At 70.1% G+C, this 91,945-nt stretch carries 99 protein-coding genes, 4 tRNA genes and 1 pseudogene (1 of these 104 running past the window's edge); 63 read left to right on the forward strand and 41 right to left on the reverse strand.

Going from position 1 to position 91,945, the window contains the following annotated elements; all coding sequences use genetic code 11:
- The 13 genes from ACYVIP_RS03185 to ACYVIP_RS03245 form a co-directional block, all read left to right on the forward strand.
- Positions 1-611 carry the 3' portion of a 16S rRNA (uracil(1498)-N(3))-methyltransferase gene (locus tag ACYVIP_RS03185; RefSeq protein ID WP_460391759.1) on the forward strand. 127 nt of this gene lie to the left of the window's left edge, so 611 of the gene's 738 nt are visible here — the last part of the coding sequence; its start codon lies off the left edge, out of view; the stop codon is at positions 609-611.
- A gap of 210 nt (positions 612-821) precedes the next feature.
- Positions 822-1,805 (forward strand): non-homologous end-joining DNA ligase, encoded by a 984-nt coding sequence (ligD, locus tag ACYVIP_RS03190; protein WP_460391945.1) that lies wholly within the window; start codon positions 822-824, stop codon positions 1,803-1,805.
- A gap of 10 nt (positions 1,806-1,815) precedes the next feature.
- Entirely contained in the window at positions 1,816-2,169 is a 354-nt protein-coding gene (locus ACYVIP_RS03195) for a histidine triad nucleotide-binding protein (protein ID WP_460391761.1), read from the forward strand.
- Positions 2,170-2,274: 105 nt separating this feature from the next.
- Positions 2,275-3,366, forward strand: a complete 1,092-nt coding sequence (locus tag ACYVIP_RS03200) for a PhoH family protein (RefSeq protein ID WP_460391763.1) — start codon at positions 2,275-2,277, stop codon at positions 3,364-3,366.
- 4 nt (positions 3,367-3,370) lie between these two features.
- Positions 3,371-3,937, forward strand: a complete 567-nt coding sequence (gene ybeY, locus ACYVIP_RS03205) for an rRNA maturation RNase YbeY (RefSeq protein WP_460391765.1) — start codon at positions 3,371-3,373, stop codon at positions 3,935-3,937.
- A gap of 16 nt (positions 3,938-3,953) precedes the next feature.
- Entirely contained in the window at positions 3,954-5,276 is a 1,323-nt protein-coding gene (locus ACYVIP_RS03210; RefSeq protein WP_460391767.1) for a hemolysin family protein, read from the forward strand.
- Entirely contained in the window at positions 5,269-5,592 is a 324-nt protein-coding gene (locus tag ACYVIP_RS03215) for a cytidine deaminase (protein ID WP_460391769.1), read from the forward strand. The genes ACYVIP_RS03210 and ACYVIP_RS03215 overlap by 8 nt, the downstream gene beginning before the upstream one ends.
- 20 nt (positions 5,593-5,612) lie before the next feature.
- On the forward strand, positions 5,613-6,521 hold the full coding sequence (era, locus tag ACYVIP_RS03220; RefSeq protein WP_460391771.1) for a GTPase Era: 909 nt from the start codon (positions 5,613-5,615) through the stop codon (positions 6,519-6,521).
- A 123-nt stretch (positions 6,522-6,644) separates the two neighbouring features.
- Entirely contained in the window at positions 6,645-7,394 is a 750-nt protein-coding gene (gene recO, locus ACYVIP_RS03225) for a DNA repair protein RecO (protein WP_460391773.1), read from the forward strand.
- Between the two features lie 32 nt (positions 7,395-7,426).
- On the forward strand, positions 7,427-8,263 hold the full coding sequence (locus ACYVIP_RS03230) for an isoprenyl transferase (protein ID WP_460391775.1): 837 nt from the start codon (positions 7,427-7,429) through the stop codon (positions 8,261-8,263).
- Complete coding sequence (locus tag ACYVIP_RS03235) at positions 8,260-8,685, forward strand: hypothetical protein (protein WP_460391777.1); 426 nt, start codon at positions 8,260-8,262, stop codon at positions 8,683-8,685. Before ACYVIP_RS03230 ends, ACYVIP_RS03235 begins: the two co-directional genes overlap by 4 nt.
- Positions 8,682-9,677, forward strand: coding sequence for a permease (locus tag ACYVIP_RS03240; RefSeq protein WP_460391779.1), 996 nt, complete (start codon positions 8,682-8,684; stop codon positions 9,675-9,677). Before ACYVIP_RS03235 ends, ACYVIP_RS03240 begins: the two co-directional genes overlap by 4 nt.
- Positions 9,674-10,522: a TIGR03943 family putative permease subunit gene (locus tag ACYVIP_RS03245; protein ID WP_460391781.1), complete on the forward strand. Its 849-nt coding sequence runs from the start codon at positions 9,674-9,676 to the stop codon at positions 10,520-10,522. The genes ACYVIP_RS03240 and ACYVIP_RS03245 overlap by 4 nt, the downstream gene beginning before the upstream one ends.
- Positions 10,523-10,533: 11 nt before the next feature.
- Here the strand turns inward: ACYVIP_RS03245 and ACYVIP_RS03250 are convergent, their stop codons facing one another.
- A complete protein-coding gene (locus tag ACYVIP_RS03250; protein ID WP_460391783.1) occupies positions 10,534-11,562 on the reverse strand; it encodes a LacI family DNA-binding transcriptional regulator in 1,029 nt (342 codons plus the stop codon).
- A 164-nt stretch (positions 11,563-11,726) separates the two neighbouring features.
- Here ACYVIP_RS03250 and ACYVIP_RS03255 point away from each other — a divergent pair, with 164 nt between their 5' ends.
- Genes ACYVIP_RS03255 through ACYVIP_RS03270 form a run of 4 tightly spaced genes read left to right on the forward strand, consistent with a single transcriptional unit; the run spans position 11,727 to position 16,295 of the window.
- On the forward strand, positions 11,727-13,019 hold the full coding sequence (locus ACYVIP_RS03255) for an ABC transporter substrate-binding protein (protein WP_460391947.1): 1,293 nt from the start codon (positions 11,727-11,729) through the stop codon (positions 13,017-13,019).
- A complete protein-coding gene (locus tag ACYVIP_RS03260; RefSeq protein ID WP_460391785.1) occupies positions 13,019-14,032 on the forward strand; it encodes a carbohydrate ABC transporter permease in 1,014 nt (337 codons plus the stop codon). The genes ACYVIP_RS03255 and ACYVIP_RS03260 overlap by 1 nt, the downstream gene beginning before the upstream one ends.
- Entirely contained in the window at positions 14,029-14,895 is an 867-nt protein-coding gene (locus ACYVIP_RS03265; RefSeq protein WP_460391787.1) for a carbohydrate ABC transporter permease, read from the forward strand. The genes ACYVIP_RS03260 and ACYVIP_RS03265 overlap by 4 nt, the downstream gene beginning before the upstream one ends.
- 2 nt (positions 14,896-14,897) lie before the next feature.
- A complete protein-coding gene (locus ACYVIP_RS03270; RefSeq protein WP_460391789.1) occupies positions 14,898-16,295 on the forward strand; it encodes a GH1 family beta-glucosidase in 1,398 nt (465 codons plus the stop codon).
- A gap of 87 nt (positions 16,296-16,382) precedes the next feature.
- On the opposite strand, the gene ACYVIP_RS03275 is transcribed toward ACYVIP_RS03270, so the two are convergent.
- The 3 genes from ACYVIP_RS03275 to ACYVIP_RS03285 form a co-directional block, all read right to left on the reverse strand.
- Entirely contained in the window at positions 16,383-16,796 is a 414-nt protein-coding gene (locus ACYVIP_RS03275) for a Fur family transcriptional regulator (RefSeq protein ID WP_460391791.1), read from the reverse strand.
- On the reverse strand, positions 16,793-17,182 hold the full coding sequence (locus tag ACYVIP_RS03280) for an ArsR/SmtB family transcription factor (protein ID WP_460391949.1): 390 nt from the start codon (positions 17,180-17,182) through the stop codon (positions 16,793-16,795). Before ACYVIP_RS03280 ends, ACYVIP_RS03275 begins: the two co-directional genes overlap by 4 nt.
- A gap of 302 nt (positions 17,183-17,484) precedes the next feature.
- On the reverse strand, positions 17,485-17,757 hold the full coding sequence (locus ACYVIP_RS03285; protein WP_460391793.1) for a DUF6703 family protein: 273 nt from the start codon (positions 17,755-17,757) through the stop codon (positions 17,485-17,487).
- Positions 17,758-17,945: 188 nt separating this feature from the next.
- Between ACYVIP_RS03285 and ACYVIP_RS03290 the strand changes: the two genes are divergently transcribed.
- A complete protein-coding gene (locus ACYVIP_RS03290; protein ID WP_460391795.1) occupies positions 17,946-19,331 on the forward strand; it encodes a glycine--tRNA ligase in 1,386 nt (461 codons plus the stop codon).
- Between the two features lie 16 nt (positions 19,332-19,347).
- On the opposite strand, the gene ACYVIP_RS03295 is transcribed toward ACYVIP_RS03290, so the two are convergent.
- Positions 19,348-19,737, reverse strand: a complete 390-nt coding sequence (locus tag ACYVIP_RS03295; protein ID WP_460391797.1) for a hypothetical protein — start codon at positions 19,735-19,737, stop codon at positions 19,348-19,350.
- A 70-nt stretch (positions 19,738-19,807) separates the two neighbouring features.
- Between ACYVIP_RS03295 and ACYVIP_RS03300 the strand changes: the two genes are divergently transcribed.
- The 4 genes from ACYVIP_RS03300 (at position 19,808) to aspS (ending at position 23,127) form a co-directional block, all read left to right on the forward strand.
- The gene (locus ACYVIP_RS03300) at positions 19,808-20,110 is read left to right on the forward strand and encodes a hypothetical protein (protein WP_460391799.1); all 303 of its coding nucleotides are present in this window, start codon (positions 19,808-19,810) and stop codon (positions 20,108-20,110) included.
- Between the two features lie 154 nt (positions 20,111-20,264).
- Entirely contained in the window at positions 20,265-20,588 is a 324-nt protein-coding gene (locus ACYVIP_RS03305) for a PadR family transcriptional regulator (RefSeq protein WP_460391801.1), read from the forward strand.
- On the forward strand, positions 20,585-21,340 hold the full coding sequence (locus ACYVIP_RS03310; protein ID WP_460391803.1) for a hypothetical protein: 756 nt from the start codon (positions 20,585-20,587) through the stop codon (positions 21,338-21,340). The genes ACYVIP_RS03305 and ACYVIP_RS03310 overlap by 4 nt, the downstream gene beginning before the upstream one ends.
- A 512-nt stretch (positions 21,341-21,852) precedes the next feature.
- The gene (gene aspS, locus ACYVIP_RS03315) at positions 21,853-23,127 is read left to right on the forward strand and encodes an aspartate--tRNA(Asn) ligase (protein ID WP_460391951.1); all 1,275 of its coding nucleotides are present in this window, start codon (positions 21,853-21,855) and stop codon (positions 23,125-23,127) included.
- Between the two features lies 1 nt (position 23,128).
- Here aspS and ACYVIP_RS03320 read toward each other — a convergent pair whose 3' ends face one another.
- Positions 23,129-24,073: a hypothetical protein gene (locus ACYVIP_RS03320; protein WP_460391805.1), complete on the reverse strand. Its 945-nt coding sequence runs from the start codon at positions 24,071-24,073 to the stop codon at positions 23,129-23,131.
- A 263-nt stretch (positions 24,074-24,336) separates the two neighbouring features.
- On the opposite strand from ACYVIP_RS03320, the gene ACYVIP_RS03325 reads away from it, so the two are divergent.
- The 4 genes from ACYVIP_RS03325 to ACYVIP_RS03340 all read left to right on the forward strand — a co-directional run bounded on the left by ACYVIP_RS03325 (position 24,337) and on the right by ACYVIP_RS03340 (position 28,052).
- Positions 24,337-24,930 (forward strand): YdcF family protein, encoded by a 594-nt coding sequence (locus ACYVIP_RS03325; protein ID WP_460391953.1) that lies wholly within the window; start codon positions 24,337-24,339, stop codon positions 24,928-24,930.
- A gap of 9 nt (positions 24,931-24,939) precedes the next feature.
- Entirely contained in the window at positions 24,940-26,232 is a 1,293-nt protein-coding gene (locus ACYVIP_RS03330) for a deoxyguanosinetriphosphate triphosphohydrolase (protein WP_460391807.1), read from the forward strand.
- Between the two features lie 46 nt (positions 26,233-26,278).
- Positions 26,279-27,385, forward strand: coding sequence for a serpin family protein (locus ACYVIP_RS03335; RefSeq protein WP_460391809.1), 1,107 nt, complete (start codon positions 26,279-26,281; stop codon positions 27,383-27,385).
- Between the two features lie 70 nt (positions 27,386-27,455).
- Entirely contained in the window at positions 27,456-28,052 is a 597-nt protein-coding gene (locus ACYVIP_RS03340) for a carboxymuconolactone decarboxylase family protein (protein ID WP_460391811.1), read from the forward strand.
- Here ACYVIP_RS03340 and sigJ read toward each other — a convergent pair.
- Positions 28,033-28,959: an RNA polymerase sigma factor SigJ gene (gene sigJ, locus ACYVIP_RS03345; RefSeq protein ID WP_460391813.1), complete on the reverse strand. Its 927-nt coding sequence runs from the start codon at positions 28,957-28,959 to the stop codon at positions 28,033-28,035. The two genes, ACYVIP_RS03340 and sigJ, sit on opposite strands and share 20 nt — an antisense overlap.
- Before the next feature lie 58 nt (positions 28,960-29,017).
- On the opposite strand from sigJ, the gene dnaG reads away from it, so the two are divergent.
- From dnaG to ACYVIP_RS03360, 3 genes are read left to right on the forward strand one after another with little or no spacing between them, the layout of a single operon-like run.
- Entirely contained in the window at positions 29,018-30,925 is a 1,908-nt protein-coding gene (gene dnaG / locus ACYVIP_RS03350) for a DNA primase (RefSeq protein WP_460391815.1), read from the forward strand.
- Positions 30,922-31,446 (forward strand): hypothetical protein, encoded by a 525-nt coding sequence (locus ACYVIP_RS03355; RefSeq protein WP_460391817.1) that lies wholly within the window; start codon positions 30,922-30,924, stop codon positions 31,444-31,446. Before dnaG ends, ACYVIP_RS03355 begins: the two co-directional genes overlap by 4 nt.
- A gap of 33 nt (positions 31,447-31,479) precedes the next feature.
- Positions 31,480-32,244 (forward strand): trans-aconitate 2-methyltransferase, encoded by a 765-nt coding sequence (locus ACYVIP_RS03360; protein ID WP_460391819.1) that lies wholly within the window; start codon positions 31,480-31,482, stop codon positions 32,242-32,244.
- A 44-nt stretch (positions 32,245-32,288) separates the two neighbouring features.
- Here the strand turns inward: ACYVIP_RS03360 and ACYVIP_RS03365 are convergent, their stop codons facing one another.
- Positions 32,289-34,445, reverse strand: a complete 2,157-nt coding sequence (locus tag ACYVIP_RS03365; protein ID WP_460391821.1) for an MMPL family transporter — start codon at positions 34,443-34,445, stop codon at positions 32,289-32,291.
- A 129-nt stretch (positions 34,446-34,574) separates the two neighbouring features.
- Here ACYVIP_RS03365 and ACYVIP_RS03370 point away from each other — a divergent pair, with 129 nt between their 5' ends.
- Both ACYVIP_RS03370 and ACYVIP_RS03375 read left to right on the forward strand, forming a co-directional pair.
- The gene (locus ACYVIP_RS03370) at positions 34,575-35,126 is read left to right on the forward strand and encodes a TetR/AcrR family transcriptional regulator (RefSeq protein WP_460391823.1); all 552 of its coding nucleotides are present in this window, start codon (positions 34,575-34,577) and stop codon (positions 35,124-35,126) included.
- Positions 35,127-35,197: 71 nt separating this feature from the next.
- Positions 35,198-36,097: an SMP-30/gluconolactonase/LRE family protein gene (locus tag ACYVIP_RS03375; RefSeq protein ID WP_460391825.1), complete on the forward strand. Its 900-nt coding sequence runs from the start codon at positions 35,198-35,200 to the stop codon at positions 36,095-36,097.
- Here the strand turns inward: ACYVIP_RS03375 and add are convergent.
- Positions 36,070-37,050, reverse strand: a complete 981-nt coding sequence (gene add / locus ACYVIP_RS03380) for an adenosine deaminase (RefSeq protein ID WP_460391827.1) — start codon at positions 37,048-37,050, stop codon at positions 36,070-36,072. The two genes, ACYVIP_RS03375 and add, sit on opposite strands and share 28 nt — an antisense overlap.
- A 25-nt stretch (positions 37,051-37,075) precedes the next feature.
- A complete protein-coding gene (locus ACYVIP_RS03385) occupies positions 37,076-37,324 on the reverse strand; it encodes a hypothetical protein (protein WP_460391829.1) in 249 nt (82 codons plus the stop codon).
- 133 nt (positions 37,325-37,457) lie between these two features.
- Here ACYVIP_RS03385 and ACYVIP_RS03390 point away from each other — a divergent pair.
- Positions 37,458-37,530: transfer RNA gene (locus ACYVIP_RS03390), tRNA-Asn, on the forward strand.
- A gap of 23 nt (positions 37,531-37,553) precedes the next feature.
- Here the strand turns inward: ACYVIP_RS03390 and ACYVIP_RS03395 are convergent.
- The 4 genes and pseudogenes from ACYVIP_RS03395 to ACYVIP_RS03410 all read right to left on the reverse strand — a co-directional run.
- Positions 37,554-37,679 (reverse strand): annotated as a pseudogene (locus ACYVIP_RS03395) (response regulator); the annotation flags it as partial.
- Positions 37,680-38,130: 451 nt separating this feature from the next.
- Positions 38,131-38,469, reverse strand: a complete 339-nt coding sequence (locus ACYVIP_RS03400; RefSeq protein WP_460391831.1) for a hypothetical protein — start codon at positions 38,467-38,469, stop codon at positions 38,131-38,133.
- Between the two features lie 178 nt (positions 38,470-38,647).
- Entirely contained in the window at positions 38,648-39,742 is a 1,095-nt protein-coding gene (locus tag ACYVIP_RS03405; protein WP_460391833.1) for a hypothetical protein, read from the reverse strand.
- A gap of 434 nt (positions 39,743-40,176) precedes the next feature.
- A complete protein-coding gene (locus ACYVIP_RS03410; protein ID WP_460391835.1) occupies positions 40,177-40,659 on the reverse strand; it encodes a hypothetical protein in 483 nt (160 codons plus the stop codon).
- Between the two features lie 278 nt (positions 40,660-40,937).
- On the opposite strand from ACYVIP_RS03410, the gene ACYVIP_RS03415 reads away from it, so the two are divergent.
- From ACYVIP_RS03415 to ACYVIP_RS03425, 3 genes are all read left to right on the forward strand, one after another.
- Positions 40,938-41,603: a hypothetical protein gene (locus ACYVIP_RS03415; protein ID WP_460391837.1), complete on the forward strand. Its 666-nt coding sequence runs from the start codon at positions 40,938-40,940 to the stop codon at positions 41,601-41,603.
- Complete coding sequence (locus tag ACYVIP_RS03420; RefSeq protein ID WP_460391839.1) at positions 41,600-42,337, forward strand: hypothetical protein; 738 nt, start codon at positions 41,600-41,602, stop codon at positions 42,335-42,337. Before ACYVIP_RS03415 ends, ACYVIP_RS03420 begins: the two co-directional genes overlap by 4 nt.
- A 204-nt stretch (positions 42,338-42,541) precedes the next feature.
- A complete protein-coding gene (locus ACYVIP_RS03425; RefSeq protein ID WP_460391841.1) occupies positions 42,542-44,224 on the forward strand; it encodes a fatty acyl-AMP ligase in 1,683 nt (560 codons plus the stop codon).
- Between the two features lie 42 nt (positions 44,225-44,266).
- Here the strand turns inward: ACYVIP_RS03425 and ACYVIP_RS03430 are convergent, their stop codons facing one another.
- Complete coding sequence (locus ACYVIP_RS03430; RefSeq protein ID WP_460391843.1) at positions 44,267-44,776, reverse strand: hypothetical protein; 510 nt, start codon at positions 44,774-44,776, stop codon at positions 44,267-44,269.
- Between the two features lie 159 nt (positions 44,777-44,935).
- Here ACYVIP_RS03430 and ACYVIP_RS03435 point away from each other — a divergent pair, with 159 nt between their 5' ends.
- From ACYVIP_RS03435 to ACYVIP_RS03455, 5 genes are all read left to right on the forward strand, one after another.
- Positions 44,936-45,199, forward strand: coding sequence for a hypothetical protein (locus ACYVIP_RS03435; protein ID WP_460391845.1), 264 nt, complete (start codon positions 44,936-44,938; stop codon positions 45,197-45,199).
- A 92-nt stretch (positions 45,200-45,291) separates the two neighbouring features.
- Positions 45,292-45,365, forward strand: a tRNA-Ile gene (locus tag ACYVIP_RS03440).
- A gap of 559 nt (positions 45,366-45,924) precedes the next feature.
- On the forward strand, positions 45,925-46,989 hold the full coding sequence (locus ACYVIP_RS03445; protein WP_460391847.1) for a hypothetical protein: 1,065 nt from the start codon (positions 45,925-45,927) through the stop codon (positions 46,987-46,989).
- Between the two features lie 157 nt (positions 46,990-47,146).
- Positions 47,147-47,293 carry a hypothetical protein gene (locus tag ACYVIP_RS03450; RefSeq protein ID WP_460391849.1) on the forward strand — a complete coding sequence of 49 codons (147 nt, stop codon included), beginning with the start codon at positions 47,147-47,149 and terminating at the stop codon, positions 47,291-47,293.
- A complete protein-coding gene (locus ACYVIP_RS03455) occupies positions 47,290-47,688 on the forward strand; it encodes a TA system VapC family ribonuclease toxin (protein WP_460391851.1) in 399 nt (132 codons plus the stop codon). The genes ACYVIP_RS03450 and ACYVIP_RS03455 overlap by 4 nt, the downstream gene beginning before the upstream one ends.
- A gap of 39 nt (positions 47,689-47,727) precedes the next feature.
- Here the strand turns inward: ACYVIP_RS03455 and ACYVIP_RS03460 are convergent, their stop codons facing one another.
- Complete coding sequence (locus tag ACYVIP_RS03460) at positions 47,728-48,240, reverse strand: hypothetical protein (RefSeq protein ID WP_460391853.1); 513 nt, start codon at positions 48,238-48,240, stop codon at positions 47,728-47,730.
- 230 nt (positions 48,241-48,470) lie between these two features.
- Here ACYVIP_RS03460 and ACYVIP_RS03465 point away from each other — a divergent pair, with 230 nt between their 5' ends.
- Together ACYVIP_RS03465 and ACYVIP_RS03470 are read left to right on the forward strand one after the other, a co-directional pair.
- A complete protein-coding gene (locus ACYVIP_RS03465) occupies positions 48,471-49,310 on the forward strand; it encodes a helix-turn-helix domain-containing protein (RefSeq protein WP_460391855.1) in 840 nt (279 codons plus the stop codon).
- Positions 49,307-49,672 carry a DUF397 domain-containing protein gene (locus ACYVIP_RS03470; protein WP_460391857.1) on the forward strand — a complete coding sequence of 122 codons (366 nt, stop codon included), beginning with the start codon at positions 49,307-49,309 and terminating at the stop codon, positions 49,670-49,672. The genes ACYVIP_RS03465 and ACYVIP_RS03470 overlap by 4 nt, the downstream gene beginning before the upstream one ends.
- 48 nt (positions 49,673-49,720) lie before the next feature.
- On the opposite strand, the gene ACYVIP_RS03475 is transcribed toward ACYVIP_RS03470, so the two are convergent.
- On the reverse strand, positions 49,721-50,230 hold the full coding sequence (locus tag ACYVIP_RS03475) for a flavodoxin family protein (RefSeq protein ID WP_460391859.1): 510 nt from the start codon (positions 50,228-50,230) through the stop codon (positions 49,721-49,723).
- A gap of 348 nt (positions 50,231-50,578) precedes the next feature.
- On the opposite strand from ACYVIP_RS03475, the gene ACYVIP_RS03480 reads away from it, so the two are divergent.
- Entirely contained in the window at positions 50,579-51,163 is a 585-nt protein-coding gene (locus ACYVIP_RS03480; RefSeq protein ID WP_460391861.1) for a hypothetical protein, read from the forward strand.
- Between the two features lie 87 nt (positions 51,164-51,250).
- On the opposite strand, the gene ACYVIP_RS03485 is transcribed toward ACYVIP_RS03480, so the two are convergent.
- The 4 genes from ACYVIP_RS03485 to ACYVIP_RS03500 form a co-directional block, all read right to left on the reverse strand.
- The gene (locus ACYVIP_RS03485; RefSeq protein WP_460391863.1) at positions 51,251-52,507 is read right to left on the reverse strand and encodes a hypothetical protein; all 1,257 of its coding nucleotides are present in this window, start codon (positions 52,505-52,507) and stop codon (positions 51,251-51,253) included.
- 121 nt (positions 52,508-52,628) lie between these two features.
- Entirely contained in the window at positions 52,629-53,195 is a 567-nt protein-coding gene (locus ACYVIP_RS03490; RefSeq protein WP_460391865.1) for an RDD family protein, read from the reverse strand.
- Between the two features lie 136 nt (positions 53,196-53,331).
- Positions 53,332-54,315 carry a hypothetical protein gene (locus ACYVIP_RS03495; protein WP_460391867.1) on the reverse strand — a complete coding sequence of 328 codons (984 nt, stop codon included), beginning with the start codon at positions 54,313-54,315 and terminating at the stop codon, positions 53,332-53,334.
- A complete protein-coding gene (locus tag ACYVIP_RS03500; RefSeq protein WP_460391869.1) occupies positions 54,302-54,832 on the reverse strand; it encodes a SigE family RNA polymerase sigma factor in 531 nt (176 codons plus the stop codon). The genes ACYVIP_RS03495 and ACYVIP_RS03500 overlap by 14 nt, the downstream gene beginning before the upstream one ends.
- Positions 54,833-54,928: 96 nt before the next feature.
- Here ACYVIP_RS03500 and ACYVIP_RS03505 point away from each other — a divergent pair, with 96 nt between their 5' ends.
- Positions 54,929-55,738, forward strand: coding sequence for an LLM class flavin-dependent oxidoreductase (locus tag ACYVIP_RS03505; RefSeq protein ID WP_460391871.1), 810 nt, complete (start codon positions 54,929-54,931; stop codon positions 55,736-55,738).
- 39 nt (positions 55,739-55,777) lie between these two features.
- On the opposite strand, the gene ACYVIP_RS03510 is transcribed toward ACYVIP_RS03505, so the two are convergent.
- Positions 55,778-56,059, reverse strand: coding sequence for a DUF3040 domain-containing protein (locus tag ACYVIP_RS03510; RefSeq protein WP_460391873.1), 282 nt, complete (start codon positions 56,057-56,059; stop codon positions 55,778-55,780).
- Between the two features lie 210 nt (positions 56,060-56,269).
- Between ACYVIP_RS03510 and ACYVIP_RS03515 the strand changes: the two genes are divergently transcribed.
- Entirely contained in the window at positions 56,270-57,637 is a 1,368-nt protein-coding gene (locus ACYVIP_RS03515; RefSeq protein WP_460391875.1) for an L-serine ammonia-lyase, read from the forward strand.
- 21 nt (positions 57,638-57,658) lie between these two features.
- Here the strand turns inward: ACYVIP_RS03515 and ACYVIP_RS03520 are convergent, their stop codons facing one another.
- Complete coding sequence (locus tag ACYVIP_RS03520; RefSeq protein ID WP_460391877.1) at positions 57,659-58,897, reverse strand: FAD-dependent oxidoreductase; 1,239 nt, start codon at positions 58,895-58,897, stop codon at positions 57,659-57,661.
- 496 nt (positions 58,898-59,393) lie between these two features.
- Here ACYVIP_RS03520 and ACYVIP_RS03525 point away from each other — a divergent pair, with 496 nt between their 5' ends.
- From ACYVIP_RS03525 to ACYVIP_RS03535, 3 genes are all read left to right on the forward strand, one after another.
- Positions 59,394-60,260, forward strand: coding sequence for an HAD family hydrolase (locus ACYVIP_RS03525; RefSeq protein ID WP_460391879.1), 867 nt, complete (start codon positions 59,394-59,396; stop codon positions 60,258-60,260).
- A gap of 17 nt (positions 60,261-60,277) precedes the next feature.
- Positions 60,278-60,349, forward strand: a tRNA-Gln gene (locus tag ACYVIP_RS03530).
- Positions 60,350-60,393: 44 nt separating this feature from the next.
- A tRNA-Glu gene (locus ACYVIP_RS03535) sits at positions 60,394-60,466 on the forward strand.
- A 93-nt stretch (positions 60,467-60,559) separates the two neighbouring features.
- Here ACYVIP_RS03535 and ACYVIP_RS03540 read toward each other — a convergent pair.
- Complete coding sequence (locus ACYVIP_RS03540; protein WP_460391881.1) at positions 60,560-60,823, reverse strand: hypothetical protein; 264 nt, start codon at positions 60,821-60,823, stop codon at positions 60,560-60,562.
- A 138-nt stretch (positions 60,824-60,961) separates the two neighbouring features.
- Between ACYVIP_RS03540 and ACYVIP_RS03545 the strand changes: the two genes are divergently transcribed.
- Positions 60,962-61,477, forward strand: a complete 516-nt coding sequence (locus tag ACYVIP_RS03545; RefSeq protein WP_460391883.1) for an NUDIX hydrolase — start codon at positions 60,962-60,964, stop codon at positions 61,475-61,477.
- A gap of 15 nt (positions 61,478-61,492) precedes the next feature.
- Here the strand turns inward: ACYVIP_RS03545 and ACYVIP_RS03550 are convergent, their stop codons facing one another.
- The 8 genes from ACYVIP_RS03550 to ACYVIP_RS03585 form a co-directional block, all read right to left on the reverse strand.
- Complete coding sequence (locus ACYVIP_RS03550) at positions 61,493-62,365, reverse strand: hypothetical protein (protein ID WP_460391885.1); 873 nt, start codon at positions 62,363-62,365, stop codon at positions 61,493-61,495.
- Positions 62,366-62,502: 137 nt separating this feature from the next.
- Complete coding sequence (locus tag ACYVIP_RS03555) at positions 62,503-63,330, reverse strand: peptidoglycan DD-metalloendopeptidase family protein (protein ID WP_460391887.1); 828 nt, start codon at positions 63,328-63,330, stop codon at positions 62,503-62,505.
- A gap of 123 nt (positions 63,331-63,453) precedes the next feature.
- Positions 63,454-65,823, reverse strand: coding sequence for an arylsulfatase (locus ACYVIP_RS03560; RefSeq protein ID WP_460391889.1), 2,370 nt, complete (start codon positions 65,821-65,823; stop codon positions 63,454-63,456).
- A gap of 75 nt (positions 65,824-65,898) precedes the next feature.
- On the reverse strand, positions 65,899-68,484 hold the full coding sequence (locus ACYVIP_RS03565) for a LuxR C-terminal-related transcriptional regulator (RefSeq protein WP_460391891.1): 2,586 nt from the start codon (positions 68,482-68,484) through the stop codon (positions 65,899-65,901).
- Positions 68,481-71,078 (reverse strand): LuxR C-terminal-related transcriptional regulator, encoded by a 2,598-nt coding sequence (locus ACYVIP_RS03570; protein ID WP_460391893.1) that lies wholly within the window; start codon positions 71,076-71,078, stop codon positions 68,481-68,483. The genes ACYVIP_RS03565 and ACYVIP_RS03570 overlap by 4 nt, the downstream gene beginning before the upstream one ends.
- Before the next feature lie 188 nt (positions 71,079-71,266).
- Entirely contained in the window at positions 71,267-71,392 is a 126-nt protein-coding gene (locus ACYVIP_RS03575; protein WP_460391895.1) for a hypothetical protein, read from the reverse strand.
- 381 nt (positions 71,393-71,773) lie between these two features.
- On the reverse strand, positions 71,774-72,070 hold the full coding sequence (locus tag ACYVIP_RS03580; RefSeq protein ID WP_460391897.1) for a hypothetical protein: 297 nt from the start codon (positions 72,068-72,070) through the stop codon (positions 71,774-71,776).
- Positions 72,071-72,170: 100 nt separating this feature from the next.
- Positions 72,171-72,872: an IclR family transcriptional regulator gene (locus ACYVIP_RS03585; RefSeq protein ID WP_460391899.1), complete on the reverse strand. Its 702-nt coding sequence runs from the start codon at positions 72,870-72,872 to the stop codon at positions 72,171-72,173.
- Positions 72,873-72,957: 85 nt separating this feature from the next.
- Here ACYVIP_RS03585 and leuC point away from each other — a divergent pair, with 85 nt between their 5' ends.
- The 3 genes from leuC (at position 72,958) to ACYVIP_RS03600 (ending at position 75,860) form a co-directional block, all read left to right on the forward strand.
- The gene (leuC, locus tag ACYVIP_RS03590; RefSeq protein WP_460391901.1) at positions 72,958-74,397 is read left to right on the forward strand and encodes a 3-isopropylmalate dehydratase large subunit; all 1,440 of its coding nucleotides are present in this window, start codon (positions 72,958-72,960) and stop codon (positions 74,395-74,397) included.
- A gap of 15 nt (positions 74,398-74,412) precedes the next feature.
- Positions 74,413-75,012, forward strand: a complete 600-nt coding sequence (leuD, locus tag ACYVIP_RS03595) for a 3-isopropylmalate dehydratase small subunit (protein ID WP_460391955.1) — start codon at positions 74,413-74,415, stop codon at positions 75,010-75,012.
- A 152-nt stretch (positions 75,013-75,164) separates the two neighbouring features.
- Complete coding sequence (locus ACYVIP_RS03600) at positions 75,165-75,860, forward strand: HU family DNA-binding protein (RefSeq protein ID WP_460391903.1); 696 nt, start codon at positions 75,165-75,167, stop codon at positions 75,858-75,860.
- A 49-nt stretch (positions 75,861-75,909) separates the two neighbouring features.
- On the opposite strand, the gene ACYVIP_RS03605 is transcribed toward ACYVIP_RS03600, so the two are convergent.
- The 3 genes from ACYVIP_RS03605 to cofC are packed head-to-tail and all read right to left on the reverse strand — an operon-like array spanning position 75,910 to position 79,734.
- A complete protein-coding gene (locus tag ACYVIP_RS03605) occupies positions 75,910-76,836 on the reverse strand; it encodes an NUDIX hydrolase (protein ID WP_460391905.1) in 927 nt (308 codons plus the stop codon).
- Between the two features lie 8 nt (positions 76,837-76,844).
- A complete protein-coding gene (locus tag ACYVIP_RS03610) occupies positions 76,845-79,052 on the reverse strand; it encodes an RNA degradosome polyphosphate kinase (protein ID WP_460391957.1) in 2,208 nt (735 codons plus the stop codon).
- A 34-nt stretch (positions 79,053-79,086) separates the two neighbouring features.
- Positions 79,087-79,734, reverse strand: a complete 648-nt coding sequence (cofC, locus tag ACYVIP_RS03615; protein WP_460391907.1) for a 2-phospho-L-lactate guanylyltransferase — start codon at positions 79,732-79,734, stop codon at positions 79,087-79,089.
- A 120-nt stretch (positions 79,735-79,854) separates the two neighbouring features.
- Between cofC and ACYVIP_RS03620 the strand changes: the two genes are divergently transcribed.
- Positions 79,855-80,532, forward strand: a complete 678-nt coding sequence (locus tag ACYVIP_RS03620; protein WP_460391959.1) for a lysophospholipid acyltransferase family protein — start codon at positions 79,855-79,857, stop codon at positions 80,530-80,532.
- 5 nt (positions 80,533-80,537) lie between these two features.
- Positions 80,538-81,539, forward strand: a complete 1,002-nt coding sequence (locus tag ACYVIP_RS03625; protein WP_460391909.1) for an NAD(P)H-dependent glycerol-3-phosphate dehydrogenase — start codon at positions 80,538-80,540, stop codon at positions 81,537-81,539.
- A gap of 48 nt (positions 81,540-81,587) precedes the next feature.
- Here ACYVIP_RS03625 and ACYVIP_RS03630 read toward each other — a convergent pair whose 3' ends face one another.
- Both ACYVIP_RS03630 and ACYVIP_RS03635 read right to left on the reverse strand, forming a co-directional pair.
- Positions 81,588-82,304 carry an anti-sigma factor gene (locus tag ACYVIP_RS03630; RefSeq protein WP_460391911.1) on the reverse strand — a complete coding sequence of 239 codons (717 nt, stop codon included), beginning with the start codon at positions 82,302-82,304 and terminating at the stop codon, positions 81,588-81,590.
- Positions 82,301-82,906, reverse strand: a complete 606-nt coding sequence (locus ACYVIP_RS03635) for a sigma-70 family RNA polymerase sigma factor (RefSeq protein WP_460391961.1) — start codon at positions 82,904-82,906, stop codon at positions 82,301-82,303. The genes ACYVIP_RS03630 and ACYVIP_RS03635 overlap by 4 nt, the downstream gene beginning before the upstream one ends.
- A 230-nt stretch (positions 82,907-83,136) precedes the next feature.
- Here ACYVIP_RS03635 and ACYVIP_RS03640 point away from each other — a divergent pair, with 230 nt between their 5' ends.
- Positions 83,137-83,583: a cysteine dioxygenase gene (locus tag ACYVIP_RS03640; protein ID WP_460391913.1), complete on the forward strand. Its 447-nt coding sequence runs from the start codon at positions 83,137-83,139 to the stop codon at positions 83,581-83,583.
- Here the strand turns inward: ACYVIP_RS03640 and ACYVIP_RS03645 are convergent.
- On the reverse strand, positions 83,553-84,260 hold the full coding sequence (locus ACYVIP_RS03645) for a pyridoxamine 5'-phosphate oxidase family protein (RefSeq protein WP_460391915.1): 708 nt from the start codon (positions 84,258-84,260) through the stop codon (positions 83,553-83,555). The two genes, ACYVIP_RS03640 and ACYVIP_RS03645, sit on opposite strands and share 31 nt — an antisense overlap.
- A gap of 69 nt (positions 84,261-84,329) precedes the next feature.
- Between ACYVIP_RS03645 and pdxR the strand changes: the two genes are divergently transcribed.
- Genes pdxR through ACYVIP_RS03660 form a run of 3 tightly spaced genes read left to right on the forward strand, consistent with a single transcriptional unit; the run spans position 84,330 to position 87,484 of the window.
- Positions 84,330-85,727: a MocR-like pyridoxine biosynthesis transcription factor PdxR gene (gene pdxR / locus ACYVIP_RS03650; protein ID WP_460391917.1), complete on the forward strand. Its 1,398-nt coding sequence runs from the start codon at positions 84,330-84,332 to the stop codon at positions 85,725-85,727.
- Positions 85,728-85,751: 24 nt separating this feature from the next.
- Positions 85,752-86,849: a D-alanine--D-alanine ligase family protein gene (locus tag ACYVIP_RS03655; protein WP_460391919.1), complete on the forward strand. Its 1,098-nt coding sequence runs from the start codon at positions 85,752-85,754 to the stop codon at positions 86,847-86,849.
- A 2-nt stretch (positions 86,850-86,851) separates the two neighbouring features.
- Positions 86,852-87,484, forward strand: coding sequence for an AAA family ATPase (locus ACYVIP_RS03660; protein ID WP_460391921.1), 633 nt, complete (start codon positions 86,852-86,854; stop codon positions 87,482-87,484).
- Between the two features lie 18 nt (positions 87,485-87,502).
- Here ACYVIP_RS03660 and ACYVIP_RS03665 read toward each other — a convergent pair whose 3' ends face one another.
- Positions 87,503-88,087: a DUF3515 domain-containing protein gene (locus ACYVIP_RS03665; protein WP_460391923.1), complete on the reverse strand. Its 585-nt coding sequence runs from the start codon at positions 88,085-88,087 to the stop codon at positions 87,503-87,505.
- A 20-nt stretch (positions 88,088-88,107) separates the two neighbouring features.
- The gene (locus ACYVIP_RS03670; protein WP_075135135.1) at positions 88,108-88,341 is read right to left on the reverse strand and encodes an Lrp/AsnC ligand binding domain-containing protein; all 234 of its coding nucleotides are present in this window, start codon (positions 88,339-88,341) and stop codon (positions 88,108-88,110) included.
- Between the two features lie 103 nt (positions 88,342-88,444).
- Here ACYVIP_RS03670 and ACYVIP_RS03675 point away from each other — a divergent pair, with 103 nt between their 5' ends.
- The 4 genes from ACYVIP_RS03675 to ACYVIP_RS03690 are packed head-to-tail and all read left to right on the forward strand — an operon-like array spanning position 88,445 to position 91,147.
- Positions 88,445-89,407 carry a thiamine-phosphate kinase gene (locus ACYVIP_RS03675; protein ID WP_460391925.1) on the forward strand — a complete coding sequence of 321 codons (963 nt, stop codon included), beginning with the start codon at positions 88,445-88,447 and terminating at the stop codon, positions 89,405-89,407.
- A 47-nt stretch (positions 89,408-89,454) separates the two neighbouring features.
- Positions 89,455-89,943, forward strand: coding sequence for a GNAT family N-acetyltransferase (locus ACYVIP_RS03680; RefSeq protein ID WP_460391927.1), 489 nt, complete (start codon positions 89,455-89,457; stop codon positions 89,941-89,943).
- Positions 89,925-90,446 (forward strand): gamma carbonic anhydrase family protein, encoded by a 522-nt coding sequence (locus ACYVIP_RS03685; RefSeq protein ID WP_460391929.1) that lies wholly within the window; start codon positions 89,925-89,927, stop codon positions 90,444-90,446. The genes ACYVIP_RS03680 and ACYVIP_RS03685 overlap by 19 nt, the downstream gene beginning before the upstream one ends.
- Positions 90,447-90,469: 23 nt before the next feature.
- Positions 90,470-91,147 carry a uracil-DNA glycosylase gene (locus tag ACYVIP_RS03690; protein WP_460391931.1) on the forward strand — a complete coding sequence of 226 codons (678 nt, stop codon included), beginning with the start codon at positions 90,470-90,472 and terminating at the stop codon, positions 91,145-91,147.
- Positions 91,148-91,231: 84 nt separating this feature from the next.
- On the opposite strand, the gene rpmB is transcribed toward ACYVIP_RS03690, so the two are convergent.
- Positions 91,232-91,423: a 50S ribosomal protein L28 gene (gene rpmB, locus ACYVIP_RS03695; RefSeq protein ID WP_331082060.1), complete on the reverse strand. Its 192-nt coding sequence runs from the start codon at positions 91,421-91,423 to the stop codon at positions 91,232-91,234.
- 168 nt (positions 91,424-91,591) lie between these two features.
- Here rpmB and ACYVIP_RS03700 point away from each other — a divergent pair.
- The coding region (locus tag ACYVIP_RS03700; protein WP_460391933.1) for a DAK2 domain-containing protein at positions 91,592-91,945 on the forward strand (354 nt) is incomplete at its 3' end.

Below are 91,945 nucleotides of genomic sequence, written 5' to 3' on the forward strand. Positions count from 1 at the left end.
ACGGCAAGGGCGGTGCCGCTGCCTGCGTGGTCGAGTCGGTGGACGGGAAGACCGCCCTGTCACTGACGGTGGCCCGTCGCTGGCAGGACCCGGCGCCCGCTCCTCGGCTGGTGCTGGCCCAGGCGTTGGTGAAAGGCGATCGTGGTGAGCTGGCCGTCGAACTCGCCACCGAATGCGGGGTCGACGCGGTCGTGCCCTGGCGGGCGTCCCGCAGCGTGGCGAAGTGGGACGACGGCCAGCGCGGGGAGAAGGCGTTGGCGCGGTGGCGAAGCACGGCACGCGCCGCGGCCAAGCAATCCCGGCGCACCTGGGTTCCGGACGTGGTCACGCCGAGGAGCACGTCGGCACTGGCTTCCCTGGTCTCGGAAGCCGCATCCGCCATAGTGCTCGACTCCCGCGCCACCGACGGTCTCGCGACCCTTCCGTTACCCGCCGATGGCGATTTGATCATCATCGTCGGACCGGAGGGAGGTATTTCCGATGATGAGTTGGCGACCCTGGTCGCGGCAGGAGCGCAGGTAGCGAGGCTGGGACCGACGGTCCTGCGCGCGTCGACCGCTGGAACGGCTGCTATAGCTGCGCTAGGAGTACTCACTCGACGCTGGCGCTGAGCGTGCGCGACGGTCTACGCTTTGCAGTGCAAGGCATGGGGGGTTTGGTTTCCTCCAGCTGAGCGTGAGGCTACCGCCGGACACCTCCCCCCTCGGTCCGGCGGCGCCGCGTTGCGGTGGAGCGACCCCCAGGCTTCACCGCAACGCGGCATCCTTCCTCTGACACCGAAACACCATGTGTCACTCGGTTTCATTGCACAACCGACCGTCATGGCCACTACCTTTGCCTCTGTGGCGGCTAAGTCGACTCCCTTTGCGGAGCTTGAGGTCGGTGACCATGTCGTGCGGATCAGCAATCCCGACAGGGTGTATTTCTCCGCGCGGGGCGAGACAAAGCTCGATCTCGCGCGCTATTACCTGTCTGTCGGCGATGGCATCGTGCGTGCGCTGCGGGAACGACCCTGCATGATGCATCGGTTTCCCGATGGCGTGGACGGGGAGAAGGTCCACCAGAAGCGGTTGCCGCGCGGGGCGCCGCCATGGGTCGAGACGGTGCGGGTCGACTTTCCCCGCTACGGGCGGCACGCCTACGAGTTGTGTGTCACCGAGCTGGCGAGCGTTGTCTGGGCCACCCAAATGTCCTGTGTGGAGTTTCATCCGTGGAATTCACGTCGCGCGGACACCGAGAAGCCGGACGAGTGGCGGATCGACCTCGATCCGATGCCCGACTGCTCCTTCGACCGGGTCCGGCAGGTGGCCGTGGTCGTCAAGGAGGTGCTCGACGAGCTCGGCGCGGTCGGCTGGCTCAAGACCTCCGGTGGCAAAGGGCTGCACATCTACGTCCGGATCGAGCCGAGATGGGGGTTCGCGGACGTCCGCCGAGCGGCACACGCGTTCGCCAGGGAAGTCGAGCGGCGAGCCGATGACCTGGTGGATCTGACCTGGTGGCGCAAGGATCGGGACCCCAGCACGGTGTTCGTCGACTACAACCAGAACACCCGCGATCACACGATCCGCAGCGCGTACTCGGTGATCGGTGTGCCGGAGGCGCGGGTGTCCACGCCGATCGCCTGGGATGAGCTGGCCGACGTCGACCCGCGAGAGTTCACCATCGCCACCGTGCCCGGTCGCTACGCCAAGCTGGGTGACCTGCACGAAGGCATCGACCAGGCCGTCTACTCGCTCGAGCGGCTCCTGGACTGGGCCGATCGGGACGATCTCCCGGTGACCGAGGAGCCGGACGGGACCGATTAGCCTGCAGCGCATGTCGGACTGCCTGTTCTGCAAGATCGTCGCTGGGGACATCCCGGCCACCACGGTGCACGAGACCGATACGACCCTGGCCTTCCGGGACATCAACCCGCAGGCCGACGTGCATGTCCTGGTCGTACCCAAGGTGCACCACGAGGACGCCGCCGCGCTGGCCGCCGCCGACCAGCGGCTGTTGGCCGACGTCATCGCCACCGCCGCCGAGGTGGCCAGGCTGGAGGGCATGACCGAGCCCGGGTACCGCTTGGTCTTCAACACCGGTGAGCACGCCGGGCGCACCGTGTTCCACGCCCATCTGCACGTGCTCGGCGGCGAGCAACTCGGCTTGTTCGGTCGGCCGACGGGCTGACGTGGCGCAACGTCGATGCGGGATGCCGGTGCCTGCGACTAGCATTGCTGGAGACACACACCGACGAGTTGGCGCAGTGCGCGCAGAAGGCAGGACCGAGAGCACGTGACCGGTACCGCACGGGGCAACGAGCCTCAGACTTCTGCGCAGTCCACCACCAGCCCCAACAAGTCAGGCGCCCTCGACTCGCCGGGCCAGTCCAGGTTCGTCGTCCCCGATCAGGCGGTGCTGGCGCTGCTCGGCTCACGCGACGAGAACCTCCGGGTCGCCGAGGAGCTGCTCGACGCCGACGTCCACGTTCGCGGCAACGAGGTGACCCTGTCCGGCGAGCCAAGCGACGTCGCGTTCGCCGAACGCGTGTTCGCCGAGCTGGTCACGCTCGCCGGCAAGGGCCAGCAGCTCGGCCCGGACGCCGTGCGCCGCACGGTCGCCATGCTCTCGGCCGGCGCCTCCGAGTCCCCGGCCGAGGTGCTCAGCCTGGACATCGTCTCCCGGCGCGGGCGCACGATCCGCCCCAAGACGCTGAACCAGAAAAAGTACGTCGACGCGATCGACCACCACACCGTCGTGTTCTGCATCGGCCCGGCCGGCACCGGCAAGACCTACCTGGCCATGGCGAAGGCCGTGCAGGCACTGCAGGCCAAACAGGTCAACCGGATCATCCTCACCCGGCCGGCCGTCGAGGCCGGTGAGCGGTTGGGCTTCCTGCCGGGCACGCTCTACGAGAAGATCGACCCGTACCTGCGCCCGCTGTACGACGCGCTGCACGACATGGTCGATCCCGAGTCGATACCTCGGCTGATGCAGGCCGGCACGATCGAGGTGGCGCCGCTCGCCTACATGCGCGGCCGCACGCTCAACGACGCGTTCATCATCCTCGACGAGGCGCAGAACACCTCGCCGGAACAGATGAAGATGTTCCTGACCCGTCTCGGGTTCGGTTCCAAGATCGTCGTCACGGGTGACATCACGCAGGTCGACCTGCCCGGCGGGCAGCAGAGCGGCCTGCGGGTCGTGCAGGGCATCCTCGGCGGGGTCGACGACGTGCACTTCTCGGTGCTGAACAGCCATGACGTGGTACGACACCGGCTGGTCGGCGACATCGTGGACGCCTACGACAGGTGGCAGGCCACACAGGACGCCCAGGAGAACGTGCGCCACCAGGGGCCGCGCGGGCAGGCCCGACGGGGGCGCTGAGACCGTGAGTATCGAGATCGCCAACGAGTCGGGGGTGGCGGTTGACGAACCATCCATCGTCGCCGCCGCTCGGTTCGGGCTCGACCGCATGCAGGTCAGCCGCCTCGCCGAGCTGTCGGTGATGCTCGTCAGCCTGGACGTGATGGCCGACCTGCACGAGCGCTACCTCGACCTGCCTGGGCCGACCGACGTCATGGCCTTCCCCATGGACGAACTGGACTCGGCCCGCCGGCCGGACGCACCCGACCCGGGACCGACGTTGCTCGGCGACCTCGTGCTCTGCCCGACGTTCGCCCGTGACCAGGCGCACAAGGCTGGTCACAGCCTGATGGACGAGCTGCACCTGCTCACCATCCACGGCGTGCTGCACCTGCTCGGCTACGACCACGCCGAGCCGGCCGAGGAACGCGAGATGTTCACCCTGCAGAAGCGGATCCTGGCCGACTTCAAGACCGAACGGGCGGCCGCCCAGCGGCGCGCGGCGCAGCGGCGCGAGGACGACAAGCTGCTCGGCGCCGTCGGCCTGACAGCACCGCAACCGCCCAAACCGCCGGACGAGCCGGCCGAGTAGCTGCACGGGAGAAGCGGTGTCAGACACGGCCGGTCTACTGGTGATCGCAGTATTGCTCGTGGTGGCCGCTGGCATGTTCGCCTGCGCGGACGCGGCCCTGTCGGCGGTCTCGAGAGCCCGGGTCGAAGGGCTGGTGCGCAGTGGGCGCGCCGGGGCACGCCAGCTGATCGCGGTGGTGTCCGATCGGCCGCGGCACATCAACCTCCTCCTGCTGCTGCGGCTCAGCTGCGAGCTGGCCGCGACGGTTCTGGTCACCGTGGCCTGCATGCAGCTGATCGAACGCGGCTGGCTGGCCGGCCTGGTCGCGGCGGTCGGCATGCTGGTCGTGTCCTATGTGCTGGTCGGTGTCGGGCCGAGGACGCTCGGGCGACAGCATCCGTACGCGGTCGGACTGATCGCCGCCGGGCCGGTGCGTGCGCTCGGCTCGGTACTCGGTCCGCTGTCGCGGCTGCTGATCGTCGTCGGTAACGCGATCACCCCCGGCCGGGGGTTTCGGGAGGGACCGTTCTCCTCCGAGGTGGAGCTGCGGGAACTCGTCGACATGGCGCAGGAGAGCGGCGTCGTCGACGAGGGCGAGCGGGAGATGATCCACTCGGTGTTCGAACTGCGTGGCACGATCGCCCGTGAGGTCATGGTGCCCCGCACCGAGATGGTGTGGATCGAGCAGGCGAAGTCGGTTCGCCAGGCACTCGCGCTCTCGTTGCGCACCGGGTACACCCGGCTGCCGGTGATCGGCGAGTCGGTCGACGAGATCGTCGGCGTGGTCAATCTGAAGGACCTGGTCAAAGTCACCATGGAGGCGCTGGACCAGGGGGAGCCGCGCGCCACCGTCGGCGACCTGATGGGCGAGGCCACCTTCGTGCCGGACACCAAACGCCTCGACGACCTGCTGCGCGAGATGCAACTGTCCCGCAACCATCTGGCGATCGCGGTCGACGAGTACGGCGGCACGGCTGGGCTGCTGACGATCGAGGACATCCTGGAGGAGATCGTCGGCGAGATCACCGACGAGTCCGACACCGCCGACCGCCCGCCGATCGACCACCTCACGGACGGCTCGATCCGGGTCAGCTCCCGGCTGCCGGTCGAGGACCTTGGCGAACTGTTCGGCATCGAGCTCGGCGACCACGATGTGGAGACCGTCGGCGGTCTGCTGGCCCAACGCCTTGGCCGGGTCCCGTTGCCCGGCACCGAGGCCGAGATCTCGGGCTTACGCATGCTGGCCGAGGGTGGCAAGGACAGCCGAGGCCGCATGCGGATCACCTCGGTCGTGGTGCGGTGCCTGCCAACCGGCGACCTGGAACGCACCGAGGACGAGAGGAGCGCGGAGCGTGCCTGACCTTGACCCCGAGGACGCGAAGCTGATCACGCTGGCCAGGTCGGCCCGCGCGCGGACCGGTGCCGAGGAGGGGGCCGCCGTGCGCGACCTCGACGGCCGCACCTACGTGGCCGCAACGGTTTCGCTGCCGTCACTGTCGCTGACCGCACTCCAGGCGGCCGTCGCGGCAGCGGTCTCGTCCGGGGTCGAGGGACTCGAGGCGGCGGTCGTGGTCACCGCACAGCGACAACTCGACCCGGCTTCCCTGGCCGCGGTGGCCGACCTCAGCCCCGATGCCCCGGTGCTGCACGCGGACCCGTCGGGCACCGTTCGCTGAACGCGGGCGACAATGGACAGGTGACCACACCGGACGTTCAGCACCGCTCTGGCTTCGCCTGCTTCGTCGGACGTCCCAACACCGGGAAGTCCACGCTCACGAACGCGCTCGTCGGTGCCAGGGTCGCGATCACCTCCAGTAAGCCGCAGACCACCCGGCACGCCATTCGCGGCATCGTCCAGCGGTCGGACGCGCAGCTGATCATCGTCGACACTCCCGGCCTGCACCGCCCGCGGACCTTGCTCGGGCAGCGGCTGAACGACGTCGTGCGGGCGACCTGGTCCGAAGTGGACGTTGTCGGTCTCTGTGTGCCCGCCAACGAGAAGATCGGTCCGGGGGACCGGTTCATCGCGACCGAACTGGTCAAGCTGTCCCGGCACACGCCCGTCGTCGGGGTGGTCACCAAGACCGACCTGGCCTCCCGGCAGCAGATCGCCGACCAGCTGATGGCTCTGCAGGACGTGATGACGTTCGCCGACCTCATCCCGGTGTCCGCAGTGGACGACTTCCAGGTCGACTCGCTCGCCGACGTGCTGGTCGCCCGGCTGCCGGAGGGACCGCAGCTCTATCCGGACGGCGAGCTGACCGACGAGCCGGAGGCCATCCTCATCGCCGAGCTGATCCGCGAGGCCGCGCTCGAAGGCGTGCGAGACGAACTGCCGCACTCGATCGCGGTGACCATCGAGGAGATCGTGCCCAGGGCGGACCGCGACGACCTGCTGGACGTCTACGCCAACCTTTATGTCGAACGCGACAGCCAGAAGGGCATCGTGCTCGGACACAAGGGGGAGCGGCTGCGCATGGTCGGCTCGACCGCCCGCCGCCAGATCGCCGCACTGCTCGGCAGCAAGATCTACCTGCACCTGCATGTCAAGGTCGCCAAGGACTGGCAGCGCGACCCGAAGCAGCTGCGCCGCCTGGGTTTCTGACGTTCGCCGCCGGCGGCGGCAGGTCGTCCGGCAGGAACTGGGCGTCCGGCAGCTCGCGGGCCCACGGAGCAGCAGCATCGTGTCGGCCACGAAACCGTCGGCCGGGAATGAGACGATGGACCGGTGAGCCTCTACCGCGACACCGGTGTGGTGCTGCGCGTACAGAAGCTCGGCGAGGCCGACCGGATCATCACGCTCGTCACCCGCAAGCACGGCAAGGTGCGCGCGGTCGCCAAGGGCGTGCGCCGCACCACCTCCCGCTTCGGTGCGCGGGTAGAGCCGTTCGCGCACGTCGACGTGCAGTTCTACACCGGCCGCACGCTCGACATCATCACCCAGGTGCAGACGCTCGACGCGTTCGGCGCCGGCATCATCTCCGACTACCAGCGCTACACCGCGGGCTGCGCGATCCTGGAGACCACCGACCGCCTCTCCGCCGAGGAAGGCGAGCCCGTCCTGCGGCTGTACCTGCTGCTCACCGGCGCCCTGCGCGCCCTGGCCGACGGGCAGCGCGACGCCTCCCTGGTCCTCGACGCGTTCCTGCTGCGCGCGATGGCCTTCGCCGGCTGGGCACCGGCCGTGCGCGAGTGCGCCCGCTGCAACGAGCCCGGTCCGCACAAGTCGTTCTCCATCCAGGCCGGCGGCTCGGTCTGCCCGCGCTGCCGCCCCGCCGGGTCCGCCGTCCCCGCCCAGGACACCATCGCCCTGATGGACGCGCTGGCGCACGGCACGTGGGACGTCGCCGAGGCGGCCACGCTCACCGCGCGACGGGAGGGCAGCGGGCTGATCGCCGCGCTGCTCCAATGGCACCTCGAGCGGCAACTCCGCTCGCTGCCACTGGTGGAGCGCAGGGGCGTGCCGAGCGGTCAGTAGGGTCGGGACCCGAGCGACCCATGGAGGACAAGTTGCTTCGGCGACGAACCAGCACACCCACCCGACAGGCGGAGAGATTCGAACCGCCGGCTCCGCACCCGTCCGGCGCGCGGCCCCCCGCCATCCCCGCGCAGTTCGTGCCCCAACACGTGGCGATCGTGATGGACGGCAACGGCCGGTGGGCCAACCAACGCGGGCTCACCCGGGTCGAAGGACACAAACGCGGCGAGGCGGTGGTCGTCGAAGCCGCCCGTGGCTGCATCGAGCTGGGCGTGAAGTGGCTGTCGCTGTACGCGTTCTCCACCGAGAACTGGCGTCGCAGCCCGGAGGAGGTCCGCTTCCTCATGGGCTTCTCCCGTGACGTCATCCGCCGCCGCACCGATGAACTCGGCGCGATGGGCGTGCGGGTCCGCTGGGCGGGCAGGCGCCCCCGGCTGTGGCGCAGTGTGATCACCGAACTCGAGTCCGCCGAGCGCCGCACCGCCGACAACGACATACTCAACCTGGCCATGTGCGTCAACTACGGCGGTCGCGCCGAAGTTGGCGACGCGGCCAGGGAGATCGCCCGGCTCGCCGCCGCCGGCAAGCTCAACCCGGAGAAGGTGGACCAGCGGACGATCGCCAAGTACCTGTACCAACCAGACATGCCGGACGTGGACCTGTTCATCCGGCCATCGGGTGAACAGCGGACCTCCAACTTCATGCTGTGGCAGTCCGCCTACGCTGAGTTGGTGTTCCAGGACATCCTGTGGCCGGATTTCGACCGGCGCGACCTGTGGCGCGCGTGCGAGCAGTACGCGCGCCGCGACCGCCGGTTCGGCGGCGCCATCGACGCCGCGACGGCCACGGACAGCGAGGGGGAAGCATGACCGAACAGGAGGCGCTCACCACCGCCGACCTGCTCACCAAGGCCCGCAAGGCGTTGGAGACCTTCCACGACGTGCACGTGGACGACGACGGCGCGCTGAGCTTCCGGCACGTCGACGTGCCGTGCGCGGTGCAGGCCATGCAGCTGTCCGAGGGGCTGACGGTGCTCAGCCTGACCTGCGTGGTCGCGTGGGATCTGCCGGACGACCCGAAGCTCGCCTCCTCCGCGGCCGAGCGCGCGGGTGAGGGCCTGTTCGGCACGCTCGGCGTCGTACACACCGACAAAGGCATGGACGTCACGCTGCGCTATGCCTTCCCGGCCGACGGGATCGCCGAGACCGCCCTCGGCACGCTGCTGATGCTGGTCGTCTCCACGGCGTCCCAGCTGCGTGCCGAGCTGCTGGACGAGGCACCGAAGCGGTGACCGCCGAGGCACCTGCCGCCGCTCGGTCGAGGCGGCGGTTCACCTCACTCGAAGTCCTCTGCGTGCTGTTCGTGGTCGCGTTGGTCGGCCAGACCTGGATCGCCTCGGCGCTCGACGCCCCGGCGCTGCGGACCGGGGCGACCGTGTTCGTCGCGGTGTGCGTGCAGGCGCTGCCGTTCCTGGTGCTTGGCGTCCTGGTGAGCGGCGCGATCGCGGCGTTCGTGTCCGCCGACATGTTGCGCCGGGTACTGCCGCGACGGGCCGCGCTGGCCGTGCCGGTCGCCGGCGTGGCCGGGGTCGCGCTGCCCAACTGTGAGTGCGCCGCGGTGCCGGTGGCCCGGCGGCTCATCCAGCAGGACGTGCCCGCGTCGGTCGCGCTGACCTTCCTGCTCGCCGCGCCGGCGGTGAACCCCATCGTGCTGGTCGCCACCGCGGTCGCCTTCCCCGGCGAACCGATGATGGTGCTCGCCCGGTTCGCCGGCTCGATGGCCACCGCCCTGGTCGTCGGCTGGCTCTGGGCCCGGTTCGGCCGGGGGGAGTGGTTCTCCTCGTGGGCCACCCGCCGGGTGCCGCCGCCCAGGGGCGGCCGCTCCCGCTGGGCGATGTTCGCCGAGACCGCCCGCCAGGATCTCGTCGAGGCCGGTGGGTTTCTGGTGATCGGCGGCCTGACCTCGGCGGTGCTCAACGTCGCCGTGCCCCGCTCGTGGATCGACACGCTGGGCGACCAGGTCGTGCTCGGCATCATCGTGATGGCCGTGCTCGCCGTGCTGCTCGCGCTGTGCAGCGAGGCGGACGCGTTCGTCGCGGCGTCGCTGTCGGCGCTCCCGCTGCTGCCGAGGCTGGTGTTCCTGGTGGTCGGGCCGGCCATCGACATCAAGCTGTTCGCCCTGCAGGCGGGCACGCTCGGCCGCCGCTTCGCGCTCCGGTTCGCCCCGTTGACCTTCGTGGTCGCCGTGGCGTGCGCGGTGCTGGCCGGGGTGGTGTTCCTGTGAGGCGCGAGACGCAGAACATCCTGCTGGTGCTCCTCGGCGGCGCCCTGCTGAAGATCTCGTTCACCGGCACCTACCTGCGCTACGTCAAGCCGGCCCACCAGTGGCTGCTGGTCCTGGCCGGGGTCGTGATGCTCGTGCTGGCCGTGGTCTCGATCGTCCGCGACCTGACCGGCCGCGCCCCGGCCGTTCACACCGATGACCACCATGGCGAGCCCGCCGAGCACCGACCCGATGAGCACGCGGACGACGGCACCGTCACCGACAGCCACGCCGATGACCACGTTGACAGCCATGCGGACAGCCATGCGGACAGCCATGCCGAAGCCGGCCATTCCCACTCGACCCGCAGCGCGTGGCTGCTGGCCCTCCCGGTCCTGGCCGTGTTCCTGGTGGCGCCGCCCGCGCTGGGAGCCGACTCGGTCCAACGCGCCGCCGACTCCGCCCCACGCGTCGTCGCCAACACCGACGACGGCATGATCGACTACCCGCCGCTGCCGGCGGGCGCGCCGCCCGTGCTCCCGCTGACCGACTTCATCGAACGCGCTGCCTGGGACTCCGGCGACTCCCTGGACAGCCGCCAGATCCGGCTGACCGGCTTCGTGGTGCACGAGGGCGCCACCAGCTACCTCGCCCGCATCGCCATCGGCTGCTGCGCCGCCGACGCCTACCCGGTCAAGGTCAAGCTCACCGGCACCGACCTGGCCGGCTACCCCAACGACAGCTGGGTCGAGGCCACCGTCGAACTGGTCCCCGACTCGGCCACCAAGGCCAACGGCTACATCCCCACGGCCACCGTGCACGCCGTCCGCCCGGTCGCCGAGCCGGCGGACCCGTACGAGCACTAGGCGCCTCGCCGTCAGGCCGAGTCCCGCACCGCCAGGGTCACCGGCAGGACGATCGTGTCCGGCCGCACCTGGTCGCCGGCCAGCAGCGCCATCAGCGTGCGGACCATGTGGCGGATCTGCTCGCGCGGGTCCTGGTGCACCGAGGTCAGCGGCGGGTTCATCGCGGGGGCCAGGGTCGGCTGGTCGTCGAAGCCGATGATGCCGATGTCGTCGGGGATGCTGCGCCCGGCGGCGCGGATGGCCCGCATCGCCCCCGCGGCCATCGGGTCACTGGCCGCGAACACCCCGTCCAGGTCAGGCGCCCGTTCGAGTAACGCGGTCATCGCGCGCTCCCCGCTCGGCATGGTGAAGTCCCCGGCCTCCGACAGCCCCGTCGGGTCGAGGCCGAACTCCACCAGGGCGTCCTGCCAGCCGGCGAGCCGGTCGGACGCCGCGGGATGGTCGAGCATGCCGGTCACGGTCGCGATCCGGCGCCGGCCCGTCGACAGCAGGTGGCGCACGGCCAGCCGGGCACCCGCACGGTTGTCGAAGTCGACCGCGTGTACCCCGCGGCGTACCGAGCCTGGCCGGCCGCCGTAGACCACCGGCAGGCGCAGCAACCGCAGCGCGGTAGGCAGCGGGTCCCCCTGGTGCGGGGCGAAGACCATCGCCCCGTCCACGTGGCCGCCCTCGAGGAACCGGATGGTCCTCGGCACGTCCTCGCGGCTGTCGACGAACATCAACAGCATCTGCACCCCGGTCGCGGACAGCTCCCGGTACGCGCCGTGCATGACCGTGGCGAAGTACGGATCGTCCAGCACCTTCGACTCCGGCTCGGACAGGATCACGGCCACGGCCCCGGTCCGGCGGGTCACCAGCGAGCGGGCCGCCTGGTTGGGGGAGTAGCCGAGCTCTCTTGCCGCGCCAAGGACCTTCTCCCGTGACCGGGTGCTGACATAGGCATCGTCGTTGAGCGCGCGGGACGCGGTGGAACGAGACACGCCTGCGTAGGCGGCTACGTCCTCCAACGTCGGGCGTTCGTCCTGGGAGCGGGGTGGCACGCAGGGAGTCTATCGGCAGATTCTGGGAGCGCTCCCTAACGATCTGGATAAAGGGCGCGGTGTTTTCCTTGACAGCCTGGAGTGCTCCGGACCACACTCGGTATCTCGTTCTGGGAGCGCTCCCAGAATTCAGTCAGACAAAAGGGACGACAGACGTGCGACGTATGCAAACAAGGGTGTTAGCCGGCGCGATCTCGCTCACCGCGATGGTCGGTCTGACTGCCTGTGGCGAAGACGGCTCCCCGTCGGAGGGCAGCGGCGACGACGGCGGCCAGATTGAACTCACCATCGGCACGTTCACCGAGTTCGGCTATGAGGACCTGCTCAAGGAGTACGAGCGCCTGAACCCGGGGGTCCGGATCACCCACCACAAGACCGGCCAGGGTGGGCCCTACCACCAGCAGCTGTTCACCAAGCTCGCGGCGAACTCCGGCCTGGAGGACGTCGTGGCGATCGAGGAGGGGCACATCCCCGACGTCCTCGACAAGCCACACCTGTTCAACAACCTCGGCGACATCGGCCCCGCCGACGTGAAGCCGGACCGCTGGCTGGACTGGAAGGTCGAGGCGGCCACCGCCAAGGACGGCACCTGGATCGGCTACGGCACCGACATCGGACCGCTGGCGATGTGCTACCGCAAGGACCTGTTCGACGCGGCGGGCCTGCCATCCGACCCGGAGGCCGTCAAGCCCCTGTTCGAGTCCTGGGAGTCCTACTTCGAGGCGGGCGACACCTACGTCGAGGAGACCGGCAAGGCCTGGTACGACTCGAACTCCCAGATCTTCAACGCGATGCAGAACCAGCTCGAGACCGGTTACCTGAACGAGGACAACAAGCTGTCGATCGAGTCCAACAAGGACATCAGGGCCAACTGGGACCAGGTGACCGCGGCGGGCAGCCGGGGTCAGACCGCGAAGCTGGTCGCGTTCAGTCCGGAGTGGAACAACGGCTTCAAGCAGGGCGCCTTCGCCACCAAGACCTGCCCGTCCTGGATGCTCGGCGTGGTCGAGGAGCAGGCGGGGCCGGAGAACGCGGGCAAGTGGGCGGTCACCGACGCCTTCCCCGGCGGCGGCGGCAACTGGGGCGGTTCCTTCCTCGCCGTGCCGAAGCAGAGCCAGCACCCCGAGGAGGCGGCGAAGCTCGCCGCCTGGCTGACCGCGCCGGAGCAGCAGGTCAAGGCCTTCCAGAAGACCGGCAACTTCCCCAGCCAGGTCGACGCGCTGTCCTCGCCGGAGCTGCTGAACTTCACCAACGAGTACTTCGGTGGCGTGAAGGCCGGCGAGCTGTTCGCCACGCAGGCGAACAAGGTCGAGAAGGCCCAGTACAAGGGCCCCGGCGACGGCAAGATCCAGGAGAACGCCACCAGCCCGGCACTGCAGGCGGTCGAGCAGGGCAACAAGTCCCCTGAGGACGGTTGGCAGCAGGCGGTGGACGCCGCCAAGAGGATCACCGGCTGATGACGAGTTCGGTCGACACGAACGCGGAGCGGGTGCCGAGCAGAGCGGCGCCCGCCCCGCCTCGGTCACCCAAACCGCGGCTGACCTGGCGCCAGCGGCTGAGCGTGCTCGACGTGACGTGGTCGCCCTACCTGTACATCGCGCCGTTCTTCGTGGTGTTCGGGGTGGTCGGGCTCTTCCCGGTGCTGTACACGGCGTACCTGTCGCTGTTCGATCGTGAGCTGCTCGACATCGAGGGCACCTGGGTCGGGTTCGCCAACTACGCGACCCTGCTCGGCGACGCCCAGTTCTGGACCGCGCTGGGCAACACGGTCAGCATCTTCCTGCTCTCGACCATCCCGCAGATCATCGTCGCGGTCGCGCTGGCCGCGCTGCTCAACACCCGCCTGCGCGCGCCAACCGGCTGGCGGGTGGGCGTCCTGCTGCCCTATGTGGCGAGCCTGGTGGCGCTCGGCATCATCTTCGCCAACCTGTTCGGGCCGAACTACGGCCTGGTCAACGGGATGCTCGAGCTGCTCGGGTTCGACCGGATCGACTGGCAGGCCAACCGGTTCGCCTCCCACGTGGCGATCGCGGTCATGGTGAACTGGCGCTGGACCGGGTACAACGCGCTGATCGTGCTGGCCGCGATGAAGGCGATCCCGAGGGATGTCCACGAGGCCGCCATGATCGACGGCGCGGGCGCGATGCGGCGGTTCTTCAGCGTGACCATGCCGTTGTTGCGGCCGACGCTGATCTTCGTGGTGGTCACCTCGACCATCGGTGGGCTGCAGATCTTCACCGAGCCCAAACTGTTCGACGCGATGCCAGGGTCGAACAACGGCGGATCGTCCAACCAGTTCCAGACGATCACGCTGTACATGTACCAAACCGCGTTCGAGACCCAGGATCTCGGCTACGCGTCCGCGGTCGCGTGGGTGCTGTTCGTGCTGATCATCGTGATCGCGCTGATCAACTTCCTGCTCACCCGTAGGCTGGCGTCGACCGGTTCGGCCGAGGACGGTGCCCGATGATCGCGCTACCGGTGCGGGTCCGCCGGCACACGGTCGACGCGACGGGCGCGCGCCGCGCCCGGTTCTGGGTGTACGGACTGCTGATCGCGTTCCTGATCGGTTCGATCTTCCCGTTCTACTGGTCGTTCCTGGTCGCGAGCCGGGACAGCTCGATGCTCACCGAGCAACTGCCGCCGCTGCTGCCCGGCGGGAACTTCCTGTCCAACGCGGCCAGGGTCTTCGACTCCGTGCCGTTCTGGAAGTCGTTGGGCAACAGCGTGATCGTGTCCGGCACGGTGACCCTGACCACGGTCCTGTTCTCCACCCTGGCCGGGTTCGCCTTCGCCAAGCTGCGCTTCCGCGGCCGCAACGCGCTGTTCGTGGTCGTGGTCGCGACGCTCGCGGTGCCCACCCAGCTCGGCATCATCCCGCTGTACATGGCGATGGCCGAGTTCGGTTGGGCGGGCGAGCTGCAGGCGGTGATCGTGCCGAACCTGGTGACCGCGATCGGCGTGTTCTGGATGCGGCAGTACACGATGCAGGTGGTTCCCTACGAGCTCATCGAGGCTGCCAGGGTGGACGGCTGCTCGATGATCCGGGTGTACTGGCACGTCTGCCTGCCGGCGGTGCGCCCGGCCGCCGCGTTCCTCGGCATGTTCACGTTCATGACCTCGTGGAACGACTTCCTGTGGCCGCTGGTCGTGCTGAACGCGGAGAACCCGACCGTTCAGCTGGCGTTGGAGCGGCTGCAGAGTGGGTTCTACGTCGACTACTCGCTGGTGTTGGCGGGAACCACGCTCGCGACCATTCCGATCCTGATCGTTTTCGTCGTACTCGGCCGCCAGATCGTGGCCGGGATCATGCAAGGCGCCGTGAAGGGGTGACCATGTCAGTTTTGCCGGAGTCAGCACAGTCCGTGTCGCTGCGTTTTCCCACTGGTTTCGTCTGGGGTGCGGCGACCGCGGCGTTCCAGATCGAGGGATCGACCACTGTGGACGGTCGAACGGACTCGATCTGGGACGAGTTCTGCCGCCGGCCAGGCGCCGTGGTGAACGGCGACACCGGTGATCCGGGGGCCGACCACTACCGGCGATACGGGTCGGATGTCGACCTGATGTCGTCGCTGGGTATCGGCGCGTACCGGTTCTCGGTGTCCTGGCCGAGGGTGCGCCCGGACGCGGGACCGGTGAACGAGGCCGGCTTCGACTTCTACGACCGCCTGGTGGACCGGCTGCTCGCCGCGGGCATCGCGCCCTACGCCACGCTCTACCACTGGGACCTGCCACAGACCCTGCAGGTCGACGGCGGGTGGACGTCCCGGGACACGGCCTACCGGTTCGCCGAGTACGCCACCACCGTCGCCGAGCGGCTGGGCGACCGGGTGGCCGGCTGGATGACGATGAACGAGCCGTGGTGCGCGGCGTTCCTCGGCTACGGGTCGGGTCGGCACGCGCCGGGCGTGACCTCGCCCACCGCGGCCGTCGCGGCGGTGCATCACCTGCTGCTCGGCCACGGGCTGGCGATGGAGAGCATCCGCGCGGCGTCGGCGGCGCCCGCCGGGATCACGCTGAACCTGTTCCCGGTACACGCCGAGACGGAGTCCGACGAGGACGCGGAGACCGTCCGGCGGGTCGATGGCCTGCAGAACCGGGTGTTCCTGGACCCGGTGCTGCGTGGCGCCTACCCGGAGGACGTGCTGGCCGACCTGACCCCGTACGGCCTGCCCGAGCTGATCAAGGACGGTGACGAGGCGATCATCGGTGCCCCGGTCGACCTGCTTGGCGTGAACTACTACCGCGCCCTGCTGGTCGGAGCCCCCACGGCGCCGCCGGACGGCGAGCCGACGGAGTGGGTCGGGGTCGAGGGCGTGCGGTTCCTGTCCAGCGGCCAGCCGCGCACGGAGATGGACTGGGAGGTGCAGCCGGCGGGGTTGACCGAGACGCTGGTGAAGTTGCACGAGGAGTACCCGGATGTGGCGCTCTACGTGACCGAGAACGGTGCGGCCTATCCCGACGAGGTGACCCCGGCCGGGACGATCGTGGACCACGACCGCATCGCGTTCCTGGACGGGCATCTCCGCGCTGCGCTGGCGGCGATCCAGCAGGGCGTGGACCTGCGCGGGTACTTCTACTGGTCGCTGCTGGACAACCTCGAGTGGGCCGAGGGCTATGCCAAGCGGTTCGGCCTGGTGCACGTCGACTTCGAGAGCCAGCAGCGCACGCCGAAGGAGAGCGCGCACTGGTATGCCGACGTGATCGCCCGCAACGGACTGCCCGCGGAGTAACCACCGGGGGTGGGAGGGCGCTCGGATCGTGACCGCACCCACGACCGAGCGCCCTCAGTGCGCGCCCGGCTGGCGTCGCCAGCGGTGTCAGCCCGCGCAGCTCCCGCAGGTGCCGAACACCTCGACGGTGTGGCTCACCTGGGAAAACCCGTTCTCGGCTGCGACTTTCTCCGCCCACTTCTCGACCGCGGGACCCTCGACCTCGACCGTACGGCCACAGGCACGGCACACGAGGTGGTGATGGTGATGCCGCGAACAGCGCCGGTAGACGGCCTCGCCGCTGTCGATGCGCAGGACGTCGATCTCGCCCGCGTCGGCCAGCGACTGGAGGGTGCGGTAAACCGTGGTCAGCCCGATGCCCTCACCGCGGGTACGGAGTTCTTCGTGCAGTTCCTGAGCGGAGCGGAAGTCGTCGAGCTGCTCCAGCAGGGTGGCGACCGCGGCCCGCTGTCTGGTCGAACGCCGCCCCGGGACGGTCGGCGTGGAATGGTTGCTGGTCAACTGCCCTCCTCGACGTGCGCGACGGCGTCGACCACGATGTGCGCCAAGTGCTCGTCGACCAGGCTGTAGACGACCTCACGGCCATGCCGCTCACCGTGCACGACGCCGGCGGACTTCAGCACCCGCAGGTGCTGGCTGATCAGTGGCTGCGCGACGCTGAGGGCGTCGACCAACTCATGAACGCACCGGTCATGCTCCCGCAACTCCAGCACGATCGCGATGCGCACCGGTGCGGCGAGTGCGCGCAGCAGGTCGCCGGCCGCCGACATGGCCGCGCTCGGCCGCCCGTCCCCGACATCGACCGGGGATCGTTCCGACCAGTGCTCGACTCCATGGTCATCATCGGCGGTGAGCGGGTCGCCGAGCGGGTCGGCATGGCCAGCCAGTTCGCCGACGAGCTGATCCGCGAGGTCCTCGGTGGGGCGGGCTTGCTCGCTGTGGGTGAGTTCCCCACCGCGCCTCGCCACCGAAGCAGGGTCGCCGTCGGCGAGGGCGGCCGAGGAGCGGCGGCCCGCGGGGCGGTGACCGACTGGTTGCCCACTCGGCTGCGGGGGTGTCCGCGCGGTGGCGTCCGACGTCACGGCACACATCCTCCCGATAGTGGTTACCGTGTTCAACATCCTACGGCGTGGGAGTGTTCCGTTCAGCGCACCGAGATCTCAGCCGCCACTTCTCAGAGCACCGGTTCTCAGAGCACCGAGATCGCGATCGCCACCAGGACGGCGAGCACCAGCATGCGGCCGACCCGCTGAGATGGCGAGAGCACTTGCCAGGTCGCGCTGAGCATGGCCGCGACGGCGGCCGCGAGCAGGCCGAGTAGCAGCGCGCCGGTTACCCCGCGCATCAGGACACCGGTGACGAACACCGCGGCCACGACCAGGAACGCCACCAGCGGCGCCACCCGCGCGAGCGGGCCGTCGCCAGGTAGCAGCCTGGATTTCATCGATCGCTTGCCGCGCACCCATCCTCCTTACGGACGCATCATCGATTACAGTTTGTAACGACAGTCCTGGGGTGGTCGACCCAATCTGTCACCCGTTCGTGGAACCTGTGATGGGGCTAGGCTTTCACGGCTGTGCCCCCGCCAAGGGTTCGTCGAATGCCCCTATTGAACGCCCTGGCCCCGAGCGCACAGCAGTTGGAGTGCCCATGCCCGCCGATCGCGTCGAGACTGTTGTCAGCCTGTGCAAGCGTCGCGGCTTCGTCTACCCCTGCGGAGAGATCTACGGCGGCACCCGCTCGGCCTGGGATTACGGCCCGCTCGGCGTGGAGCTCAAGGACAACATCAAACGCGAGTGGTGGCGGACGATGGTGCACCGCCGCGAGGATGTGGTCGGGCTCGACTCCTCGGTGATTCTGCCCAAGCAGGTGTGGGTGGCCTCCGGGCACACCTCGGCCTTCCACGATCCGCTCGTCGAGTGCACCGCGTGCCACCGGCGGTACCGGGCCGACCAACTCGCCGAGGAGTACATCGCCCGCGAGGGCCAGCCGGCCGCCGAGGACAACCTGACCGACGTGCCGTGCCCGAACTGCGGGGTGCGTGGTGCCTACACCCCGCCGCGCGAGTTCAACATGATGCTCAAGACCCACCTCGGTCCGGTCGCGTCCGACGAGGGGATGCACTACCTGCGCCCGGAGACCGCGCAGGGCATCTTCGTGAACTTCCTCAACGTGCTCACCACCGCGCGACGCAAGCCGCCGTTCGGCATCGGGCAGATCGGCAAGTCGTTCCGCAACGAGATCACGCCGGGCAACTTCATCTTCCGCACCCGCGAGTTCGAACAGATGGAGATGGAGTTCTTCGTCGAGCCGGGGACCGACGAGGAATGGCACCAGTACTGGATCGACGAGCGGTTGCGCTGGTACACCGACCTCGGCATCCGCCGGGAGAACCTCCGGCTCTACGAGCACCCCGCCGACAAACTCGCGCACTACGCCAAGCGCACGGTCGACATCGAGTACCGGTTCGAGTTCGGCGGCCTGGAGTGGGGCGAACTCGAGGGGATCGCCAACCGCACGGACTTCGACCTCACCACGCACGCCAACAACTCCGGGGTCGACCTGTCCTATTTCGACCAGATGACCAACTCGCGGTACCGGCCGTTCGTGATCGAACCCGCCGCCGGGGTCGGCCGCCCGCTGATGGCCTTCCTGCTCGACGCCTACCGCGAGGACGAGGCGCCCAACGCCAAGGGCGGCGTGGACAAGCGCGCCGTGCTGAGCCTGGACCGCAGGCTCGCGCCGGTGAAGGTCGCGGTGCTTCCCCTGTCCCGCAACGCCGACCTGACCCCGAAGGCCCGTGACGTCGCCGCGGCGCTGCGCCGGCACTGGAACGTCGACTTCGACGACGCGGGCGCCATCGGTCGGCGCTACCGCCGCCAGGACGAGATCGGTACCCCGTTCTGCGTGACCGTCGACTTCGACTCGCTCAACGACCACGCCGTCACCGTGCGCGAGCGTGACTCGATGGTGCAGCAGCGCATCTCGGTCGACAAGCTCGAGAACTACCTCGGTGGTCAGCTGATCGGGTGCTGATCTGAGTGGCTGAGGGTCACCTCGGGTCGTCGGTGTGCCAGGGGTAGCGGAACTGGTCGGGGCGTAGGTGCCAGGTTTCGAGGGTGGTGGTCAGCGCCGGCTCACCGGTGGCGGTCGCGGTCCTGATCAGCACCGCGCCGATGTCGTAGTCGAAGCCGTCGAGGCGGTCGGTGTCGTAGTCCCAGTGCCGCAGTGTGTAGGTGCGGGCGTGGTCGGCTCGTTTCCAGCCGTGGGTGTGGGCGTCGGCGTCGGCCGCAGTGGCGAGCGGGGTGATGTCGACGAACGCCCGTCGGCCGGGTCGGGAGGCTGGTACCTCGGCGACCAGTCGTTGGCCCAGTCGTAAGGCGGTCAGTGTGTTGGTCGGCCATTGCCGGGTGCCGCCGGTCGGGTGCGGCGGTGTGCTCATGAGATTTCCAGGTGGCGAGGCGGGGTGCGATCCTGACGCCCACTGATCAACATACCGGGAGAGACCGGGGATGACGGCCGACTACTACCTCGCCGACACCGAGAACGGCGACCACATCGACGACCCGTCTGAAGACGCCCTGTTCATGCTCATCGCCGACCTCGCCCATCCCGGGAACACCTTCCTGACGGTCAACCCCGTCGATGTGGCGGCCGGCTGGCGCGCCTCGGTGTCTCTGCTTGGCGATGGCACCTACGAGGTCGAACGCCGCCGCCCGGACCAGCAGGCGTTCCCACGGATGCTCAGTGCCGACCGTAACCAGATCGCCAAGGACCTCACCATCTGGCTGGCCAGTCATTTCCACAAACACTGATCAGTCACCGACCCGCGAAGATTTTCCGGTCGTCAGGTGCGCTTCCAGGGTCTGTTAAACGAACTCGTGTGGCTCGTTGACAGACCTCGTACCGCACCGCTACTACGCATTGCGTGGTACTGTTCATTGCCGGATACTGATGAGCGGGGAACGCATGGATGTCAGTCAGCTGTTGAAGGGTGTGCTCGACCTCGCCGTTCTCGCGGTGCTGGACAAAGAGGACGGCTATGGCTACGACGTCGTCCGCCGTCTTCGGCTGGCGGGGCTGGACGGTGTCGGCGACGCTTCGGTCTACGGGACGCTGCGCCGCCTCTACAACCAGGGCGCCCTCACCTCGTACGTGGTGCCGAGCGACGAGGGCCCGCATCGCAAGTACTACAGCCTGAACGCCGCCGGCCGCCGCCGGCTCGCCGAGTCCGGAGCCACCTGGCGTGGCTTCGCCGCCACGATGACCGACCTGTTGGGAGCGAACGCGTGAACACGAGCGACAGCAAGATGGACAGCCACGATGCCTACATCGCCGAGCTGAGGCGCGCGCTCGCCGATCTCCCGCGCGCCGAGGTCGACGCGATCGTCGAGGACGTCATACCGCAGCTCGCGGACGCGGCGGTGGCCGAGGAACTCGGCACCCCGGCCGAGCTGGCCGCCGAGCTGCGGGCCGCTGCGGGTTTCCCGACCGGCAGCACTCGACGGACGCTCACCGCGCGGATCGCGTTGGGGGTGCTCGTGCTCGCCACGGGCACCGCGGCATACGGCGGCTTCATCTCCGACCAGCTCCTCGGCAACGACGCCCGATACTCGATGCCGGTCATCGCCCTGGTCCTTGTCGCCTCCTGGTTCGTGGTCGGCCAACTCGGTCGCGACGTCGCGGCCGTCGCGGAGCTGCCCGAGGTCCGGACGGCACGGAAGCTCCTGCTCGGCGCCGCGTCGTCCCGAATGCTCGGCACCCTGCGGCTGGTCGAGCTTGGCTGGCTCCTCGCACGCTTCCCACTGATCCTCATCGGCACGCTGCTGCTCGCCGTCCAGTTCGGCTGGAACTCGGGAATGGCGGGGGTGTTCGCCGTCGCCGTCGCGGTCGTGACCACCGCGGCCGGCTACCGCTCGCTCACCGACCGGCGCTGGCTGTGGCTCAGCGTCCCAGCTGGAGCCTGGGCGATCGGCGTGAGCCTGCGACTGGCCGTCTATCTGTCACTGGTCGTCGAAGGGCATATCGGCTACGTCAACGTCTGAGGCGCGAACCGCCGGGTGTCAGGGACGTTCCGGCGATCGAGGGACGAGCAGCTCTCGGTTGAACGCCGCGGTGGCGGCAGCGGCACCGTCGTCGGCCCCGAACTCGCCGCGGGGCCGGGGCTGAGAGACCTGGATGAGTTTGCGGACGGTGGTCCGACGGACGTGCGGTGGTTGAGGTTGTTGGGTGGTCGTGCTGGGGCGGGTAAATCTGGTGCGGGTGGTGCGGTGGTGGACCTAGTGTGGCGGCAACGCGTGGACGGAGACGAGTAGCGCGGGGAGCACGCGAGTAGGAGAGAGCCGCCGGTTGCTGGGACGGTGGCCTCGCGCCCCGGGTGAAGACCCTCCCGAGTGCGGGGAGGAACGGCTGTTGCCCAATGCCCCGCCGGTTGGCTTCCGTGATGGGCCGGTATGAGGCCGTCGGCTTGGCTGGCGGTGAAAGTGCGGTGGCACCGCGAGTTCCCTTCTCGCCCGCACTCCCAAGGGGTCGCGCACCTAATCCACTGTGGAGTGTGATGATCTCTCGTATTCTGGCTGCCGACCTGCCTGCGCACGTCGGCGGTCGAGTGAAGATCGCTGGTTGGGTACATCGCCGGCGGGAGCTGAAAGCTGTCACGTTCGTCCTGGTCCGGGATCGGTCGGGGGTCGCGCAGGTCGTGGTCGCGCCCTCCTCCGGTTCGGTGCCGTTTGGGGAGGAGACGGTTGTCGAGGTCGTTGGCACCGTGGTCGCCAACGGGCAGGCGCCGGGTGGGTGTGAGCTGACCGAGGCCGAGTTCTCGATGTTGTCCGAGCCGGCGGTGCCGCCGCCGTTCGATCTTTATCGGCCTACGGTGCCGGCCACGTTGCCCACGGTGTTGGACAACGCCGCGGTCGCGTTGCGGCACCCCCGGTTGCGGGAGCGGTTCGCGGTCACCTCGGCCAGTGTGGCCGGGTTTCGGTCCGCTTTGGACGGCTTGGGATTTGTGGAGACGTTCACGCCCAAGATCGTCTCGTCGGCCACCGAGTCGGGGGCCAACGTGTTCGGCATCGACTATTTTGGGCGGCGTGCCTTTCTGGCGCAGTCGCCGCAGTTCTTCAAGCAGGCGTTGGTGGGTGTGTTTGAGCGGGTGTACGAGGTGGGGCCGGTGTTTCGGGCTGAGCCGCATGACACCGGGCGTCATCTCGCGCAGTACACCAGTCTGGACGCGGAACTTGGCTTTGTGGCCGACCATCGGGACGTGATGGAGGTGCTGCGGCTGGCTGTGGCCGGCATGGTTGACGCGGTCGCCGAGTTGGTTCCTGACGCGGTGCCGACCGTGCCTGACGAGATACCGGTCATTCATTTCCAGGACGCGCAGGAACTGCTGGCGCGCGAGACCGATGAGGACCCGAGGGGAGAACCGGACCTCGCTCCCGCGCACGAGCGGGCGTTGTCGGACTGGGCGTTGCGCACGCACGGGTCCGAGTTCCTGTTCGTCACCGGGTACCCGATGGTGAAGCGGCCGTTCTACACCCATCCCGACCCGGCTCGGCCCGGGTTCTCGAACAGTTTCGACCTGTTGTTTCGGGGTATGGAACTGGTGACCGGCGGGCAGCGGCTGCACCGGCATGGCGACTACCTCGCCGCGTTGCGGGAACAGGGCGTCGACCCGGAGATCTATCGGGACTATCTGGATGTCTTCGCACATGGGATGCCTCCACATGGTGGGTTCGCGTTGGGTTTGGAGCGGTGGACGGCGCGGCTGCTCGGGCTGGGCAACATTCGGTGGACGACGTTGTTCCCCCGGGATCTCCATCGCCTGACGCCCTGACTCAGGCCGCCAGCACCGCCTCGTCGACGCCTGTGCGGGCTCGTTCGTAGGCGTCGCGCAGGAGGTCGACCACCCGGGCCGGGTCGTCGCGCAGTTGGGTCGGTGGCGTGTTGATCACGAGGATGCCGGCGGCGGCCAGTCTGTTGGCCGCCGCCAGCGTCGCTCTGAGCTGCTCGGGTGACGGGTCGAACGCGTACGCGGTGAACTCCCAGGCCAACCTCGCGTCCTCCCACCACGCGTCCGGGGTGGCCAGGTGGGCGCCCGTCGGGCCGGAGATGGGGCCGCGCCACTGCGGCGCCGGCAGGCCGGCGTTGGCGACCAGGCGTCGTGCCCAGGCCGTGACCAGGGCACAGGCGCCGTCGTCGATCTCGGCCAGCACCCGGCCGGGGAGGGCAGCGCCTCTGGTCGCGGCCTGGGTCAGCTCCGCGCGCAGCGTCGCGGGGGACACCCGGCCGCGGCGGATGGCCTCGGTCAGCAGGGCGCGGACGTGCTCGGCGGACTTGGCTCGGCGGCAGGTGTCGATGGTGGCTCTGGCCAACGGGGCCACCGGGAAGCCCGATCTGAACTGGGGCACCGGCAGGGTGTGGCTGCGTTCGAAGAAGACGCCGTCGACCAGGCGGGAATGGCGGCGTGGGGGCATCAGGACGTGGACCGGGCCTTCCAGCCGGGCGGCTTTCAGGCCGTGGCTGGTCAGCGCGTCCACGCCGGTCAGGATCGCGTCCTGGCCGGCGATGGTCAGTGCGGCCTGGATGCGTTGGGCGCGGGTGGGTGGGTTGTCGCCCAGCAGCACCAGGCCGGGTTGCAGACGGCGCCAGGGGCCGTCTTCGCAGCGTTGGGCTATCGCGGTTCCGGACAGGCCGAGAGCGACCAGGTCGGTCGCCTGGGCCACCTGGTGGCGGAAGAGTTGGGGGAGGGCGTCGAGGTCGAGGAGGGCGCGGTTGGTCATGGAGCCAGGAAACCGGGTGGGGGTGGGGTGTGCGGGTCGGGAAGATCAAACTGTGGACAGGTGGGTGGGTTGTGGACAAGTGGTTGGTTCGGGGTTGGTGAGGTGGGGGTGTTGTCGGTGGTGGGCGGTAAGATTCGAGGTTTGGTCACTGGCGCGAGCCGTTACCCAACGAGTCTGGAAGGATCGGTCCGGTGACACCCGTTGACGTGAGGCCGAGGCCGGTGCTCCGGTTCACCCGCCGCCTGCTGGTCGGTGTGCTGCTGATGGGTGTGCTGGTCGTCGGGGGCACCGGTTTCCGGGTGTGGCAGGTGGCCAGGGTCGATGACCAGACCAAGGCCGACGTGGTCATCGTGCTCGGCGCCGCGCAGTACGACGGGCGGCCGTCGAAGGTGCTCGAGGCCCGGCTGCGCAAGGCGCGCATCCTGTACGAGCAGGGCATCGCCGAACACATCGTGACCACCGGCGGTCGCCAGCCGGGTGACGAGTACACCGAGGCCGAGGCCGGTGCCATCTGGCTGGCCGACGAGGGAGTCCCCGAGGACGCGGTGATCGGCGTCGGCGAGGGCCGGGACACGCTCGGCAGCCTGCGCGCCGCCGCCGAGCAGGCCAACAGGCGCGGCTGGCACACCGCAGTGATCGTCAGCGACCCGTGGCATTCCCTGCGGGCCCGCACCATGGCCGCCGAACTCGGTCTGGACGCCTGGACCTCGCCGACCCACAGCGGCCCCATCGTGCAGACCAGGGAGGTCCAGATCCGCTACATCCTGCGCGAGACCGCCGCCCTGCTGTACTACCGCGCCACGCGCGCCCCGGCCCACGGCGTCTTCCTCACCGAGGATGTCGCCGCCGACAAGTAGCCTCCGGCCATGACCCCCGGACACGCCGAGATCCCCGGATACGCCGAGCACGACGCGGCGCGCCTGTATCTCGAGCCGGGAAAGAGCGCCCGCCTGCCGGACAGCCCACCCGCCCGCCGGAGTCCCTTCTCCCGCGACCGCGCCCGGGTGCTGCATTCCGCGGCCCTGCGCAGGCTGGCCGGCAAGACACAGGTCGTCGGCCCGGGGGAGCGGACCGAGTTCGGCGGCGTGCCGAGGACCAGGCTGACCCACTCGCTCGAGGTCGCCCAGATCGGCCGCGACATCGGCGAGGAGCTCGGCTGCGACCCCGACGTCGTCGACACCGCCGGCCTCGCGCACGACATCGGCCACCCACCCTTCGGACACAACGGCGAGCGCGCGCTGAACACCGTCGCGCAGGCCTGCGGCGGGTTCGAGGGCAACGCGCAGACGCTACGCATCCTCACCCGGCTCGAGCCCAAGGTGCTCGGCGAGCGGGAGCACGGCCTCAACCTGACCCGCGCCTGCCTCGACGCGGCCACCAAGTACCCGTGGCCCCGCCAGGCCGGCACACCGAAGTTCGGTGTCTACGCCGACGACCTCCCGGTGTTCGAGTGGATCCGCGACGGCGCTCCCCACCAGCGGCGCTGTCTCGAGGCGCAGGTCATGGACTGGGCCGACGACGTCGCCTACTCGGTGCACGACGTGGAGGACGGGGTGCGGTCGGGCCGGATCTCCTTCCCCGCGCTCGCCGACGCGGACGAGCGCACCGTGGTGGCCGAACTCGCCGCGAAGTACTTCAGCGCCGAACCGGTCTCCGGCCTCGAGGACGTCGCGACCGACCTGCTGGCACTGCCCGTGGTCGCCGACCTGGTCGCCATCGGGTACGACGGCTCGCTCGGCGCCCAGGTCGCGCTCAAGAGTCTGACCAGCGAACTGGTCGGCCGGTTCGTCGCGGCCGCGGTCACCGCCACCCGCCGCGAGCACGGCGACGGCGTGCTGACCAGGTACGCCGCCGACCTCGTCGTGCCGGCGCGGGTCGCGGCCGAGGTCGCGCTGCTCAAGGCCGTGGCACTGCGCTACGTGATGAGCGACCCCGGCCGGCGCGCGCTGCAGGCCACCCAGCGGGAATGGCTGATCTCGCTGGTGACCGAGCTCGTCCGGCGGGGGGACGCCGCCCTGGAGCCGGCGTTCGTGCCGGCCTGGCAGGACGCCGCCGACGACGCCGCGCGTCTGCGGGCCGTGGTCGACCAGGTCGCCGCGCTCACCGACGCCCAGGCCGTTCGCTGGCACGAGGTGTTCGTGCTCGGCCGGCCCGTGTGACGTGGCACACTCGGGTTATGACCGATTCCGCGGTGAAGGAGAGTTCGTGACGGATCGCGCACATCTCGCGTTCGCGCTCGCCCTGCACCGCGCCATCGCCCCCGATGCCGGCGAGACCGTGTGCTGGTCGCCGTTCTCGGTGGCCAGCGCGCTCGGCCTGGTCGCGCAGGGCGCACACGGGCCGACTCGCGACGAGCTGGCGACCCTGCTGCTCGGCGACCGCGGCAGCGACCTCGGCGCACTGGGCAAGCTGCTGTCCCAGGCGGGCGAGCTGGAGCCGGGACGCGGCGAGGAGGACGAGCCGACGGTCGCGGTCGCCAACACGCTGTGGACCGACGAGTCGATCGACATCCAGCCGTCCTTCGTCGAGGAGCTCGGCCGCTGGTCCACCGGCACGGTGCGCGCGGCGCCCTTCGCCGCCGCGCCGGCCAGCGCCCGCGACCTGATCAACCTCGACGTCGCGAAGACCACCCGGGACCTGATCCCCGAACTGCTGCCGCCGACCGCGATCACCGCCGAGACGGTGTCCGCGCTGGTCAACGCCCTGTACCTGAAATGCGCCTGGCGTGCCAGGTTCACCGAGGACGCCACCGCGCCGCGCCCGTTCCACGCGCCGTCGGGCACCCGTGAGGTGGCGACCATGACGCTGTCGGAACGGATCGGCTACGCCGCGCGGGACGGCTGGCAGGTGGCGACGTTGCGGGCGGTCGGCGGTGTCGAGGCAGTGGTGCTGCTGCCGGACGGCGACCTCGCCGACGCCGAGGACGCGTTGGCCGCCGGGTCGTTGGCCGCCCTGCTCGACGCCCCCAGGCTGACCCAGGTCGACCTCGCCCTGCCCAAGCTGGCGGTGACCACGAAGACCGAGCTGACCGCCCAGCTCGAGCAGCTCGGCGCGCGCACGGTGTTCACCCCCCGGGCCGACCTGAGCGGGATCTCCACCGCGCCGCTCGCGGTGGAGTCGGTGCTGCACGAGTCGGTGCTGCGGATCGACGAGCAGGGGCTGGAGGGCGCGGCCGCCACGGCGGTGATGATGCGGCTGGTCTCGATGCCGACCCGCAGCGAGCGGATGGTGGTCGACCGGCCGTTCCTGCTGCTGGTGCGGCACGCGGCGACCGGCGTGCTGTACTTCATGACCAGGGTCACCGAGCCGTGAGGGCCGGCATCCCTGTCACGTTCCGGCAATGAGCCTCGTCCTTGTGGGTGACCAACACAAGGAGGGCGACATGCCGAGGATCCCAGGGGTGTCCAGCAAGGAGGCCGGTTTCGTACTGCGCCTGTTCTACCGGTTCGCGACCCGTCGCTACGGCGCGGTGCCCGAGCCGTTCAGCGTCCTGGCCCGCCACCGCAAGCTGATGATGGCCGCCGGCCGCCACGAGTTCGCCGTCGAGCGGGCGAGCAAGGTCCTGCCGGTCAATGTCCGGGAGATCGCGGTGTACCGGGTCGCCCGCCAGATCGGCTGCACGTGGTGCGTCGACTTCGGCACCATGCTGCAGAAGCACGCGGACCTGGACATCGAACGGCTCAAGGAGATCGACGACTACCAGACCTCGTCGGCCTACAACCACCAGGAACGGCTGGCGATCGGCTACGCCGACGCGATGACGGCCACGCCGCCGACGGTGACCGACGAGCAGGTGGCCGAGCTGCGCCAGGAGTTCGGCGACGACGGCGTGCTCGAGCTGACCTACCAGGTCAGCCTGGAGAACATGCGGGCAAGGGGCTACGGCGCGCTCGACATCCGGGACCAGGGCTTCACCTCCGGCGACGCCTGCCTGATCCCGGTGCCGGCCGACGCCGAGGTCACCCGTCCAGGTGCGTGAGCTTGTCCGGGTTGACGATGTCGTAGATGGCGGTGATCTGACCGTCCCGGACGGCGAACGTGGTGATCCGCCGGGCGAGGGCGATGTACTCGCCGTCGGCCGGCACGTCGGGGATCGACAATCCGATGTCCCCGTTGACCAGCACGAGGTCGCCGACCAGGACCCGGTGCGCGCCGTACATGGTGAGCAGCGCCCGCAGGAACCGGCTGATCTTGTCGGCGCCGACCATGCGGCGGCGGGAGGTGCGGGCCTTGCCGTTGCCGTCGCCGACGAGCACGGCGTCCGGGTGCAGTAGCCGGACCACGGCCGGCACGTCGCCACTCATGATCGCGGCGAGTAGCTGTTCGACGATGACGCGCTGTTCGTCGAGGGCCGCCCGGGGCGGCGGGTCGGCCTCGGCGGCGGCGCGGCGACCGCGGGAGGCGTGCTGGCGGGCGGTGGCCTGCGCGCAGCCGAGGATCTCGCCGATCTCGGCGAACGGCACCTCGAACGCGTCGTGCAGCACGAACGCGACCCGCTGCTCGGGGGTGAGCCGGTCGAGCACGACCATGGCCGCCAGGCGCACCTCGTCGGTGCGCACGACCGTCTCCAGGGGATCGTCGTCGCGCGGGGTGCCGAACGGGGTGACGATCGGCTCGGGCAGCCACGGGCCGACATACCGCTCCCGCTGGGCGGTGGCCGAGCGCAGCCGGTCGAGACAGATCCGGCCGACGACCGTGGTCAGCCACGCCCGCAGGTCGCGGATCGCGGCCCGCCGCGGGTCGTCCAGTCCGGACAGGCGAAGCCACGCCTCCTGTACCGCGTCCTCGGCGTCGGACAGTGTGCTGGTCAGCCGGTACCCCACCCCGATGAGGTGCGAGCGGTGTTCGGCGAACTGCTCGGCGAGGACATCGTCCCTGACGGTCACCAGGCCATGGTATGACCTGACCGCCGTGCGTCGGTGGGCCAGCCTAGACTCGGGAACCATGGCGGGGCGGATCCGGGAAAGCGACATCGCGCAGGTGCGCGAACGGAACCGAATCGATGACGTGGTCGGGGAGTACGTGTCCCTGCGCCGTGCCGGCGGCGGCGCGCTCAAGGGGTTGTGCCCGTTCCACGACGAGAAGACCCCGTCGTTCAACGTGCGCTCGACCCACGGCACGTTCCACTGCTTCGGCTGTGGTCAGGGCGGCGACGTCATCGCGTTCCTGATGCAGATCGACCACCTGAGCTTCGTCGAGTCCGTCGAGCGGCTCGCCGAGCGCAGCGGCATCACGCTGACCTACGAGGGCGGCACGCCCAACCGCCAGCGGGACAAGGGCACCCGCACCCGGCTGGTGGATGCCCACCGGGCGGCCGCGGAGTTCTACGCCGAGCAGCTGCGCACGCCAGAAGCGCTCAAGGCCAGGGAGTTCCTCGCCGAGCGTGGGTTCGACGAGGCGGCGGCGGCCACGTTCGGCTGTGGGTACGCGCCGACCGGCTGGGACAAGCTGACCAAGTACCTGCTCGGCCGCGGCTTCGAGCTCGCCGAGCTGTACAAGGCGCAGCTGGCCAAGGAGGGCCGGCAGGGGCCGATCGACCGGTTCCACCGGCGGCTGCTGTGGCCGATCAGGGACCTGGGCGGGGACGTGGTCGGGTTCGGCGCGCGCCGGCTGTTCGACGACGACCAGATCCAGGCGAAGTACCTCAACACCAGCGAGAGCCCGGTCTACAAGAAGTCGCAGGTGCTCTTCGGGCTCGACCTCGCCAAGCGCGAGATCGCCCGCCGCCACCAGGTCGTGGTGGTCGAGGGCTACACCGACGTGATGGCCATGCACGCCTCCGGGGTGCTGACCGCGGTGGCCTCCTGCGGCACGGCGTTCGGCACCGAACACATCACCGTGCTGCGCAGGCTGCTGATCGACGACGACGCCTTCCGCGGCGAGGTGATCTTCACCTTCGACGGGGACGACGCCGGGCGCAAGGCCGCGCTGAAGGCCTTCGACGACGACCAGAAGTTCGCCGCGCAGACGTTCATCGCGATCGCGCCGGACGGGCTCGACCCGTGCGAGCTGCGCCAGGCCAAGGGCGAGGTCGCGGTGCGCGATCTGGTGGCCCGCCGCCAGCCGCTGTTCGCGTTCGCCATCCGCACCGAGCTGGGCGAGCACAACCTGGACAACGCCGAGGGCCGGGTCGACGCGTTGCGGCGCACGGTGCCGATGGTCGCGCGGATCAAGGACGCGGCGCTGCGCGACGAGTACGCCCGCCAGCTCGCCGGTTGGGTCGGCTGGGAGGACACCGCGACGGTGGTGCGCCGGGTCAGGGAGCACTCGGGCGCCGCGCCCCAGCCCGCGCGCCGGGGCCGGGCCCAGCAGGCCGACCCCGATCAGGGCGCGCTGGCCGTCGACGTCGACGGCCCGCCCCGACCGCCGCGCAACGACCCCCGGCTGTGGGTGCAGCGCGAGGCGCTCAAGGCCGCGCTGCAGGCCCCGGAGCTGGCCGGGCCCTACTACGACAGCTCGGTGCCCAAGGAGGCGTTCACCCACCCCGCCTACCGGGAGCTGTACGAGGCGCTGCTGGCCGTCGGTGGCACGTCCTCGGGCCTGTCCGGGCCGGCGCTGGTCGACGCCGCCAGCCAGGAATGTCCACATCAGACAGTGCGCTCGCTGGTCACCGAGCTCGCGGTGGAGGCGTTGCACCGCAAGGCCGAGCCGGACGCGCGGTTTGTCGGCACGCTGATCGCCGCGCTGCAGGAGTCGGTGGTGGCCAACCAGATCGCCGAGCTGAAGTCACGGCTGCAGCGGCTGTCGCCGGTGGAGAACGCCGACGACTACCGCACGCTGTTCGGTGATCTGGTCGCGCTGGAGCAGTATCGCAAGGCACTCGGCGACCAGGCGGCTGGCGGGTTGTCGTGACCACGTTGTGGCGCAAGCTGTTCGGCGGTGGCGTGCCGGCCGAGCTCGAGGGCGTGCTCGAGCGCGAGGAGCACGTGGTGGCGACCGCGGGCCTGCGCGGCTCCGGGTCGCTGTTCGCCTCGACGCTCGGGCTGTGGGTGCCCGACGAGGACGGCCGCCGACGCATTGGCTGGCACCTGATCAGCAAGGCCACCTGGGGCAACGGCGTGCTCGAGGTGATCGAGTCGCGGGAGTCGGCCACGGCGGGCGACGCGGTGCTGCTCGCCGACCTGAGCCCGGTCCGGTACGCGCTGGAGCGGCCGAACAAGCTGCCCGACGTCGTCCACCAACGGGTGAACGGCTCGATCCGCTCCCGGCACCGGCGTGAGCTGCCCGGCGGCGGGGCGTGGTTCGTGCAGCGCAAGGTGCCCGGCCAGGACGGGATCGTGCTGCAGGTCCGGCCGGATCCCGGGGCCGACGAGGAGCAGGTGCGCCGGGTGGCGGCCGAGGTGGCCGCGAAGATCCGGAACGCAGTACAGTAAACAGTACGTTCGTACGGTTTGCTGGGAGGCGGCATGTGGGACCCCGGGAAGTACCTCGACTTCGCCGACCACCGGTCGCGGCCGTTCTTCGACCTGGTGGCCAGGGTGGGCGCGGAGGCCCCGCGCCGGGTGGCCGATCTCGGCTGCGGGCCGGGCAACCTCACCGAGTCGCTGGTCTCGCGCTGGCCGTCGGCGGTGGTCGAGGCGCGGGACTCCTCGCCGGAGATGGTGGCCGCCGCGCGGGCGCGCGGGCTGGCCGCCGAGGTCGGCGACGTGCGCGAGTGGTCGCCGCGACCGGACACCGACGTCGTGGTGTCCAACGCGGTGCTGCAGTGGGTGCCCGGGCACGAGAAGCTGCTGGCGCGGTGGGTCGGCCAGCTGCGCAGCGGTGCGTGGCTGGCGTTCCAGGTGCCGGGCAACTTCGCGGCCCACTCCCATACCGAGGCCCGCGCACTGGTGGCCACCGACACCTGGCGCGACCGGCTGGAGCCGGTGGTGCTGCGCGAGGAGGACGCGGTGCTCGACCCGGACGGGTACGCGGCGCTGCTCGCGGACCTCGGCTGCGCGGTCGACGCCTGGGAGACGACCTACCTGCAGCGGCTCACCGGCGCGGACCCGGTACTGGAGTGGGTCACCGGCACCGCGCTGCGCCCGATCCGCGCGGCACTGGACGCCGAGTCGTGGCAGGAGTTCCGCGCCCAGCTGGCACCCCGGCTGCGCGCGCGGTACCCCACCCGCGCGGACGGCACGACCTGGTTTCCGTTCCGCCGGGTCTTCGCGGTCGCCAGAGTCCCGTGAGCGGCGCCGTCATCCCCCAGGGATGACGGCGCCGTTGTCCAGGCCTACGAGGCGACCTCGGCGGTGTCCCGCTCCCTGACCGGTTCGGTCGTCGGCCGGTCGCCGTGTCCTGGCCACCAGGCCTTGTGCCCCAACAGCGCGGTCACGCTCGGCACCAGGAACATCGACATCACGAACGCCGCGATCATGATGCCGATCGACACCGCGAAACCCATCTCCACGAGGAAGGAGATGCCGCCGAGCATCATCGAGGCGAACGTGCCGGCCAGGATGACCCCGGCCGCGCCGACCGACGGGCCGCCGTGCTCGACCGCGAGATCCGCCGCGGTGCGCGGATCGTTGCCGAGCTTGGCCTCCTCCCGTAGTCGGGCGATCATCAGGATGTTGTAGTCGGTGCCGATCGCCACCACGAACAGGTACACCAGCATCGGCAGCATGAACGACACTCCCGGCCGGTCGCCGATGCCCTGGAAGGCGATCACCGTCGCGCCCATGGTGCTGAAGAAGCCGAGCACCACGGCCACCATCAGGTAGATCGGCGCGATGATGCTGCGCAGCAGCAACCCGAGCACGATCGCGATGAACAGCCCGGCCACCGGGAAGATCACCCACAGGTCCCGGTTGTTGGCGTCCCTGATGTCGGCGAACGCCGAGCTCAGCCCGCCGACGTAGGCCGTGGTGCCCGCCGGCGCGGAGTCCTTGGCGATGGTGCGCAGCTCACCGCCGACCAGGTCCAGCGAGGAGTTGGCGTACGGGCTGTCCTCCAGCAACAGGTCGATCTTGGCGACCGTGCCGTCCTCGTTGACCGTCGCGACCCCGGTCGGCCCCGGCATCACCCCGCCGACCCCGTCCACGTCCTGCAGCGTGGCGGCGTAGTCCTGGAGCGCGGCCGGATCGAGCGCGTCGCCGTCGGCGCGCACGTAGACCGAGGTCGGGCTGAGCGCGCCGGCCGGGAAGCCGCTTTCCATGTACTCCAGGCCACGCGCGGACTCGGTGCCGCTCGGCAGCTGGGCGTTCTGGTCGTAGTCGGTGTTGAAGTTGAGCATGCCCAGCGCCAGTGCGGCCATCACGCCGCCGGAGGCGAGCGCCACCACCGCGGGCCGCCGGCCGGTGAACTTGCCCAGCCGCTGGAACGTGGTGCCCTTCGGCGTGCGCTGCCAGGACTTGGACGGCCAGAACACCTTGGGGCCAAGCAGGGAGACGACCGCCGGGATGAGCGTCACCGACGCCAGCGCCATCAGCGCCACCGCGATCGACAGCCCGGGACCGAAGCTGGTGAAGGCGCCGAACACGGCCAGCAGCAACGCCATGAACGCGATGATGATGGCGGCCGCCGCGGAGGCGATCACCTCGCCGACCCTGGCCACCGCGGCCACCAGCGCGACCTTCGGGTCATCGCCCGCCCGCAGCCGCTCGCGGTAGCGGAACAGCAGGAACACGATGTAGTCCGTGCCGACGCCGTAGAGCACGATCGTCATGATGATCTGCACCGTCTGGTCGACCTGGAAGCCGAACGCCTTGGCCGACCAGGCGATCAGCCCCGGCGCGATCGCGCTCACCAGACCCACCGTCACGATCGGCAGCAGGGCCGCGATCGGACTGCGGTAGATCAACAGCAGCAGGCCGATGATCAGCACGATGGTGGCCGCGCCGACGATCACGAACGCGGTGTCGAACGCGTCGGCGTTGTCGGCGAACATCGCGACGTCGCCGGTGACCGCGTACTCCAGCCCGCTGTCCCCGAGGGTCGACCCGGTGGTGTCGCGGATGCTCTCGATCGCCTCCACCAGCTTCGGGTCGTCGCCGAACCCGTCGAGCCCGGCGCTGACCAGCTGGACCTTGCCGTTGGGCGATACCGCCTGATCGCCGGTCAGCACCTGGGTGACCCGCTCGATCTGCTGGCCCTGCAGGTCCTGCGCGAGGCCGCCGATCGCGGACTTGTCCTGGTCGGAGAGCTCGGCGCCGTCGGTGCGCCGGATGACGATCGTCGCGCTGGCGTCGTTCTGCTCGCCGAACGCGTCGGTCGCGAGCTCGGCCGCCTGCACCGACTCGTAGTCGTCCGGCAGGAAGTTCGCCTGGTCGCGGTTCACCACGTCGCTGAGCGTCGGCGCGAAACTGACCACCGCGATGGTGATCAGCACCCAGGCCGCGATCACCTTCCACGGATTGTGGACGACGAACCGACCAAGTCTTTCGAACATCTGACCTCCCCATGAGATGTCGTGAAGCCAGGCTACCTGCCGCACGGTAGGTAAAATCCGTCGGCGGTCCCCGACGGGCGGAACGCTAACGTTGGCGGGCTGAGAAATCGCTGAGGAGGGTGCTTGCGGATGGACGGGGACACTCGCGAGACGATCAGGGAGGTCGCGCTCGAGCTGTTCGGCACGCGCGGCTTCGACCAGACCAGCCTGCGGGAGATCGCGGAGCGGGTCGGGCTGACCAAGGCGTCGTTGTACTACCACTACCCGTCCAAGCAGGCATTGCTGATCGCGATCGTGTCCCCGCTGCTCGACGGATGGCGCTCGATCACCCACGATGCCGAGGACATGGCGCACACGCCGGACACCGTGCGGCACGTGCTGTCCACGGTGCTCGACGTGATGCTGGACAACCGCTCGCTCACCGGGATCATGCTGCGCGACCCGGCCGGGGTGGTCGCCGCCGCCGGATCGTTGTGGCAGGACCTGATCGACCTGGCGACCCGGCTCACCACCTGGCTCGCCGGCCCGGCACCGACGATGGCCGAGCGGCTGCGCGCGATCGCCGCGCTGGAGGTCCTCGGCGCCGCGCTCAGCTCGGTGACCTACCTCAAGGAGGAGGTCTCCGACGACGAGCTGCGCGAGGTGCTGCTCGACTCGGCGCTGGGGGCGTTGCGGCGCTGAACCGTTGGCGCGCACCGTGCGTAGGTTGGGTTTGTCCCCGCCAACTTCGGCGAACAACGAAGGATGTCGTGATGCTTCGACGCGTTGGACTCACCCTGCTCCTGGCCGCGCTCGCGTCTCTCGGCCTGTCACCAGGGGCGTCGGCAACGCCCCAGTTCCCCACCACCATCGCGCTGCCCGACGGTTTTCAGCCGGAGGGCATCGCCGTCGGGCCCGGCCCGGTGGCCTACTTCGGCTCGCTGGCCGACGGCTCGATCTACCGGGCCGACCTGAGAACCGGTCAGGGCCAGATCATCAGCGAGGGCCCCGGCACGCCGTCGGTCGGGCTGAAGACCGACGCGCGCGGCCGGCTGTTCGTCGCGGGTGGTGCCGCCGGTGACGCTCGAGTGGTGGACACCCGAACAGGCGATGTCCTGGCGAGCTACCAACTGGCCACCGGTGCGGCGTTCGTGAACGACGTGGTGTTGACCCCGGACGCGGCCTGGTTCACCGACTCGGTGAACCAGGTGCTCTACCGGGTGCCGCTGAGTGGTCACCGGCTGCCCGCCGAGGCCGAGGTGGTGCCGCTGACCGGTGATCTGGTGTACCAGGAAGGCTTCAACGTCAACGGAATCGCCAGGACACCGGACGGCCGGGGGCTGCTGGTGGTGCAGTCGAACACCGGCTCCCTGTTCCGCGTCGAGCCGTCGGGTGTCACCCATCAGGTGACAGTGCCGGTCACGCTGACCAACGGTGACGGCCTCCTGTTGCGTGGCTCGTCGCTGTACGTGGTGCAGAACCGGTCGAACACGGTGACCGAATTGTGGCTGCGTGGCGACAGCGCGCGGCTGGGCAAGCAGCTCACCGACCCGCGCTTCGACGTGCCGACGACGGTGGGCTACTTCGCCGGCCGGCTGTACCTGCCCAACGCCCGCTTCACCACCACCCCGGGGCCAGACGTCACCTACACCGTCAACGCCGTCCGCGGCTGAGCCAGCCAACTGTCCACATTGGACAACAGGGCGGTGCTGACCGCCGGCGGCGCGGCCGAACTCTCGATGCTGCCCCTGGCGAGCGTGGCGAGCTGGTGGTCGTCGAGGCCGAGGACATCGCGGCAGATCGTGTACTGGCCGGCGAGGCCGGTGCCGAACAGCAGCGGGTCGTCGGTCGCGACGGCCACCGGCACGTTCGCGGCGAGCAAGGCGCGCAGCGGGATCGTCGCCAACTCGTGCACCCCGAACGGCGGGTAGGAGGTCGGGCAGATCTCCAGGGCCACCCGCCGGTCGGCGAGCAGGTCGAGCGTCGCCTGGTCGGTGGCCGCCGAGGTGCCGTGGCCGATGCGGTTCGCGCCGAGCAGCTCGACGCAGGCGCGCACGTGCTCGGCGCCGGTGTAGAAGCCGGAGTGCGGCGTGGTCAGCAGCCCCGCCTCGGCGGCGATCCGGCAGGCCGGGGCGAACTCGGCCACGGTCGCCGGCCGCTCGTCGTTGGACAGCCCGAAGCCGACGACCCCGTTGCCGGCGTACTCGGCCGCGAGCCGGGCGAGCCGCACCGCGTGGTCCGGTGAGCGCGTCCAACTGGAGGCGACGATCACGCCGGTGGGGATCGGCGCGGCGCGCGCGCCGTCGAGGACGGCCTCGAGCGCCGGCCGCAGCCCGCCGAGGACCTGTGCGTAGGAGGTGGGATCGACCTGGAGTTCGAGCCAGCCGCAGCCGTCGCGCGCGTCATCCTCGGCGGCCTCGGCGATCACCCGGCGGATGTCGTCGGGGGTGCGGATGGCCTGCCGGGCGGCGTCGTAGCGGCCCTGGAAGTCGGCCCAGGTGCCGGCCGTGGCTGGCAGGGGCGGCGGCACGGTGACCCCGTGGGTGGCCGCGAGTTCGGCCAGGGTGGCCGGCCGCATCGAGCCGGTGAGGTGCAGGTGCAGGTGGGCCTTGGCGAGCCCCCGCACATCGCGTACGGGGGCCCGGGTTGGCTCACGGCTGGTGGTAGGCCGGTTCACCGACGTCGCGCTGACCGTTGCCGCCCGGCGAGGAGGCCGACCTGGACTTCCCGCCGAACCCGACCCGCTCGCCGACCTTGGCCCGCGCGACGCCGGCGGCGCCCTGAACAGCGGGGTGATCGGCGATCTTGCGGAACGTGCGCATGATCTGGTCGTAGCGCCCACGCCCCGCCTTCGCCCCAAGCACATACCCAACAGCGGCGCCCAACACGAACGCCTTCATGTCATCGCCTCCAAGGCTCGCACTGCTTCGTGGTGCCCATCTTCCCCCAGTTCGGGCCCTGGTGCCGACCGGCGGAGAACCCGGATCCGGCATGCGCTAAAGTTGGCGACTGCCGGACCTGATCCGGCTGCGATCCTCCATAGCTCAATTGGCAGAGCATTCGGCTGTTAACCGAAGGGTTGTTGGTTCGAGTCCAACTGGAGGAGCTGGCGCACGGCACGACCACCCGCAGTGGGTCGGTGGCGTGCGGGCCGGCCAGCTGTTCGGTGGCGCGCAGCCCGTTCAGCCTTGGTATCTGGATGTCCATCAGCGTGACGTCGGGCCGCAGCTTGCGGGCCAGCCGCACCGCAGCCTCCCCCTCGTCTGCTGGTCATCCCGATCGAGCGGCAGCCTGACCCGGGTGTGCCAGCGGGCGCCGGTCCCGCGTCCAGCGTTCCGCCGAGGGCGGCCACCCGTTCGGTCATGCCGATGATGCCGTAGCCAGGGGGCGCGGTGGTCGCCGGCACCGTCGGGCTTGCTGTTCCTGACGTCGAGGTCCGGCTCCGCGCCGTCGAGCCGGACCATGACGCACACGTCCCTGGCGCGTGCCGGGTGGCGTTGGTGAGGGACTCCAGCACGATCCGGTGCAGGAGGTGTTCACTGCCGCGCAACATGCCGACCAGCCTGCGCATGGCGGTGAGCGCCTCGGCGCAGGCTTCCTCGATCTCGCCGTAGACCTCGACCGGCTCCTGCGCGGGCACCGCGGGGTTGCCGGCCAGCGAACGCGCCGCCTGCGTGCGCACGACGATCCCGCTGACGTAGCTGATCTAGGGCCGGCGGCGTTCCCACCGTGCCCGGCGGGGAGGCCCGGAGCCCAGCGTGTTCTCGTGGGCCGGGGCTTGGCGGGTCATGATCGGTGCGTCGAAGTCGGTGTCGTCGATCTCCGGTGCCGGGGTCGTCTCGGGTTCGACGGGGTCGTCCTCCAGGTCGTCGTTCTCCGGCTCGTCGGTGTCGATCAGTTCGGAGAGGATGTCGTCCAGCGAGCGCCCCTCGGCGTCCTTCTTGAGATCATCGCCACGTTCGTGCAGCGTTCGTTGGAGTTCGGTCGCGCCCCCGGTCAACACCTCGCGATAGGCGCCGCTCGTCATGGCGTCGCGTGCCGACATTCGACCAGACTGGACCTCTCTGGCCAACTCGGCGACCACCCGGTTCGAACTCTTCGTGGCGTCCCGGATGATGCGCTCGTGAAGCTTCTTGAGCTTCTCCCGGTCAATGTTCAGCGCTGGAAAGAAGTCAGGTCGAGGTCCGAACAACTGCGCTCATCCCTTCAGGTGGTCAGATGCTTCAGGAAATTTCGGGATGGTGGTAGCTGTTCGTTTCCATGGTCGTGCTGAGGTGCTCCAGGTCGCACTTGGGTACCTCGGGTACGTCGCTGTTGGAGATGATGGTCTCGGCCATCTGCACGACGTTCATCACCACCGTGAGCACAGTGCCGATCTTCGAGATCACGTTGAAGATCGCCAGGCCGATCGCGTAGGCATTGCCCGTGAATCCACCGAGCAACGCCAGGAGCGCGTCAAATGCCAGGTCGACCACCAGATTGACCAGGTCGCTCAGGGTCTGGCTGGCTTCGTAGCAGTATTCCATCTGATGTAGACACTGCTGGTAAAGGGAGTCGAACGCATCGCCTTCGGTACTCGTCGCGTCCTTGAGTGCCAGGAAGTACTTGATCGCGGCGTCGGCCGCGTTGCCTTCCCACACCTGTTCCAGGGTGATGTCGATATGGTCGAACTCCCCGCTCATGCTGTAAACAGTTTCCGAGCATGCCTGCCAGGCCAGCGCGCACCGGGCCCACATTTTCCAGTCGCCGGTGAACCACTCGATGACCCAGTTCACCGCATCGTCGACGGGGGGGATCTCGCGCAGCCAGGCGGCCGCGCTGACCCAGTCGATCAGATATCGGGCCCAGTCCTCGATCTCACTCCCTTTTGGCTCGATGTCGGATGGCTTCTTGTTGATCTCGAGCTCGGACTGGGCGCTGGTGTACTTGAGTTCCGCGAAGGCCTTGTCGACGAAGTCGTCGTCATCCTTGTTCAACGGCGGGGCGACATCGTCCCGGGTGCTGTCGTAGGAGGACTTCTCGTAGGCGTCGTCGAGGCTGGCGGCGTTGGCCTCGTCGGTCGAGCGGTAGTAGTCCGCCACGTCCAGCACGGTCGCGGACGAGTCCCAACCGATGCTGATCATGAGCGCGGTGCGCTCGCTCATCTCCTTGACCTGGTCCTCGTGCTGGCCGGCGAGTGCGGTCAGCAAGCCCTGACCGTGCGTGTCCACCTCGGTCTTGGCGGTGAAGAACTTCTTTACCGCCTCGGCGTCCTCGGCGTAGCCGTCGATCATTTTGGAAAACTTGACCAATGCGTCGGGGTCCACCTTGAATGACATCGATTCTCCAATAACTGTGCGACAAAGACGGGGAGTCAACGCCATTGCGGTGAAGCGGGGATCTTCGTGGCCGCGCCTGACTCGTGACCCGCCACCACGGATCGAGTGCGGGTCAGATGACATCACGGTGCCCAGCCGACGTCGCCCTGACAACCGATATCGCCCAATCTGGGACACTGGGACGTTTCCGACCTCCTGACCTGCGAGGATCCTGGTGTCGTGGGACGTGTCCCGCCGGGATCGCCGACGCGCGCCGGCTACGACGGCACCCCGGAACCGCGGCCTGGCGGAGGCTCGCGGCGGCCCCGGACCACTCCGCGCACCGGGTTCGGGCCGCGGTGCCACGAGTAGCAGCGGGACGGCAACCAGCGCCAATCCGCGCTGCTGATCCACGGTGGGAAATATTGCCGCCCCTCGCTGAAGCCCATCAGGTGCTAGTCGGTCATGGTCAGGATGACGTCCAGGCCCGCGTCCGGGTGGTAGGTCCACGACGCCTCGATCCCGTCCCATTCGGCGTCCTGCATGCCGTCGAGGGCGCGGGTGCCGTTCATCCGGGACGTGACGCTGGTCGGCACGTCGAGGGCCACGAGCACGCAGGTCACGTCATCGAAGGTCGCGGTTCCGCTGCCGTACTCCTCGCCTTCCATGTCCAGCACCAGGGTTGTGCCGCCGTCGCCGAGGTCGCCGGCGGTGCAGCGGTCGTGCGCGGCCTCGATCGGGGACGGGACGTTCGCCGGGTTCGCTGATGCCGAGCCGGGTATCGAGCCGTTACCGCCCGTCACCAGGCTGACGGTGATGATGATCGCGACGACCGAACCGACCACCGCGAACGGGATGAGCCACGGACGGGCGGGTTTCGCCGGCGGCGACGGCGGGTCGGACGGCTGTGGTTGCTGGTCGAGCTGGGGATAGGTCATGACGGCGTCCTTCGCGGAGTGTGAATCGGTGCTCGGGTCCGCGGATCGGGCCGCGCCCCGGGATGCTGTGGACGTCGTCATCGATCACCAGGGCGTGTCACCGAGAGTTACGAAAAACCCGAAAGGCTGGGTTTCCTCACCGTTGTGGGTGAGGTTTGCGGCTTGCTTCGGGGCATCGCAGCGTGCCCCGAAGCAAGCCCGTTCGCGCATTTCGACGGCACGGGCGGTCCTGGAAGCTGTGGTGCGAACGAGCCGACCAGCCAATCGGGAGCCGTGTGATGCCCACCGTGGATGAGGCCTGGACACGTCTTTCCCCCGTGCTCGAGGAGTGGCGCCGGGACGTCACCGATCAGCCGGACAAGTCGTGGGACGAACGCCAGGCGTTCCTGCTCAACCTGCTCGACCTGCGTGAACCTGAGGATGACCCGGCGATCGCCGCGCTCGTGGACCACCTGCGCGAGCTGCCGGAGGACGACCGGACCCAGGTTCTCGGGTCCGAGGAGCTCGAACGGGTCGCCTACGACCTGCTCGTGCGCCACACCCCGGCCGACGAGCCGCCCGCCGCCGAGTACGACCCTGCGGTGTGGAACGAGTACCTGACCACGAACGGGCCGTCCTGGAACGGCACCGACGAGTCCTGGCGGGAGTTCGCCGACTGGTTTCTCTACTACGCCGGCGAACGCGGCGTGACCGAACCGGCGACCGCGCTGATCGAGTACCTGGCGACCCAGCCGGTGCCCGCCAGGATCGAGACGTTCGCGCAGTACGGCGTGGCGATCCAGGCGCCCGCCGACGCCCAGCCGGCCGCCGAGGCCGGGCTGAACACCGCCCTCGCCGAGGCCGTGACCGCGGTTCCCGGTGCGGAGCACCTGTCCGAGGCGGACCTGGCCGAGGTGCTGGCCGAGGTGCGCGACCGCCTGGCGAAGGAGAGGCCGTCAGCATGAGTTCAACCGAGCCGTCCACCGATGAGGTGAAGGCAGCCCTGGTCGAGGACCTGGTGGCCAGGATGGGGGGCACGGCGAACACCTCCGCCGACGCCCGGCCGAGTGGCAGCACTGTCGACCCGACGACCCTGTGGAACAACTTCCTGGCCAGGACTCCGGTGCGTTGGAACGGCGACGGGGCGACCTGGGGAACGTTCTCCACGGCGTTCCTGCAGGAGGCCGACACCTACGGCGTGCGCGACCAGGCCCAGGCGCTGGTGGACGCGGCGGCCGGCCGGGAGGATGGCGGCGTCAAGTACCTCGCGGCGTACGGCCTGACCGTCGACCAGACCAATCAGCCTGATCTCGGCCAGTACGGCACGACCTTGTACCGGATCTCGGGTGTCCATCCGAAGGAGCTGACGGACTCGAGCAAGCCGGGCTGGGGGACCAACGTCTACGCCGCGCTGTTCCCGAACTCGATGGACCCGACTCCCCAGCAGGTCAAGAATCTGCTGAACTCGGCCAGCCAGCAGTCGTCGGGGGCCTTCCTCTACCGCTTCCCGCTGGCCTCGGTGGCGCCCACCAACTACCAGTACATGGACCTGTCGATCGTCACACTGAGGCAGGCGTTCCCGGACTGGGACGAGGCCCTCAAGATGGTGGAGGTGATCTGCGGCGACACCCCCGCCCGGGACCAGATCGAGGTGAGTGTTGGCGGCAACTGGCGGTCCATCACGAACCTGATCCGGTAGTAGGTATCCGTCCCAGGTCCCGACTCGTCACCTACCTGCTTCTGAGTGCGCGGTCGTAGCCTCGTCGGCCTGCCGACCATGGCGGCCAACGAGATCCAACTGTCCTGTCAGGACGTTGACGGTCCCGGACGGTCAGGACCTTTTCCCGAGTCGTTGGGGCCGTTGCCTCACGACAGCGGTTTCCGCGATGCGGAGAATCGAATCGTGGACATTTCCGTCGCGTCCGCGGTGACTCAGGTTCTCCGCCATCGCGCGGACACCGCCGCACACCGCGTGGTACTCCGATTCGTCGAGGATGGCCGGCCCGACCGCACCCTGACCCGCCGTGAGCTGGACCGGGCGGCCGCGGCGACCGGCTCGTGGCTGCGCGGGCGCTTCGCCCCCGGCGACCGGCTCCTGCTGACCTACCCGCTCGGGCTCGACTTCGTCGTCGGCTTTCTCGGCTGCCTCTACGCCGGGATGATCGCGGTGCCCGTGCCGCTGCCCGGACGCGACCACGAACGCCGCAGACTGCGCGGTGTCGCCGAGGACTCCGGCGCCGTCGCCATGCTGACCGACACGGCCAACCGGGACGGCCTCGACGACTGGATGCGGGCGCACGGGCTGGACCTGCCGGTCCTGGCCACCGACGGCCCGCACGCCGACCCGCCGCCGTACTTACCCCCGCCGACCTACCGCCGCGACTCGGTCGCCGTCCTGCAGTACACCTCCGGCACGACCGGCGACCCGAAGGGCGTGCTGGTCACCCACGGCAACATCCTGCACAACGTCGACAGCATGCGCCGCGCGTTCGGGGTGGACGAGACCACCACACTCGGCGGCTGGATCCCGCACTACCACGACATGGGCCTGATGGGTCAGCTGCTGCCTGCCCTGTTGGTCGGCGACTCCTGTGTGTTCATGACCTCAACGTCGTTCGTGCGTAGGCCCTACCACTGGCTGCGGCTCATTCACGACCACCGCATCGAGGTGTCGGCCGCGCCGAACTTCGCCTACGACATGTGCATCCGCCGGGTCGCGCCGGAGTTGATGGCCGACCTCGACCTGTCCTGCTGGCGGCACGCGGTCAACGGGGCGGAGCCCATCCGGCCGCAGACCATCGACGAGTTCGTCCGGCACCTCGCGCCCGCCGGGTTCCGCCGCGAGGCGATGACCCCGTGCTACGGCCTGGCGGAGGCCACGCTGCTCGTCGCGACCACCGGGAGCCGGGGGCCGGCCGTGCTCGACGCGGACGTCGACGGGCTCGCGCGGCACGTGCTGGTGCCCGCCCGCGCCGGCGGACCGCGGCGCGGCATCGTCAGCTGTGGCACACCGCACGACCTGGACGTGCGGATCGTGGATCCGGGGAGCGGCCAACCGGTGCCGGACGGTCGGGTGGGCGAGATCGAGCTGCGTGGCGGCAACGTGTCGCCCGGTTACTGGGGCGCCGCGCCCCGGGACGGCTTTCTGGCCACCGGGGATCTCGGTGCCTTTCACGACGGCGAGCTGTACGTCACCGGGCGGCGCGCGGAGCTGCTTGGCCACCGCGGCCGCGAGCTGTACCCGCACGACATCGAGCACGAGCTGCGGGCCGGGCACCCGGAACTGGCCGGTCTGGCCGGTGCCGCGTTCACTGTGGACGATGACACCCTGGTGGTGGTGCACGAGGTCAAGGGCAGTCGCACCGAGGCGGAGCTGTTGGGGCTGGCCGTGGGGATGCGGCGGACCGCGGCCACGGTGCTCGGGGTCGCGCTCGCGGGTGTCGTGCTGGTCCGGCCGGGTGGGGTCCGGCGCACCACCAGCGGCAAGATCCAGCGGTCGGCGATGCGGGAGTTGTTCCGCGCCAACGAACTCACCGCGCTGTTCGTCCACGGTGGACCGCAGACGAGCACCGGCGCGGCGGCCTGACAGCGAGAGCCGCAAACATTGAAGCGCGGGGAGGCGGAATAGTTATTTTTGGTCGCGTTTGGCGGCCTGCTGGGCCTCCTTGGACACTCTGAGCAGGTCGGCGTCGCCGAAGCCCGCGTTGGTGAACCGGCGGCGCCAGTGTTCGAGCTTGCTCAGGTAGGTGTCGGTGTCCTCGCCGGCGACGAGCACCGAGGTGAGGTCCCGGCGGGCTTTGGCCCAGACGATGTCCAGGTTGGCCTTGCGTGGCTGTTCGGGATCGATCAGGTCGTGGTCGGGGACCGGGCCGCCGTCGAGGATCGACTCCGCGGTGCCGGCGTGCCAGCCGCGGAGGTGGCGGCTCAGGGTTCGGCAGACCTGTTCCACGACGGTGACGCCGACCGTCGGTTCGCCGCGTTCGAGCGCCTCGATGCTGCGGATCCCGAGACCGGTCTCGTCGGCGAACGACGCGCGGTAGCGGTGTCCGATCGCGCGGCGGGCCTGGCCGACGGCTTTGCCAAGACGTTCGCGGGCCTGTGCCGAGTACTCGGCGGTTCGCAGGTTGTGGGACGACACAACTGCAGAATGCCGCAGAGTTCCGCATAACGCCAGCCCTGGCGAGGAGTTGCCTTGATGGTCGTCCATGATTCGATCATGTCATACGTCCGCAGACAGTGTCATTGAGCTGCAGTGACAGCGTTTGACAGATCACGCAGAAGCCCGCAGAATTCCGCTATGCCAATGCTCAACCGGGACCTGATCCGGTTGTGGCTCGAAGACCACAACTGGTCCGTCAAGCGCCTCGCCGAGGAGTGCAGCGCCCTCGGCGAGGACACGTTCCCGGAAGGCACGATGCGCAACGTGGTGAACGGCATCGATCCGATGCGCCCCGGACGGATCAAGGTGATCTGCAAGGTCACGGCCAAATACGGCGATGGCATCCCGTACGCGCAGCTCATTGAGCAGGAGAGTGAAACGGGGCCTCACGGGATCGGGTGAACGTGCCCTGTAACCTTGTCCCGCGGACACGCGGACACGCTCGTGACCGCTTGGAGCCCGCGCGGTAGGGCTCATCCCAGTTCTGGATCCCCGGGGCGGTAGCTCAGTCGGTTAGAGCAGGGGACTCATAATCCCTTGGCCGTGGGTTCGAGCCCCACCCGCCCCACGTTTGGCCTGTTCGGCGCTGGCGCGCCTTCCCGGGGGCCTTTCCTTGTTGTGGGGGGCGACCCCCCACACCCCCACGGTGCGGTTGGTTCCGACCCAGCGTGGTGGTCTCGACCCTGCGTGGTGGTTCCGACCCAGCGTGGTGGCCTCGACCCTGCGTGGTGGCCTCGACCGTGCGTGGTGGTTCCGATCCTGCGTGGTGGTCCTGACTCTGCGTGGGTGGGCGGATCCGGTGTGTCGCGTCTTCTTTGTTGTGGTGGCAAAGTGGGGTGTGGCGTGCTTGATGTTCTTGGTACGACGTGAGTTCTGGTTGTCTAGCTCGGCAGGTTTTCTAATTGCTTCGAGAGTTGAGGTGAGTGTCTATAGGCTGCTGCGGCAGACTGCCGGGCCATCTTGGAGTGCTTGTGGATGTGACGCGGGACGACGATCCGACTCCTGAAAGACCCGAGCTGTCGGGGTGGGCGGTGCCTGCGGTGGTGTCGGATCCCTTCGCTGGGACAGGTGTTTCCGGGCAACCGGAGAACGTTATGGGTCGGCGAAGGCGGGGGTGGGTCCTCTGGTTGGCCGGTGTTGTGTTGCTTGCCGGTGCCGTCGTTGCGGGGTGGTTCATCCTTCAGAGCAGTGCGGACGAGGACAACGCGGCGGCGCCGGTCGAGGCCGTCAGGGCCTATATGGACGCCATCGCGCGTGGCGACGCGTCCACGGCGAACGATCTGGTCGACCCGAAGACGTTCACGGAGGACGTTGATCTCGCCATGCTCACCGACGAGATGCTGGAGTCGGCCGACGAGCGCATCACCGTCCTCGAGGTCACCAGAGGTGATGGGTCGGGGGAGACGGTCGAGGTCACCGTCAAGTTCCGCATCATGGCGGAGACGTTCCAGGATGCCCCTGAAGAGGACGCGCGGAACCTGCCGAGGGAGGCCGTCGACGACTCGGTGACGTTGCGGGCCACCCGCACCGACACCAGTCTGTTCGGCTTCGAGACCTGGGAGGTGCGCGACCCCTTCCTGGTGCCGGTGACGATCATGGCCGGCGGCGCGCCCGCGGAGACGGGTGTGTTCGGCTCGGAGTCGGTGCCGTTGACCGATCTCGGCGCCCGGCAGGAGCCGGACCCGGTGTTCGTCTACCCGGCGCTGTACCCGTTGCGCGGGCCGGATCTCTCCCGACACCTCGAACAGTGGCCGGGCCGCCAGTTCCTGGAGCCCTTCGACGGCGAGCGCCCGGCCGAGGACTCCGCGCCAACCCCGGTAGCGCTGGTCTACACGCCGACCGACGAGTTCCGGGACACGGTGTCCGCCAAGCTCGCCGAGCACGTCAACACCTGCCTGACCGCGTCGCCGTTCCCGCCGAACTGCCCCTCCACGCTGGAGAACACCGGTACCACGACCGTGCGGGTCACCAAGAAACCAACGTTGGACGACCTCATGGCAGACCCGGCGACGCCGCACGCCAAGGGGGAGCCGATGGTGTTCGCGTTCATCGCCACCGGCGATGTCAGCCTCATCAACCTGGCATTTCCCGACGGCCTCCCCCTGCCGCTGATCGTCATGGGGCAGGCCACCGTCAAACCCGACGACAGCCTGACCATCAGCTTCGATCCGGACCCCGGCGCAGGCCGGTGAACACGCCGATGGCACACGACCACCAGACTTGGGACCCATCGTGCATCAACTGTGATTCATGCATGATGTAGTCATGCGAACCACTGTTGACCTACCGCCTGCGGTACATCGTCGGGCAAGCGAACTCGCGGCGACGCGACACCAGTCCCTTTCCGCGGTGGTGGCGGACCTGGCCGTCCGTGGACTTGCCGCGCTTGGTGAGCCGGTCACGGTCTCCACCGACCCGGTCAGTGGGTTTCCTGCCGTCACCCTTGGTCGCCGCGTCACCTCCGCCGATGTTGCTGACGCGCTGGATGACGAGTGAGCGCTGCCGGTTACCTACTCGACGCGAACGCGCTCATCGCGCTCGTGGTGACTGATCATGAACACCATGACCGGGCTGCCAGTTGGGCCGCGAATGCTGGACAGATCGCGCTGTGCCCCATTGTTGAGGGAGCGTTGGTTCGATACCTCCTGCGTGCTGGCGAAACGCACGCGACAGCAACGGAAGTTCTCGCTGCTTTTCGCGCGTCGCCGCGATGTGAGTTCTGGGCGGATGCTGTCTCATACGCGGCGGTCGATCTCACGCATGTCGTCGGACATCGTCAGGTGACCGAGGCTTATCTGGCGGAACTCGCGGTCAGCCGGGGTGGCCAGTTGGCCACGTTTGATCAGGCACTTGCCAAGACGCTCCCGGAGCGTACAGAACTGATTCCATGATCTCGTGGCGGACGGCGCCGGGGTGGCGCAGGTTCGGTATCACTGGACACCGCTTTCCGCTCGTTCGAGGAGTTGGCCACCACCGCGGCGGCGGAGCACCGCCTCGGCCGCGCTGATAGCGCAGTTCAGCTTCTCGGTCGCACAGTCGGCCTCGATCGTGGCGTTCTCGAAGGCTCGTACGGCCGCGTCCGTCGCGTCGGCCCGGACACGTGCCTCAGTCGCGGCCGCGTGGAGCGCGGTGGCCGCTTCCGGGGCTCCCGCACCTTCCGCGGCCGCTGCCAGTTCCAGTGCCCGAGCGGCGGCACGAACGGCTCGCTGCTCCGCTGCCCCGGCCCGCACGCAGCCGTCGTCCTCGACTGTCCATCGGTCAAGGCCGGCCAGCGCGTCGGGGAGTTGATCGCGAAGCGCCTCCACGTGCGTCCGGTCCAGCGCGATCTCGCAGTACGTCCCACTGGTTTCGATCACCAGGCACGCCGACTCGGCACTTCGCCTGGTCCACAGCCTGACCGAGCCGTACCCGTCCAGGGTGATGCTCACCGAATCCGCGTTCATCGTCCATCGCTCCTCAGCTGTCTGGATGTTCCGGCGCCGCCGTCCATCGGCGGGGCCCGGTGACCGGTGATCGTCATGCCTGGCTAATGTGTGCGCTACGGCACGGCAATCATGTTAGGAATGATGTCAGGCATTATTCTGACATGGAAGTAGCCTGATTGGGTGATCACCGTAGGTCGCTCGGCGCAACGGCTGTGAATATGGCGATCGACGAAACGGAGGACCTACCTATGCGACCGACCGTGCGCAGTCGTCGTCTCGGTGCCCGGCTGGGCACCTACCGGCAGCAGAGCGGCCTGTCGGGCACCGAACTCGCCACCCGGCTCGACATCCATCAGGGCACCTGGTCGAAGATCGAGTCGGGCAAGGCCAAGGTGTCCCAGAACGTGCTGACCCGCACCTTCGACGTGCTGAGCATCCCCGCGAAGGTGGCCGGCCAACTGGAAGCGCTGCGCCGCAAGGCGGACGAACCGGGCTGGTGGCAGGACTACGGCGACATCCTGTCCGAAGCCGTGCAGATGCTCATCGAGCTGGAAACCGACGCCTCCTGGATCCGCACCTTCGAAGGCCAGGTCATCCCCGGCGTGCTCCAGACCCGCGACTACGCCGAGCGGATCATCACCGCGGGCTCACCGCACATGCGCGCCGCCGACATCGACCGCTACCTCGAACTGCGGATGCGCCGCCAGCAACGGCTCACCGACGGCCTGCGGGTCACCGCCATCGTCGGCGAAGCCGCGATCCGCCAGCAGGTCGGCGGCCCCGACATGCTGCGCGAGCAGCTTCGCCACATCGCCAGCCTGGTCCGCGAACGCGACGTCACCGTGCAGGTCGTCCCCTTCACCGCCGATGCGCACGCTGCTCTCGGCGATACGTTCGTGATCATCCAGTGGCCCGACGAGGCCGATCCCGAGGCCGTTTACGTGGATGGTGTGACATCCTGGACGGTGCACGAGCGCGGCGGCGTGGTCCGCAGCTACCTGCACGCCCTGGCCTCCGTGCAGAGCCAGGCACTGGCCCCGCGAGAATCGCTGGACCTCATCCACGACGTGATCAAGGACCTGCCATGAACCCCGACTCCCCGCCGACGCCCGCGCGCACCACCTGGCGTAAGAGCAGCTACAGCACCGCCACCGGCAACTGCGTCGAGGCCGCCCCGGCAGCCGACGACGTGGTCATCCGGCACAGCAAACACCCCGACGCGGGCACGATCACCTTCTCCCACCCGGCATGGGCGGCATTCCTGCGCGATGTTCGGGACGGACGTACCGCCACCAACGGAGTCGTCACCATCACCAGGATCGGCACCGACACGCTCGTCACGTCACTCATCACCGAGGTCGAACTTCGCTTCGACGACGGCGAGTGGTCGGCCTTCCTCGCGGGAGCCGACGACGGCGAGTTCGACTTCGCCGATCAGCTCGCCGCCTGATCCCAACAGCCTGCTGCCAGCACTGGTTCGCGTCCAGCGGCCCGATGCTCACGGACCGGTCGTGCGCGGGGTTTGTAGGTTGTCGGCGAAGGTGTTGGCGGCTTTCAGGTCGGTGGCGGTGGGGTGTCCCTTTCGGATGCCGCCGACGAGTTTGAGTGGGAGCCAGGTGTCGAATCCGCGGCACGAGAAGGTGTCCACTACCTCGAAGCCCTTCTTCTTGAGGAGTTGGACCAGGGGGCGGGAGAAGGGGAGGAGATGCCGTGCTTCGGGGAAGCCGCTGGTGGCGAACACGAATGCCTGGGGTTGTTGGCCTTGGGGGAGTGACTTGACGAGCCTGCGCAGGTCTGGGTGGAAGGACCTGAAGTAGATCCCGGAGCCGAAGCCCACCAGGTCGTAGGTCGGGAGCGTTGCCGGGTCGAACTGTTCAGGGGTGACGACTGGGGCGTTCAGGGCCCGGCCCATGACTTCGGCGACTCTTCTGGTGTTGCCGTGCGACACCGAGGTGCACACGATGATGGCCTTCATGATGGATGCTCGTTTCCGGTCGACGTTGGTCACTTGTCCAGACAGACCGCATGCCCGGAATGTGACAACCGCATGCCGTGAAGCGACACACACCGTTCCTGCGCGGCATCGCTCGCCGAGCGGGCGAAGGCCGCGGACCCGAACGTCTCCGCGCTCACGCAGGCCGCGCTGGATGGTGCCCGTGCGGAGTTGGCCGGCGCGGATGACTGAGTCGCCGGCCGAGTTGGCGGCCGGCGCCTGGGCCCGCCGCGCCGGTCTCCGCCTGACCATCGACAGGTAGGTCACTCGCGCGTTTCGCCGTCGCATCGTGCGGACCGGCATCGCGAGGTGGATGCCGCGACTACAGTGCGCGACGTGGCTTGCTGACGGAGGGGAAGCGGGATGAGTGACGGCACATCGTCGGCTGATCGGATCGCTGCGCTTGGAGCGCTGTACGGCGCCGACCGTCAGGATTCGTCGACACTGGTTACCGCTCGGTTGGCGCTGCTTGCTCTGCAACTGACCTACATGGGGCTCGTGGCACTCGCCCTGAACTCCCAGGATCCGGGGGTGGGGCCGTGGGTGGCGGCGTTCAGTCCGTTCCCGCTCTGGTTTCTGCACGCTTATCACCTGATATTGGTGGCGATCAGCATGGCCAGGGTCAAGTCGGTGCGGGTGTTGGAAGACGCGCTCTACGAACAGAGTGGGTTGCCCGCCGAGTTGCGGCCGCTGGTTGGTGGCCGGGCGGGCGAACGAATGGCGGACATCGCACTGCAACCGGTCGCCATCCGGATTCAGACGGTGGTCAGTTATGCCGGCATCGGTGCCGTCATGATCGCGTTCTCGGTCTACGCACTGGTCGTGGCCGGGCAGCGGGACGGGTGGTTGGCGGTCGTGCTCGCGGGGCTGCTGTATCTCTTCCTGTTCGGGTCGGTCGCGGTGGCGTGGCTGCACGTTGTCAGGCAGCCACGTTCGCCCGGTGAGTGAGCTGGCCGAGATGGACGTTGGTGCCCCGCACCGGACATGCCGCGCACGTGTCGACCACGATACGAACGCAGCATGTCTCGGATTCCTTCACCTGTCGGAGATCGCGATGGCCAGGTCGTCGAGTTGCCGGTTCCGCGCGGTGTCGGCCGCGGCGCTTGGCTCGGCGTTGAGGCAGCCCGGTACGTCCTCGGCGGGGTAGCAGTTGTCCGGCTGGTTGCCGCTCACCACGGCGCCGTCCGCCAGCGTGACCTGTGCGCTCAGGGTGTAGATGCCGCCGGCATTGGCTGGCGACGGATTGGCGCCGGCACCCGGACCGCCCGCGGTGTTGTCGCTGATCGTTCCGCCGTTCAGGGTGAGGGTGTCGTAGAAGACGGCGAGACCGCCGCCGCTGCCGCCGTGGCCGGCATAGCCGGCGTATCCGCCGGGGCCGGCGACACCGGCGTCGCCGCCGTGACCCGTCTGGTTGCCGGTGATCGTGGTCGTGGTGATGACCGGGTTCTGTGGCTCACCGGGATCGGTGGACACGAACACCCCCGCACCGGTTCCGCCACTACCGCCGTCGCCACCTCCGCCGCCGTTGGCGCCGCCGTCGCCGCCCCGGGCACCGGGCGCGGTGCGGTTGCCGGTGATGGTGCTGTTGGTGATGTGCAGGGCGGTACCGCTGGTGATGTCGATCCCGCCGCCGAAACCACCCGAGCCGCCCTGGCCGCCCGGCCGTCGGTCGGTGCCGTTGCCGCCGGGGGCGCCCGCGCCGGTGGCGTTGTCGGTGATCACGCTGTCGGTGACGGTCAACGTCGCCGGGCTGAGCGTGTAGGAGGCGATGCCGCCGCCGAAACCGCCGCCGCCGCCTCGGCCGGCCCGGGTGGTGGCGGTGGCGTCGGCCCCGGGCGCACCTGCCCCGGAGGTGTTGCCGGTGATCACGCTGTCGGTGATGGTCAGTGTGCCCCAGTTCTGGATGCCGCCACCGGAGTCGCCGGAGTCGCCGTCGCCGAAGGAGTTGGTGCCGACGCCGTCGGGGGCGTGGCCGCCGGTGAGCGTGACCTCGTTGAGGGTCAGCGAACCCCAGTTGGAGATGAGCCGGAACCGGGGCGCGTTCGGTGCCCGGACGATGGTGGCGTGGTTGCCGTCGATGGTGAGCGTCCCGGTGATCCTCGGCAGGCCCGCGTTCACCGTGGCGTCGGCCTGCTCGGTCAGGGTGTAGACGCAGTTCGGGGTCAGGGTCACCGTGTCCGGGGCGGTGGAGGCGTTGGCGGTGGTGACGGCTTTGACCAGGGCGACCGGGTCACAGGGCACGCTGATGTTGTCCGCGCCGGCCGGTGTCGCGATCAGGGTGAGCGACCCCATGGCGAGCACCGTGGTGGCGGCGAGTCTTCGGGGTCTGGTGCGGTGCGGCATGGAAAGCCTTTCAGTCCAGGGGATGCGCGGTCGGCAGCATCTCACGAACCGAAAAGCCGTCGGTGACGTTTCAGGTGATGCCGGCGGCGCGGAGTTGGCGGGTGGCGGTGGCGTCCACACCGACCCGCACCAGCGAACCGCCAGGCGCCGAACCGCCGCCGGTGAGCGCGCCGGCGATCACGATGAAGAACAACACCGGCATCAGCAGCGTCCTGACCAGCATCGCCCACGGCGCCTTGGCGCCGATTCGGCCGCCGTTCGCGTAGCGCACGAGCTGGGTGCCGGTGAGCACCGCGCCGAGTGCGCGGCCGTTGCGGTAGCACAACCCGCCGTACAGCATCGGCACCAGGAACAGGATCCCGAGCAGGACCGACACCAGCACGCCGTTCTGGAGGTTCGCCGAGTTGTCCACTCCGGCCAGGACGAGCACGCCGATGCCCGCGACGAGCACGAACACGACGAAGTCGACCAGCCAGGCCAGCAACAGCGTCCACTCGCGAGCCTTGACGTACAGCACGCCGTCGCGGAAGGCGGCGAGGCGCTTGGCGGCTCGCGGGCCGACGACCTGTGCGGCCAAGGCGTTGACGCTGTCCTGTGGAATGTGCGGGCGGCTCTGGCCGGGGATCGGGGCGGTCATCGAGCATTCCTTTTCGCGGGCACGACCGGTGACGATATCCGCTGACCATCCGTAGTGGACGGTCAGCCCCCGGTCAGTGGCCGAGCTGTCGCCGGAACAGCGCACTGCTCCGGCGACAGGCCGCGTCCCGCGTCGCCTAGTTCTTGACGAAACCCGGCGGTGGCGTCAGTTCCAGCTTCGCCAGGCTCTCCTCGTTCCTCGGCAGCCAGTCGTACTCGCTGGTCATCACCGGCTCCGGCGGACCGTCGATGACCGTCGAGGTTTGCCGCACCGGCAGGTAGGTCTCGCTGTCCACCCACAGGTCGATCTGATACCCACGCTTCGTGGCGAACAGGCGCAGGTGGTGGGTCTCCCGGTCGCCGATGGTCTCGGTGCCGACCAGCTCCATCCGGCCGTCGTCGATCGCCTTCCTGAGCCCGTCCGCGTTGAGGACGTCGGGCACCTCGAGCTCGATCGGCGGCGACGTGTCGTGATTGGTGGACCAGGTCTTCAGGTCGTAGTCGACACTGGTGTAGTGCACGTCGCCCATCGGTCCGTCGCCCAGGATGGACCGGGCAAGGCGCAGCGGCCCGTACGGCGCCTCGTCCGGGTTCGGCTTGTCCGGGAGGGTGAACTCGCTGTCCGCCGGTTCTCCGCCATCGCCCCGGGGACCGGCGCTTACGTCGCCGGGTTCGGTGATCACCTGGGGCGGTGGGAGCCTGGTGTAGCTGTCCAGGCGGAAGCGCTCGGTCGCCCGGTCCCGCCAGTACTCGTCGTAGCCGGAGTCCATCAGGCTCTTCTCGTGGATGACGTAGTCCTCCGCCGAGCGCAGCGCCTCGATGGCCAGTTGCTGCACCTGCGCGAGGTTGCGCACCTGTGCGGTGGTCGTGCTCACCGGCGGCGCGGCCTGGGTGTCGTCTTTCGGCGCCTGCGTGGTGGTCCCGGTTCCGGCGACGACCACCGCGGCCGCCGCCGCGGCGGCGACCAGTGGCGCGCCGACCGAGGCGCGGATCGTCCAGGTGCGACGGCGGGACTGTCGTTTGTAGACCTCTGACAACACGTCGGGGTCGGCGTGGACGTCGGTCATCTCGTGGCGCAGTCGGTCACCGAGTGCTCGACCGAACTCCTCATCGGCGGACATCGGTCGCCTCCATTTCAGTCTGTGATCCGTGGAAATCCGCGAGTAGCTCACGCAGCCTGGTGAGCGCGCGGGAGGTGTAGGACTTGACCGTTCCGGTCGAGCAGCTGAGCAGCTCAGCGGTCTGCTCGACCGACAGGTCCTCGACGAAGCGCAGCACGACCACCTGCCGTTGCCGCAGCGGCAACTCGGCGAGTGCGTCCAGCACCACGCGCCGGTCGGCGACCCGGTCGTAGCCGGCGTCGACCGCGGGCAGGATGTCCACCTCGGTGGGCATCGCGGCTTCGGCCGGTCGCCGGCTCCGCGCTCTGATCCGGTCCTTGGACAGGTTGACCAGCACCTGCCGCGCATAGGCCTCCGGCGCGGCCCGTGCCTTCGACCACCGCCGCAAGGTGCGTAACAACGTCGTCTGCAACAGGTCCTCCGCGTGCCCGCGATCCCCGGTGAGCAGGAGCGCGGTGCGCAGCAGCGCGGTGGACCTGTCTTCGACGAACTTGTCAAAGCTGGCGAACGTCCGCATGCCCATTCAGAACGCCGGGTCGCGCCGGCCGGTTGCCATGCCGGCAGCGTATTGACCGGCGGAATGGCGTGCCGGCGCCGCGGGTTGGTGCATGACATGACCATCGAACTCGGTGTCGTCCTGCCGACGTCCACACCGGACCCGACCCGACCGATCCTCGGCGATGTCCAGGCGAGCGCGCGCTTCGCCGAGGAGGTCGGGCTCGACTCGGTCTGGTCGACCGACCACCTGGTGGCCAGCGGCCCGATGCTGGACAGCACCGTGGTGCTGGCCGCCGCCGCGGCGGTGACCGAGCGGATCACGGTCGGCTACAACGTGCTGCTGCTCGCCCTGCGTCCGGTCGCCTGGGCGGCCAAGCAGGTGAGCAGTCTGCAGCACGTCTCCGGCAACCGGCTGGTCCTGGGGATCGGCACCGGCAACCCGGCCCACGGGGACATCGGCTGGCGCGCCGCCGGGGTGTCCTACGCGGACCGGGGCGCGTTGACCGACGCGGCGCTGCTGGCGCTGCCCGACCTGGTCGCCGGCAGGCCGACGGACCTCGCGGACGGCGTGCGGGTCGCGCTCAGCCCCGGCGCCACCATGCCGCCGGTCATGGTGGCCGGGGAGGCGCGTGCGGCGCTGCGCCGGGCGGCCAGGTTCGGCGACGGCTGGGCCACTATCGCCGCGTCACCCGAGCACGTCGCGGCGACGCTGGCGGAGATCGCCCGGCTGGCCGCCGACCACGACCGGCCACCGATCAGGGCGACGGTCGTCGCGCCCGAGCTGGCCGACGATCCGGCGGTGGCGGCCGCGCGGCTGTCGGCCTACGAGGCGGCCGGTGTTGAGCGGGTGATCTTCGCGCCGACCGGCGCGGACTGGCGGCCCGGCTACGAGTTCGCCGCGCGGGTGCGCGCGGCCCTGCCCTGAATGGGGCATTGGCGACGCTCAACGTCCTGAATGAGGCATTCAGGGCAGTTGCTCAGGTGGCCGGGGGCGGGTCGCCAGATGCATGGCGACGCCGCCGGCGATCAGGATGACGCCGAGCAGAATGAGTACCGCGGTCGCGGTGAGCGCACCGAGGGTGAAGAACAGGCCACCCGCCACGTCGACCGCGAGCCGGACCGACTGCCGCTCGTGTGGCCGAGGTGGCGACTGGTGGGCGCGCAACAACCTGGCGAGCGTCGGATCATCGGTCTCTAGCCACTGCTCGATCGCTCTGAGCTGCTGGTGTTCGTCATGGCTGAGCATGCGCACTCCATGCACTCGGTGCCCGGCCGCCACTGCCCGGGCCATCCGGCCTGGTTACCCGGCCAGCGCCGAGGGAAACCCTGGTCGAGCGGGAGATTCAGCCGGCATCGTCGGTCGCCGGGACCGTCGGGACCGCCGACGGGCCGGGACTGTGCCAGCCGGCCGGTCGGCGCGGGGAAGCCGAACAACCGGCCGACCTACCATGTGCTGGTGACGATCAGCGTGTTCGACCTGTTCAGCATCGGTATCGGCCCATCGAGCTCGCACACCGTCGGCCCGATGCGCGCGGCGCGCACGTTCGTCGCCGGCCTCGAGGACGACGGTCTGCTGACCACCGTGACCTCGGTGCGCGCGGAGCTGTTCGGCTCGCTCGGCGCCACCGGGCACGGGCACGGCAGCGACCGGGCGGTGCTGCTCGGCCTGGAGGGCGCTGATCCGGAGACCGTCGACACCGACTCGGTGACCGACCGGGTGGACCGGCTGCGCGCCGCCCGGCGGGTCAGCTTGTTGGGCCGCCACGGGATTCCGTTCGACCCGGACACCGACCTGGTGCTGCACCGGCGGAAGAGCCTGCCGGCCCATCCCAACGGCATGCGGTTCCACGCCGAGGGCGCCGGCTGGTCCCGGGAGCGCACCTACTACTCGGTCGGCGGCGGCTTCGTGGTGGACGAGCAGGCCCAGGGCGCGGATCGGATCAAGGTGGACGACACCGAGGTCGCCTACCCCTTCCGCACCGGCGCGGAACTGCTCGCCCACTGCCGGCGCACCGGCCTCGCGATCAGCGACGTGCTGCTCGCCAACGAGACCGCGTGGCGCGACGCCGACGAGGTCGGTGCCGGGCTGACCCGGATCTGGGACGTGATGCGGGAGTGCGTGCACCGGGGGTGTTCGCGCGATGGCGTGCTGCCCGGCGGGCTGAAGGTCCGCCGCCGGGCGCGGGAGCTGCACGAGCGGCTGACGGCGCAGCCGGACTCACCCGACCCGTTGCAGGTCATGGACTGGGTGAACCTGTTCGCGCTCGCGGTGAACGAGGAGAACGCCGCCGGCGGGCGCGTGGTCACCGCGCCGACCAACGGCGCGGCCGGGATCATCCCGTCGGTGCTGCACTACTACGACCGCTTCGTGCCCGGCGCGTCGGCCGACGGCGTGCGGCGTTTCCTGCTGACCGCGGGGGCGATCGGCGTGATCTACAAGGAGAACGCGTCGATCTCGGGCGCCGAGGTCGGCTGCCAGGGCGAGGTCGGCTCCGCGTGCTCGATGGCGGCGGGCGCGCTGTGCGAGGTGCTCGGCGGCACGCCAGAACAGGTGGAGAACGCGGCCGAGATCGGCATGGAGCACAACCTCGGCCTGACCTGTGACCCGGTCGGCGGCCTGGTGCAGATCCCGTGCATCGAACGCAACGCGATGGCCGCGGTGAAGGCGATCAACGCGGCGCGGATGGCCATGCACGGCGACGGCAACCAGGTGGTCTCGCTGGACAAGGTGATCAAGACCATGCGGGAGACCGGCCGGGACATGAAGGTCAAGTACAAGGAGACCGCGCGTGGCGGCCTGGCCGTCAACGTCATCGAGTGCTGAGGGCGGCCGCCCTGGTCTCGGTCAGCGGCGGCGAGCGAACTCCGGGGCGTGCTCGGGACGCAGGCCGATCGCGATCAGATAGGCGGGAACCTTGCGCAGGGCGGGGAACTTCGTGGTCAGCAACAGCGGCGCCTTGGGGAACCCGGCCCGCCTGCCGGTGATCACCGGGCCGACCACCTTGCTCTGCAGGAACCGTTGCAGCGCCTGGGTGACCACCATCGGCAGCCAGCGGCGCAGCCGGACCCTGGCCAGCCGCGCCGGGACGACCCGGCCCGTCCGCAGGTGGCCGGCCAGCAGGGTGGCGGCGGCGACCGCGTCCTGGACCGCCAGGTTGATGCCGACGCCGCCGATCGGGGACATCGCGTGCGCGGCGTCGCCGATGAGCAGCAGACCGTCGGTGTGCCAGCGGCTGAGCCGGTTCAGCCGGACGTCGAGCATCTTGACCTCGTCGAGGGAGGCGATCGTGTCGACTCGGTCGGCCACCGCGGGCGCCAGGGCGGCGACGCGTTCCCGGAACCGCTCGACCCCCTCCGCGCGTCGCCGGGCGTCCGCGCCCTTCTCCAGGAAGTACGCCGCCTGGTAGTAGTCGCCGCGGTTGATCAGCAGGAGGAGCTCGTCGCGGCGGATGCTGGCCTGGATGCCGCTGACCTCGCCGCTGTCCTCGCCGCTGTCCTCGTCGCGGGGCAGCCGGAACCACCAGACGTCGAACGGGACCGGGAACTCCTTGGTACGCATGCCGACCTGGTCGCGCATGATCGAGGTGCGGCCGTCACAGGCCACGGTCAGGTCGGCCATGATCTCGCCCTCGGTGCCCTCCTCGGTGCGGTAGCGCGCGCCGACCACCCGGCCGCCGTCCCGGATCACCTCGGTGACCTGCGTGTTCATTCGCAGGGTGAACGTCGGCTCCTCCTTGGCGGCGTCGGCGAGCAGGTCGAGGAAGTCCCACTGGGGGACCGTCGCGATGTAGTTGTAGGGCGGGGCCAGCCTGCCGAACTCGCCGACGACCGCGACGCCGCCCGCCGGGTTCGGGAACGCGATCCGCTCCAGCCTGCTCTGCGGGATCTTGCGGAACTCCTCGCCGAGGCCGAGCTCGTCGAGCAGGCGGATGGTCGACGCGTGCACGGTGTCGCCGCGGAAGTCCCGCAGGAAGTCGCCGTGCTTCTCCAGCACCTGCACCTCGACCCCGGCGCGGGCGAGCAGCAGCCCCAGCACCATCCCCGCCGGCCCGCCACCGACGACCAGGCACGTTGTCCTCTCCATGACCCCTCCAGATTTCATCGACCGTTGAATAACTCCAGGATGCCTCCGCTCGCCCGGCGCGTCAAGCGATGCCGGTCACGCCGGCCGGGGTGGGGGTGGGCCGGCGTGGTCCTGGCCGGAAATTCCGGGGATTGTCCCGCTGCGGAGGTGTCGCATATCGCCGCTTGAAAGCTCTGGGCAACTCCCGGCCGGGGATTGTGACAAGGTTGCCCAAAGTGCACTGGGGACACTTCCGGAGTGGACGGTTCTGGAGATCTTTGTCAGCGGGTTGTGGCACAGTCCTGCCAGGTCCCCGGTCCAGCCGGGCCGCTGGCGCCGACCGTCCACGCCGGTCGCTCGCGACCGGTTCCTGACGCACCCGTAACGCCGGGCTGACAACAAGCGATACAGCCTAATCAGGAACTGCTGGAGTCGTGCTCACTTAATCGAGCCAGTTGGCTGACTATCACCTCGTTAGCCGAATCGGCGGAGGGTGGCCACGGCCTAGCCTCGCCTGATGACCTTCGGGCTTGTGCCATTCCCCGCCAGCGCCGCCTCGGCTGCTCGCAGGCTGACGCGTGGGGACGGTCCGGAGCACCGGCCCGTGACAATTCACGCGGTATGTCTCGATATCGACGACACTTTGGTCGACTTCACCGCGACCGCGAGAAAAGCGTTGTCCGACATGATCGGCCGCGACGACATGTGGTTGAAATGGCAGCGGACGACCGATGAACATGTCGCCAAGGTTGTTTCCGGCGACCTCGCCTACGCGGATATGCACGAGGCGCGCACGAAGGCCTTCATGGCCGATCTCGGCGCGCTGCTCGACGACGAGCTGGTCGCCGATCTTGAACGCCGGCGGTGTACGCAGCTGCGCACCACCTGGCGGTTGTTCGACGACACGTTGCCCTGCCTCGACTGGCTGCGGGCCGCCGGCCTCAAGCTGGCCGCTGTGACCAACGCCTCAGGCGCGCACCAACGGGCCAAACTGGAGCGCCTGGGCATCAGCCGGTTCTTCGACACGGTGCTCATCGCCGGTGAGCTCGGTGCCGCCAAGCCGGATCCAGTGATCTTCCGCACGGCCTGCGCGCGGATGGCCGTCGAGCCGGCGCAGGTGCTCCATGTCGGCGACCTGCTCGAGGCCGACGCGCTCGGCGCGCGCGACGCCGGGCTGCACGGGGTGTGGCTGAACCGCTCGCTGGACGACGCCCGGCCGGCCACCGGCATCGACATGATCGAGACGCTCGCCGACCTGCCGGAACTGCTGGTTACCGAGTTCCGAACACCCGCGCTGGCCAGTGTGTCGCCGACACAGGGGGATCCGATTTCCGGTCAGCAGGCGGTGTGGTCTAACATCTCTTCCCGGCAGTACGGGAAGTGAGTGGCCCGTGTTGTTAGTGGGGTATGGTGTAATTGGCAGCACGACTGATTCTGGTTCAGTTAGTCTAGGTTCGAGTCCTGGTACCCCAGCAGAGAGACCAAAATCATCTACTGATACGGTTCTCTCTGATCCTGGCCCCGTCGTCTAGCGGCCTAGGACGCCGCCCTCTCAAGGCGGTAGCGCGGGTTCAAATCCCGTCGGGGCTACACCATGTGAGCAGGCCGCTTCCTTCGGGAAGCGGCCTGTTCCTTTCACCGGGCCGCCGGACCGATGCGAGCGACCCGCGAGCGCCGTGACCGTCAGGGAACGGCGTAGCACGAGTCCAGGATGTCGTGCGGTTCGGTGATGCGCAGGTAGAACCCGACCGGGTCCAGGAGCGACACCGCGATCAGCCGCGCCTTCTCGGCGCCGCGACCGATGAGCTGTTCGCGGGCCGGCAGATTGTGGCGTGGTGGCTGCCCGTCGTCGTTGGCCACCGAGCGCGGTCGCGGCATCGGTTGGTGCGCCGGGCCGACCCTGGGCGTTCGCCGCAGCCGTAGGTAGGCGATGAGCGCCGCGGTCATCGCGACGACCGTGCCGCGACGGCGAGATATGCCTCCAGCGACACAGGCCGATCATCGCCGAACCTGTTCCTGCCGAGTTTCGGCACTGGCACAGTCCACGCGTGTGGCCGACCGATCTCGGCTGGGAAGATGTGCGCCATGCCCGACATCCCGGACGACCTGCCCGTCATCGAGCGCGACGCGGTCCGGGTGGTGGTCATCGACGTCCGGGACACGGTGTTGCTCTTCCACACCCACGAGGTCGACCATCCCGATCTCGGCACCTGGTGGGAACTGCCGGGCGGCGGCATGGACCCGGGCGAGACCTACCTGGACGCCGCGGTCAGGGAACTGCGCGAGGAGACCGGGATCGTCGCCGAGCCGGCCCGGATCGGGTCGCCGACCTGGCGACGTCGCGCGACATTTCGGCACCGGCAGCACCGGCATGTGCAGAACGAGGTGGTCGTCACGTTGCGACTGCCGGACGCCGGCGGCGACATCGACGAGACCCACCGCCTGGACTACGAACGAGAGGACTATTTCGACTTCCGGTGGTGGCCCATAGCGCGGATCCTCGGCAGCGACGAACGTTTCTATCCCGGCCGGTTGCCGACGCTGCTCCCGGCATTCCTCGCCGGCGAGCGGATCGACGAACCATTCGAACTGTGGTCCTAGCCCTGATGCCCGGCCTCAGTCGGATTGACCGGGTTTCCAGACCGTCAGTTCGAACCTGAGGTCCGGGTCGTCGCCGCTGCTTCTCGGTTTGTCGGTCAGGGTCAGTGCCGCGATGTTGTCCTCATCGGTCACCACGCAGAACGACTGTCCACGGTGGAGGTCGGCCGGCTCGATCGACCCGCTGACCGCGTCGCCCCGGGCGTGTTGTGCGCACTGCTGGGGGTCGTCGGTCACCGGTGACGGCGCGTGGCCGACGTACTGGGCGTTCCAGCGCTGTAGGCCGATGGGGCTGCAATGCGAGTACAGCAGGTCGTCGGTGTCCTCGGAGGTGCTGTTGACCCGGACGCTGCCGGTGTCCAGGTCGGCGAGCGTCATCTGGCAGGAGACATTGGGCGCGCCAAGGGTTATCGGCTGCCGGTCGATCGCCACGGTGTACTCGGCTGCCGGGGGCGTCGCGGACGGCTGGGTCCTCGACGGTGGGCGGGCCGACGGTACGACCGTCGGCGCCGGGGTCAGTGTTGTGGTCAGCGTTGTGGTCGAAGTGGACGTTCGGGTGATGATGACGACCACCAGCAGCACCACCACGGCGACGAGCACCGTTATCGCGGCGGAGAAGACCAACAGCACGCGCCGGTTGTTGCTCGCCGGCGGCAGCATGATCGCCGGCTCGGGGCGCCGAACCTCCGGTGGCGGGGTTTCCGGCGCGCGTGGCGGAGCCGGCGGATAGCGCAGGTTGAGTCGCTCGCGCAGAACCGCCGCGACATCCCGCCCCGCCTCCTGGGTGGCGTAGTTCAACAGGCGGGACACCTCGGCGTTGTCGCCTCGGTCACGGGCACTCGTCAGGTCGTCGAGTAGCGCGTTCACGAACTCGTCGTTTCCGTTGCCCAATTTCCTGCCCCCTCGCGCGAAACGTGTCGGCGACGCTACTGCCGGGCACGCGCGAGAAGGGCAGGAAATCGGGCCATAACCCCCGATAGTGCTGGTCCTGTCACTCTCCCGGTCCAATGACTGACCGGGAGGCGGTGTTAGTCGTACTTGTCCTGGTTGAGGAAACGGGCGAACGCACGCCACGAGTTGGGTCCCATGACCCCGTCGATCGGACCGGTGTACCCCCACTGCGCGCCCAGCCGTTGCACCGCCGACCACGTGTTGGCGCCCGGCACCCCGTCGATCGGTCCGGTGTAGCCGTAGCCGCGCATGGCCTGTTGCATGGCCGCGTAGGTGTTGGCCCCCGGCGCGCCGTCGATCGGGCCGGTGTACCCGTGTTCGGCGCGCAGCCAGTTCTGCGCCCGCTGCCACATGATCGAGCCGGGAACGCCGTCCTGTTCGGTCGCGGTCTTCGGCAGCCCACCGCCGCCACCGCCGACATAGCCCAACGGGTCGATGCGGGTGCCGCTCGGGTTGATCATGTGCCAGTGCAGGTGCGGGCCCGTCGAGTTGCCCGACCCCGGCGCCCCCGGCGCTCCGCCGGACAGCCCGACGACATCGCCCATCCCGACCCGCGTGCCGTTGCCGAGCAGGAACTGCGACAGGTGCATGTACTGGGTGCGGTAGCCGTTGTCGTGCGCGATGGTGACCGTGTGGCCGCCGGTGCCGTTCTCCGGGATGTTGGTCACCACGCCACCGCCGGCCGCCGGCAGTCGCGTGCCGACGCCCATCCCGTAGTCGATCCCGCCAAGCGAGCCGCGGTCGATGTGGTCCTGCCACGTCCCGGTGATCGGGTAGCCGGTGAAGGGGTTGTGGAACCCGGGCGCGGCCACGGCCAGACCCGCCCCACCACCGACCACGGTGACCACCCCGGCCACCACCGTCGAGTGCAACAAGGTCCGCCTACTGATCCCGCCGTTGGTCATCGCCCGACTCCCACGCTCGATGGTGCTGTCCTACCGAACGTAGAGCCGGGGCCGCCGAAAGACATCCTGCGTTCGACCGGCGGCCATTCGGTCCAATCACGACTCCGCCGGAGATCGCCGGGATCACTGACGGAGCATCGCGTGGGTGAACCGGGCGCCGTGGTGCTGCTCGCGCTGGCGTGAGTTGGGGTGGCAGCCGGGCTGGAGATCGAAGTCGACCTTGACCACCCGGCCGGTGAACTGGCTGATCGGACCGTACTCCGGCGACACCGGCGAGCCCTTGTCCCAGCCGATGTCGAACGTCTCGTCCATTGAGTACCCGATGCCGACGGTGCGGTCGATCGTGCCCCGCGCGACCTCGGCGCCGTCGACCAGCAGCCGCGCGTTCCCGCCCGCGCCGAACGCCTCGGCGCCGGTCTTCTCGAACTCGTAGCGCAGGGTGTGCCGGCCGGCGCCGAGCGGCTCGGTGGCTCGCAGATAGGTGTAGACCGGCCCGGGCAGGTTGTAGCAGAACGTCGGCACGGAATGCTTGAGGTACAGGGAGAAGCCGGCACTGTCGCCGCCCATCGCGACGATCGGCCCGTGCGCCCCGCCGTCGGGCACCTCGATCTCGGCGGTCATCGTCCAGGACCGGTTCTTGGTGTCCGGCCCGGCGAACTCCTGGATGCGCACCGCGCCGGGGTAGAAGGTCAGCTGGTCGCGGTCGGCGTAGAGCCCCTCCCGGCCGAGGGCGCGCTCCATCAACCGGTCGTCCAGCGGCAGCACCTGGTTCTTGCCGGCCTCGGCCCACCACAGCCCGACGAGGTCGATGAGCTTCTTGACCATCGGGTCGTTGAGGTCGCTGGAGTCCCGGCCGTGCATGAGGTTGGTGCTCTCCGACGGGTCCTCGGTGAGGTCGTAGAGCTCCCAGGAGTCCTGGTCGAACCCCCACGCCGCGCGGTTCTCCCACGGCTTGCGGCCGTGGTAGGTGACGACCTTCCAGCCGTCCTGGATGAGTCCCCGGTTGCCGAGCATCTCGAAGTACTGGGTGCGGTGGGTCGTCGGCGCGTCCGGGTCGTCGAAGGAGTACCTCATCGACATGCCCTCGATCGGCTCCTGCTGGACGGTGTTGACGAACCGGGGCGCCTGCACGCCGATCGCCTCGAGCACGGTCGGCACGATGTCGGTGACGTGGTGGTACTGGTGGCGCAGCCCACCGCGCGCGGCGATGCCGGCCGGCCAGTGCACCACCAGCGGGTTGCGCACGCCGCCGAAGTGGACATATTGCTTGCACAGCTGGAACGGGGTGTTGCCGGCGATCGCCCAGCCGATGGGGTAGTGGTTGTAGGACCCTGGCTGGCCCAGGTGGTCGAGCCTGGCCAGGTTCTGCGCCACGGTCTCCGGGATCATGTTGGCCACCGACTGTTCGTTGAACAGCCCGTTGAGGGTGCCCTCGCCGGAGGACCCGTTGTCCCCGACGAACACGAAGATCAGCGTGTTGTCGAGCTGCCCGGTCGCCTCGAGGAAGTCGATCAGCCGCCCGATCTGCGCGTCGGTGTGTTCCATGAACCCCGCGTACACCTCGGCCATCCGGGTGAACAGCGTCTTCTCGTCCGCCGACAGGCTGTCCCAGCGCTGGACGCCCTCGAGCATCGGCGCGAGCCGGGTGTGCTCGGGGAGGATGCCCATCTCCTTCTGCCGGCGCAGCACCTGCTCGCGGTAGGCGTCCCAGCCGAGGTCGAACCGGCCGCGGTAGCGGTCTGTCCACTGTGGTGCGACGTGGTGCGGTGCGTGGCAGGCGCCGAACGCGAGCCAGGTCAGCCACGGCTTGTCCGGCGCGACCGAACGGTGCTGGGCCAACCAGCTGGTCGTGCGGTCGACGAGGTCCTCGGACAGGTGGTAGCCGTCGCTGGGCAGCCGGGGCTGGTCGATCGGCTCGCGGTCGACGAACAGCTTGGGATACCACTGGTCGCTGTCGCCGCCGAGGAAGCCGTAGAAGCGGTCGAAGCCGAACACCGGGCCGGTCGGCCAGCGGTCGTACGGGCCGGCGATCGAGGTGTCCTCCGCCGGGGTGTTGTGCCACTTGCCGACGCAGAAGCTGGTGTAGCCGTGTTCGTGCAGCATGGCGGGGATGCCCGCCTTGCTCTGCGGCTGCCGGGCGTTGTAGCCGGGATACCCGGTGGCCAGTTCGGTGATGTTGGCCATCCCGACCGAGTGGTGGTTGCGTCCGGTGATCAGGCAGGAGCGGGTGGGGGAGCACAGCGCCGTGGTGGTGAAGTTGGTGTAGCGCAGGCCGTTGTCGGCCAGTCGCTGGATGTTGGGGGTGCGGATCAGCCCGCCGAACGGCTCGGTCCAGCCGAAGCCGATGTCGTCGATGATGAGGTACAGCACGTTGGGTGCGCCGTCTGGCGCCGCCGGTGGCATCGGGAACGCCGGCTCGGACTCCTTGTAGGTCCGTCCGATCCGCCCGGGAAAGCGGTCCCCTTCCCGGTAGGTCTTCATCACGTCGGCCATTGCGCCTCCTCGGTGCGACTGTCCAGCGTGGATTCGTCCGGGCGCGGAGACATCACCCGTGGCGGGTGGGCTACCTCAGGTGAGGCCGAGCCGCCTGCCGGCGACCACGGCCGCGCGGCGGTTGGTGACCCCGAGCTTGGCGTAGATGGCCCGGACGTGGGTCTTGACGGTGTTCACCGACACCGTCAGGTCCGCGGCGACCTCGTCCAGCGACCTCGGGGTGGACAGCCGGGCGAGCACGGCCCGTTCGCGGTAGGTGAGCGCCCCGGCGGACTGACCGTCCACGGTGGACAACGCGCGACTCACCCTGGCGGCGAACCCGTCCGCCTGGCCGAAACCGCCGAGCTGCTCGCGCAGCAGCTGCCGAACCGACGGGTCGGCCTGGTGGAACGGCCGGATCAGGGTCGACGGCTCTGCCAGCGACAGCGCGGAGGTGAGCGCGGCACGCGCCCGGGTGCGGTGGCCGTTGCGGATCTCCACCGCGGTCTCCAGCAACGTGGCCTCGAGCCGGGTCGTCGGCCAGCTCGCCGGCAGGGACTCGTCGAGCACCTCCCGCACCGCGGTCTCGGCCGCACCGGCATCGCCGTTGGCGAAGCAGGACAGCGCCCGCATGAGCGTGACCTCGGCGACCGCCCCCGCGTTGGCGCGGGTCCAGGTGGCCACGTCCGTGGCGAGCTGCTTCCTGCCAAGCGCCACCGCGCAACGGTGCTCGAGCAGCGCGCCGCCGACGAGCGCCACCACCGGTAGGTCCGCCGCCGGCACGTCCCGGCGTGCCTGCTGGAGCAGCGCCAGTCCGGCCATCCTGGCGCCGGTGTCGAAGGTCGCCGCCCCGGTGAGCACGTCGGTCAGGTAGCGCAGGTCAGGGCGCGCCGGCTGGGTGATCGCGGTCGCCGCCAGCCGGGTGCGCGCCAGCGCCGATTCGGGGTCCAGCCGCAGCAGCCGGGAGAGCGCGGTCAGCAGGTGGTTGAGCGCCAGGCCGGGGACGGTGCGCCAGCCGAGGGCCTGCGCGATGGTGAGTGACTCCGCGCAGGCCGCCGCCATCGCGTCGTAGTCACCGTCCATAGCGGACAGCACGCCGACGGCGGTGAGGCTCTGCTGGGAGACGTAGGCCAGGCCGTGGTCGCCGGCCAGCCGCGTGGTCCGGCCGAGCTCGCGCCGGGCCGCCACCCGGTCGCCGGCGCGCAGCCTGGTCCAGCCGAGGCCGAGGCGGGCCCAGGACTCCAGGTCGGTGCCGGCCAGCGCACCGGCAAGCGCCGGCCAGTCAGTCGTGCCGGGGATCTTCTTGGCCAGCGCATAGCTCGCCGTCGCGAGCCGGTGCAGGGTCACCAGGTCCTCGTCCGGGTGCGCCGGCCAGATCTCCTGGCTGTGCCGCAGTTCCGCGTGCGCGCGCGGCAGATCATCGGTCTGCAGGTGGGTGAGCGCGTGGATCAGCGTCAGCCACGGGTCGGTGCCGACCACCTCGCCCGCCGTGTCCAGCGCGCGCCGGATCGGGTGGTGGTCGCCGGCCAGCAGCAGCGCGACCGCGTGCCGGCGCAGCAGTGTCACCGAGGTGAACGGCTCGCCGGTGCGCGCGGCGTGGTCGAACGCCGTGGCCGGCCGGGCCATGGCGGCGAACCAGTGCGCGGCCTTCGCGTGCAGCTCGGCCGCCAGGTCCGGGTGCTGGCGGGCCAGGTCCGCGCGCAGGTAGGAACGCAGCAACGGGTGCGGCCGGAACCACTGCCGGTCCGCGCCGGTGCCCAGTACCAGTGCGCTGTCCCGTTCCAGCGCGGCCAGCGTCGCGCCGGCGTCGCGCTGCCCGGACAGCTCGGTGGCCAGTGCCGGGGTCACCTCGTCGCACACGCTGACCACCTGGAGGAGCATCGTGGTCCTGGTCGGCAGCCGGGTGAGCACCTCGCCGACCAGGAAGTCGGCCACCGCGCGGTCGGTGCCCGCGAACCGGGCCAGGAACGCGTCGCGGTCGGTGACCGCGCGCAGCGAGCGGGCGGCCAGGCGCAGTCCGGCTGGCCAGCCCGCGGTCTGCTCGCCGAGCAGCCGAACCTGGTCGTCGGTGAGCGGCACGCCGGCCAGCCGCATCAGCTCCGCGGTGTCCTCATGGGACAGTCGCAGCTCGGCCGTCCGCAGCTCGGCGAGCCTGGCCGGTAGCCGCAGCCGGGCCAGGGGCAGCGGTGGCTCGATCCGCGTGGACAGCACCAGCCGCAGGTTGTCCGGCTGGTGCTGGATCAGGGTGGCGATGCCGTGCAGCGTGTCCGCGCCGTGGAGCTCGTGCAGGTCGTCCAGGATCAGGTAGGTGGGCGCCGGCAGGCAGGCGAGCGCGTCGATGATCTCGGCGACCTCGGCGAGCACGGCCGGGGTGTCGGTGTCCTGGGTGGCGCCGGGGGCGCGGATCGCGCTTCGCACGGCGGTCCAGAACCGGTCGGCGTCGTTGTCGTCGGCGTCGACCCCGACCCAGATCTTGTCCGCGTCGCCGGTCGCCGCGACCCAGTCGGCGAGCAGCAGGGTCTTGCCGTACCCGGCGGGCGCGCACACCAGCGTCACCGGGAACTCCGCCGCCAGGCGCGCCAGCCGGCGGCGCACCCGCGCGCGGGCCACGAAGGTGGCCGGCAGCCGGGGAACGGCGGTCTTGGCCCGCGGAATCGGCCACCGGTGGTGGGACCTGGTCATCGCTGTTCGGGTTCGACCCGGGGCGTGGCCTCGGTGAGCAGGCCGCGCACCGCCGCCGCCTCCACGGCGTCGCGCCGCCTGCGCACGCCGAGCTTGGTGTAGATGGCGCGTACGTGGGTCTTCACGGTGTTGGGGGAGACGGTGAGGTCGTGGGCGATCTCGTCGAGGGAGCGCGCGGTGGGCAGCATGTGCAGGATGCCGCGCTCGCGCGGGGTCAGCGGCACCGGCGGCGGCGGGAGGTCCAGCGCGCGCAGCGTGGCGAACGCGCGCTGGGCGAACGGGTCGACCGCGCCCAGCGTGCCGAGACTGGCGCCCAGCAGGTCCACCACGCCGGCGTGCGCGAACACCACCGGGTACGCCACGTCCAGGCGTTCGGCCGCGGCCAGCGCCTTCTTCAGCGCGCGGGTGGCCGGCTCGCGGTCTCCCGCGGCGAGCGCGGCCTCGCAGTCCAGCAGCCACGCCTCGATCGCCGTCCACGGGAGGACCGTTGGCGACGTGCCGTCGAGCAGCTGGCTGCTGATCCTGCGGACGGCGTGGTGGCGGCCGACGGCGAGCTGGGCCCGCGCCCGCATCAACGCCAGCTCGCCGGCGGTCGGGACGCGTGCCCTGGCCCAGTCCAGCAGCTCACTCGCGGCCTGGCCCCAGCCGAGCAGCAGGGCGGCCCGCTGGCCCAACACCGCGCACAGCACCACCTGGTCGGCCGGCAGCCTGCGGTCCCCGGCCGACCGGGCCGCCTGGTGGATCCGGCGGGCGCCGCCGGTCCAGTCGCCAAGCGCGAACTCCGCCGCGCCCCGCACCGCCTCGACCAGCAGCCGGGATCCGGGAGCGACGTCGTCGTCGGCCGGGCCGTCCGCCTGGGTGGTGTGCCGCAGGCTGGCCACCGGGTCGGCGCGCAGCAGCGCGCCGTAGCCGAGCAGGGCGTCGATGGTGGCGGCCAGGACCGTCTGCCGCCAGCCCCGCCTGCTGGTGCGGCGGTCGGCCTCGTCGGCCAGCGTGGCCAGCCGGCCGTAGTCGCCGTCGACGGCGGCCAGCGCGGCGAGCGCGGCGACGCACTGGGTCTCCAGGTACTCGTGGCCGCCGGCCGACCCGAACGCGGCCACCAGCTGGCCCCGCGCCGCCTGCGTCCGCCCGGCCGCCACCAGTGCCGTGCCCCGGTACAGCCGCGCCAGCGCGTCGAACACCGGGTCGGCCCGGTGCCCGTGTTCGAGCGGCTCGGTGGTGCGCAGCTGCTCGTCGACGTCGCCGGCGCACTGGGCCCGGCGGGCGAGAACCAGCAGACGCAGAGTGGCCAGGCTGGTCGAGGCGGCGGCCGGCCACCCGGCCTCGGCGGCGGCCAGGTCGTGGTCCACGGCGGCCCGCTCGCCCCGCTCGAGGCGCAGCAACGCGGACACCAGCGCGAGCAGGCTGTCCCCGGCGTCCAGCTCCCGGCCGACGACGTCGAGCAGCCGGCGGGCCAGGCCGTGGTCGCCGTCGACCACCATGCCGACCGCGAACCGGCGGGCCAGCGCGCCGGCGAGCGGGGCGTCGGCGGCCTCGACGGCGTGCGTCATGGCCGGTGCCGGTTGGTCGTCGGCGGCGAACCAGGCCGCCGCGGCGGCGTGCAGCCGGGCGGCGCGGTCGGGGGCCTGCCGGGACAGGTCGGCGAGCAGGTGCGCGCGCAGCAGGGGGTGCACGTGGTACCGGGTTCGCGCGGTGTCGACCGGGGTGACCAGCGAGGTCAGCGTGGTGAGCGTGTCGAGCAGCGCGCCGGCGCTCGCCCGGCCGGACAGCGTGGCGGCCAGCGGCGCGGACACCTGCTCGCAGACGCTGATGCTGGTGAGGAACTCGCCCAGCTCGGCGGGCAGCCGGGAGAGCACCTCGTCGACCAGGTAGCCGCCGACGCCGCGGTCGGTGGCGGCGAAGTCGTCGAGGACGTGTTCGGGTTCGCCCGCCGACAGCGACAGCGCGGCGAGCCGCAGGCCGGCCGCCCAGCCCTCGGTCTGCACGACCAGGTCGGCGAGCTGGCCGGTGTCCAGCTCGATCCCGGCGGCCTCGAGCAGCGCGCGCGCCTCCGCCGGCGAGAACCGCAGGTCCGCCGCGCGGACCTCGGTGAGCTGGTCGGCCAGCCGGAGCCGGCCGAGCGGCAGCTGAGGGTCGTGCCTGGCGGCCAACACCAGCCGCAGCCCGGCCGGGTGGTGGCGCAGCAGGGTCTCCAGGCCGTGCAGCGGCCGGGGGTCGGTCAGCTCGTGCACGTCGTCGAGGACCAGCAGCACCGGGGCCGGCAGCTCGTCGAGCGCGCTGACCAGCTCGGCCAGGAACCGGGGGTCCGAGCTCGGCTCGGCCGGCGGCGCCAACGCGCGCAGAGGGCTGTCGCCGGGCACCGTGTCGCAGCCGGACAGCGCCTCGAGCAGGGCCGACCAGAACCGGTCGTCCTCGTTGTCATCCGAGTCGAGTGACACCCAGGCGGTGTCGTGCGCGCCGCGCTCGTGCACCCATTCGGCGAGCAGCAGCGTCTTGCCGGTCCCCGCGGACGCGCTCACCAGGGTGACCAGCGCATCGTGTGCCCCGTCGAGCAAGGACAGCAGCCGGGGGCGGGAAACCAGTTGGGGCGGCAACCTCGGTACGGCGAGTTTGGTTCTCGGTACTCGCCGTCTGCGGTCTCTCCTCGCTGGCTCGGGCATGTGACACTTTCTGGTCAAGTATCCACTCTGCCCCTACCGTCGCACTGTCGCGAGGCTCTGGCCAGCGCAAACGCTCACCTCACCACATTCAGGTGATGAGGCGAGCGGCGCGGCGGCGACAGTCAGCCGGCGGTGTCCCTGGCCGGCGGTGCCTGCGGGGCGCCGGGGGTGAGCCCACGCTCCAGGCGTTCCAGCAGCAGCGGGCCGATCATCAGCACGGCGAGCACGACCAGCACGACGGCTATCACGGGATGGTCCTGAAGAGTCGACGGAACATGGCTGGCTCCTCCCAGATCGGCCGGCTCACGTTGCCACGGCGCGACGGAACCGGTCCTCATCCGGCGTGGGTGAACAGCGCCGAGCGCCCGTGACCGGCGCCGGGCCCGCCCGCTGTGGGTGACGGCGCCCGGGCGCAACGGGTGGTCGCGTGCGTCCTCATCGGACTTGATCTGTCTACTGTGGACCGATGGCGCGCGCCGGGTACCTCACCCACAGCGGGTGATGGGCTCGACACGGTGCGCGTGGGAGCGTGCCCGCGACGGCGGAGGTGCTTGGGCGGGCGCGAGTGCCGGCGACGTGCGTTACTGGTGCCGATCAGGTCGACTGTCCACCACGGACCTGCCGACGGACTACTGGTTCTTCATGGCACGGCGGATCTCCGCCAGCCGGTCACGGCCGGCTTGTTCACGGGCGGCCAGTTCGTCTTCCACGGTCCGGCCGGCCGGCGTCTCACTGGCGAGTTCCTCGGCGCCGACGGAGGTGGTGTAGCGGTTCTCGATCTGGTCCCGGACATAGTCGAAGGTCGGCACGCCCGCGTCGGTGTAGTCGCCGGCCGGCACCTGGATCGGCGGGGTCGGCGTGGCGGGTGGGGTCGGTGCCGGTTCCTCGACGAGCTCGGCGTCGATCGGGTCCTGTTGTTCTGGCATGGCGCTCCGTTCCTGGTGGCTTCGCTCCGACCATCTCACGATCGGGTACCTCACCATTGTGCTGAAGAACACGCCGCCGTGTCGGGTCCGAAGTGGACGGCTACAACCTGGCCTGGAGCGCGTCGGCCGCCGCGAGCAGGTCGGCCGCCCAGCGCGCGCCAGGGCGCCTGCCCATTCTGTCGATCGGGCCGGAAACCGAAACAGCCGCCACAACGGCCCCATTCGCATCACGCACCGGCGCGGACACGCTTGCTACACCCGGTTCCCGTTCGCCGACGCTTTGTGCCCAGCCGCGTCGGCGAACCTCCAACAACGCACGTTCACCGAACACCGCGTCGGTGAGTAACGCACGCTGCGTGGCCGGGTCGGTCCACGCGGCAAGGACTTTCGCGCCGGAACCGGCGTTCATCGGCAGCCGGGAGCCGACCGGAACCGTGTCCCGCAGCCCAGCGGGCGGCTCCGCGGTGGAGATGCAGATCCGTTGCGCGCCGTCCCTTCGGTAGAGCTGCACGCTCTCGCCGGTGCGATCCCGCAGGCGGGGAAGTACCGAGCTCGCCGCGTCGAGCAGCGGATCGACCGCGCCGCCGGCGAGTTCGGCCAGCGCGGTGCCCGGTCGCCAGCGGCCGTCGGATCCCCGGCGCAGCAACCGATGCACCTCGAGGCCGACCGCCAGCCGGTGTGCGGTGGCGCGTGGCAGCCCGGTTCTTGTGCAGAGCTCCGCCAGGCCACATGGCTCCTTGGCCACGGCCTCCAGTACGGCCATTGCCTTGTCGAGAACTCCGATGCCGCTATGCTGTCCCACGTCTCGATATTATGTTCCCGCTATATGGGAAGTCCAGTCTTCCGCGAAGTGGGAACACTCTTGTGGAAGTCGATGGTGAATCCAGATGGCTAATACTCTTGCTGAGAAGGTGTGGGCACAGCACGTCGTCCGGTCGGGCAGTGGCGCCGAACCCGACCTGCTCTACATCGACCTCCACCTCGTTCATGAGGTGACCAGTCCGCAGGCGTTCGACGGCCTTCGCCTGTCGGGCCGGCAGGTGCGCCGCACGGACCTGACCATCGCGACCGAGGACCACAACGTGCCGACGGTCGGGATCGAGTTGCCCATCGCGGATCCGGTCTCCAAGACCCAGGTGGACACGCTGCGCAAGAACTGCGCGGAGTTCGGTGTCCGCCTGTACCCCATGGGCGACGTGGAGCAGGGCATCGTGCACGTGGTCGGCCCGCAGCTCGGGCTGACCCAGCCGGGCACGACGGTGGTGTGCGGCGACAGTCACACCTCCACCCACGGCGCGTTCGGCGCGCTCGCCTTCGGTATCGGCACCTCGGAGGTGGAGCACGTGCTCGCCACCCAGACGCTGCCGTTGCGTCCGTTCAAGACCATGGCGATCACCGTGGACGGCGAGCTGCGTCCCGGGGTCACGGCCAAGGACGTGATCCTGGCGGTCATCGCGAAGATCGGCACCAACGGCGGACAGGGCCACGTGCTCGAGTACCGCGGCCCGGCCATCGAGCGGATGTCGATGGAATCCCGCATGACCATCTGCAACATGTCCATCGAGGCGGGCGCGCGGGCGGGCATGATCGCCCCCGACGACACCACGTTCGCCTATCTGAAGGGCCGCCAGCACGCGCCCTCGGGCACGGACTGGGACGACGCGGTCGCCGCGTGGCGGCAGCTGCGCACCGACGACGGCGCGCGGTTCGACGCCGAGGTGCGCATCGACGCGAGCGCGCTCACCCCGTTCGTCACCTGGGGAACCAACCCCGGTCAGGGTTCGCCGCTGTCCGAGCGGGTTCCCGACCCGGAGGCGATCCCGGACGAGAACGAGCGCCGTTCGGCGGAGAAGGCGCTCGCCTACATGGACCTGGTTCCCGGCACGCCGCTGCGGGACATCCACGTCGACACGGTTTTCCTTGGCTCCTGCACAAATGGTCGAATCGAGGACCTGCGGGCCGCCGCGGAGGTGTTGCGCGGGCACAAGGTCGCCGACAGCGTACGGATGCTCGTGGTCCCCGGCTCGATGCGTGTTCGAGCGACCGCCGAGGCCGAAGGGCTGCACGAGGTCTTCCTCGACGCCGGCGCGGAATGGCGGGCCGCCGGCTGCTCGATGTGCCTTGGCATGAACCCTGACCAGCTCAAGCCGGGTGAGCGCAGTGCGTCCACATCGAACCGGAACTTCGAGGGCCGGCAGGGCAAGGGCGGCCGGACGCACCTGGTCTCGCCACTGGTTGCGGCCGCAACGGCCGTGCGCGGCACGCTGTCCTCGCCAGAAGACCTGCTCGCAGGGTCGAGCATCAGCACCGCGGACCTGTCGAACTGAAGGGGTATGACGACCATGGAACCGTTCACCACGCACACCGGGGTCGGCGTGCCGCTGCGCAGGTCCAACGTGGACACCGACCAGATCATCCCGGCCGTGTACCTCAAGCGGGTGAGTCGCACTGGCTTCGAGGACGGTCTGTTCGCCGCCTGGCGCGCCGACGATCACTTCGTGTTGAACCTGGAGCCCTACCGGGCAGGGAGTGTCCTGGTAGCCGGACCGGACTTCGGCACCGGCTCCTCGCGGGAGCACGCGGTGTGGGCGCTGTCCAACTACGGCTTCCGCGCGGTGATCTCCTCCCGCTTCGCGGACATCTTCCGGGGCAACGCGGGCAAGCAGGGGCTGCTCGCGGCCGAGTGCGCGCAGTCGGATGTCGAGCTGTTGTGGAAGCTGCTGGAAGCCGAGCCGGGCACCGAGGTGACCGTTGACCTGCGGGACAAGACAGTGCGTGCCAAGGACTTCGCGGCGCCGTTCCACATCGACGACTACACCCGCTGGCGGCTGCTCGACGGACTCGACGACATCGCCTTGACGTTGCGCCACGAGGAAGCCATTGGGGCCTTTGAGGGGGGTCGCCCACGCTGGAAGCCGACCACCTCTACACTTCCGTCCTGAGGTTGCCGATTAGCAGCCACGCAACAGAATCAGACCCCCATAGCGGGGAAAATGGGCGAGTCGCGTGGAAATTGTGCCGAGTTAGGCATACGGTGGCCAGAAGTCGGCCGGATTGGCCGAGAACGCAAGTGTGGTCAACGGAGGACTGAAGGGTGAACAAGGCCCAACTCATCGAGGCGCTCTCGGATCGCCTCGGCGACAAGAAGGCTGCCGGCGCTGCCGTCGACGGTCTGGTCGACGTGATCGTTCGCACGGTCAACAAGGGCGAGAAGGTGAACATCACCGGCTTCGGTGTGTTCGAGAAGCGCGCCCGTGCCGCTCGCACCGCGCGCAACCCGCGCACCGGCGAGACGGTGAAGGTGAAGAAGACCAACGTGCCCGCCTTCCGGGCTGGCACGACGTTCAAGGACGTGGTGAGCGGCGCGAAGAAGCTGCCGAAGGCAGCCGCGACCCGTTCCACCGCAAGCCGGGGCACGTCCACGGCTCGCGCGGGCGCCACCACGACGCGCGCCGCCACCACCCGCCCGACGACGTCGCGCGCCGCGGCCACGACCCGTACCAGGGCCGCGGCTGCCAAGCCGGCAACCCGTGCGGCGGCGGCGAAGTCCACGGCGACCAGGTCAACCGCGCCAAAGGCTGCGCCGGCCAAGAAGGCCACCACGGCCAAGCCGGCGGCGGCGAAGTCCACGGCGAAGTCAACCGCGCCAAAGGCTGCNCCGGCGGCGGCGAAGTCCACGGCGAAGTCAACCGCGCCAAAGGCTGCGCCGGCCAAGAAGGCCACCACGGCCAAGGCCACCGCCAAGGCACGTCCGGCCGCGAAGAAGGCCACGACGACGCGCAAGAAGTGACGTAACGACGCTCCATCCGTGAAGGCCACCCGCAACCGGCGGGTGGCCTTCACGGTCGTTGGACGTACTCCGCCGCGACCAGCTTCTGCTCGTCGCCGGTGGTGAAGAACAGGATCCACGCGCTGGCCTTCTTGCTCTCGAAGCGGCGTGCGCCGTTCGGGACCGCCCCGGCGACCCCGGCCGCACCGACCACACGGGACAGCAGGTCGGGGATGACCTTGCCCTGGCCGCACACCACCTGGCACCCGCCCGCGCGCGCGATCTCCAGTAGCCGGGCAACGGCCTGTTCCTCCGCGCCCGGATAACCCCGTTCGGACAGCAGCGGCTCCGGCCGCACCGGTTCGCCCGCGTCAGCGGCGATCTGCGCCACGGTGTCCACGCAGCGCACCAACGGGGCGGAGTGGACCCGATCGGGCCGGTAGTGGCCAGCCAGGGCGCGTAACGGGGGCAGTTGGCGCCTGCCGTTGGCCGACAGCGGCCGCGACTCGTCCGGCCCGTCCCAGTTGCTCCGGCTGCCCGCCTTGGCGTGCCGCACGAGCAACAGTGTGGTGAGGTCGGTCGGCAGGGTGTCGAATGCCGACAGGATCCGCTCGTCCTGCGGATAGGTCAGCAGTTCGGCCGCCTCCGCCAGCGTGCACCAGCGCAGTCGGTCCACCTCGTCGTTCGGCGCGAACTCCCCGTCGCCAGCGCGTCCGGCGTAGTACTCGACGTACTTCGTCGCCCGTCTCGGTCGGGTGACCCGATACCGCACCTGGCCGAGGCGGCGGCCGAGCACGATCGGGAACCCGGTCTCCTCGGCCACTTCCCGCACCGCGGCTGACCGCGAGCTTTCGCCTGGCTCGAGTTTTCCCTTCGGCAGGGTCCAGTCGTCATAGCGGGGCCGGTGCACCAGCGCGAACCGGAGACTCCGGCCGGTCGGGTCGGCCGGCTCCGACCGCCAGACCACCGCGCCCGCGGCGTCGACTCGGTCAGCCACGGACGGTCCTACGACAGGTGTCGTTGCAGCAGCTGGGCCTGGTGGTCTCTGACCGTGGAACCGTCCGCCGGGGACGCGGTCCAGTCCCCGTTGTGCTCGAGCACCCAGCACCGGGTCGACGGGTCGAGCGCGGAGGTGAACATGGCGTCGAGCTGGGCGGTGAGCCGGGGATCGGTGATCGGCACCTGCACCTCGACCCGGCGATCCAGGTTGCGGTGCATGAGGTCCGCGCTGCCGATCCAGTGCTCGTCGGAGCCGACGAAGTGGAACACCCTGGAATGCTCGAGGAACCGGCCGAGGATGGACCGCACCCGGATGTTCTCCGAGAGCCCGGCGATTCCCGGCTTCAACGCGCAGATCCCGCGCACCACGATCTCGATTTCGACGCCGGCCTGCGAAGCCCGGTACAACGCGTCGATGACCTGCTCGTCGACCAGTGAGTTGATTTTTATCCGCACCCCCGCCGGCCGGCCGGCGCGCAGGTGCTCGATCTCCCGCTCGATCTGGCTCACGATGCCGCGCCGAATCCCGTACGGGGCCACCAGAAGACTGCGGTACTCGTCCTGACGGGCATAGCCGGTCAGCACGTTGAACAGGTCGGTGAGGTCCGCGCCGATCGACGGCTCCGCGGTGAGCAGGCCGATGTCCTCGTAGAGCCGCGCGGTTTTCGGGTTGTAGTTGCCGGTGCCGATGTGGCAGTAGCGGCGGATGACCGAGCCCTCCTGGCGCACCACGAGCGCGGTCTTGCAGTGGGTCTTGAGACCGACCATGCCGTACACCACGTGCACGCCCGCCTTCTCCAGCTTGCGTGCCCACTTGATGTTGGCCTGCTCGTCGAAGCGCGCCTTGATCTCCACCAGGGCCACCACCTGCTTGCCGGCCTCGGCGGCGTCGATGAGCGCGTCGATGATGGGGGAGTCGCCGGAGGTGCGGTAGAGGGTCTGCTTGATGGCCAACACCTTCGGGTCGTTGGCCGCCTGCTCGATGAAGCGCTGCACGCTGGTGGAGAACGAGTCGTACGGGTGGTGCACCAGCACGTCGCCCTCCTCGCGCAGGGCGGCGAACACGCTTTTCGGCGTCTCCCGCTCACCGAACGCGGGGTGGGTGGCCGGGACCGCTGGCGGGTCCTTGAGCTCGGTGCGCTCCACGCCGTACAGCTGCCACAGGCAAACCAGGTCGAGCAGGCCGGGCACCACGACCACGTCGTTCGGGTTGACCTCCAGTTCCCGCAGCAGCAGTTCGAGCATGTGCTCGCTCATGTCGTCGGCGACCTCGAGGCGCACCGGCGGACCGAAGCGGCGCAGCGCCAGCTCACGTTCCAGTGCCTTCAGCAGATCCTCGTCCTGGTCCTCCTCGACCTCGAGGTCGGCGTTGCGGGTGACCCGGAACGCGTGCACCTCGGTGACCTGCATGCCGGTGAACAGATCGCCGAGGTGGGCCGCGATGAGCTCTTCCAGCGGCAGGAACGTGGTGTCCAGGTCGCCGTGGCCGCGGTCGACCGGGACGAGCCGGGAGACGTTGTCCGGCACCTTGACGCGGGCGAACCGCTCGCCACCGCCCGCCGGATCCCGCACGGTGACCGCGAGGTTGAGCGAAAGGCCGGAGATGTAGGGGAACGGGTGCGCCGGGTCGACCGCGAGCGGGGTGAGCACCGGGAAGATCTGGTCGCGGAAGTAGCGGGTGAGCCGCACGTGCTGTTCTTCGGTCAGCTCGGTCCAGCTGGCGATCTGGACGCCGCGGTCGGCCAGCGTCGGGCGCAACCGCTTCTCCCACGCGGCCGCGTGCTGCTCGACCAGCTCCTGGTTGCGTTTGGAGATGTAGGCCAGCTGTTCGCGCGGGGTGAGGCCGTCCGCGCTGCGCACGGTCAGGCCGGTCTCCTCGCGGCGTTTGAGCCCGGCGACCCGGACCATGTAGAACTCGTCCAGATTGGACGCGAAGATCGAGAGGAACTTGGCGCGTTCGAGCAGCGGCTGGGACTCGTCCTCGGCCAGCGCGAGCACCCGGGCGTTGAAGTCCAACCAGGACAGTTCGCGGTTGAGGTAGCGGTCGTCCGGCAGGTCAGGTGGCTCGTTCTCGATGACCTGCGGGGTGACCGCCGGTGGCGCGGATGGCACGCCACGCGGTTCCGGGGTGGTGGCGGCGGGTGGGGCGACCGTCGTGGTGCTCGACCGTTCGACATCGCCGGCAGCGGTGGTCGGGTTGCTCGGTTGCTCCATGCTCTCCGTACTCACGCAACCCATTGTCCAGCAATTACCGGCCCGTGGTAGATCGCTGGGTTAACACTTGCCCCGTGCGCCGGCCGAGACCGAGCGTGGTGGCGACGGCGAGGTCCCGCGCGGTGTCCACGTCACAGCGCAGCGTGGCCAGTCCCGCGCGGATCGCGACCGCGCCGCTGGCCAGGTGGGCCGCCGCCGAGCCATGGCCGAAGCGGGGATCGAGCCGCCCGCCAGGGCTGGACAACAACAACGTCGTGCCGGTGCCCTGGCGGTCGGCGCAGAACGCCCGCCGCCCGTCGGCCTCGGCGATGGCACTGGCCAGCTCCGAGGACCGAAGCGCCGGCAGGTCGGCCTGCAGCGCGCCGACGACGCCGTGCCGGTCGCTCGCGCGCGCCAGGTCGGCGCCGTGCTGTAGCGCGCCGTTCAGGCCGGACAGGCCGCGCTCGTCAACGGATTCCACGCCGGTGCCGGCCAGCGCGGTGGCGATCTCCTTGGTGACCCGGGGGTCCTCGCACACCACCAGCACCCTGCGCACGCCGGTGGTCGCCGCCGCCGAGGTCAGCGTGTCCAGCAGCAGCGCCAGCACCAGTTCGACGTGCGAACCGGCGACCGCGCCGCGTAGCCGTGTCTTCGCCAGGTCCAGTCGTTTGATCGGCACCACCAGGTCCACTTCCCGCTCCACGAACTCCATGGTGGCGCAGGTGCGAGTGCCGTGCCGCGACCGGGGCATACTCACGTCATCCACAGACGAGGAGGAGCGCACGTGCCGGCACGAATCGAGAAGAGCGGTTTCTGGGTCACGATGACCGCGTTGATCTTCTACCCGCTCTCCTGGATCGGGAAGATGTTGCCGCAGGGGCGTGACCGGATCCGTCGCGAGGGCGGGCTGTTGCTCGTGCTGAACCACGTGTCGCACCTGGACCCGGCGGTGGACGCGGTGTTCGTGCACCGGCAGGGCAGGGTGCCCCGGTTCCTGGCCAAGGAGAGCCTGTTCCGGGTGCCGGTGTTCAAGTACATGATCGGTGGCGCGGGCAGCATCCCGGTCTCGCGGCGGTCGGCTGGCGCCTCGGAGAGCCTGACGCACGCCAACGACGCCCTGCGTGCCGGCAGGTTGGTGGTCATCTACCCGGAGGGGACGATCACCAAGGACCCGACCGGCTGGCCGATGCGGGCCCGTACCGGCGTGGCGCGGATCGCGCTGGAGAACGACGTGCCGGTGGTGCCGGCGGCCAGGTGGGGCACCAACCACATCTTCGACGGCTACACCAAGAAGTTCCGGCCGTTCCCGCGCAAGAAGGTGCACATCAGGGTGGGGGAGGAGGTCGACCTCTCGGCCTACCGCGGCAAGCCCATCACCAACGAGATGCTGCGTGAGGTCACCGACCTGTTGATGGTGGAGGTGCGGGACCTGCTCGCCGAGATCCGCGAGGAGCCGGCCCCCGCCGAGTTCTTCGTGCCCGGCCGCAAGCGCGCGGACTGACCGACATGGGTCCGATCGCGGTCTTCGGTGCCGGTTCGTGGGGGACCACGTTCGCGAAGGTGCTGGCCGACGCGGGCAGCGAGGTGACGCTGTGGGCGCGCCGGGCGTCGGTCGCCGAGTCGATCGCGACCCGGCAGACCAATCCCGACTACCTGCCGGGCGTGCGGTTGCCGGCCACCCTGCGGTCCACTTCGGACCCTCGGGTCGCGCTGGCCGGGGCCGAGGCGGTGGTGTTGGCGGTGCCCAGCCAGAGCCTGCGGCACAACCTGACCGCGTGGCGCACCCTGATCGACCCGTCGGCCACGCTCATCTCGCTGGCCAAGGGCGTGGAGCTGGGCACGCTGCGGCGGATGTCGGAGGTCGTGGTCGAGGTGCTCGGCGTGCCGGAGAGTCAGGTCGCGGTGGTGTCCGGGCCGAACCTGGCCAAGGAGATCGCCGCCGAGCAGCCGACGGCCTCGGTGATCGCGTGCACCGACCACGACCGGGCGGTCGCGGTGCAACAGGCCTGCACCACCGGCTACTTCCGTCCGTACACGATCACCGACGTGGTCGGCTGCGAGCTCGGTGGGGCGTGCAAGAACGTGATCGCGCTGTCCTGCGGCATGGCCGGCGGCCTCGGCTTCGGCGACAACACCCTGGCGACGCTGATCACCCGTGGCCTGGCGGAGACCGCGCGCCTCGGGGTGGCGCTCGGCGCGGACCCGATGACCTTCGCGGGCCTGGCCGGTCTCGGTGACCTGGTGGCGACCTGCTCGTCGCCGCTGTCGCGCAACCGCACCTTCGGTGAGCGCCTCGGCCGGGGCGAGACCGTGCGCCAGGCCCAACAGGCCGCCAACGGCCAGGTGGCCGAGGGCGTCAAGTCCTGCTCCTCGATCCGGGAGCTCGCCGCCCGCCACGGCGTCGAGATGCCGATCACCGAGGTCGTGCACCGCGTCTGCCACGACGGCTTCGACCCCCGCGAGATGGCCGCCGACCTCATCGGCCGCAAAACCAAACCCGAACGCTGACCGCCCTGAATGCCTCATTCAGGACGGTCAGCGTCGCCAATGCCTCATTCAGGGCAGGTCCAGGTCCAGGATCAGGTTGGGCAGGGTGGGTCGGGTGGAGCCGCCGGCTGGTTCGACGGTGATGCCGATGGTGTCCGCGGTGGTGAGGTCGTCGACCTCGAACGGGGTCGTGCCGTCCGGGAGCAGGCCGGCGGACTCGATCCGGTCGCCGATCGTCCATGCCTGGTAGACCTGGTCGGGGCCGAGTTCGGGGAGGTCGTCGGGCAGCAGCAGCGCCTGGTCGGCCGCGCGGGACGCGATCATGGTCAGCCGGCCGCCGTCGCGGCCGTCCTGGGTGAGCACCTGTGCGTCGCCTGCGGTCAGGATGGTCGACATCGCCGTCGCCCGCGCCTGCGCGTCCTCGGTCGTCTGCTGTGCCTGGACCACCAGCATGCCCAACACGCCGGCGGCCACCAGCAGCACCGCCGCCGCCGCGCTCGTCAGCCGCAGTGGCCACGACGGCCGGCGCCGCGCCAGTGGGGTCACCGGCGCCGTCGCCGGATCCTGGCGAACCTGGCGGATCCGCACCCGCACCGCGTCCTTGAGCCACTCCGGTGGCACGGCCGCCGCCGCGCGGCCGAGCCTGGTCGTGGTCTCCCGCAGTTCGTGGACCTCCAGCGAGCAGGTCGGGCACTCCCGCAGGTGCCCCTCGAACTCGAGGCGTTCCTCGGCCGACACCGCGTCCACGACGTAGGCGCCGGTCAGCACGTGCACATCGGCGGTCATCCGGTCACCCCCAGGCAGTCCCGCAGCCGGATCAGCCCGTCGCGCAGCCTGGTCTTGATCGTGCCGAGCGGCGTGTCCAACAGCTCGCAGACCTCCCGGTAGGACCGGCCGCCGTAGTAGGCGAGCACGACCGACTCCCGCTGCAGGTCGGTCAGTGTGCCGAGACAGCGCCGGACCTGCTCCTGCTCCAGCCTGGTGGCCACCTGCTCGGACACCTCGTCGAACGGCCGGGCCAGCTGCCGGCGGCCGACCGTCGCGTCCCGGTCGGCCGAGGCCTGCGCCGAGCGCACCCGGTCGACCGCCCGCCGGTGGGCGATGGTCATCGCCCAGGTCAGCGCGCTGCCCCGGGCCGGGGAGTACCTCGGCGCCGAACGCCACACCTCGACCATCACCTCCTGGGCCACCTCCTCCGACTGCGCGGCATCCCGCACGACCCGCCGGATCAGGCCGTACAGCGGCCCGATCAACAGGTCGTAGAGCTGCTCGAACGCCGCCTCGTCGCCCCGCGCGACCCGCGCGACCAACGCCGAACCGTCCGGCGCCGAACCGTCCGGCACCGGTGTCGGCGCGACCTGTTGTGGCCGCGACACCCGTTCGCCCATGTCCACCCGCTTTCTCCCGCCATCGCCACGGGGTCTTCGGCGCGGCGGCGCGACCGGATTGGTTTCCCGTCCCAACGGGTGGACCGCCTTGACCGGACCCGGGGCGGCTGGTGTCCTTGTCAGCGTGTCCCTGAGTGTGCGCTGCTGTCGAGTCGCCAGCGCGCTGTGTCCTTCTTGGTGATCGGGCCGCCCGTCGTCGCCGCTACTCCCAAGAAGGTTTCCGATACCCCATGTTCGCCGTGCCCGAGAACACCATCGTGCGCAGTTCCACCGCCCCTTCGGTGCATCCAGCGCTGATCGCCAGGCAGTACGCCGAGGATCGGTCGCGCTGGGCGCACCTGCTGCGCTACGACCCCGACGAGCGCTACGCCGTCCTCGTGCACCGCACGCGGACCCAACAGGTGTGGCTGATGAGCTGGCTGCCCGGCCAGCACACCGGTCCACACGACCACGGGCCGGCGACCGGCGCGTTCACCATCGTGTCCGGCGAGCTGGTCGAGCACGTGCTGCGCGACGGCTCGACCCACCGGTTGCTGGCCGGACAGTCGCGGGTGTTCGCGCCCGGCTACGCCCACCAGGTCCGCAACGATGGCCAGGACCCGGCGGTGAGCCTGCACGTCTACCGCGCGGAGCGGACGATGCGCGACTACCCGGCCGCACTGCCCAGGGTGTCCTGAGCGGTGTCCTGAGCGGTGTCCTGAGCGGGTGCCGGCCGCGCGGTCACGTGCTCGGGCGGCGCCACCTCGGCGGGTAGGTCCGGGCAGGGCACCGGCGTTCCCCAGACCCGGTGCAGCGGCAGCTGACCGGCCCAGGTGGGGCGGGTGAGGTCCTCGGGCTCGTCGCCTGGCGGTCCGGTGCGGATCTTCACCGCGGCCTCGGTGAGGTCGAGCGCGAGCACCGCGGTCGAGGCCAGCTCACGCGGGTTGGGCTCGCGCGCGTAGTCCCACGAGCCGGGCGCCAGGTGCTCGGTGATCACCCGGAGCGCGGCGAGCTTCGCGGCCCGGTCGGTGACCGGCGTCGCGCGGCCGTGGACGACCGCCGAGCGGTAGTTGACCGAGAAGTGGAACACCGCCCGGCTGTAGACGATCCCGTCGAGCAGGGTCACGTTCACACATACCTCCGCGCCCGCGCCGCCGGCGCGCATGCACGCCGCGCCGGTCGACCCGTGCACGTAGAGGGTGTCCCCGGCACGCCCGTACCCGGTCGGCAGGACCACGGGCGCGTCGTCGGCCACGAATCCGAGATGGCAGATCAGCCCGGCGTCGAGGACGGCGTGCAGCGCGGCCCGGTCGGTGACCGCGCGCTTGCGGCCACGGCGGATGGTGCTGCGGGGGGTGGGCGACAGCTCGTTCACCAGGACAGCCTCATCCGATCAATGGCATCCTTGAAGAGCCACAGGCAGTCGATTCTGGAAGGCCACTTCATGCCGGAGACCCCCGTACTGCCGGTCACGCTCGACCGCGCGGCGGCCACCCCACTGGCCGTCCAGCTGGCCGAACAGCTGCGGGCCGCGGCCGGCGACGGCCGGCTGCGCAGCGGCGACCGGCTGCCGTCGACCCGCGCGCTGGCCGGCGAGCTCGGGGTGAGCCGCACGGTCACCGCGGCCGCCTACGAGCAGCTGCACGCCGAGGGCTGGATCGCCGGCCGGCACGGCTCCGGCACCTACGTGACCACCGAGCCGCCCGGCGCGCTGCGCCCCTCCGCCAACCCGGTGCGCCGCGCCACGACCACCGAGACCGCGGTCGACCTCACGCCCGGTTCCCCGTGGGCGGGCGGCATCGAGCAGGCGGCCTGGCGGCGGGCATGGCGGGCGGCCTCCCACGTGCCGCCGATGGTGCGCCCCAACCGCGCCGGCCTGCCCGCCTACCGGGCGACGGTGGCCGAGCACCTGTTGCGCCACCGTGGTCTGCGGGTGGGCACGCTGTCGGGGCAGGACGGCCACGAGGCGGTGCTGGCGACCTCGGGTACCAGCACCGCGGCCGCCGAGCTGGCCAACGCGGTGCTCCACCCCGGCGACGTGGTGGCCGTCGAGGAACCCGGCTACCAGCGGGCGGTCGGCGCGTTGCGGGGCGCCGGGCTGACCGTGGTGCCCGCGCCGGTGGACGCGGACGGCCTGGTGATCGACTCGGTGCCGGCGACCGCGCGGGCGGTGTACTGCTCGCCGGCCCACCAGTACCCGTTGGGCGGCCGGATGTCCGCGGCCAGGCGGGTGGCGTTGGTGGAGAGCGCGCGGGAACGCGGCTGGCTGGTGATCGAGGACGACTACGACGGCGAGCTGCGCTACGACGTCGCGCCGCTGCCGCTGCTGGCCGCGCTCGCCCCGGACGTGGTCGTGCATCTCGGCACCACGAGCAAGATCCTCACCCCGACCCTGGGCATCGGCTGGATGGTCGCCCCGCCCCGGGTGGTGGCCGCGATCCTGGCCCACCGCGACCGCACCGGCTCCGGGCCGGCACCCGCCGGTCAGCTCGTGGTGGTGGAGTTCGCCAGCAACGGCGACCTCGGCCGGCACCTGCGGCGGCTGCGCCGGGAGCTGTCCGAGCGCCGGTCGCAGGTGGTGGACACGTTGGTACGCGGCGGAGTCCGGGTGCTCGGCGACGAGGCGGGGGCGCACGTCGTGGTGCCGGTGGCCTCGGCCGAGGCCGAACGCGAGCTGGTGCGCCGGGCGCTTGGCCGGCGGCTGCTGTTGGACGGCCTGGCCCGCCACCACGTCGGTCGTGCCAGGTGGTTCGGCATCGCGCTCGGCTATGCCGCGTGCTCACGGGAGGAACTGCGGGACGCGCTGCCGGTGCTGGTGGAACTGGTGCGCGGCGGCGGCTGAGCGGGGCAGGTAGGGTCGGGCGCCATGGCGAGCCAAGAGCGTATCCGCGTGGCGGTCGTGTTCGGCGGTCGGAGCACCGAGCACGGGGTGTCCTGTGTGTCCGCGGCGAGTGTGCTCGCCAACCTGGACACCACCCGGTTCGAGGTGCTGCCGGTCGGCATCACCGAGCAGGGCGCCTGGGTGCTCGGGCCGGCCGACCCCGAACGGCTGGAGATCGCCGGCCGGACGATGCCCTCGGTCACCGAGGGGACCGCGCTGACCCTGCCGGCCGACCCGGCCACGACCAGTCTGGTCGTGCTGGAGCGGGGTCGGGAGGGTGAGGTGCTGTCCAAAGTAGACGTCGTGTTCCCTGTCCTGCACGGGGCCTACGGCGAGGACGGCACCATCCAGGGACTGCTCGAGATGGTCGGCCTGCCCTACGTCGGGGCCGGGGTGCTCGCCAGCGCCGTCGCCATGGACAAGGAGTTCACCAAGAAGCTGCTCGTCGCCGAGGGGCTGCCGGTCGGGCCCTACGAGGTACTGCGCCGCGGCGTGCCGACGCTGAGCGAGCGGCAGCGGGAACGGTTGGGACTGCCGGTGTTCGTCAAGCCGGCGCGGGCCGGCTCGTCCTCCGGCATCACCATGGTCACCGACTGGTCCGAACTGGACGGTGCGGTGGCTGCGGCGCGGGCGGTCGACCCCAAGGTGCTCGTCGAGGCCGCGGTCGTCGGCCGGGAGATCGAGTGCGGGGTGCTGGAGTTCCCGGACGGGCGGGTGGAGGCCTCCCTCCCCGCCGAGATCCGGATCAGCGCGGACGGGCCGGAGTGGTACGACTTCGAGGCCAAGTACCTCGACGACGTGTGCGAGCTGGACATCCCGGCCAAGCTCGACGACGTGGTGATCGAGCGGATCCGGGAGCTGGCGGTCACCGCGTTCCACGCGCTGGAGGGCCAGGGCCTTGCCAGGGTCGACTTCTTCGTCACCGACGACGGGACGCCGATCATCAACGAGCTCAACACGATGCCCGGTTTCACCCCGACCTCGGCCTATCCGAAGATGTGGGCGGTCACCGGCATCGACTACCCGACCCTGCTGTCCACTTTGGTCGACACGGCCAAGGCAAGAGGACTCGGCCTGCGCTGACCATGTTGCTGTGGATCAACGGGCCCTTCGGCGGCGGCAAGACCCAGACCGCCTACGAGCTGCGTCGCCGGCTGCCGGGCAGTGTCGTCTGTGACCCGGAGCGGGTCGGGTTCGGACTGCAGCGGATGATGCCGAGGGCACTGCGCGGCGACTTCCAGGACCTGCCAGCCTGGCGGCAGGGGGTGTTCGAGGTGCTGGACCTGGTGCTGCGCCGCCATCCCGGGCCGGTGATCGCGCCGATGACGTTGGTGGAGCCGGAGTACTTCGCGGCGATCGTCGGCAGGCTGCGCGCGCAGGGCCACGACGTGCGCCACTTCGCGCTGCTGGCCGCGCGAGCGACGGTGCTGCGCAGGCTGCGCGAGCGCGGTCTCGGCCGCCTGCTGAACGTGATCGCCGGGGCGGAGACGTCGCTGCGGCGGGAGAGTTTCGCCGTGTCCAATCTGGACCGGTGCCTGGAACGGCTACGCGGCCAGGAGTTCGCCGAGCACGTGTGGACAGACGACCGGCCGGTGGCCGAGGTGGCCGAGTGGATCGCGGACGCCGCCGGCCTGCGGCTGGCGCCCAACACCGACGGCGCGTTGCGCGGCCGGCTGCGCCGGGCGGCCGTCGGCCTGCGGCACATCCGGCTGGGCTGACGGTGGCGCGCGGGCCGGTTAACGCGTACGGACCGGTGCCGCGGCCAGTGTGTCGTCCACTGTGGCCGAAAGCTTCTGCAACGGGCCGGTGCCGGTGCCGGCCGGCACGGTCAGCGCGATGTACACCGCCCGGTCGACCACGAACCAGGTCTCCGCGGCATCGCCCCGCACGGTCAGCCAGCGGACCTTGTCGATCTGGAGCAGGGACGCGGTCGGCGTCAGCTCGGGTGGCCTGCCGAGCCCGCAGCGCAGCACCAACGGCTCGCCCCGGTCCGCGCTCCACGCCGCGGTCGCCTTCGGGGCGGGGTCGGCGATCGGGAGGCGGCGCAGCGGCAGGTCGGCGCCGGGCAACTCGTCCGGTAGCGCGGCGGTCAGCCGGTTGCACTCCGGTGAGCCGGCTGTGGGAGCCTCCACCGGGACCAGCGCCAGTGGGCCGGTGCGTGGGCTCGCGGAGCTGGTCTCCTGGGGGTTCGCGCCAGGAGAGCCGTCAGTGCTCGCCTCACTACCGAGAACCTGGCTCAGCACGACCACACCGACGAGGAGTAGACCGACCAGCCCTGCCGCGACCCGGAGAGCGACCGGCGATGGTTGCGTTTCCGACACGACCCCAACTAGAGCAGGTCCTAGAGATGTACTACCGGGCAGGTCAGTGTTCGGGTGATCCCGTCCACGTTCTGGATGCGGGCCACCACCAGTTGGCCGAGGAGGTCCACGTTCTCCGCCTCGGCGCGCACGATGACGTCGTAGGGGCCCGTGACATCCTCGGCCGTGGTCACCCCGGCGATCTCCGCGATCTTCGCGGCGACGGCTGCGGCCTGACCGACTTCCGTTTGGATCAGGATGTATGCGTGGACCACGGCGCGCCCCTTCGTGTCGAACAGTCCTTTAGAGGTAGGAACGTGAGCAGCAAAAGGTACCGCAGTTCTCGATCGTTTGGGGATCCGACTATCGGAGGTGGTCGTGCCAGAGGGCGATGAACCGCGGGAAACCGTGGGCGACGTCGGCGAGTTCGGACTGATTCGCCGGGTCACGGCGGGCCGTCGCCAGCCGGCGACCACCCTGCTCGGCCCCGGCGACGACGCGGCCGTGGTGGCCGCGCAGGACGGCCGGGTGGTCGCCACGACCGACGTCCTGGTCGAGGGCGTGCACTTCCGAATGGACTGGTCGACGCCGGAACATGTTGGCCGCAAAGCGATCGCGGTCAACATGTCGGACATCGCGGCGATGGGCGCGGTGCCGACCGGGCTGCTCGTCGGGCTCGCCTGCCCGAAGACGACGAGCGCGGAGTTGGTCGACGGTCTGGTCGCCGGCATGTGGCAGGAGGCCGCGCGGGCCGGCGCGGGCGTGGTCGGCGGGGACGTGGTGGCCGCCGAGCAGATCGTGATATCTGTCACCGCCCTTGGTGACCTCGAAGGTCGCGCGCCGGTGACGCGTGGCGGCGCGATGCCCGGCGACGTGGTCGCGGTGTGCGGCCGGCTCGGCTGGTCGGCCGCCGGGCTCGCGGTGCTCGGCCGTGGCTTCCGCTCGCCGGTGTCGGTCGTCGGCGCCTACCGCGCGCCGGAGCCGCCCTACCCGGCGGGCCCGCAGGCCGCGCTGGCCGGCGCCACCGCGATGGTCGACCTCTCCGACGGGCTGCTCGCCGACCTCGCCCACGTCGGGACCGCGTCCAGTGTGGCCATCGACGTGCAGACCTCGATGGTGGAGGTGCACCAGCGGCTGGTCGAGGTCGCCTCGGCGCTCGGGGCCGACGCCAGGCACTGGGTGCTCACCGGCGGTGAGGACCACGCGTTGGCGGCGACCTTCCCCGACGCGGCCGGCGTGCCGGCGGACTGGGTCACCATCGGCACGGTGCGCCGGGGGAGTGGGGTCACCGTCGACGGGCGGCAGTACGAGAAGCCGGCCGGGTGGCAGCACTGGCGGTGACCTAGACCGCATGGCGTCCGGCGTGGCCCGGCGTGCAGGATCGGGGCGTGCGCATCGATGTCGTTCGCTATGACCATCCCGACGCCGTCGCGCTGATCGCGGAGGTGCAGCAGGAGTACGTGGTCCGCTACGGCGAGCAGGACGGGACCCCGGTGGACCCGGCCGAGTTCGCGTCGCCCAACGGGCTGTTCCTGGTCGGCTACCGCGACGGGACGCCCGCGGTGTGCGGCGGCTGGCGGGTGTTCGGCGACGACGCCGCGGAGATCAAGCGGATGTACGTGCGCCAGGCCGCGCGGGGCCTGGGCCTGGCGCGGGCGATGCTCGCCGAGCTGGAACGCACCGCGTCGGCGGCCGGCAGGCGGCGGATGGTGCTGGAGACCGGTGAGCGCCAGCCGGAGGCGATCGCGTTGTACCGGTCGGCTGGCTACCGCGACGTGCCGAAGTTCGGGTACTACGCCGACGAGGAGTTGAGCGTGCATCTCGGGAAGTGGATCGAGTCGACCGTCGAGGAGCCGATGTGCCCATCTATGCCTTAGGCGAGCACGAGCCGACGATCCACCCGGACGCCTATGTCCATCCCGACGCGGTGCTGATCGGCAACGTGCACCTGGCGGCGGAGTCGTCGGTGTGGCCCACGGCGGTGTTGCGCGGCGACTCCGGGGGGATCTGGGTCGGCGAGCGGACCAACGTCCAGGACGGCACGGTCGTGCACTGCACGGAGTGGCACTCGACCAGGATCGGTCCGGACTCGGCGGTCGGGCACAACGCGCACATCGAGGGCGCGACGATCGGGTCGGGCTGCCTGGTGGCGTCCGGGTCGGTGTTGTTGAACGGGTCGGTGCTCGAGGACGGTGCGGTGCTCGGGGCGGGGGCGGTGATGTCGTTCAACGGCCATCTGCCGGCGCGCGGGATGGCGCTCGGCGTGCCGGCCAGGGTGCGGGCGGGCTACGAGGTGCCGGCGGAGATGGTGGCCGGCATCGTGGCGAACTACGTGGCGCGGATCGCGACGTACCGTAAGGGTCTTCGCCGGCTTTCCTGAGCCACCCGATAGGGTCTGCTGCCGTGACGGCACGACCTCTGTCCGAAATTGTCGAACCCGGCTGGGCCGAGGCATTGGCACCGGTAGCCGACCGAATCGCCGCGATGGGCGACTTCCTGCGCGCGGAGATCGCCGCCGGCCGGAAGTACCTGCCGGCCGGTGAACACGTGTTGCGGGCCTTCCAGCAACCGTTCGCCGACGTGCGGGTGCTGATCGTCGGCCAGGACCCGTATCCGACGCCGGGGCATCCGATCGGCCTGTGCTTCTCGGTCGCGCCCGATGTGCGGCCACTGCCCAAGAGTCTGGTGAACATCTACCAGGAGTACGGCGAGGACCTCGGTCACCCGCCGCCGACCAACGGCGACCTGTCCCGGTGGACGGAGAACGGGGTGCTGCTGTTGAACAGGGCGCTGACCGTGGAGCCGGGGCGGTCCAACTCCCACCAGGGCAAGGGGTGGGAGGAGGTCACCGAGCAGGCGATCCGGGCGTTGGCGGCCAGGGGTGGGCCGTTGGTGGCGATCCTGTGGGGGCGCAACGCGCGGAACCTGAAGCCGTTGCTCGATCCGGTGCCGTGTGTGGAGTCGGCGCATCCGAGTCCGCTGTCGGCCAGGAGCGGGTTCTTCGGCTCGCGGCCGTTCAGCCGGGCGAACCAGCTGCTGGAGCAGCAGGGCGGCGAACCGCTCGACTGGAAGCTTCCCTAGCGCGCGCGGCAACGCCGAGAACGTCAACGCAAGGAACCGGGCCTCCAACGGAGGCCCGGTTCCTTGTGGACGGTCGACTCTTACTCAGCCGCGGGTGACCTTGCCTGCTTTCAGGCAGGAGGTGCACACGTTCAGCCGCTTGCGCTGCGAAATGCCGATCTTCGCGTGCACGGTCTGAATGTTCGGGTTCCACCGGCGGTTGGTGCGCCGGTGGGAGTGCGAGACCGACTTGCCGAAGCCTGGTCCCTTGCCACAGACGTCGCAGACGGCAGCCACGTCAGGCACTCCTTTCTTCGGGAGAAACTGACCGGATACGGTCAGCAAGCCATCCCTGCCGGCGCTCGTGCCGGGCAGGCGATCACAGGGTACACGGCACGCGTCGGCGGCCCGCCAGCCGGGCCACTAGTCTCCGCATGTCGACCCGGGTGCGCGTGGGGAGGGCCAATGTTGCGGTCGCTGGATGCCGCCGCCGTGCGGCGCTGGGCGGTGGCCTGTGTGCAGTCGCTCGACGCGCACCGGGAGGCCATCGACCGGATCAACGTCTACCCGGTGGCCGACGGGGACACCGGGTCCAACCTGCTGCACACCATGCGTGCCGCGCTGGACGCCCTGCTGCGCGCGCCGGCACGCACCCGGTCGGCGGCGGGCGCGGCACTGGGCGCGCTGGCCAGGGGAGCGCTGGCCGGGGCGCGGGGCAACTCCGGGGTGCTCGCCTCCCAGCTGCTGCGCGGGTTCGCCGACGCGCTGGCCGACACGGTCGACATCGGCGGCCCGCAGCTGCGGGCCGCGCTGGCGGCC

The organism is Actinophytocola sediminis (assembly GCF_054779715.1).

Coding starts and splice junctions, on each gene's coding strand:
- ACYVIP_RS03385 (WP_460391829.1), bottom strand. CDS start 37,324: ATGAAGGCGTTCGTGTTGGGCGCCGCTGTTGGGTATGTGCTTGGGGCG.
- ACYVIP_RS03270 (WP_460391789.1), top strand. CDS start 14,898: ATGTCAGTTTTGCCGGAGTCAGCACAGTCCGTGTCGCTGCGTTTTCCC.
- ACYVIP_RS03610 (WP_460391957.1), bottom strand. CDS start 79,052: ATGGAGCAACCGAGCAACCCGACCACCGCTGCCGGCGATGTCGAACGG.
- ACYVIP_RS03660 (WP_460391921.1), top strand. CDS start 86,852: ATGTTGCTGTGGATCAACGGGCCCTTCGGCGGCGGCAAGACCCAGACC.
- ACYVIP_RS03290 (WP_460391795.1), top strand. CDS start 17,946: ATGCCCGCCGATCGCGTCGAGACTGTTGTCAGCCTGTGCAAGCGTCGC.
- ACYVIP_RS03470 (WP_460391857.1), top strand. CDS start 49,307: ATGAACCCCGACTCCCCGCCGACGCCCGCGCGCACCACCTGGCGTAAG.
- ACYVIP_RS03375 (WP_460391825.1), top strand. CDS start 35,198: ATGCTTCGACGCGTTGGACTCACCCTGCTCCTGGCCGCGCTCGCGTCT.
- ACYVIP_RS03260 (WP_460391785.1), top strand. CDS start 13,019: ATGACGAGTTCGGTCGACACGAACGCGGAGCGGGTGCCGAGCAGAGCG.
- ACYVIP_RS03630 (WP_460391911.1), bottom strand. CDS start 82,304: ATGACCGCCGATGTGCACGTGCTGACCGGCGCCTACGTCGTGGACGCG.
- leuC (WP_460391901.1), top strand. CDS start 72,958: ATGGCTAATACTCTTGCTGAGAAGGTGTGGGCACAGCACGTCGTCCGG.
- ACYVIP_RS03405 (WP_460391833.1), bottom strand. CDS start 39,742: ATGTCATTCAAGGTGGACCCCGACGCATTGGTCAAGTTTTCCAAAATG.
- leuD (WP_460391955.1), top strand. CDS start 74,413: ATGGAACCGTTCACCACGCACACCGGGGTCGGCGTGCCGCTGCGCAGG.
- ACYVIP_RS03480 (WP_460391861.1), top strand. CDS start 50,579: ATGAGTGACGGCACATCGTCGGCTGATCGGATCGCTGCGCTTGGAGCG.
- ACYVIP_RS03640 (WP_460391913.1), top strand. CDS start 83,137: ATGTTCGCCGTGCCCGAGAACACCATCGTGCGCAGTTCCACCGCCCCT.
- ACYVIP_RS03525 (WP_460391879.1), top strand. CDS start 59,394: ATGACCTTCGGGCTTGTGCCATTCCCCGCCAGCGCCGCCTCGGCTGCT.
- ACYVIP_RS03580 (WP_460391897.1), bottom strand. CDS start 72,070: ATGCCAGAACAACAGGACCCGATCGACGCCGAGCTCGTCGAGGAACCG.
- ACYVIP_RS03325 (WP_460391953.1), top strand. CDS start 24,337: ATGGGTGTGCTGGTCGTCGGGGGCACCGGTTTCCGGGTGTGGCAGGTG.
- ACYVIP_RS03520 (WP_460391877.1), bottom strand. CDS start 58,897: ATGGAGAGGACAACGTGCCTGGTCGTCGGTGGCGGGCCGGCGGGGATG.
- ACYVIP_RS03235 (WP_460391777.1), top strand. CDS start 8,260: ATGACCGAACAGGAGGCGCTCACCACCGCCGACCTGCTCACCAAGGCC.
- ACYVIP_RS03635 (WP_460391961.1), bottom strand. CDS start 82,906: ATGGGCGAACGGGTGTCGCGGCCACAACAGGTCGCGCCGACACCGGTG.
- ACYVIP_RS03565 (WP_460391891.1), bottom strand. CDS start 68,484: ATGACCAGGTCCCACCACCGGTGGCCGATTCCGCGGGCCAAGACCGCC.
- ACYVIP_RS03305 (WP_460391801.1), top strand. CDS start 20,265: ATGGATGTCAGTCAGCTGTTGAAGGGTGTGCTCGACCTCGCCGTTCTC.
- ACYVIP_RS03365 (WP_460391821.1), bottom strand. CDS start 34,445: ATGTTCGAAAGACTTGGTCGGTTCGTCGTCCACAATCCGTGGAAGGTG.
- ACYVIP_RS03465 (WP_460391855.1), top strand. CDS start 48,471: ATGCGACCGACCGTGCGCAGTCGTCGTCTCGGTGCCCGGCTGGGCACC.
- ACYVIP_RS03485 (WP_460391863.1), bottom strand. CDS start 52,507: ATGGGGTCGCTCACCCTGATCGCGACACCGGCCGGCGCGGACAACATC.
- ACYVIP_RS03495 (WP_460391867.1), bottom strand. CDS start 54,315: ATGTCCGCCGATGAGGAGTTCGGTCGAGCACTCGGTGACCGACTGCGC.
- ACYVIP_RS03300 (WP_460391799.1), top strand. CDS start 19,808: ATGACGGCCGACTACTACCTCGCCGACACCGAGAACGGCGACCACATC.
- ACYVIP_RS03360 (WP_460391819.1), top strand. CDS start 31,480: ATGTGGGACCCCGGGAAGTACCTCGACTTCGCCGACCACCGGTCGCGG.
- aspS (WP_460391951.1), top strand. CDS start 21,853: ATGATCTCTCGTATTCTGGCTGCCGACCTGCCTGCGCACGTCGGCGGT.
- ACYVIP_RS03420 (WP_460391839.1), top strand. CDS start 41,600: ATGAGTTCAACCGAGCCGTCCACCGATGAGGTGAAGGCAGCCCTGGTC.
- ACYVIP_RS03500 (WP_460391869.1), bottom strand. CDS start 54,832: ATGCGGACGTTCGCCAGCTTTGACAAGTTCGTCGAAGACAGGTCCACC.
- ACYVIP_RS03555 (WP_460391887.1), bottom strand. CDS start 63,330: ATGACCAACGGCGGGATCAGTAGGCGGACCTTGTTGCACTCGACGGTG.
- ACYVIP_RS03370 (WP_460391823.1), top strand. CDS start 34,575: ATGGACGGGGACACTCGCGAGACGATCAGGGAGGTCGCGCTCGAGCTG.
- ACYVIP_RS03655 (WP_460391919.1), top strand. CDS start 85,752: ATGGCGAGCCAAGAGCGTATCCGCGTGGCGGTCGTGTTCGGCGGTCGG.
- ACYVIP_RS03195 (WP_460391761.1), top strand. CDS start 1,816: ATGTCGGACTGCCTGTTCTGCAAGATCGTCGCTGGGGACATCCCGGCC.
- dnaG (WP_460391815.1), top strand. CDS start 29,018: ATGGCGGGGCGGATCCGGGAAAGCGACATCGCGCAGGTGCGCGAACGG.
- ACYVIP_RS03435 (WP_460391845.1), top strand. CDS start 44,936: ATGCCAATGCTCAACCGGGACCTGATCCGGTTGTGGCTCGAAGACCAC.
- ACYVIP_RS03400 (WP_460391831.1), bottom strand. CDS start 38,469: ATGTCGGCACGCGACGCCATGACGAGCGGCGCCTATCGCGAGGTGTTG.
- pdxR (WP_460391917.1), top strand. CDS start 84,330: ATGCCGGAGACCCCCGTACTGCCGGTCACGCTCGACCGCGCGGCGGCC.
- ACYVIP_RS03415 (WP_460391837.1), top strand. CDS start 40,938: ATGCCCACCGTGGATGAGGCCTGGACACGTCTTTCCCCCGTGCTCGAG.
- ACYVIP_RS03330 (WP_460391807.1), top strand. CDS start 24,940: ATGACCCCCGGACACGCCGAGATCCCCGGATACGCCGAGCACGACGCG.
- ACYVIP_RS03625 (WP_460391909.1), top strand. CDS start 80,538: ATGGGTCCGATCGCGGTCTTCGGTGCCGGTTCGTGGGGGACCACGTTC.
- ACYVIP_RS03545 (WP_460391883.1), top strand. CDS start 60,962: ATGCCCGACATCCCGGACGACCTGCCCGTCATCGAGCGCGACGCGGTC.
- ACYVIP_RS03340 (WP_460391811.1), top strand. CDS start 27,456: ATGCCGAGGATCCCAGGGGTGTCCAGCAAGGAGGCCGGTTTCGTACTG.
- ACYVIP_RS03255 (WP_460391947.1), top strand. CDS start 11,727: ATGCAAACAAGGGTGTTAGCCGGCGCGATCTCGCTCACCGCGATGGTC.
- ACYVIP_RS03460 (WP_460391853.1), bottom strand. CDS start 48,240: ATGAACGCGGATTCGGTGAGCATCACCCTGGACGGGTACGGCTCGGTC.
- ACYVIP_RS03540 (WP_460391881.1), bottom strand. CDS start 60,823: ATGACCGCGGCGCTCATCGCCTACCTACGGCTGCGGCGAACGCCCAGG.
- ACYVIP_RS03295 (WP_460391797.1), bottom strand. CDS start 19,737: ATGAGCACACCGCCGCACCCGACCGGCGGCACCCGGCAATGGCCGACC.
- ACYVIP_RS03320 (WP_460391805.1), bottom strand. CDS start 24,073: ATGACCAACCGCGCCCTCCTCGACCTCGACGCCCTCCCCCAACTCTTC.
- ACYVIP_RS03510 (WP_460391873.1), bottom strand. CDS start 56,059: ATGCTCAGCCATGACGAACACCAGCAGCTCAGAGCGATCGAGCAGTGG.
- ACYVIP_RS03490 (WP_460391865.1), bottom strand. CDS start 53,195: ATGACCGCCCCGATCCCCGGCCAGAGCCGCCCGCACATTCCACAGGAC.
- ACYVIP_RS03560 (WP_460391889.1), bottom strand. CDS start 65,823: ATGGCCGACGTGATGAAGACCTACCGGGAAGGGGACCGCTTTCCCGGG.
- ACYVIP_RS03410 (WP_460391835.1), bottom strand. CDS start 40,659: ATGACCTATCCCCAGCTCGACCAGCAACCACAGCCGTCCGACCCGCCG.
- ACYVIP_RS03265 (WP_460391787.1), top strand. CDS start 14,029: ATGATCGCGCTACCGGTGCGGGTCCGCCGGCACACGGTCGACGCGACG.
- ACYVIP_RS03505 (WP_460391871.1), top strand. CDS start 54,929: ATGACCATCGAACTCGGTGTCGTCCTGCCGACGTCCACACCGGACCCG.
- ACYVIP_RS03620 (WP_460391959.1), top strand. CDS start 79,855: ATGACCGCGTTGATCTTCTACCCGCTCTCCTGGATCGGGAAGATGTTG.
- ligD (WP_460391945.1), top strand. CDS start 822: ATGGCCACTACCTTTGCCTCTGTGGCGGCTAAGTCGACTCCCTTTGCG.